The following is a 115,343-nucleotide window of genomic DNA, read 5'->3' as shown; positions in this document are numbered from 1 at the left end:
GCTATCACATATATATGCTACTATGGTAGACGCTGTAGCTCACCTTAAGGCTTTACCTCATAATTTTCTGGGGCACATTTTGTCTTTGTGTGATGCGGCATCCCGATAAATAGCTTTCTGCCCCGTAACGTATCAATAGCATATTAATGTGAGAGAACTAGGGTAAAGCTGTGTCAATCATTTCTTTTTCAAAAAAAATAAAACATTATATATGGCTTAATTATGTCAAAGATGGTGCAGGGGTAGATAAGATACGCAGTTGGTATTCGCAGAAAAACCCGTACTCTTATGATCTTGAAAAATATACCCAGCGTATTAAAAATACCGCGATACCTAATTCCAGTACGTTTATGGTTAATCATCTATTCTATGATTCTCAACTTCCGGAAGGTAATCTTCAAGACGCTCCTAATCAGATATTTATTGTTTGGTTGGGGGATAACCAGATAACTCCGAACCGGCAGAAATCTATCGACCTTATTCGTTCCGTTAATTCTGAAAGTAAAGTTATTCTGATAACCTCGGATAATCTTGCGGATTATGTTCTTCCCGAACATCCTTTACACCCTTCCTACGAAAAACTAAGTTATATTCAGCGCTCTGACTACCTGCGTGCCTATCTGATGCACCATCACGGTGGTGTGTATATGGATATAAAACCTATGGATAAGCCCTGGCTGCCTCTCCTTGAGGAACTTAATGCTACCCCAGATATGTGGGTCATTGCTCCGCATGAAATAGGTTCTTGGAATTCATCACCAGCAAGTGGGGTATTGGGAAAAGACCAACGTAACTATTATAAATCGGTCGTGAATATGTCTGCCTTTGGATGTAAACCATATAGCAGGTTTACCGATGAATGGATTGCTGAAGTAAACCGCAGGATGGACTATTTTTCATCCTTGTTGGAGAGCTACGGAGATCCTCAAGCTTTTGGATATATGCCGGAGTACCCTGTTCCATGGCCTGAGTTGGCGGGAAAGATCACAAGTCCCTTAAGCCTTAAATATATTGACCGTATAAAAATTGTTAAAGATATGCAATTTGGGACATACCCTGGTGGGTACCGGTAAATTATTGCCGTTTCAAGTATAAAGAGGAAAAATGAAAAAATATGTTGTTGCTCTTAAAGGCGAAAATCGTCTTGAGCAGTTCTTCAATGCCCCCGGGAGTGCAGGTTTCGATATATTTTGGGGAGTAGATGGGCGTGCTTTACCTACTCCTGGGGAAAGCCCTGAATTTGATGCTGCCTATTTTGAGAAAAGAAAAGGCCGTCTAGCCCGTCCTGGAGAAGTAGGATGCGCCTTGAGCCATACTTACGTGTGGCGTGATTTTCTAGAAAGTGGGGAAGAATGGGCGCTTGTCGCCGAAGACGATGCGTTGATCCACCCCTCCATTGATGAAATTGTCTCTCGGGTTATTGAAAAATCCCGCAGCATTGGTGTGGTGAATTTTGCGGATGGCTGGTCCACCCAGATGGGTCGTATGAACCCCCGCACCGCTTACCCCCGGTTGTCGTTGTTTTCTCCGTTTATTTGGGGCCGTCACCGTTTAGGATACTGCGCTAATGACTGGACCGCCTGCACGGGACTGTATCTGATCTCTCGGTCGGCGGCACAGAAAATTATTGAGCAGGTTGATGCGCGCGGCTCACAATACTGGCTAGCAGATGATTGGCCCCTTTTTGCTGCTGATTTTGGGGTGGATATTAAGGTGATGCAACCAGGGCTATGCGGCTGGACAGGAAATAGTCTTATTGAGGAAGATGGGACACACTTTGTGTACCGTAAAGCAAACCAGGCAAAAAACCAGCCGCTCCTCAATAAGCTGCGTATTTATGCCGCGCCCAAGGCCCGGCTGAAGAATGCCCAAAATATCATCAAATCGACTCTCTGGCAGATACGGAAGAAACGCAGAGTTCCTTAACGTGGTAATCACGCATTATTCGATAGAGGAGCTCTTGCTAATATTTTGCGGTATTTTGGAAACCCCACCAGGATTTTGGGATCTGTAGATTCTTACCTTAAATGATGTTATATAAGAAAGCTATAAGATGGCTCTACAAAAAATTACACTTATTACTGCTTGGGATATGGACGACCCTTACTCATGGTCCGGGGTTTGCTACCATGCAGTCCGTGCCCTAGAACGAAATGCAGATGTACACCGTATTCAACTTAAAACAAATAAACCTCATGTGATAGACCGTGCGTTAACGTTTCTTATGGGACGCTTCGGTAAAGCGTATTTACCTAGCCATGGGCTGGCTACCTCAATACGGGACAGCATACGAACCCGGCATACGTTGAAGAGCATAGGTGAGGCTGATGCTTACGTTTTTCTTGCGGCTTCCACTTCGTCCATTGCTCTTACTTCGTACATAACTAAGGTGCAAGTGACAGATTCTTCCTTCTCAGCTATGGAATTAAGCTATTACCCAAACCACCAGCTAAGTCGTATATCAAGTGTGCAAGGAAAAATAGTTGACTGGTTGGGGGCGCGTGGAACTGACTTGTACTCTGTTGCCAGCGAATGGTCACAGGAAGTACTTTTCCGTGACCTTCATATTCCCGCTGAGAAGAATATACTGAACCCATTTGGGCCTGGTACTGTGCCGGTGCAGTACCGTGTCCCGTTCCAGAAAACGGAAGCAGAACCGTTGAAGCTTCTGTTTATTTCATCTCATTGGGAACGAAAGGGTGGGGATAATGTATTGAGTATTGCTGAAAAAGTTCGTAAAACACGTCCAGTTGAATTAACGATTGTGGGAAAAGTACCACAAGAACTTCCAGAATGGGTAGAACATTTACCTTATATGAGCCGAGAAGAATTGTCTGTAGTATACAGTGAGCACGATATTTTGTTGGAGATTACCTCTGGCAGTGCTGGTGGGGTGGTAGTCACGGATGCATTGTGCCATGGCCTTCCGGTACTTGCTACCCGAGTAGGGGGTATGCTTACTCTAGTCCAGCACGAGAAGACGGGATGGTTGATTCCTGCCGAGAACTCTGTGGAGCAGGGAACACAAATACTTTCACACCTGCCACGAAGTGATGTTGAGAATGCATCGGCGCAATCCTTAAAACTGTCGGAAGAGTACACCTGGGATCGCTGGGCGCAGAGATTACTCTCAAGCGTTCAACAGGTGCACGATCTGTCTTAAAATAGGTAGGGTGAGAGAAAATCTGAGCGATAAACCCCTGCTGGGTCCCCAAGAAATCCGCGACCTTGCCGCGCAGCTGGGCATTCGCCCCACGAAAACCCTGGGGCAGAACTTCGTGATTGACCCAAATACTATTCGACGCATTGTTGCCGCAGCAGATATTACCGATGATGAAACTGTGCTCGAAGTCGGCCCCGGACTTGGCTCTCTCACTCTGGGGTTGGCAGATGCCGCGCGGCAGGTTGTTGCGGTTGAAATCGACCCGCCGTTGGCGCGGCAACTACCGCATACTATCGCAAAATTCCGTCCCGACAAGGCACAAAACGTTCATGTGGTGCTCATGGACGCCCTCAAGGTGACTGAGCTTCCCCACACGCCGGATGCGCTGGTCGCCAACCTGCCCTATAATGTGGCGGTTCCGGTGCTTCTGCACCTTTTCGCGCAGTTCCCGAGCATCCGCCACGCCCTCGTGATGGTGCAGGACGAGGTTGCTGACCGTCTGGCGGCAAAACCCGGATCCAAGATTTACGGGGTTCCTTCGGTGAAGGCAAGCTGGTACGCTGAGGTCTTTAAAGCGGGGGTTATCGGTAAAAACGTATTCTGGCCCGCCCCGAAGATTAACTCCGGGCTTGTGGGATTCAGGATGCGCCCGCAGCCGCTTGCCGATATTGACCGTGACGAAGTCTTTACCGTGATTGACGCGGCTTTCGCCCAACGGCGGAAGACCCTGCGGGCCGCGCTTGCCTCATGGGCTGGTTCCGGCGCTCGTGCTGAGGCGATTCTGACCGAGGCGGGTATTACCCCCACTGAGCGTGGTGAAAAGTTAGATATTCACGGGTATATTCGGATCGCCCAGGCGGCGCATCGGGTGCCAGCTCTAGCTGCAGATGAAAACTAAGACCAAGAAACCGGGGACGGAAAAAGAATGCATGTTCTAGAAACTCAGGCAAAAGCGCCCGGAAAAGTGAATCTCTACCTCGCCGTGGGTAACCCCCGCGAGGACGGCTACCATCCGCTGGCCACACTCTTTTCTTCGGTCAATATCTACGAAACCGTTACCGCCCGCGACGCTCAGGAGCTGGGAATTACCCTGAGCCTGAATATTGTTCCCGACTCCCTGGTTGATCAGCAGCACCGCGCCGGAGAATTTGACCCCGCCGAGGTGCCGTTGAACGAGAAGAATCTGGCGTATCGTGCAGCCGTCGCTATGGTGCAGGCACGCGGGCTCACCGTGAACGATCTCAACCTGCACCTGCATATCGATAAGGCTGTTCCCGTGGCCGGGGGCATGGCGGGCGGCTCGGCAGATGCCGCCGCCGCGCTTCTTGCGGTCGACCAGTATCTTTACGAGAAACGGCTGACCGAACGCACCCTCGGACTTGAGGAGCTGCTTGCCTTAGCTGCGCCGTTGGGGGCCGATGTGCCCTTCGTAGTGCGTGCCGCGTTCCCGCTGGGCGGGTTAGCCGTGGGGGAGGGTACCGGAACCGAGCTGAGCATCGTAGAGCTGCCTGAAGACATGATTCCGCTCGACATTGTACTGGTCGCCGCCTCAGAGGGGCTCTCGACCCCGCAGGTATTTAGCGAGCTTGATGAGGGGCGCACCGCCGGGCGTTACGCCGAAGCCGGTGAGCTGCAGGTTCCCTCAGGGCTGCTGCACGCGCTGACCCAAACAGAAACTCCCATTGCACGTCTGCACGAGGTTGGTCGGCAGCTGCGTAATGATCTGCAAGCACCAGCTGTGACCCTAGCACCCGAGCTTGAAACTATTTTGACCATGGATAATGAGAGCATAGTTGAGGCGTTTGTCTCTGGCTCTGGGCCTACCGTGGCTATTCTTGTTGAGGACGCACCCGCAGCCGATGAGCTCGCCGCAGCACTTCGCCGCCGCGGCCGCCATGCTGTTGCCACCCAAACTCCGGCAGCATCGTAACCAGTGCTGCCGTTAAGATGCTTCTACGGCGGGTAACGCGGCAGTGTCAGCCTGAAAAGCGAACGGAATGAGAGGCTACCCAAGGAGTTCTGAGAGCTCTAACCAGCGCATCTCTAGCTCGTCGATTTCATCCTGAAGCGCCTGCTGTTTTTGCCCCAGGTCGGCAAGCCCGGCGTAATCGGCGGGGTCGTGCATGCTCATCTGTTCGGAGAGCTTACTCTGTTCCTCGCCCAATTTCCCGAGGCGACGCTCAATCGCGGCGGATTCTTTCTGTGCCGCGCGTGCCTGCGTCCCCGATACTTTCGGTGTGCTCTTGGGATCAGAGTTCGTTGATTCAGCCTGGCCATCGGAAACCGAAGAATCGTTCTTTTTAGTTGGGGTGGATGCACCGCCTGTAACACCGGCGGCAGAACCGCCCCGACCCGCTGCAGAAAGTGCCAAATACTCCTCCACCCCACCGGGCAGATGCCGGAACGACCCATCAATCACCGCATACTGCTGATCGGTTACACGCTCCATGAGGTAACGGTCGTGAGAAACCACCAGCAGGGTGCCGGGCCAGGTATCAAGCAGGTCTTCCATTGCCGCCAGCATATCGGTATCCAGGTCGTTTGAAGGCTCGTCCAGAATCAGCACATTCGGCTCGTCCAAGAGAATGAGCATAAGCTGCAGCCGTCGCTTCTGCCCGCCCGACAGATCTTTCACCGGGGTAGAAAGCTGCGCGCTTGTAAAACCCAGCCGTTCCAACATCTGCGAGGGCGACATCTCTTTGCCGTCGGCTATATAGCTGCGCTTCTTGCGGCCGATCACATCAGACACGCGGTCGTTCCCAACCTCTTTAAGCTCGTCCAGTTGCTGGGTGAGGGTGGCAACCTTGACGGTCTTACCGCGTTTCACGCGCCCCTCGGTCGGTTCCAAAGAGCCGGTGACCAGGGCGAGCAGGGTAGATTTTCCGGCACCGTTCACGCCCAAAATACCGGTGCGCTCACCCGGGGCAATCCGCCACGTTACGCGACGCAGCACCTCACGTTTACCATTGGGCAGCGAAGAATCCTCAAAGGTGACCGAGACGTTCTCAAGATCCACCACGTCCTTACCCAAACGGGAAACCGCCATCTGCTTGAGCTCCACGGTATTACGTACCGGCGGCACATCGGCAATCAGCGCATTCGCCGCATCAATACGGAACTTCGGCTTCGAGGTGCGCGCCGGGGCACCGCGACGCAGCCACGCCAACTCTTTACGCATCAGGTTCTGGCGCTTTGCCTCCGCGGCGGCCGCCTGCCGATCACGCTCCACACGCTGCAGAACATAAGCCGCATACCCGCCCTCAAAAGGTTCCACGATCTTATCGTGAACCTCCCAGGTGTCGGTACTGACTTCATCGAGAAACCAGCGGTCGTGAGTGACCACCAGCAGACCGCCCGCGTTCTTGCTCCAGCGGCTTTTCAGATGATGCGCAAGCCACGTAATCGCTTGCACATCCAGGTGGTTGGTGGGCTCATCCAGCATGAGCACATCCCATTCCTGTATCAGCAGAGCAGCCAGTGCCACGCGGCGACGCTGCCCGCCCGAGAGTGAAGAAACCGGCGCATCCCAGGGCAGATCAGACACCAAACCCGCAATAACATCACGAATACGCGGCTGCGAGGCCCACTCATACTCTGGAGTATCACCCACCAGAGCATAACCGACCGTGTGAGAATCGTTGAGAACGTCGGACTGATCCAGGTACCCGATGCGCGTGCCACCGCGCGCCGTCACGCGCCCGGAGTCCGGCTCAAGACGCCCCGCCAGAATCTTCATGAGTGTGGATTTACCGTCACCGTTGCGACCCACAATGCCGATGCGGTCGCCCTCATTAATGCCGACGGTCACCCCCTCGAAAATAGTGCGGGTAGGGAACTGAAGGTGCAGCGCTTCGCCGCCAAGTAAATGTGCCACGTATCCAGGGTACCGCCACCAGCGGCTGAACGTATCCACCCCTGCACATAAGAGCACACGCCAGCCTGCTATCTCTAGGACCGGTGGGGGCTAATATGCCCCGTGTTGGGATGCGACGAGTAAAGGTATTTTTGCTACACTTATGAGTGCCCCTGTCCCAGGCCGTAAACACGGTAACAGCGGGGGAAGATTCCGCCATGGTGTAATGGCAGCACACCGGCCTTTGGAGCCGTTTGTCTAGGTTCGAATCCTAGTGGCGGAGCGCAAAGCTAACACGCCGATTCAGCAGCGGCGCGTGGGCGGCAAACACCCCGTAAAGGAGTTAAATTAGGTGAACGCAGAGCTTGAGGGTTCCGAACATAAGGTACCGTCCGCGGTGATCGTCCTAGCAGCGGGTGCTGGTACCCGCATGAAATCCGCAACTCCCAAGGTGATGCACAGCATTGGTGGGCGCTCCATGGTGGAGCACGCCGTTGCTGCCGCCCGAGACCTCACCCCCGAACGTCTCGCTGTTGTGGTACGCCACCAGCGCGATAAAGTCGCTGAGCATGTACTCGCCTTCGACGAGCACGTCACCATCGTGGACCAAGATGACATTCCCGGAACCGGGCGGGCTGTTGAAGTGGGGCTGCTCGCACTCGATCAGCAGAGCCTTGTGGAAGGCACCGTGCTCGTCACCTACGGAGACGTGCCCCTGCTGCGGCCCGAAACCCTCCGCGAACTCATCACATTCCACGAAACCGACTCCAACGCCGTCACCGTACTCACCACCCACGTGGATGACCCCGGTGCCTATGGTCGTATTGTGCGCAACCAAGCTGGTGAGGTAACCTCCATCGTCGAAGCGAAAGACGCCACTGACGAAGAGCTCGCCATCGACGAAATTAACTCCGGTATTTACGCTTTCGACGCCACCGTACTGCGTCAAGCCCTCGCGGAAGTAACCACCAATAACGCCCAAGGTGAGAAGTACATTACCGATGTGCTCGCTATTGCCCGTTCCAAAGGGTACCGCACCTCGGCGCTCGCTATTGAGGACCGCTGGGAAGTTGAAGGCGCCAACGACCGGGTACAGCTCGCTCAGCTGGGCCGGAAACTCAATACGCGCATCCTTGAAGCACATATGCGTAACGGGGTGAGCATCGTAGACCCGCAGAGCACCTGGATAGATGTGACCGTTACCCTTGAGAACGACGTGACCATCCTACCCGGAACCCAGCTGCACGGCGCCACTAATGTAGCCACCGGTGCGGTTATCGGCCCCGACACCACCCTCACCGACGTCACCGTGAAAGAAAACGCCACCGTCACTCGCGCGCACGGGCAGGGATCCATTATTGGTACAGGAGCCACGGTAGGCCCGTTCGCATACCTACGCCCCGGCACCGTACTCGGTGAGGACTCGAAACTTGGCACGTTCTGTGAAGCGAAAAACTCCCAGATTGGTGACGGGGCGAAAGTACCGCACCTAACCTATGTGGGGGATGCAGAAATCGGCGACGGAGCGAACATCGGCGCCGGGTCTGTTTTCGCAAATTACAACGGGGTCACCAAGAACCGCACTGTTATTGGTGCGCACGCCCGTATGGGCTCCGGCGGTATCTACGTTGCCCCCGTGACCGTAGGCGATGGCGCCTACTCCGGCGCAGGCGCGCTTATCCGCAAGGACGTTCCAGCGGGTGCGCTCGCAATCTCTGAATTTTCCCAGCGCAATATCGAGGGCTGGGTGCTTAAAAACCGTGAGGGAACCGAACCGGCAGCGGCCGCGCAAGCCGCCAACGGGGCAGGGGATCACTGACAAGAAAGCGAAAAACCATGAGTCACGAGATTACCAATCCGGGTGTGCGTAAACTTGCGGTGGTTTCCGGGCGTGCGCACCCCAAACTCGCGGAAGAAATCGCCGCAGAGCTGGGACACCCGCTGCTACCGACCTCCGCGTACACGTTTGCTAACGGCGAGACGTACGTACGGTTTGAAGAGTCGGTGCGCGGTGCCGACGCCTTCGTCATCCAATCCCACCCGGCCCCCATTAACGAGTGGCTCATGGAGCAGATCATTATGATTGATGCGCTCAAACGCGCCTCAGCCCGCTCCGTTACCGTGGTGTCACCCTTCTACCCGTATGCTCGCCAGGACAAGAAGCACCGGGGGCGTGAGCCGATCTCGGCCCGTCTGATCGCTGACTTGTACAAGACCGCTGGTGCCGACCGCCTCATGTGTGTGGACCTGCACACCTCCCAGATTCAGGGGTTCTTCGACGGGCCGCTGGATCACCTGTTCGCCATTCCTGTGCTCGCTGAGTACATTAAAAGCCGCGTGGAAAACCCCGAGAATGTGACCGTTGTTTCCCCCGACACCGGGCGTGTTCGGGTAGCCGAACACTGGGCCACCCTGCTCGGTGGCGCGCCGCTGGCATTCGTGCACAAAACCCGCGACATTAACGTGCCTAACCAGGCGGTCTCAAAGACCGTAGTGGGTGAGATTGAGGGGCGCTCCTGCGTACTGATTGACGACATGATCGATACCGGCGGAACCATCGCCGGGGCGGTCAATGTGCTTAAAGAAAAAGGCGCTAAAGAGGTCATTATCGCCGCGACCCACCCGGTGTTCTCCGGGCCCGCCGTTGAACGGCTATCTGGGTGCGGCGCATCCGAAGTGGTGGTCACGAACACCCTGCCCGTGCCGGACGATAAACGGTTTGAGAACCTCACCGTACTGTCTATCGCCCCGCTTGTGGCGCGAGCCATCCGTGAGGTTTTCGACGAAGGGTCAGTGACCAATATTTTCAACGACCACGCCTAGAACCGGACTGTGAAAAAGCCGCTGGCCCTGAAAGATCGGGCTAGCGGCTTTATCCAAAATGACGTCCCGTGCACCACCGGAATAGGAGTGCACGGGACGTCCTTATTGCTGTATTAAAAGCTTTGGGTTACACGCGGGCCCGTACCAGCCACGGCAGAATCACCTGAAGCGACTGCTCCACCTCATCCACCGCAACACGGCAGGCTGTGCGTCCCCGCCGGTACGGGTCAGCGATACTGTCGGTATCGTGCGCCGCCTCAGTGTAGCCGTAAATAAACGAGATCGGCTCGGCACGGCGGCTGGCTTTCTCCCGGATACGCGCCACCTGCTTCATCAGGTGCACCTTCGTGTGGTACTGCGGCCATTCCCGCAGAATCCAGTCCGCGTGATCCTGCTCAGCCACCAGCAGCAAGGTGGCCCGCTCAATCATGTCAGCGGTAAGCTGCTTGGCCCGGAATTGTGAAGGGTCATACCCGCGCCCTTCAAGTTCGTTGCCAATGTACTTATAAATAGGGGAGCCAGCCAGAGCTGCTGTCCCTGCACTGGTAAACACCCAGTTATGCTCCAGCCCGTACTGTGAAGCCAGAGACTGTGCGATCACTTCGGCGCTGGCGCTGCGTGCCACATTGCCGGTGCACACGAACACGGCCTCAAGAGGGCCAGCGCCCTGCGCCGGTGCCGAGACCCGGTTCTTCGCCTCACCCACGGACTCGGGAGATAAGCTGAACGATGCGGTGGTCACCTTACGGGGCTCCTGCTGGTCGGTGTCCTTCTCCTGAACGGGGGGCACCGGGGTAACATCAGCAGGCTCAGACTCAGCCTCACCGGTGGTTTTTTCGGCTGCTGCTTTCTGCGCCGCTCGTTGAGCTTCCAGAGCCTCCCGAACGTGGATGGGGGCCAGCTCAACGGTTTCTTCTCCCGCGAGCATTTCGTACTCACGCTCTTGTGATGAGAGCTGAGGCACTCCGGTTTGCTGCTGATGGGCTACCGCAGGCTGAGCATGTGGGCCTGGGAAATCCTGCCGGGCAGCGGAACTGTCAGCGGTTTCTGCGGGGGTTTCGGGCACATCTAAACCGTAGACGCCACGCACCAGCGCCGGATCGGGTGTATCGCTATCGTCCTTCTGACCTGCGTGTCGATTATTGGGACTGGAGGTCGCAGATGCGGTGGGGGAGGGGACGCCGCGGGTGGGAGTGTCCAGGTTCTCCCCGGCTTCTTGCGGAACGTCTATCCCGTATACCCCCTGCAGCAGGGTGACTTTTTCCGGGCTTTCCCCGTCCCAGGCTGTTACGGGAGTCTCAGGCGCTTTGGCGGGTATCTGTGAGGTGTAATGATTAGTTGCCATCTCAGAAGTCATCACGTGCGGGGCCTGATGAGGTGCAGCCTCCTGACCAGCGGCTTTGGCTTTAGACGCTGTATCGTCGGGAAGATCAACAGAGTCGGTATCTGTTGGGGGAACATCCAACCCGTACGCACTAGGCACCAGAACCACCCGCTTATCGGGTTCACCATCTTCGGTGGATGGCTCGGAGGAAACTATGGCGCCCAGCACGGGAACATCGCCACCAGCAGCCGGTGCCTGATGCTGAGAATCACCCTGAGCTTTCTGAGCATTATCCTTCGAAGAAGTCTTGCGCGGTGGCTGGGGTTCGTTTGAGCTGTGGTGCTGATTCTCGGACGCAGCATGGGCTGGGGCATCTGCAGGCTCATCCTGCGGGGCGGGCTCTTGTCCGGCGGCGGTATTATGGTCAGCTGCGGTGGGTACGGGGGCGGTATCACCCGTAGGTTTAACGGTCACCACCTCAATGAGGTCGGTACCAGCGGCGGTGCTTTGCTCCAGCAGGGTTTGCACATCCTCCCCGACCCTTTTCTTCGGGTTCTTCAGATCCTGCGGAGGACGATCAGGCGACGTCTCCTGGTGGAAACTTGAATCACGGATCGCTGCTAGGCGCGACACGCCGCCTTTAATAGTTGGGTCCTGCTCGTTCGCCGAGGGCTCTTGCCCTTGCCGCTTCTGGGTAGACTCAGTCGGCCCATTAGACAGATACCTGTCTTTGAGCGATTTAATGTTAAAAATTCCCATGTTTGAGCCTTCCTGACCTTCCCGCGCCGGAAGTAGTGACCTTTAAGCTGATGTGTCCATCCTTTATTCTACCCACTTTACAGGGTAAACCGTGATAGTTTCGCGTACACCTTTGATGAAGAGCAACCTCACGTTTACCGTCGAAGGGCAGGGGCAAGACTCAGATACCAGCCTCCGCCTGTTACGAGGGCCTGCGTGGTAGAATCTTACACTGTCTACTATCTGTAGTTAACCGGCGCGGTATCTGTTGCGCCGTATCTTGAAAGCACATTCATGAAAATCCTCTCAGCTCTACGAACTGAACTTGGGCAACTCAGTTACTCGTTTAAGGCCCGCATCTCCGCAGAATTCTATGGAATGTTCGCTGCAGGAGCACCCCTCAGAAGCCTTGACCGACCCCAGAACTATCTGAGGGGAGCGTCGTCATGAAAGAGGCCTACCATAAACTGAGAGTCTTCTTCCCCGGTAAGAAATTTAACCTACTAATCCTTAACGTGGTGGGTCTTTTTACAGTGTCTCTTTTCGAGATGCTGGGGGTAGCTGCAGTGTTGCCGATTGTGAACCTCGCTATGGGCGCCCCCATTGAGGGTTACCTGAAGCAAGTTGCAGAGCTTTTTGGTAATCCCGACCGCACCGCCCTCATCATTATCTTCGGTGTGGTACTTGTGCTGGCATTCATCCTTAAAGGAGCGTTCTCGCTCATTATTAAACGCTGGAGCCTGGGGTTTGTTGCAACACAGCAGAGTACCACTTCGGTTAATCTGCTGAACCGGTATATGCGTGAACCTTACCTCGCCCACCGTAAACGAGGAACCGCAAACATATTAGTTTCTGTTAATGATTATGCCCACCAGGCTTACGCCGCTTTTGTCAATGGGGTCATTAACTTTATTGGTGAAATGCTCTCTATTGCGGTGCTTATGGTGATGCTTCTTGTCATTATGCCTATTCCTGCGTTGCTTGCTTTTTCCTACTTTGGTCTGGTCTCGTACGGTTTGCAGCATATGCTTCGCAAGAAAAACCGAGAACAAGGCGTGATTGTGGTGGAAGCAAACCGAGGCGCAACCAATGCTACCCTGGACGCCATCGAGGGGTTTCGGGAAATTCGCATGCACAATGTCACCGACCGGTATCTGTATCGGTACCAGACCAAACGCATGGATGCGGTGAACGCTAGCATGCGTAGTACCTTTTTGCAGGACTTCCCCAAGTACACCCTTGAGATTATTTTCATTATTGGCATTGCCGGACTACTCGCTTTTATGAGTATCACTTCGGGTGCCCAGAGCGCCCCGTACCTTCTTCTTTTCTGTGGAGCGTGTATCCGTATTCTGCCTAGTTATACCCGTATGGTTGCTTCCCTGGGGAACATTCGGTCCGGTGAAAAATCCAGCAATGAGCTTCTGCGGGAGATCTCTGAGATGGATGAGCAAGGACGTAAACTGCAGATGCCATCTGCTCCTGCAGTTCCTAAGAATCCTGAGTATGTTAATAAGACTATCGAGCCTGTGCGCATCCAGCTGGAGAACCTCACGTTCAGCTACCCAGACAGTGATTCGCCGGTGCTAAAAAATATTAACCTGGATATCCCCATGGGCACCTCCGTGGCATTCGTGGGCGGCTCCGGCTCCGGGAAAACAACTCTCATAGACTTAATCCTGGGCCTCTTCGCCCCGTCAAGCGGGCGGGTTCTGCGCAACGGTAAGCCGGTGCAGGACGATCTGCCGGGGTGGTTTCAAAGTATCGGATATGTGCCGCAGGATGTTTTTATTGCGGACTCAACGGTTCTTGAGGCAGTCGCATTTGGTCTTGAACCACACGAGATTGATGAGGAACGGGTGCGTTACTGCCTAGAGGTCGCAGAGCTCACCGAAGTGGTGGAATCCCTGGACGAGGGGATTATGACCATGATCGGGCACAACGCGGTGCGACTCTCAGGAGGACAGCGCCAGCGTTTAGGTATTGCCCGCGCCCTTTACCGCAACCCCAGCGTGCTCATTATGGACGAGGCAACCAGCGCCCTTGATAATGAGACCGAGCACAAGATCACCAAGGCGATTGAGAAGATCTCGAAAGATATTACGGTGATTATTGTGGCGCATCGCCTCTCAACTGTACGCCACGTGGACCAGCTGGTGTACCTGTCGCACGGTGAGATCGTAAGCTGCGGCACCTTTACCGAGGTGCAGCAGCAGAACGAAGAATTCGCGAACCTCGTGCGGCTGGGGCAACTGCCTGAATGATATTTGACACAACTATGCTGGGGGCCGTGTGCAATCTGTATACTGCACACGGCCCCCAGCAGCACCAGGTATTTTTACCGCTATATACTCAGAAGCGCGCGAACCTGAGCGAAATCTGAGGGGATATTCTCACCCAGAGGAAGCAGCTTACCAACAGGGCGCCACGATAGGCTATCCGGCACGGCGTGACCTTCAACCAAAGCATCCCAGATACACTCAATATCTTCAGAGCTGAGCTGTCCGTTTGCTCTCCAGTGATACCCCAGATCTTCGGGTAGGTTAGTTAACTCTAACGCCTTAGCACCCTGAGCTAATTTGCGGTGTAATTGCTCTTGCGAGCGCCACGGCAGGTGCACAATGGCTACCTGCGTTTGCCCTGAATCGCCGGGGCGTAGCACCGTATGGTTTCCCATCCCCAGTACTGCGTTATCCCAGGAACGGAAACATACTTTAGAGTCGGCGTGCCTGCACGTATCGAGCACATACCCACCCGTTCGGGCTGGGAAGGCATTGTAGAGGTGTGCGACTTCTACCTGTGTTTTGGCCTCTTCTAAAGCCTGCGCCAGGGAACCGTCAATGCCATACCAAAACTCGTCTGCGTCGAATGGTATCACCCATGTTGCTCCAGACTTTTGGGCCTGGTGCGCCAGCCACGTCATTTTTTCGCTTTGATAGTATGCGGGCTCTCGGTCGTTACCTATGCTGAGGGGAAGCTCTTCCTTTAATTGCTGCAGCAGTGCGTAGGTGCCGTCGGTTGATCCGTTATCGACGACCAGAATATGCTTCACCCCTTGGCGGACTAGGTGCCGTAGTGAACTTTCGATAATATCGGCCTCATTTTTGACCATTGCCACGCCCCAAATACCCTGTACCTGAGGCAGCGGCGGTATATCGAATGTATTGGTCAGACGTGAATAAATACCCGAAAACTCGGTAGATCCTAATGTACTGCGCGCTGTTCGGGTGGTGCGGATGTTTCTCTGAGCCATAAAAATGCGGTGCTTGACCTGTTTAAGGAAACTAACCATAGAGCGATTCATTACTGTGTCTGTCCTGTAATCCAATTTTTTCCCTCGGGGTGATGCACGGCTGTGAAGGAGGCACTGTGCGGTCTTGGCCGTGCACTTCCCAGAGCAGTGACGGAAATATCTGCTACAGGGTCATACTCGTGAATATCCGGTACGAAAACCTGAGCCTGAGAACGGGCCTGCGCTATATAGCCGCCCCAGTACCCGAAAGTGGTGTTTGTTAGAATCAACCATCGCGCCGTCGCCATTTTCGCCAAATCCTCAAACATACCTCCAGGGCCTTTATCGAATGATACCGGGGCGATGTCGGCAAGAAACGCCAAGTTTTCGGCGCACCACTGCGGCTCGTCGGAGACCACCACAAAATTGCTAGGTGTAACCTCCTGTTGCAGCAGATGTACTGCTTGGCGTACATACCCTACAGTATCGATCCCGTACCGCGCATTAATGAAAGGCACCGAATAGTAGTCACCGCGGCGAATACTTAACACCACCGTATTCTCCATAACGTTTGAGCGGATGTTTTCAAGACGGTGGTTGAATACTTCTGAACTCAGCAGGCAATCTTTGATGAAAGCATTAAGCTGCCCAGGGAAGAAATGGTTCTCAACATCGTTAGGTAAGCCTGAAGCACGCCGCTGGAAGAAACTAAATTTTTCCGTGGGCATGGTGGTGAGGTCAGCTAGGGCGGGAAATTCTTCAATCCAAGGCTGCATGCCTTGAGCATGGAGAAGGTATGAAGGGCATGAAGGGGTTTCTGCACGGTCTGTGTAGGCACGTGCCCACAGGTACAGCCAGTTACCGCCGCGAGCGATATTATCAGAGATGTAGATGAGCTCGGGGTTACGGCGTACCAGGGAAAAAGCGTGGCTCATAAGGGGACGTAGGGTCTTTATAAACCTGGTTTTAAGACGGCAGGGCAAAGGGTCGGAGCCCACAAACTGGGCGATACGTTGTTGCTCTGATAAGGGTGGAGAAGAGTTCATGAGTGAAGGTTAGTTCCAATATAGAAGTTTTGAGAGCTGAGTGGAGCTTGCGCCTCAGTGGCGAGGATCCATAGTAAGATTAGCTTAAAATATTACATTCATACACATATATATCAGTATCTACCTCTCAGCACTCCAACCGGGGCGGTGTACGCCCCAGCAGAAAGCGGGTTTTCGTGTCTCGCACGATGAAAGTATCAGCTGTTATTCCCCACTACGGCGACCCTGCGCCCACGCTCACCCTCATTGAGGCTCTGCGCGCCCAGCAGGGTATTGCCCCAGATGAATTGGAGATTATCGTCTCAGATGATCAGTCTCCTGTGCCTTTCCCCGATACCACGGGTGTGCGCGTGGTGCGCCGTGAAACTAACGGCGGGTTCGGCAGCGCCGTAAATTCCGGTGTTGCCGTGGCTACCGGGAAATGGTTGTTTATTCTCAATAGCGACCTGTCTATTACGGACACGTTCGTGGCCGATATGCTCTCACATATTGAGCACCGCACCCCGGCCCTGGCCAGCCCCCAGGTGGTGGGGCATGACGGTAAACAGCAGTGGGTTGCCCGCAAATTCCCCACCACCGCCCATATCGCTTGGGAATGGTTCACACCGCTGGCCCGGTTTAAACCCTCCGGCTGGTGGCACAGGGGAGTGGGGCATGATGTTGCCGCCTGCACGTCTCGAAACACTGTGGAAACCGACTGGGTGATAGGTGCCGCCATGGTGGTTCCCCGCGACATCTACAACCGGGTTGGAGGCATGGATGAACGCTTCTATATGAACAGCGAAGAGGTGGATTTCCAACGCCGGCTAGCTGAGGCTGGTGTGCCTCGCCTCCTCGTACCCCAGGTTCGGGTAGAGCATGAAGGCGGAGGCTCATCGCCCTCGGCACGCCGCCGCCAGTGGCTCACCACAGCACGGTTCACCTACGCCGATAAGTGGGGGGATAAAACCACGCTCGGACGCACTCTTAAAGCCACCAGCTACGCTAACTTTCTGGTTAACACTGTGCGGGCCGCCCGGAATAAAGAGGTGAATGCGCAACGCACACTGCGTGAAGAGCTTGCATACGTCAAACGCGGCGAAAACGGCGAGAATTAGAGCTTTTGCGGTACGTTTCATGAAAGAAAGTATGTAGCGACACATCAACCATAAGGTGTGTTGTTCTGAGCTCTCTAGTACACTGTAAGTGCATAGGGCATACTGCGATGACCTAGCATTCACACATTCTTACGACTCCCCGGAGCCGTTATCTCTGCTCAAGCCACGCCAAAGAACCGGCGTACGGTCACAGACATGCTGTGTGACCACACGCTGGATAGAACACGAATAAACCATATGACTAACCCTAAGCTTCTGCTCCTATCACCAGCTTTCCACGGGTACTGGAAAGCTATTGAATCCTCCTTGGAAATCAGCGGTTACCAGGTTCGCACCCACATCTATGACGCCCCTGGCGGTGTGGGCGCACGTATCCTCAATAAACTTGCTCATGAGCTGCCTGAGCGGTTCCGCCCTGAATCTCTAGCCGCACAGGCTACAGATAAAGCGATCGCTGTGTTTAATGATTACCGGCCTGATATTGTGCTTGTGATCAAAGGCGACAAACTGGGCAGCCGCTGGTGGCAGGTTCTGGAAGAATCCGGGGTACGCTACGGCACATGGCTTTACGACGAGTTACGCCGTATGGAATATACCGACGACGATCTGCACCGGCTAGGTGCCTTGGCAAGCTACAGCCCGTTAGATGCTGAACATCTGCGGTCTAAAGGGTTTGACGTGCTAGATATGCCTAACGCTTACGACTCTCACTGCCAGGTGACTCCCACCCCAGAAGATGCTATCAGTTTTGTGGGGGCCCGCTACCCTGGGCGGGAACAAACCTTGCGGGAACTGTACGCTGCTGGTCTTCCCGTGCGCGCATACGGGCGGGCTTGGTCCCGCCATCCGTGGGACATGGCCCGTACCTACCAGTTCAAAGACCCCGGTGTGCCTTCAGCAGGCGATATTGAACGGTCTGTCGCCTACGGGGTAATGGCATCCTCACCAGCCACCCTGAATATTCATGGGGATCAGGACGGCTTCACCATGCGCACTTTTGAAGCCCCCGGTGTGGGAGCATTACAGATTATCGACCGTCCCGACGTGTCACGCTACTATGAAGTCGGTAAAGAAGTTCTCGTATATGAGAGTGTTGAAGAGCTTATCGATATTTGCACCCGCGTTTTCCGCGACCCGCGGTGGGCGCACGCTATCCGCGAAGCCGGACACCGGCGTACCCTCGCCGAGCACACCTTCGATCAGCGCGTAAAAATTCTGGAGCAGCTATGGGCCTAAACTATCCGCTAGACATTGATGCCTGGGCGGCGTGGCAAAAGAAACAGAACGCCCTGCGCTGGGCTAAAACTGAGGCTGCAGGGTTTTTCCGCAGAAACCGCGGCAATACTCAGCAGGGCCCAGCCAGCGGGCGCCTATACGTTCGAGGCTCTGTGCCGCGCGTATTGATTGTGCTCGACTCGTTCTCGCCCACCAGCTGCAGCGCCCTGCTGGAACCCCTCAAATACCTGAGCATTATCGGGCTGGCCATCTGGTGCCCGAATACTAACGGCACACCTGCCGCACTCGCCGAATACTTAACGGATGAGTGGGAAGAGCGCAGCCTATCCGCCACCGAACTAACCAAAACCCTGCCTGGGGTGCGCATTGTACTGTCTTTGGGACACTACCTTCAGCTGGGGCGTGCCGCCTACCAGCATGCGCATACTGTTGGTGCAGAATACTGGGTAGTTCAACACGGGCTGCTCGTGCCTGCTGCGCCGCCCCTGCCCGTGGGGTGCACCCTGCTCGCTTTTAGCGACGCAGACGCCCAATTTTGGATGTCCGGACGTCGCGATGTGCGGGCCTTCACCGTCGGCTCCCAGCTGCTCTATAACGCAAACCAGAAAAGCCTCGGCGTACCCGTCGAATCCTCCGGCGCCCCCATTTTCTTAGGGCAGATGCACGGCGCAGAGTTACCGCGCTCATCATACGTTAACGTCTCCTACAGATTCATTAAAAAACACAACGCCATCTACCGGCCGCACCCCAGCGAAACCGATAAGCTCTCAACCCTCACTCATGCACTGTGGGAGCGCCAGGGCATCCCCATTGACCGTTCCGGGGTGCCTTTGAACGAGCTGCCCAATCCGGTGGTGTCGATCTTCTCAACCGGCGTGCTTGAAGCCGCGATCCGCGGTATTCCTGCCTGGGTGTACCACCCGAACCCGCCCGGCTGGCTTGAAGAATTCTGGAACCGTTACGGCATGGGCCGCTGGGGTGAAGACCGCACCCCAGCACCGCCGCAACCCGATATTGAGCCAGCTCGCCGCATTGCCGAGCTCATTATTGAACACAGTCTGGAGGCGTAATGCGTATTCTGTGCGTTATCCCCGTGCGCGGCGGATCCAAAGGCATACCGCGTAAAAACCTGCGTGAGATCGCCGGAAAACCGCTGGTCGCGTGGACTATTCTGCAGGCGCTTGCCGCCCGTGACGAGCTGGAGGGGGAGCATGAGCTTCGGGTTGTGGTATCGACTGATGACCAAGAACTCTCCGCCATCGCCCGCCAATACGGTGCCGAGGTTCCGTTTATGCGCCCTGAGCATCTTGCTGAAGATACCACCGCCACCGAACCGGTGATCGAGCACGCCATCGACTTCTACACAGGGGAGGGCTGGGCACCGGAGGCGGTCATGCTGCTGCAGGCCACCAGCCCGGTGCGTCTGCCGGGCACTCTCGCGCGGGCGGTACGTCAGTTTGTTGAGAACGGCAAAGACTCAATGGTGGGGGTGATCCCCATGGGGCCGTTCGTGTGGAGATGGTACCCGGATGCTGAGCCCACCGCCGAATTTGAGGTTATGGCTCGCCCACGTAGGCAGGAGCTCACGAAAGAAACCTACCGTTACCGGGAGAACGGCTCCATGTATATCACTAAAACCCGTGTGTATACCGAGCATCACAACCGCTTGGCGGGGTATCCTGGAGGTAGCATTGATCTGTTTATTCTCGATGAGATTGAAGGCGTCGATATTGATGCCCCCATCGATTTCTCAGTTGCCGAGCATCAGCTGGCGCAGATTCTAGAATCTTAAAATCTAGCTCACTCAACTCACTCAAACACAACACATCGCAATTTAATAGGAACTACATACCGTGATTATCGAACGCAATATCGCGCCCTATGTGGTCTTCGCTGAAGACCCGATTCTGACTGCGCTTCACAAAATTTCTGCCAACGGTCAGCGTATTATCTTTCTCGTCAACGAATCCGGCATTTTGCGCGGTTCGCTTTCGGACGGGGACTTCAGACGCTGGCTGATTGCCAACCCCACCGCATCCCTAGAGACCAGCGCACTGGCGGCGGCGAATACGAACCCGCAGACCGCCCCCGCCGATAGCGACCCCGAATCTTTGCGCAGCTATTTCGCGCGCGGTATCGAGCATATTCCGCTTATCGACGAACGCGGCCACCTGGTGGCGTTGGCAATGGACGAACAGAACGTGCTGCGTATTGGAAAGCACACCATCAGCGAGGATGCGCCCGCCTTCATCATCGCCGAGATCGGCAATAACCATCAGGGGAGCGTGGACTTCGCGAAAGAGCTGGTGGACCTCGCGGTGGAATCCGGTGCGGACGCCGTGAAATTCCAGCTGCGCGATCTGGATGCGCTCTACCGCCAGCGCGGCGGCGCCACTGCGGGCGAAGACTTGGGCGTGCAGTACACCTTGGATCTGCTCTCACGGTTCTCGCTGAGTGTTGAGCAGATGTACGAGGTATTCGACCACGTCAAGGAGCATGGCCTGGATATTTTGTGCACCCCCTGGGATGCTCCATCCGTGCAGGCGCTCGTCGATTACGGTATTGCGGGCATGAAGATTGCCTCTGCAGACCTGACGAACCACGAACTGCTGCGTGATGTTGCATCGCGCGGGCTGCCCATGCTGGTATCCACCGGTATGAGCCGCGAAGAAGAAATCCTGGACTCGGTGAACTTGCTGCGCAAGGCGGGCGCATCCTATGCCCTGCTGCAATGCCAATCCACCTACCCGGCACCCTTCAAAGACGTGAATCTGGCGTATATGGACCGTCTCGCCGAGATCGGCCAATGTCTGGTTGGCTATTCCGGGCATGAACGCGGCTACCATGTGCCCGTGGCCGCTGTTGCGCGCGGTGCGAAGATTATCGAGAAGCATTTCACGACCGATAAAACCCTGGAAGGCAACGATCACACTGTATCGTTGTTGCCCGAAGAGTTCGCGGCGATGGTGCGGCAGATTCGTGACATTGAGGAATCCATCGGCACGGCCGCGCCCCGTGAAGTTTCCACCGGTGAGCTGATGAACCGCGTGAACCTAGCCAAATCGCTGGTTGCGACCCGCAGCATAGCCAAAGGTGAGGTAATCACCGAGGCGGATGTGACCGTCAAGTCGCCCGGCCGGGGCCTGCAACCGAACTATCTGCCGCAGCTGCTCGGGCGTACCATCCAACGCGACGTTGAAGAAGGGTCGTTCTTTTTTGAGGGCGATCTGAAGGATGACCTCGTAACCCGGCGCGACTTCACCTTTGAACGCCCCTGGGGTCTGCCGGTGCGGTACCACGACTATAAACCTCTGATCGAAGAGGCAACACCGGATTTCCTCGAATTCCACTTCTCCTACAAAGACCTTGACATCAATATTGACGAGGTCTTTGAGAAGAAACTGCCTATGAGCTTCACGACCCACTTGCCCGACCTCTTCGCCGGGGACTTTCTGGTCGATCTGGCCTCCCGCGACCCCGAAGTCTGGGAACGTTCCATCGCCGAGGTGCAGCGCACCATCGACATTACCCGCGATTTGACCCGCTACTTTACGGTGGATGAAGACCCCGTTATGGTCGTCACGATGGGCGGCTTCACCAAAGATAAGCACATCCCGGCGAGCGCCCGTGCTGCAAAGTACGAGCGCATCGGCGAAGCCCTGGGACGGCTGGATACCGCCGGGGTGCGCCTAGCGGCACAGACTCTGCCGCCCTACCCCTGGCTGATGGGCGGGCAGCAGTACCACAACCTCTTCCTTGACCCGCAGGACACCGCCGAATTCGCGCGCGCCTACGACAGCGCTCTCTGCCTGGACATTTCACACACCATGCTTGCATGCAACTTCCTCAAAATTCCTCTGTCGGAGGCGGTAGCACAGCTGGCACCGCACTCCATCCACCTGCACTTGGTCGACGGTATCGGCGTAGACGGCGAAGGCGTGCAGGTAGGTGAAGGTGATGTCGATTGGGCTGCACTGGGCAAGCAGCTGCGCGAGCTGGCGCCGAAAGCATCGTTTATCCCCGAAATCTGGCAGGGGCATATCAACAACGGCGAAGGCTTCTTTACCGCCCTAGACCGCCTCGAAAAGTGGTTGTAGGCCGGTTATGAAGAAGATAAGAACAATTCGGCGCACCCAAGAGCATAACGAAATACTTGATAATAGCTTTATCACCCCCGGACGGTTCCGCGAACTTGATGGGCTGCGCGGAATAGCAGCGTTAGCAGTAGTCATAGGACATTTTGGTGCGACTTTCAACCAGAACTATATACATTCTCCACAATCCCCATATTCTTTTCCGCTGGGGGAGATGGGGGTGCAACTATTCTTTATTATATCGGGGTATGTTATTTTGCTAACTGCTATTAAAAGTGGATCGGCCCTGAAATTTATGATTTCTCGAGTAGCACGTCTATATCCTACATACTGGTTTGGAATTATAATTGCTACACTGGTGTATGTGCTGTACGGTAACCCTGGGCGGCATATTACGCAGTTGCAGGTATTGTTGAATACCACCATGATGCAACGCTTTATTATGGTCGAAGATGTAGACAAGGTCTACTGGACTTTAGCTGTAGAGATGCAATTCTACCTTCTGGTAGCTACATATATTTTGTTTCGTCGCGGGAAAATCTATCGGCGTGAAATTACTGTCGGTATTATTATCTGGAGTGTAATAGGCACCATATTATGTTTGGTTATTGGAATGCCGCATAATTCTCTCGATAAGATTGTATTATGGTCTGTGCTTGCTGAACATGCCCCGCTTTTCTGCTTGGGAATGGTTCTCTTTATGTATAGCCATGATCGTAGATTTACGTGGTTAATACCGTTACTGACTATTATGGCATCCATTAATACATATATTATGCGTGATATGTTACATGCTGTGACAATGCTGGGTATCTGTGTGATATTTTTTATTGTTGTGCACTGTCCCAGAGTGCCATTTTTAGCCCACGGGCCTATTCATTTTGTGGGAGTCATATCTTATCCATTGTATTTAGGTCATGCTATGTTGGGTTATATGATTATTAATATATTAATCCCATATTTAGGAGATTGGGGAGCTCGCGGTTTTACTATAATATTGGTAATTTTTTGGGCTTATATAGTTCATATCACAATTGAAACGAATGTTTCTGTAGCATTCCGCAAGTTGCTAACACGTGTTCTGGTAACTGGAAGAAAGAAAAGCTGCGAATAGAGTAAAAATATGAGCAAGTGTATTTTTAAAGTGCTTTGGGTCGTTCCGGTCCCCAACTTCGGGGGAGTAGCGCGGCACACTCTCGATATAGCGCGTGCCGGTATTCCAGGGTATGAGCTGGTGGTGCTCGCCCCTGCGGGGGTACTCACCGAGCGGCTTAAAGAACTGGGCGTGCGCGTTATAGAGGCTGAGTTCGGCCCACACGCCGGGTTTAAACGCTCATTCACCTCGCTACTACGCGCGATTGAGGACGAAAACCCCGCGATTGTGCACAGTCACCTTGCCTACGCAGATGTTCTTGCCGTAGCTGTGGTGAACTCGCTCAAAATACGGCGAGCGCTAAAACGTTCGCGGCTCACCCCCAAACTATTTACCACAGAACACGGTATTGCTGGTGACGATTCTGTGTATCACGGTACCTCATGGCGCTCTAAACTCATGGAGCAGGTACACCGGGTACGCCTGTGGGGCACAGATACAGCAATCGCAGTCTCAGCCTCCACTGCGGAGCAAATGCACCGCAAATGGGGTGCCCGAACCGTCGAACTCGTATACAATGGTGTGGATATTGATGCGGTTCACGCGCAGGTTGACGCCTACCGTGTACCCGCTGAACCGGATGCGCCACGCATCCTATCCCTCTCACGGCTCTCACCCGAGAAAGGGATCGACGTGCTCATTGACGCCTTCGCCAGGCTGCATGAACACTACCCGAAGGCCCGCCTAGAAATCGCTGGTGACGGTGAGCTATCCGCAGCTTTGAGGGAACAGGCACAACGCCTCAATCTGGGGGACTCAGTCACGTTCAGTGGTTTTGTAGATCCTCATCGGGCGATGGGGCGCAGCGATATGGTGGTGCAGCTCTCCGTATGGGAGAACTGCTCTTACACTCTGCTGGATGCCAAATCTGCTGGGCTGAAAGTTGTGGCAACCGCTGTGGGAGGTAACCCCGAGGTCGTCTCTGCTAGGGAACTGGTAGAGCGCTCATCCCCGAACCTGACCGAGCAGGTGTTTAGCCGGATACACGCCTTGCTCTTGGAAGGTCCCAGCGAACAGTTTACCTGGCCTAATAATGCAACAATGGCACAACAGACAGCCGCCCTATACACGAACAAGTTACCGCGAGGAGGTACCCGGTGAGCGTCACAAGCTCTAAAGCCGTTAACGGCCAACCCGTATCTGCCGCCGAGCGGATCCAGAACCATCTGGGCCAGGGGACCGAATATTTGCGGCAGGGTGCGGGGAAGATACGTCTGCCTGAGTTTGTATTATTTTTCCTGCTACTTTTCACCTTTCAAACACCCGGTATTAAACTCCCGTTTAACCAGGTTGTGATCATCGTAATCGTTCTATACGCGCTTATTAAGAAACCAGTATATGAACTGGGGAAGTTCCAGAATCTAGCACTTACTACCTTTGCAGCGCTGGGTTATGTGTCGTTTGTATCCCTTACACATGAGTCTAGTTCTGGTGCTTTTGACTGGCAGCGCCGCCTGCTGCGTCTACTACTAGCAACTCTTTTGATCTGGATTATTGCTTCCGGCCGTATCCACATACGTTCGGCGATTGTTGGATACATCACTGCCCTATTAGTAAACGTTCCTCTCTATTATGCGGGGCTTACCCCTGATAACTACAAGGGTTATTTGACCGGTCATTTGCTCGATAAGAACGTTTCCGGTCTTGCGTACTGTGTTTTTGGTCTTCTTGCCCTCGCTCTTGCGCGTCGCCGTGCCGAGATCATCCTAACGATTATTATTTTCGCTACTATTTTGTGGCTGACAGGCTCTCGTACATCAATGGCCGCCTTCTCAATGGGGATTATTTGGATTGTACTAGCTAAACGTCTTCCGGTGTGGGGGCGCCTTGTCCTTGGCTTGCTCATCTACCTAGCCCTTGGCATTCTCACCGAGGATTATTCGCAGTCATCACGGTTCGGAGACCGTGCTGGCAGTGACTGGTTCCGAGCCCAAATCGATGTCGCATCTCAAGTAAAAGTAGAAAATACCGGTATTTTCGGTCGTGGTTTGGGCGAGGCCTACGTGTATCTTCATCACGACAATAAAGTCTGGCTGTTCCATAACTCTTACTGGTCTGCACTGGTGGAAGGCGGCTGGCCCTGGATGCTGCTCGTAGTTGGCATCACCGTTTTTTGTCTGGTGCGTCCTTTCAGTAATGCTTCACGGTGGAGCCGTGATGAGGTCTATATTCAGGGTGCAGGCGTCGCTTTGCTGGTTTGTGCCCAACGCCTGGGTGAGGTGTTCTACACCTGGATGTGGGCCGTCTGCGTGGGATACGCGATCCGGGCCATCATTATTTCACGGGCGGCGGGTACCATTCATGAGCAGCCGGGGGATAAAGATGGGATTGACGGACGTATTCCTCTCACAAAGAAAACAACGCTTCTTACCCCACCGGCAGCGGGCACACCAGGGGTTACTCGGTAAATTCAAACAGGAGGGTTCAAGGTCATGGCGCAGGAATTGTATATTGCAACCAATAATGGTGATATGGGCGGCGGCGAGGTCATGCTGCTCAATATTGCACGTGCCGCCCGTTCCCTTGGCTACCGAGTCACTGTTATTGGCCCGGCGCACCCGCCGCAGCTGGTTGAGGCTGCCGCCGATGAGGGGTTTGCCCGTGTGGTACTTCCCGCCCGTACCCGCTCCCAGTACATGATGCAGCTTCGCGCCTGGCACTCCGCCCATAAGAAAGTACTGCTGTGGTGTAATGGGCTGGTGCCCGCTGCCGCTACCGGCGGGCGTAAGAACCGGATTGTGCACCTGCATCAGATTCCAGAGGGACTTAACGCAAAACTAGTCCCCTTTGCGCGTCGTAAGGCGAGTGCGACCCTGGTGCCCAGCAACTTTATGGCCCGGCAGATAAACGGTGCACAGGTTTTGAGCAACTGGGTTTCTGAGGTGCCTACAGACCTTAAACATGACAATACTGATGTCATACGTGTGGGATTTATTGGACGGCTGAGCCCCATTAAAGGTATAGTTCCGCTGTGTAAGGCTATTGCTACCCTCACCCAGGGAGGCGGCGCGTACCGCCTAGTGGTAGCAGGGGAACCCGTTTTCACCTCTGAGGTGGAACAGGAACAGGTTGAACGTTCCCTTAGCCGTATTGCAGAGCACACCGAGCGTCTGGGATGGGCCACCCCTGAGGCGTTGTTTAACAACGTCGATATGCTGGTAGTTCCCTCACTAGTTGCCGAGTCTTTTGGGCTTGTTGCTGCTGAAGCAATGAGTGCCCGCGTGCCTCTTATTGTCTCCGATTCGGGGGCACTGCCCGAGATCGTGGGTGAAAACTATCCGTATATCGTCCCCAAGGGGGATGAGGCCGAGCTGGCGCGTACGATCAGCATCGTCGCGGAACAGCTGAGCTCAGACTCTGAGAAGCTCACCAATACCGTATCTGACGCTTTCTGGCGTTGGCAGGAGCTGTACTCTCCTGAGGCCGGTAAAGAACGCGTGCGTGAAATCCTGGAACAGCATATTTCACCCGCATAATATCCCTCTACGGCGGCGCGAGCCGACCGGAACACAACAGAATCACATCATAAAAGCATATCGTTATGACTCACCTTACACATCACGAAGCTCACTCGCATAACGCCGACCACTACTACAAAGCGGCCGTCATTATCCCCTCCAGAGGCGGTGCACACCTGCTGCACTACCCACTGGAGGCTTTACGTGCCCAAACAGAAAAAGACTTTCAGGTAATCGTTGTGCTCGATGGCGATATCGACAATAGCGAGGCTGTCCTGAAAAAATATGCTGCCGAGGGCGGGCTGAACCTAAGCACCATTATTTTCCCCGAAAACCGGGGGAGGGTAGCAGCCCTGAACGCCGGGCACCGGGCCGCTAATGCCAAGGTACTCATCCGCTGTGATGATGACCTGCAGCCGGACGAACATTACGTAGCGAACCACCTTCGCCTGCATCAAGAGTACGACGGGGTTATCGGCACCCTTAACAACGTATTTCCTCAGACCCCCTACTCGCTGGTTTATGGCAACTACCGAGATAAAAAGTTCAAGCAGGGAGCGCTCAGTGTACCCCCACATGAGCGCTGGCATTACTGGAACGGTAATTCGTCCGTATCAGCCGAGTTCTTCCACAAAGTAGGGGGATTCGACCCCGCCTACCGCCTCTACGGCTGGGAAGACGTCGATATGGGGAAAATGATCGCCGACGCTGCGGGAAAAATCCTTATCTCTTCCGAGGTAGAGGCGAAACACCACGCAGAAGCAACCACCACCTCCGTACGCGCTCTACGTGCCCTGCACTCTGGGGCGGCGCGCTCCATTTTCGTGCGAAAACACGGCGAACAGGCACACACCGCCCCAAACCCGGGCGGGGTGTGGGGCGCAGCGGTCAAAACACTCGCATTATTCACCACCGAACGAACCATCAAAACAGTGGGGGACGCCAGCGATAGAATCCTGCTCAAACTCCCGGTAAAGCTCGCCGAGAAAATTGTGGCGCTACAGGTTGAAGCAGCCTCCTACGCGGGTGTGAAATACCCGCGCCGCGCCCAGAAAGTATTCTAGGAACCACATCATGTTCGCACACGCACATCATCTGCTCAGCGGAGCACAGAAAACCGCTAAAAAATGCCTGCCGTTCTGGCGGGTGCAAGCTACCGAAGAAATCGCTATCGCGCACGACTACCTCACTCAAAGAGGAGGGGCCGAGCGGGTGGTACTTGCCATGCACAAGGCCTTCCCCGAGGCGACAATATACACCACTCTTTACGACCCCGAAGGTACTTTCCCCGAGTTTAAAGATGCAAAAATTGTCACCAGCGGCATTAACCGCATTGGGCTGTTCCGCCATAAACACCGTTTCGCGCTGCCGCTGCTGCCGTTCGCTTCGTCTCTGTTGAAGGTGCCCGCCCGGAAGGCGATTATCTCAACCACCGGCTGGGCGCACGGGTTCAGGTACGCCGGGCAGAGCTTCGTCTACTGCCACTCCCCGGCGCGGTGGCTGTACCTGAGCGACCAGTATTTGGGGAAGAAAAAAGACGGTGTTGCGGGGATTGCTTTGCGCACGCTCAGTCCCGCACTGAAGCTGTGGGATCAGCGAGCCGCCGCAAAATCCGAGAACTATGTGGGCAACTCCACCATCATTAGGGAGCGGATCCAGAACGTTTACGGTAAAGAGGATGTACCGATTTTTTTCCCGCCGCATTCGGTAGATATGGATTCCCCGGCCGAGCCGATTCCTGGTTTGGAGAAGTTCATGGCCGATGGCGACTATTTCCTGATCGTCTCACGCCTGTTGCCGTATAAGAACATAGAACACGCGGTGGAGGCCTTCACACGCATGGGAAAGAAACTACTGATTATCGGCCGGGGGCCGGAGAAAGATAGCCTTCTAAAACATGCCGGGCCGACGGTGAGTATCGCCTCAGATCTGCCGGATGCGCAGCTATGTTACGCCTACCGCAACTGTGTGGCGCTGCTGGCGATTTCACACGAGGATTTCGGGATTACCCCCCTGGAGGCAGGGGCAAGCGGTAAACCTGTGATTGCGTTCCGTGCCGGCGGTTTCCTTGACACCGTCGTGGAAGGGCGTACTGGTGTGTTTATTGATGAGCCAACCCCTGAGTTGATCGAGTCTGCCGTGTCCTCATTTGACCCGGCACAGTGGGACCCCCAGCAGATTCGCTCCCATGTTGAAAAGTTCTCTGAAGAGAGGTTTATCGCCCAGCTGCACGAGTATGTGGCCCAGCTGGGATAACGCTAACGCTGCACGCTTTGGCTGCATTCACCGCAATATTACGGGAAGGGCAGGTGGGGGAAGTTTCCCGGAACATGCCGCCTGTTTACAGTTCTTCCAGGTATTCGCGGGAGACTAAATCGGTCACAAAATCCTGCACCTGCTCGGCGATAGCTGCAGGGTCCTGCTCCGCAAGCTCCGCGATCTCTTCAATAGCCTCCGGGAGAGTCAGCGGAACCTCAAACACGCCCCAAATAATGGATGCTGACCCCTCTAAAACCGCGATGCTGCTGGTGCGCAAATCAGCAAGATAGCTGGCGGTGGGGCTGTACTTGGCGAATTCGTCGGTGTGCACATAGGCGATATGTTCGGGGATGCGGTAACGCAGCTGAGCCATTATTTGCCGCCTTTCGGAAATTTAATGCCGAAACGGCTGAAGAACTGCCGCCATATTTCGCTCCGGCTGGGTTTATGCCCCAGCGTCATTGCCAGGTGGTCTTCGTTTACCAGCGCAATATTCCTAATAACCCGTGCCTTCTCGGCAATACCGCGTGCTGAGCGCACCCGCGCAAACCACAGCAGGTAGGGGGGAACTTTCGTCGAGACAGCCTTCCACAGCAGGTAGTCGCGGTGCCCCCGGTAGGCCGCTAGATGCCCCATTGCCGCCGCGTAAGCAATACCGGAGTGCAGCTCTAAGGCCCTATCGTGTACCCGTTCCCATTCGCTGTAGCTCATGATTTCGTTAAGGTATTTGAGGTCGCTGCTGTATTTCGCGGCGGCTCGTGCACGGTGCAGCACCACAATAACTCGCGCATCCAGCACAGACGGTACGGTGCAGGGCCGGTGCGCTATATCGCGTGTGGTTCGGGCCAGCCACAGCTGCTCAAAAACCCGTTCATGGTCCTCGCCCAGGCCGGGGAAGAACCGATGTATGTCGGTCAGCCCCCACGCATCGTGGTGAAGGGTCATGGCGTGCTCAAATACTGAGCCGGTTTCAAAGTGCGCTTGGATACTCCACCCCTGAGCTATAAGCGCCTGCACGAACCGGTCCACATGGGAGGGGCGTACCAGCAAATCCACGTCGGTGCTGTGCCGCTCGGAACGGTACACCTCCGGGCCGAATGCGTACCCTTTAACGTGCAAAATATCTATGCCGTTGGCGTTGGCGACGCGCTGAAAGTAGGCGTGCGCCAGCATAATGCGTGCTTTGAGCGGCGCTGAGGCGGCCTGCCGTTCAGTTTTTTCCACGGGGTGTCTTCCAGTTAGTTTTTGAAGCGTGTGCTGTAGCTACAGTATAGGGCGGGGACAAGGCACAATGTCTTATCCCCGCCCCGGTTAACTGCTGCGGGCGGTAAACCTATTTCTTGGCTTTCTTCCGAGACTTCACTTTTTTCTTCGTGCCGTCTTTTGAGTAGCCGTAGTAGGTTGCGTACCCCACGTAGCTGTTGGCGTAGCCGAAGCCGTAGTAGGAGTTACCCAGGCCCTTACGCGGCGCGCGGTTCAGCACCAGACCGAAGAGGTTAGCATTCACCTTGTTCAGGTTATTGGTTGCCTCGGTCATCTGCTCGCGGTGGCTCTTACCGATCGAACCAACCATAATCACGCCGTCTACCGCGTAGGAGAGCAGTGAGGCATCGGTGACGGGCAGCAGCGGTGGGGCATCCAGAACCACTACGAACTCTTCGGATAGTTCCCTGACCAGCTGGCGCATCTTATCGGATCCCAGCAGCTCTGAGGGGTTCGGGGGGATACGTCCGGCGGTGAGCACGAACAGGTTGGATTCCTCCAACTGGTACACGGCCTCAGCAATATCGACCTGACCGGCCAGCACCTGGGTGAGACCGACCTTCGCATCAACATTGAGTTTCTTCGCCAGGGTGGGGCGGCGCAGGTCAGCATCGATGAGGATGACAGCCTGACCAGACTCAGCCATGGAACGCGCCAGCGACAGCGACACGGTGGACTTACCTTCGCTGGGAACCGCAGAGGTGACCAGGAACGAACGCGGCGGCTCGTCAATATTGACGAAACGCAGGTTGGTGCGCAGCTGACGAATCGACTCTTGAGCGATATGGTCGTTGGAGGAGCCGGTAACAATGTTTTCTTCAGTGAGGTCATCACTGGTGGGCAGCACACCAAGGATGCTGCTGCCGGTGGCTTTCACGGCGTCGTCACGGGTACGGATGCGCTGGTCCACGGAGCGGCGCAGGAAGATCACAACGTACACAAGAACGAGCCCGGCGACTGCACCGATGAGGGTGTTACGGGTGTAGTTGGGGGATACCAGCGGGGGGTTAATGCTTGCGTTATCGAGAGGGATCACGCGGATATTATTCGCGGCGTTACCGCTAACAGCGGTGTTCGCGCTAGCACTAGCACCTGCAGTGTTGCCGTTCTCAGTATTGGGGGTGGCGTTATTCCCCCCATTGCTGTTGGCGGCGTTGCCGCTACCGCCGTTATTGCCTTCAATATTTTTAATGTATTCGGCGGTGGCGTGTAGCGCCGAGTTCGCCAGAACCTGTGCCTGTTCCGGTGTGGAGGCGTGGGCGCTGACTTTAATCAGCGAGCTGTTTTCGTCAGTGGACGCGGTAACGCTGCCGCGGATACCGCTGACGGTCATCCCCATATTGGGGTTTTTCTCTTGAATGATTTTCGCCACAGCCTCGGAGGAGACGATAGCGGAGTAGGAGCGGGCGCGGTCTTTCGCAGCCGATGAGCCCGAGAGCACGTCAATGGTGCCGCCGCTGCCAATGGTGACGTACCCGGATGCGCTGGCCGCATACACCTTGGGCTGGGTGAGGGAATAGCCAACACCTAAGAGGGCACCAATAATGATGCCGAGGATAAGCAACACGAGGTTTGCCCTCGTGGTGCGCACAAAGTCCAGTATGGTCATGGTCTGTGATTACTCCAGAATGCGTATGTGATGTATTTGAGCTGAGTGTAGTCGACCCGTGCCCGGGCACAGTTGAGCGAAGACGCCACCTTACCGTAGCAGGTTGAGAAGGTATTCGCCGTAACCGCTCTTAACGAGGGGGCTTGCAATCTTGCTGAGTTCCTGATCGCTGAGCCAGCCTGCGCGCCACGCAATTTCTTCGGGGCATCCAATGGAAAGACCCTGACGTTTTTGCACGGTGCGGATGAAGTTCGTGGCATCCGCGAGTGAATCGAAGGTGCCGGTGTCGAGCCACGCAGTGCCGCGCGGAAGAACCTCCACTTTCAGTTTACCCTGTTTTAGGTATACACGGTTAAGGTCGGTGATTTCCAGTTCACCACGCGGTGAAGGTTCAAGTTCTTGTGCATAGTTAACCACATCCCGGTCGTAGAAATACAGGCCGGGGATCACGTAGTCGCTCTTGGGATTTTCGGGCTTTTCCTCAATGGAGAGGGCGTTGTTGTTCTCATCGAATTCGACCACACCGTAGGCGCGCGGGTCAGCCACCTGGTAGGCGAAGACAGTCGCGCCGTCCTTCTGCTCGTATTTGGCCAGCTGGGTGCCGAGCCCGTGCCCGTAGAAAATATTGTCGCCAAGCACGAGGGCAACGGGGCTATTACCAATAAAATCTGCACCAAGAATAAATGCTTGAGCCAGCCCGTCAGGGGAGGGCTGCACCTTGTATTCGAAGTGAACCCCGAATCTTGAGCCGTCCCCGAGCAGCCTTTGGAACTGTTCCTGGTCGGCAGGGGTGGTGATAATGAGGATATCCCGGATACCCGCCAACATGAGTGTTGAGAGCGGGTAATAGATCATCGGCTTGTCATAGACCGGGGTGAGCTGTTTGCTAATGCCCTGAGTGATGGGGTGAAGGCGGCTGCCGGTGCCACCAGCTAGAATGATTCCTTTCATAGTTTCTATATTGTGTCACGATTCTCGCCGTTTGTATGCATAAAAATACGGGTGTCGGGCGCTAAAATCTAACGTATGGCTCACATTCTTGTTACCGGCGGCGCCGGTTTTATTGGCTCAAACTTTGTTCATCACCTGTTGGAGCACACTCAGCACACTGTCACAGTTCTCGACAAAATGACGTACGCCGCGAACGCGGCTTCCCTGGCGGGGCTTGATGAATCCCGCTTTAAGCTGGTGGTTGGCGATATTGCAGACCGTGAACTCACCGACGAGCTCGTAGCGCAGGCGGATGCAGTTATCCATTACGCCGCAGAATCCCATAACGATAACTCCCTGGCGAACCCAGAACCTTTTATTCACACCAACCTAGTCGGCACGTTTACCCTGCTGGAGGCGGTGCGCAAGCACGGAACCCGCTACCACCACATCTCAACCGATGAAGTTTTCGGCGATTTGGCGCTGGATGACCCCGCAAAGTTCACCGAAACTACTCCCTACAACCCTTCCTCCCCGTACTCCTCTACCAAGGCAGGTTCGGATCTGCTGGTGCGCGCCTGGGTGCGTTCTTTCGGGATTGAGGCGACTATCTCGAACTGCTCGAATAACTACGGGCCGTATCAGCACATCGAAAAATTTATTCCCCGGCAGATTACGAATATCCTCTCGGGGCTGACCCCTAAGCTCTACGGCGAGGGCCTGAACGTGCGCGACTGGATTCACGCATCCGATCATTCTTCGGCGGTGCTGCGCATCCTTGAATCTGGGAAAATTGGTGAGACCTACCTCATCGGTGCAGACGGCGAGGAGAATAACATTACCGTGCTGCGCACTATTCTTCGCCTCATGGGTAAAGACGAGAACGACTTTGAGCACGTGATAGACCGGCCCGGGCACGATATGCGGTATGCCATTGACGGCACCCGTCTGCGCGAAGAGCTCGGGTGGGAACCTCAGTTCACCGACTTTGAAGCGGGTCTTGCCGATACCATCGCGTGGTACACCGATAACCGCTCCTGGTGGGAACCGCTCAAGGCAGAAGTTGAGGCTAAATACGCGAAGGCGGGGCAGTAAATGACGAAAGAACTGAACGTAAGGGCAACCGATATACCGGGGCTGCTCGTCATCGATCTGCCCGTGCACGGCGATAATCGCGGCTGGTTTAAGGAAAACTGGCAGCGTGAGAAAATGCGTGCCGCCGGTCTGCCCGATTTTGACCCGGTGCAGAATAATATTTCTTTTAACACCTCGGTAGGCACCACACGCGGTATTCACGCCGAACCCTGGGACAAATACGTTTCGGTAGCAAGCGGCCGAATTTTCGGCGCCTGGGTAGACTTGCGTGCGGGGGAGAGCTTCGGACGGGTCGTGACCGTCGAACTCGGCCCCGACACCGCTATCTTCGTTCCGCGCGGGGTTGGCAACGCCTTCCAAACCCTGGAGGAAAACACCGCCTACACCTACCTGGTGAACGATCACTGGTCGGCGGATGCTCTGACCGCCTACAGCTTCCTGAACCTTGCGGACGAAAGCGCCGCCATCGACTGGCCTATCGACCTGGCGCAGGCTGAGCTTTCAGAGAAGGACCGCAAACACCCGCGCTTACATGAGATCACCCCGCTTACCCCCGACCCTCTTCTGATCGTGGGTGCAAGTGGGCAGCTCGGGCGTGAACTCGTTCGCCAGCTGACCGTGCAGAACATCCCTTTCGAGGCGGTAGACCGTGACCGGCTCGATCTCGGAACCCCCGAAAAATGGCGAAACGCTTTCCGCTGGCGGTCATACCGTGCGGTCATCAATGCCGCCGCCTACACCGCAGTGGATAACGCCGAAACCCCCGAGGGGCGCCGCGAAGCCTGGGCCGCCAACGCCCACGGAGTCGCCGCCCTGGCGAGCGTCTGCGAAGAAGCGAATCTTCCTCTCGTGCACGTTTCCACCGACTACGTCTTCGATGGAACTCTGCCGGTAGGGCAGGAATACTCGGTGGCGCATCCCATCTCCCCGCTGAGCGTATATGGTGCCTCCAAGGCCGCGGGGGAGAGCGCCGCGACTGCGTGGCGCAAACACTACCTGCTGCGCACCAGCTGGGTGGTTGGCGAGGGAAAAAATTTTGTGGCAACTATGGCATCGCTGGCCGAACGCGGCGTGGATCCTGCCGTTGTGGCGGATCAGTGGGGGCGCCCCACCTTCACCCAAGACTTGGCGGGGGCAGCACTGCATCTGCTGTTTACCGGTGCACCCTACGGCACCTACCATGTGTCAAATAGTGGCGAGGTTATCACCTGGGCAGACCTAGCCCGAGCCGTATACACCGGCACCGGTCACGATGCCGCCCGAGTAAGCGACACCACAACTGCGGAATACTTCGCCAACGCCCAGGTCTTTGCTCCGCGTCCCACTAACTCTGCCCTGGATCTTTCAAAACTTATTGCTGCCGGATTCACCCCGCGCGATCATCGCGATGCGCTCGCCGAGTACCTGGGCACCCTGTAGCTCACTGCGGGGCTGGTGTGTGAGCACTCTTGCTCGCATCTAGAAAATTTGTAAGAATATAGTGTTAGCCAAGGCGAGGGCAGACTCTGCCGTTATCGACGAGGTGGCGCATGGAATCCCATGATTCGCGCCATTATTCTCTTGGCGCATTACCCATTATGTATAGAGTGGAGATTACCATGTCAGAAATTAAGATTACCGCTGAGCCCCGCCCCGATTTTGGGAAGGGCTACGCACGCCGCATCCGCGCAGCAGGCAACATTCCCGCCGTTATCTACGGCAACGGCAAAGAGCCTAAGCACGTGATCCTGCCGGGCCACGAGACCACCCTGGCTGTGCGCAACAAGGATGCCGTTCTGGTGATTGAGGTTGATGGTGAGCAGTTCAAAGCTCGCGTGCAGGATATTCAGCGTCACCCGATCCGCCCCGAGCTGCAGCACATCGACCTGCTGTTTGTGGACTAATCCAATAAGCGGCAGATAACCGTATTGGGCGCGACCCGCACACGAACCTACCGGGCTCGGTGCGGGTCGCACCGTACCTGCCGGAACATTTCACACCCACAAGGGGGCTGATTTGTCACTACTCACACGATTCTTAAAGGGGCGGGCTGATATGTCTGATGCGTGGCTCATCGTTGGTTTGGGAAACCCCGGCCCGCAGTACGCTAAAACACGCCACAATATTGGGCAGATGGTGCTTGACGAGCTGGCGCGTGAGGTAGGCGGAACCTTCAAAAAACATCCTAAAGCGTCCGCTGTCGTGGCTACGGGCCGTCTTGGTATGGGCGGGCCCAAGGTTGTGCTCATGAAATCGCTCGGGTACATGAACGTTTCGGGCGGTCCTGTCTCAGCGGTCGCAAAGTTCTACGGGATTGAGCCCGACCATGTGGTGGTGGTGCATGACGAGCTGGACATCCCCTTTGACACCATCAAACTTAAACGCGGTGGGGGAGAAGGCGGGCACAACGGCCTGCGTGACATTACTAAAGCGTTCGGCACTAAAGAGTACTACCGTGTGCGTGCTGGTATTGGCCGCCCGCCTGGTCGCATGAACACCGCAGATTTTGTGCTCAAACCGTTCTCCACGACCGAGGTGAAAAACCTGCCTTTCCTGATCTCTAATGCGGCGGATGCGGTGCGTATGCTCGTTGAGAAAGGCCTAGTTGCGGCGCAGCAGCACTACCACTCCGCCTAGCTGCCGGGTACTGCGGCGGTGCTTTGGGGCGCGTGGTTGCACACACCTAACTATCCTTCACCCCGGGTGGAGGAATAAGCTAGAAAAGTATGACGTTATGCCCCTGCCGGGTGCTTGCGCGCTGTGCGCCACGCCCGGTTTTGGGCGTCCTAGACGCTTAACATCCTTAAACTGGGCGTGCCCCACACGAGAGAAGAAGGTTACCGTGGCAGAATACTCGACCCCAGCGAACACGCCGTTGAATGACCAGCTGGTGCGTGATCTGCGCGCCGATTTCCCTATCCTCGGTACGCAGGTGAATGGGCACCCGCTGGTGTATCTGGATTCGGGGGCCACCAGCCAGAAACCCCTGCAGGTGCTTGATGCCGAACGTGACTTCTACCTGCACGCGAACTCTGCGGTACACCGGGGGGCGCACACTCTCGCAGTTGAAGCCACCGACTTGTTCGAGGATGCGCGAGCTACTGTTGCTCGCTTTGTGGGCGCCACTGATAAGGAACTCGTGTGGACCTCCAACGCTACCGAGGCATTGAACCTTATCGCTTACGCTATCGGGAACGCCTCTCAAGGGATTGGCGGGGAAAAATCCGAACAGTTCGCTCTGGGTGAGGGTGATGAGATTGTCACCACCGAGGTGGAGCACCACGCCAACCTGATTCCCTGGCAGATCCTAGCCCAGCGCACCGGCGCAACCTTGCGCCACATTCCGGTGACCTCCGACGGCCAACTCGACTACGAGGCTGCTGAACAGATCGTGGGGCAGAACACCCGTATCTTAGCGTTTACGCATGTCTCTAATGTGACTGGTGCGATCACGGACGTGCCGTATATGGTGGCGCTCGCACGGAAAGCGGGCGCACTCACTGTTCTTGATGCCTGCCAGTCAGTACCGCATATGCCCGTTGATTTTCCGGGTCTTGGGGTGGATTTCGCCGCATTTTCGGGGCATAAGATGCTCGCACCCACCGGTATTGGCGCGCTCTATGGCCGTGCCGAGCTGCTGGATGCGTTACCGCCATTCCTTACTGGCGGTTCTATGATCACCCGTGTGGGCCTGGAAGATGCCGAGTACATGCCCGCTCCCATTAAGTTTGAGGCGGGCACTCAGCGGGTTTCGCAGACTGTGGCTTTTGCCGCCGCCGTGCGTTACCTTGAGCATGTGGGGATGGCCAATGTGCAGGCGTGGGAGCATGAGCTGGGGCAGCGCCTTGCTGCGGGTGTGCAGCAGATTGAGGGGGTGCGCCTGCTCGGGCCCGCCGACCCTGCCCGCCGCGCCGGGCTTGTGTCTTTGGCGATTGATGGGGTGCATCCGCACGATGTGGGTCAGCTTCTGGACACCTGGGGTATTGCGGTGCGAGTGGGGCACCATTGCGCCCAGCCGCTGCATAAGCTGTCGGGGGTCACCGCCTCCACCCGCGCCTCCGCCTACCTGTATAACACCACTGACGATATTGAGGCGTTCCTGGCTGCTTTGGCGAAGGTGCGCCCCTATTTTGGCCTGTAACCGCGCTGAACGCGCACCGTATCTACCTCTACACACTGCCGCAGAAATGGATGGATTATGTCTTTAGAATCGTTGTACCAAGAAATTATCCTGGAGCACTCCAAACAGCGTTCGGGTGAGCACCTCGTGGAGGTCCCTAGCGGGCGTTGCAGCGCCGATAACCATCAGTACAACCCCACCTGTGGGGACGAGATTAACCTGCGCCTGGTGCTTGCCCAGGAGCCTCAAGACGGCGAGCAGGTGATCGAGTCAGTCTCTTGGGAAGGTGATGGCTGCTCTATCTCAATGGCTGCGGCGTCGGTGCTCTCAGAGATGGCGCCGGGCATGACCGTGGGGGAACTACAGCACCACGTGGATGCGTTCCGCCAGATGCTGCGTTCACGTGGTCAGATCACCCTGGATGAAGAAGAGTATGGCGATATGGCGGCATTCTCGGGGGTCTCAAAATTCATGGCCCGCGTCAAATGCGCAATGCTCTCCTGGGTTGCCGCCGAAGAAGCAGCCCGGGAGGCTGTAGGAAAACAAGCGTAGTACGTTCTGGTGATGCCAACTGGTCAGCGGGGAATTTCTACCCCGCTGTATCAGTGGCGTATCTCGTGGGCACATACCAAACTGTTGCCTATGCTTTGGCGGTTTTATACCCGGACGATAGGAGCAGTACGGCAGTCGAAAGTACCTACCCGTTGAATAAATTCCACGCGTGGGGTGAGGGATCGTCGTAGAATATAAAATGATCTAATTCTTCCACCTCTATATTTGGGCAAAATAAACTGGTGTACATAATTTCAAAAAACTCTTTATAGGTGATTTTACTATTGGGGGTTGGAAAAATACTTCCGCTATAAAAATTTAGTAAGTCTTCCAACTGCCTCTCACCACAGTTCGTAGTACAGTACAGAAAACTTAGCCGTATCTTATGCTGGTTTTCTGGTGAATAGTGCAATAGCTCAGGCCATAGCAGGTCTTCGAGAATGATATTTCTGTCTTTCTCCGTGGATATATCCAAGTCAGCATACTGAGTTGTGGATGTACCCGCGCATTCCAGAATTTCCCCGTCAAGTATAGTGAGTATATTAAGCGCGTAGAAGGTATTTATACGATTCTTTTTCATTGTAGAAGTCCTAGGTTCATAAACTACTCATGGGTAAATGGTGATTATCCGAGAAAACTTTTAAGGTGCCGTTTAGGGGAGAATAGCCTAAGGATTTTTGGAAAATTCTCACGCATATAGTACGCCGATTTCATATCAAAGTTATTCACACTATCCCCTTCATTATTATCATAATTCTTAGTTTTTATGAGGTGAGTCGGCAAAAGATTACCCTAACTTCCTGCTGCTTGTGCTGTGACTTCTGACTAACAGAGGCCAATGAAGAGCGGGTATCCTCCCGGGGTGATTGGCGCGACTTTCACGATAAGCCTGCCGCGGAACTGGGCGGTGCTAGAATTAGGCTGGTGCCTGCAGATCACGGCTTTTCCCTCCCTAAATGCCCCTTGTTTTCATCCAAGAAACAGGGAACGGACAAGCGCTAGAGGTGCCACCAAAAATTTCATTATTCAGTCACCCACGAGAGAACCCCATGACCATCGGATACGCCGCCGGCGCCTACGACCTTTTCCACGTCGGCCACCTGAACATTCTGCGCCAAGCAAAAGCGAACTGTGACCACCTCATCGCCGGGGTGGTTCACGACGACGTGCTGGAACAAACCAAAGGCCGCCGACCCGTCATCCCGATTGAAGAACGCGCCGAAATCGTCAGCCACATTAGCTACGTGGACGAGGTGCATATTGAGACTAACCCGGATAAACTACATACCTGGTCTCAGAAGCCCTTTGACGTGTTCTTTAAAGGCGACGACTGGAAAGGCACCGAAAAAGGCATAGCCTTAGAAAACCGCTTCGCCGAAGTGGGGGTGCGCGTACACTACTTCCCGTACACCGAGCACACCTCAAGCACAAAGCTTCGTAAAGTTGTAGACCTGCTGGAGGCAGAACACGACGCAATTGAAGCTCTCGGGCGCATTATGCGCCTGCTGGACGACGAACAACAGCACGGGGCCAGCATCAAAAGGGGTCTCATCGCTCAGGAGAACGACTAGACGAGCAGTTGAAAGCCCTCACCTGTTGGGGGAGGGCTTCTCTAAAAACTAAGCGGCAGGTGCACCACGCAAGGGGTGCACCTGCCGCTTTACGGTGCTACACGGGGTAAGCCGATGTGGGGCGGTAACCGCCCGAACACCGTCACAGAACTAGTGTTACTGCTGTGCGGTCCACTTCTCAGCCGAGGTGCCCAGCACCTTCAGCACGCGGCCAACCTGCGGCTCAGCGGAGGCAGCAATCTTCTTGCCCACCAGCGGGATCGAGCAGGAAACCTCGCCGTTCACATCCACACGGGTCTGCTCGCCCTGGGATACCAGAGCCTGCGAAGCCTTAGCATTCACCGGCATGCCGTTCACCTTCACCTCGGTATCCACGGTACGGGAACCATCAGCGGCGGGGGCGCTTACGCGGTCAACCTGAGTCATATTAACGCCATTGGACACAAATTTACGGGCAATATCGGGCACACGGTCCGAGGGGATGGTGCGCACAGTAGTTGCGGTGAACTCACCGGAAGCGTCGCCCTCAAGGGAGAAGCTTTCAAACTCAACGCCGACCTCAGAGCACACGAATCGCGCAAAGTCCTCGCTCGCGTAAGCGGTAGCGATCTGCTCAACGGTCACGTTAACTACGGTGGATTCCTGAACTGACATAGTTTTCCTTTCCAACAGTGCGCGGGTTATCCCAAAACGCACAAACCATATACAAGGCTACCGCGCCTCGGAAGTCAAAAGAGACCGGCGGCGGTAAAAATAGCTGAGAATATCCTGTGAGCTTCGTAGGCTATAAATTTAGAATACTGCTTATTTTGGGCACGGCAAACCAGGGCGGTGTGAACTTAAAAACACAATCCTAAGCATTAGGAGTTAAAGAGCTAATCCGAGCCATTTCACGTTTACCCAAAAAATGCGCCCGGGCAGCATTTTTAAAACGAGTCACATAACCCTCGGTGCGGTGCGAACGACCCGTAAGAAGGTCATGAAGAGCCTCAGAAAGCTGCTCAGCTGAGACCTCAGGGGCAGCAACATACGGTTCAGCAGAACGGAACAGAGAAGGATTAGCCAACGCCAAATTAAGCTTATCGAACAGCTCCGCGCGGCTATTGACCACCACCGCGTGGCCACGTTTTTCCATCAGATCAGCAAAGGGAACCTGGTGGTTATCGACCACCTCATCAAACTCCGCGCGGCGTGGTACCACCAGCGGAATAGCACCGGTACGGCGTGCATCCTGAATCGAACCGGGGCCGCCCTGAACAACCACCACAGAGGCCGTAGCATAGTAGCCCATGAGATCCCCAGCAGGCATGAGCCTTACATTCTCGCCACGCTCAATAGGTGCGGTATGACCGTGCTGCACCAGGCAGCTAAGATGCGGGTTCTCCTTAAGATACGCATCAACCCAACGCAGAAGCCTATCAAACCTGTGGTAATCAGTACCTAAAGAGATGACAAGGTCATATGTTTTAGTGGGAATATTAACCGGATCTGTATTAGGTGTGAGAACGGGCACGCCAGAATTAGCGTCGCTGACGCTAACATCCGGGAAATTGTGAATAGACATAGCCTATTCCTCTCTATGCTTTTATCGGTGAGGGTACTCAGCAAGCACATCCGGAAAATGCGCCGGTTTAGCCGAGGCGGAAAATAAAACCGGGTGAGGCAAGTACCCCACAGCTACGGTATATGTGTAGCGTCCTTTAAATATACCCCTAAAAAGGAACGAGGACGCGGATTAGCGGCGGTTCAACGTGTGAGACGCGCCAACCCCTTAAAAGATCGGGTGAATCACCCGTGAATCGGGGAAATTCTTCTGCTGCTCATCGCTTTGAACATTGAAATCATCCGCGAGCACGTACAGCATTTTTCCCGTCATCGTCGGCAGGGTGGGGCGGTCGTAGCACTCAATGTAGAGGGTCTTAGCCCGGAAGAGCTTAGCCGCCACAAAGAACGGAACCGCCACCCCCGCCCCGGCAGAGACCACCACATCGGGCCTTTCCCGGGGGAAAATCTTGAACGCCAAAAACAGGTTACGGATGGCATTCTTCACGTTGCGGGTGGTGGGGTAGTAGGCCCAGTACACCTTCTCCTCCGCCAGCGCAGACTCAACATCGGGCTGCTTAAAACTTACCCACACACGCTCATAGTTCTGCCACGCATCAAACGTGGCCGTCAGATGCTTCAGATGCCCACCGCTGCTGGAAACAAGCAGCAGCTTCGAGGGCTTCTTACGCAGTCGCTCCATCAACCTTCTCCTTCTCAGGGTCGGTGTCCATAAAGATGGCGATACTCACGGTGTTTTCCAGGGTCCGCAGGTGCGAGAATAGCTCACGAACCTGTGCTCGGGAGCTCAGCTCACCCACCGGCACTAAGCACACGCGGCATGCTTCGGATAAACGTAGCAAAGTAGACAGGGGCGCCTCATCAGCCAAGTTAATGACCATCGGAATCTCATTACTCTCAATAACCTGCTCGGGCGAGTAATGCTCAAGTACTTTGCTCAAAGCCGGGTAGTCCGTAAAGTACGCCTTACCGCTGGGGATAGTACGGTATAGCTGCCGGTGCAGCTGATCCGCCAACGCAGGAGAATCCGAGACAATCACAATGCCCGAAATATTAGAAGCCCGCAGGTTGCCGTCAGGCGAGCCGATACGGCGCATCAGCAGCAGCGTATCCTCATCAGAGGACCGCGGGCGCACCGTCTGCACCGGAATCCCCAGATCCTTCAAACGATCTGAGTATCCCACGGTACGCATCATACGGTCGTACACGTACGCGATGAGTACGCCCAGCAGCAGACCCGTACCCACGCCCGCCAAGGCAGTCTTCCTGTGCCCCAGCCCGGTGGCTTTCTTCGGCGGCTGAGCCTCAGTCAGCACACGCCCGCCGACCGTGGAGGTCAGCTGGATCTGGTTACGGCGCTCCCGCATCTGCGAAATTTTCGCAGAGTTCGCGTTTCCGTTATTATTCTTATCCTCATCTTCAAGCTGCTTGATCTGAGCGTCAAGCTTCTTCACGCTATCGGTGATGGTTTCCTTCAGGTTATTCTGACGAACCTCCAGGTAGGCCTTGGCGATAGCATTCGCGTACTGTGCGGAACGCTTAGCGTTGGAATCGCTCACCTCAATGTCAAGCACCGCAGTCTGCGAGGTGGGAACCACCTTAGTTGAGTTCATCAGCTTGTCGGTAAGCTTGGAGTCAGTATCAACGCCCTCAGACCGCAGATTATCTGCGGCCTTATCAGCCACCTCACGCGACCCAGCTGCGCGGGACTCGGTAGAGATATCCACCTTCAGAGAATTTGCGTTACCACCGGCAGCGGGATCGGTCACCAGCGGGTTCACCAGCACGCTCGACTTAGCGGTGTACTTAGGCGGAGCGAGGAAGCTAAACGCCACCGCTATGAGAGTGCAGACCACAATGGTGATAATCACAATCATCTTGTGGCGCCACACCCGGTGTAGCTGCTCCCGCAGGGACACCGCGGGGGCGTCCGTAGTTGCGGACAGTTTACTCATAGTGTTCTCTCCCTGTATCGATAGTTGATGTGCCAGCGCGGAACGCGTCCCAGCGCCCTTACCCCCGCCCTTGCGGGAGGCCAGGAACCGTTCAATGCCCAGCTGGGTTCGAAAATAGTACAGAAGCGCGACGTATGAAGGGGCCAACAATATCACATAGAGGACAAGCCCCAACAGACCCTGGCCCACAACCGTTAGCACCACAAATGAACATCCCAGCGGCACCAAAGCCCCTAGGGTGAGGGCAGGTGCCATCTCCGTCAGGCTGGTGCGGATGCCCACCAGGCGAAACACCTGGTAGCTCGCCAAGAAAGTATCAATCAGAAGCGCTGAAGCCCACGCCGTCACCGCGCCGTACAGGCCCCAGAGCGGAACCAACGCAACGTTGAGAATGATCGCCACCGCCAGTGAAGACAGCTTATTGAGCAGCTGCCAACGGCTTTTACCGCTCATCAGCAGAATAGACTGCACACCGCCAGCGCTCATTGAGAGCATCGCTGCGGGACAGATAACCCACAGGATGCCGGCCCCCTCTTCGAAGCCCTTCCCGAAGAACCCCAGCAGGGTGGGGCCAAACGCCGCCAATGTCAGGTAAAACGGCCAGGAAATGGCGGTGAGTACGCGGGTGGTAGCCAGGAAGATCTGCCGCGCCCGATCAATGTTCTGGGTGGCCAGCGCTGCGCTAATGGACGGCCCGGTAACGATGCGGCCCGTGTGCTCAACCATCGTACCCACGCGTACACACCGGTTCACCGCGCCGTATACACCACCGGCGGCAGGCCCCAGAACGGTGGTGACGGTGAGTACGTCAATCCATTCGAGGATGGTCTCAACAATGGTTGCCACTCCGCGCGCAGAACTGAACGTCCAAAATGAGTGGGCGCTCTCCTGCGGGGTGGTTGCGGCAGCCTCAGACTGCGGACGATCTTTACTGCGCGGCATATAGGATTCAACTACCCACAGAGTCAGCAGCGCCGTAGCCGCCACCGGAAGGGTCCACGCAAACACCAGATCCAGCAGGTGCCCCGAGGCGAATACCACCAGCGCGATTGCACCGAAGCGTAGGGTCGGCAACAGAACGTTCTGCATGACGGTAAACGTGACCACATGGTTCAGCCCGCGCAGCGCCCCAAAATACACCGACATTACGGCCGCGACGATCACGAACAGAGCACTCATCCGAAGCGCCACTGCATACTCGTGCGGCATCGGTACCGCCACCGAGTAGATGCACGCCACGGCGGTGATGCCCAGCGACAGCGCCAGAGGCGGCAGCACCGCGTAACGGATCAGTCGGGGAATAGCGGAGTACCTGCCCAGTGCGTTCTGCGCCGAGATAGTACGCACCAGCCCCGTGTCGGCACCGAAAACAGCCGTTGAGGTAGCAATAGCAAACAGCGCCATGAGGCGAAAAAACTCGCCTGCCCCAGCCGGACCAATACCGTTTGACACCACCAGGGTCGTCCCAAACGCGATCGCGGCGCCATACATGACGCACAGCGAGGACAGAGAGCCGCTGCGGGCCAAGGACTTGGGCTTAGTCGCCGTCACAGTCCCTCCCCGTAATAATTCGAGCGCACACACAGCGCTGAACTCAGCAGCAGCACGCTCAGCTGAGTAATATCAAAACTGTAGAAAATGAGCACTACAAAGCAGCTAACCGGCACAGCATGAAGCCAGTACCCGGAGGCAGTGCCCACCCGAAGACCTGAGAACACTGCGCTTGATAAGAAAACAAGGAACAGGCCCAGGCCCACAAAGCCAAAGCAGAACATGAGTGTCCACAGGTAGCCCTGGGTGCCCATCGAAACCCCCACACTGGGTTCCATACGGGGGGTACCGTACCCCACGATGGGGGATTGCAGGGTGGCCTCCCACGTGGATTTATACAGTGCGGCACGCCCACCGGTGGAGTCGGAATAGTTCTGGCGGCCCAGAATTTCGGCGACAGTACCGGTAGCAAAAAGCCCAATGACCCCCACAGCAACCACGCCTACGCCGAATGCCACAGCACGCCAGTTACGAGCAAACAGCTGCCGCAGCAGAACATAGGCAACAACAATTCCTAAACCAATGAACATGCCTCGGTTACTGGTCTTCACCGCTGGGACGGTTGAGAGCAGCAAAGCAACCACGAGCCCTGCCTGGGCCCACCGGTTCCGCAGACGCAGCAGGTACGCCAGCATGATTGGGGTCAGCAGTGTGTACGCCAGGCCCCAGCTATTCGCGTAGGGAAACGGTGCGGAGGGGCGGTTATATGCTTCGGGGGCACCCCACGGGCGCTGCACCTCCGCAAGTGGGGGAAGCATGTAATCACGCGCCAGAGGGTTCTGCAGAATTGAGGCGGGCATGATGAAACTCATGGGGGTTTGCAGCCTAAAATTAGGAAAAAGCACCCCACCCCAGCCGAGGATCACAAGAGTGACCCAGAGGGTCACCAACCCGCCCAGCAAACGATCCGGAGTGATCGCGGCGCGCGCATTGAAGTAGTAAAGCGTAAAAACACCCGCGCAAAAAACACCCGAGAACCGGAACCCCCACGCAATAAGGTCTGTGGGTTCTACCAGCGACACCGCACAGACAACCACCCAGAACGTGAGAGCACCCCACACCCACAGGGCAGGGTAGATACGTACCGACCCGCGCACCAGCATATAGCCGAGCATCACAAAGGCAAGGATAATCGGGGCAATCTGCAGCAGCCCAAGTGCCCAGATGATTGGGAACCCATACAGTAGGGTGAGCAGCGGCCACGCTGGCAGAGCCGGGGCGTTCTGGTTATTGGGTAGGCCACGCCCGGCGGACATCGTCTCAATGTCCGCCTTTTTCAGAATCGTCAGGGCGGCCGTAACTGTGTTGGGCACGGTCTAAAGGCCCCTGCCTGTTTTCTGCACCGCATCCAGCAGGGTCTGCGGTTTTACAACACCAAGAGCCACCGGGTATGCGGCCCAGGCACGCAGCTGCGTCTTATCGCGGTGCAGGGAAGAACGGGCAAACGCAAATGCCTCTTTCTTATGGCCCAGCGCTGCGTGCGCGAACGCCACCTGCCCAGCCACGCGCGCCACACCCTTGGGGTAACGCTCAAATTCAGGGAACTTACGCAGCAGGTAGGTGAGGCCATCAGCAATGTACTGCCACTGACCGGCAAAAAAGGACGGCCGATCCCACAGCACCCTAACCAGCGGTTGGGGTACGGAAAGAATATCGCCGTGCTTGGTAGCGCGCAGCAGCAGGTCATAGTCTTCCCCGTAAGAGGCAGGCAGCTGCTCATCCACCAGACCGACGGGGCCATCCACCAAGTCAGAGCGGGAGTACAGCATTGCGGAGGGGTGAACCTCGGTGATCCGTGAGCGCAGGAAGTCATCGAAAGTAGCGCGTTCGGGGGCTAGGCGCACGATGTTCCGCCCGTCCGAGCGCACCGTAATACCAGATGAAATACCCACCGCATCCGGGTTAGCTCGCCACAATGCCACCTGTTCGGTGAGTTTGCCCGGCATCCAGGTGTCGTCATCGTCACAGAATCCCAGGATTATTCCTGTGGCCTCCAGAATGCCGCTATTGCGTGCGCCAGCTAGCCCGCCGGTACGTGTGTTTTCAATGATACGTAGTGACCGATTCTCGCTGATTTCAATATCGGAGAGCGGGTCAGGGGTGGCACGGTCGTAGACGATCACCACCTCAACGGGGCCCGGGTACTGCTGATCGAGAATTGCAGTGACTGCGGTGCGTAAGCTTTGCATACGTTTTCCATTGGTGGCGATCACAACGCTGACGGAAGGGATGCGGGATTCAAATTGAAGCATAGTGACTCCTACTGGGCGGGTGTGGTTGGGGTTGAGAGAGTAACGTACTTGCGGCGCATTGAGAGCAGCACGGTTGCGGCGTTCGCGGCGAAAAGCAGGGCGTAGACGACCACGAAAAGCGGCCCGAAGCCCCACACGATAAAAATCCAGCAGAGGGTACCCGCGTCCATGTGCAGGTTAATGAAAGAACGCATTGTGCCACCGGTTGAAGGGGCAGCAGTTTTACGGTTGTTCCGCAGCTGTTCGGCAAGGATCTGGCTCATGAAATGCCCTGCGGTCAGCACGGTGAACGCCATGGGCAGCCACCATAGGCTCCAGCCGGAGGGGAAACCATCGGCAGCTCCGGTCAGGGAAAAATGCTGGGGGTAACGAATGAACCCTACCAAGGCGGCAAGGTGGATGCAGGGTACACGGATTGAATCAACCACATGGTCAAGCCATTCCCCGGCGGGGGAGGACGCCCCGGTTACGCGGGCAACCTGCCCATCGGCGGAATCCAGGCCGTACCCAAGGGCAAAGAGCAGCGCCACCGCTAGTGCTGTTAGCGCTGTGGGAGGCGCCAGTAGGAGAGTGAGAATACCCGCAGCCGAGCATACGGCACTAATAGCCGTCACACCGTTCGGCGTAATACCCATTGCGACGGCCGCGGCTGCAAAGTAACGAGCAACGCGGCGATTAACCCAGCGGGTGTAGGCGGGTACGCCGTGCCCCGGCTTCTGGGCGCGCTCAAGCGCGGTGAGGGTTTCAGCGAAACCCGGCCTGGTTGCAGGGCGAGCCGGCGTAGACATGTGTAAGTGTTCCTCTATATCGGTGTGACATTGTAGCTATGGGCGGTCACACGGCACGCCCTTATGTGCGCATCAACGGTACGCTAATACGCACATAATAAAAGCACAGTGCGGCCGGGGAAGGCACAAACTACTAATCCAACTATATAGATAAAGGACGCGTGGAACAAAGAAAAGAGGCTTAGATAACCGGAATCACATCAATGATAGGGTGAGTGTAAAAATATTAGTCTTGTGGTTATTGATACATGCCTGAGGAAGTGCCTTACCCTTACCCCCGTCTGACGGCAAGAGAGTGTGTCGTCAAAAAACTTCACTATACAACGAATGGCTTATAGATATTCCATAAAAGGAACTCTATAAGCCATTCATTAATGGGGGTATAACCCGCCTGCAACAGTGTTATAACACCTAGCAGTTAGCGTTATTTGGCCAGTCATGTTCGGCAATTTTCCACTTGCCGTCCACCTGTACCAGCGTGTAAATATTCAGAGACCGTTTAGGCGTATTGTCGGAAGGAAGTTCCTTGCCGTCTTTATCAACTGTTTTCACGTTGGAAGAGTCCACGCACACTTCCAAGAGGCGTGCAGGCTGACCCTTGTAGGTGGTTTCGGTCATGCGCGGGTTACCCACCACAGTACTCGTGCCTTCGGTGTGCGTGCCGGTCATTGCATGCTCGGCAGCTGAGGAGGTGTACTCACCAGCGGCAGCACCAGTAGACATCTCTTCAATGGCTTTAATGGTGTCGTCATCAAGGGCCTGGCGGGCCTGTTCCTTCTTGCCGTTCTCATCATTGCTGCCCTCTTCATCGCCCTGCTGCCGCTGCGGCTCAGGGGCAGGTTTTACCTTCGCGAGGGTATTTTCGTAGGAGGAACGCAGGTTATCGAGCTCTTTCACCTCAGGGGAATCAGCCGCAACGGTGGGGGCATCCTTAACCTTCTCAGCGCCTGCATAGTTCTCGTCCGGCTTGGGCCCGTTATCTTCCGGCTCTGCCGACGGGGTAGGCTCCGCCGACGTAGTAGTGGCGGACTCGGTAGGGGACTGTGAAGGGCTCTGAGAGGTTGAAGCGGCTGACGATGAGCTGGAGGAGGTACTGGCACTGGCTGAGGAAGAAGAGCTCTGCGCCTCATTGTTGTTATTGTCTGTGTTGGAGCACGCCGCCAACGCAAGCAAAAGTGAACCAGATACAAGTACACTGGTGAGCGCACGGCGAGCGGATAGATTTGTGGTGGGCATAGTAAACCTTACATCGGTGACTGGGATAACGCCCTGACGGGGCGCCTAGTGAGTGAATACAGTATGAAATTATGCGGCGGATGCCCCCAGCCTAACACAGCTGTATGGGTGCCGCCGACGGTAAAAACCACCCCGCCCGCCAAAGCGACGGGCGGGGCGATCTTACCGGCGCACAGTGGCGCGTGAACCCTGATTAGACGCGGGCTTCAGGGCTACCAGCCGAGTAGTTATCCGAGGCGTCAACCGCACGCACAGAGTAACGTGCGCCATCCTGGTGTGCTACCGAGTAGTTGGTGCCCGTCACAGTCGCAATGACGCGGCCGTTACGGATCACCTGGTAGCGTGCACCCTGCTCGGCACCCGACCAGCTGAGCTTGTCGTTATTGCCCGAACGCTGTGCCCTCAAGCCCGAAGGGGCTGCGGGAGGAGTCACATCGCGCGGTGCGTAACGTGCGAAGCCGACGGTACGCTGCTCGCCTTTCTCGCCCAGGGAGCGGTTAATATCGCCGCCAACCCACAGGTTGCCGCGGGAATCCACGAAGGACTCCCACACACCGAAACCGCGGGCACCCTTCAGAATGGGGTTGAACTCGCCCAGCATCTTGCCGCTCTCCCGGTCGAAAGCAGCTACGAGGCGGATATTGTGCACCTGAGAGTAATCCTGCCAGTAGCCGTAGTAGCTCTGTGAGCCCTCAAAGATGGAGTCGCCGCAGTGGCAGGCACCGTAGACCACATCACCGTTCAAGTGCAGATCCTGGAAGTCGCCGCCTTCACGGGTAATTGCGCTGCTCTTACGGGCGTAACCGTTCTTGCTGTACTGGGCGATCATGTGCTCAGTACCGCCGGTCCACACATCAGCACCAGTATCCTGAACATCGAACTGGAAACCCCACATGTAGCGGGCACCGGGCTGTGCCTCCAGAGACGGCTTCCACTCCCAGTTAATGGGGGTTGCGTCAGCACCGTTCAGGGCTGCAAGCCGGAAAGCGCTAGAACCGCTCACCTCGGAGAAGTAACCGGCCGCGTGCACCGTCGAGTTATCGGCGGCGGCGTTAATGCCGTTCACAGTGCCGTTGAACTTAGGACGCCACTTCCAGTCGACGGAGCCGTCGCTGAGCTTAATGCGAGCACCGCCACGAGCGTAGGCGGGGTTCTTAGACGTATTACCCTTCACGTGGGTGAAGTTACCGCCGATGTACAGGTAACCGTCCTGCACCTGCAAGGTCTTCACCTGTGCTGCGGCGGAGCTGCGACGTTCGATCTGGATATCCCAGGTCTTGTCAATCTCGCCGGTGGTCGCATTCAGGATCACGAAGTGGTTAGCGGGCTGCCCGTTCACCTGGGTGAATTCGCCACCCACGGCCAGGCGGTTACCCGGCAGAGCCTCAATAGCCTTAATCTGGCCGTTGAACTTGGGCGCAAACGAACGTACCAGCTCGCCGCTATCAACGTTATAACCAGCAAGGTACTGCTGGTTTACACGCTCACCATTGGCAGACTCAACATAGGCGAAGTCGCCGCCGGTGAAGACGGTGTCACCCACCTGAGTAATAGCCTGCACGTAGGTGTTCATCTCGCCCACCTTACCGGATGCGGTCTGCTCGCTGGTGCGCCAACGTACCGGCATGGAGTAGCTGTTCGGCAGGGCGCGACGGTTACTTGCTGTCGCACCAACCTGGCCGAAGTTCAAATCACGCTGGGTCAGTTTAGGTCGCAGATACACCTGGGTGAAGGGGATCGCATTACCGTAGCTGCCGTTCTTCTGGTAAATATACGAGCTGGAGCTCTCATTACCGCGGGTCACATCAGCACCATAGGCGAAACCAATACGCCAGCCCTGGTCGCGGTTAGCGAAGAAACGTACCGCCGAGGTGCCGTATCCGGGGGCCATCTGGCTCGGCTGATCCCGAGGGGTGTATGAGTTGTTGCCGCCGGCACCCGAGAAGGTGAAAGGGCCCCAGTGCTGGGCGTAGCTCATGGCCCACGACCACTGTGCGGTCTGCAGGCGCGGGGTACGAACCTCCTGCCACTGCGTGCCGCTGGGATCGTAGGCACGGCGCAGACGCATACCATCGGGAAGATCCTGCGGTTTCGTGCCGTTCAGCAGAGCATCCACAGTATTTGAGGAAAGCTGAACCGGTTTAAACGCCGCAGAACCAGTGGGATTCTTGTGCAGCTGGTCAGCGTTACCAACGCCACCGTAGGATTCGGTCCAGCCCTCACGGCCGCGACCGACCATTACCCAGCCGCCGCCATCAGTTTCCTGGTCGCAGTAGAACTGCTGGGGTGCACTCATCTGCGGGGTGTACAGCCAGTAGGCACCCGACTTCGCGTTGGGATTCACCTGTTTAACCTCGTAGCAACTAGCTGCCGCTTTATCGCTACTGGTACCGTCGTGGGAGGTGTCGGCAGCTGAAGCCGCCGGGAAGGAAGACATCGTCAAAACGGTGCTTAGGGCTAGGGCTATAGAAGCCCAGCGGGTTTTGTGTGAAGTGGTTCTCATTGGTTTTTTCATATGTTCTTTCCAAAACCGGCCCCCAACGGTGGGTGCCAAAGATTGTGGTGAATACTGAGGTACCACTCGATAAAACCACTATCGTATGAGATAAGGGAGGTAAAACCTTGGGGTTTCACCCCCGGAAGCTATATGAAAAGTGATATATCGGTGTTAGTGAAAGGTTACCACGAAAAGGTTTTAATATTCGGGGGTATAGGCCGAAAAATACTGTTATATCCGCGACTTTTTATGTGCTTACCTGAAAAGCACACCGCATCCAGCATAAACCTGGGAATATGTCTAAAAGTTGCTGAGTGCCGCTGCGCACACCCCTTAACCCACGTCAAATACCGCTTAGTCGCCCCGTGCTGGTACTAAAATAATGGGAGGCCCTATAGCCGGGCCCTCTGCACGCGCCAGTACGTAGATACTCATCACATCAAGGTAGAAGGAGCCACAGTGAAACTAACCGGCCTGAGCAGGACGCTCTTGGGGTACCCCTCCTACCGGAACGTAGTTGCCGCCGCGCAGCTGCCCGCTACCGAACGCAGCGCCCAGACCCTCATCGGGGCGGTTCCAGGGCTGCACGCCCCGCTCATCGCGGACATTGCCGCCGCAATCCGTAACTCCACCCGCCGCGAGGGAACCGGCAAAGAGCCCCTGACTCTCGTTATTACCCCCACCGAGCGGCAAGCCGAAGATACTGCCCACGCCCTCGGCGCCTATCTGCCCGATAACGACATTGCGCTCCTGCCCGCCTGGGAAACTCTGCCCCATGAGCGGCTCTCACCCCGCAGCGACACCGTCGGCCGCCGTCTCGGCGTACTGCGCGCCATCACACAGGCAGGGGAACGCACCCCGCTCGTGCTTGTTGCACCTGTACGCGCCGTGATCCAACCCATCGTGGCGGGCATCGAAAAACTGGTGCCCGTCACCCTCACCAGGGGTGAAGAATACTCCTTCAAAGAAGTCATTAAAGGCCTCACCAACGCCGCCTACTCGCGCGTAGACCTTGTGGCTAAACGCGGTGAATACGCGGTACGCGGCGGCATCATTGACGTCTTCTCACCCACCGCAACCAATCCGGTGCGCCTGGAATTCTTCGGTGACGAACTTGATGAGATCCGCTACTTCTCAGCCGCCGATCAGCGCACGCTCACCGGCGAAGGCTCCCAGCCCGACCGCATCACCCTGCCGCCCTGCCGGGAACTGCTCATCACCCCCGAGGTCATGAGCCGTGCCGCCCGCCTCGTTGGGGACTACCCGACCGCCTCCGCCATGCTCGAAAAAATTGCTGGAGGCATCTACGTTGAAGGTATGGAATCCCTCACCCCACTACTGGTTGAGCGCATGAACACGCTCATCTCTCTCCTCCCGAGCGGTTCACTGGCGTTGAGTGTAGAACCTGAACGAATCGCCGCCCGGGCAGAAGACCTCGTAGCAACCAACGAAGAATTTCTCACCGCCGCATGGGACACCGCCGCTGAAGAGAACTCAGCAGCCCCCATCGACCTTGGGCAGCTGCGCATGAGTGAGGCAGGGTTCCGCACCATCACCGCCACCCGCACAGAAGCACTCGATGCGGGCATCGGCTGGTGGGAAATCACCGAACTGATCGCCAACGCCGAGCTTGCCGCATCCGTACCGGATGACCCTGCGGAAACCGATACTGCAACCGAAAAAACGAGCGCTCATTGTGCGCTCGCAGACGCCGTAGCGGATGGGGTAGACACCCTGGTGGTGCGCGCATCTGCGGCTGCATCGTTTACCGGCTCGGTGCAGCGGATGCTTGAAGAAGTAGGGGCACTGGTCAAAGACGGCTGGCGGGTGCTGGCGCTCACCAACGGGCGGGGCTCCACCGACCGGCTTATTGAGCTCTTTAACGATAGTGAAGTGCCAGCATCACGCCGCGACACCCTGGATACGGGAATTGAACCCGGCATTATTGAGGTGTGCGAGGCCCCTGCATCTGCCGGGTTCCTGCTGCCTCAGGAACAGTTGGCGGTCTTTACCGAAGGTGAAATCCTGGGCAGGCGCGGCACCTACGCCCCGCGCGGGGTAACCGGATCAAAACTCAAAGCCCGCAGGCGCCGCAACGCGGTAGACCCACTCTCACTCACCCCGGGCGACTACGTGGTGCACGAACGGCACGGCATTGGACGGTTCATTGAGATGACCTCACGGCCAGTGGCGGGGGTAAAACCCGCCGCCGGGCAGAACGTGCCCATGCGCGAATACCTGGTGCTGGAATATGCCCCCTCCAAACGTGGAGGAGCCCCCGACAGGCTGTTCGTGCCCTCCGAACAGCTGGATATGATCTCACACTATGTGGGCAGTGAAAAACCCACCCTGTCGAAGATGGGCGGCAGCGACTGGGCGAAAACAAAAAGCCGCGCGCGCAAGGCCGTCAAAGAAATCGCGGCCGACCTGATTAAACTGTACTCGGCACGGCAGGCCTCGCGCGGGCACGCCTTCACCGAAGACACCCCGTGGCAGCGGGAACTGGAAGAATCATTCCCCTACAACGAAACCCCCGACCAACTGAACGCCATCTACGAAGTAAAAGCCGACATGGAGAAAGAACTCCCCATGGACCGGCTAATCTCCGGCGACGTTGGGTTCGGTAAGACCGAGGTGGCGGTGCGTGCCGCTTTTAAAGCCGTACAGGACGGTAAACAGGTGGCGGTACTGGTTCCTACCACACTCCTGGCACAGCAGCACTACGAGACATTCACTGAACGGTTCTCTGGTTTCCCGGTCAAAATTAAAGTGCTCTCGCGTTTCCAGAAACCGAAGGAATCACGCCAGATCACCGAAGAAATAGCCTCCGGCGCGGTGGATGTGGTGATTGGTACCCACCGTATCCTCTCGGAGAGCATTAGTTTTAAGGATCTGGGCCTGGTCATTATTGATGAAGAACAGCGTTTCGGGGTGGAGCATAAAGAGAAACTGAAACAGATGCGCACGAATGTGGATGTGCTGGCAATGAGCGCCACCCCCATTCCGCGGACCCTAGAGATGTCGCTGACGGGTATTCGGGAGACCTCGACTCTGGCAACGGCCCCGGAGGAGCGGCACCCGGTACTCACCTTTGTGGGGGCCCGTACCGATGCACAGATTACCGCCGCTATCCGCCGGGAACTGATGCGTGAGGGGCAGGTGTTCTTCGTCCACAACCGGGTGGCAAACATTGATAATGTGGCTGCCGAACTCGCCAAACTAGTGCCGGAGGCGCGCATCGCCACCGCCCACGGGCGTATGAGCGAGGCCCGGCTGGAGCAGATTATTGTAGATTTTTGGGAACGCCGCTTCGATGTGCTGGTATGCACCACAATCGTCGAGACAGGCCTGGATATTTCGAACGCAAACACCCTCATTGTTGATAACGCCCAGAATTACGGGCTGAGCCAGCTGCACCAGCTGCGTGGGCGTGTGGGGCGAGGGCGTGAACGCGCCTACGCCTATTTCCTGTACCCGCCGGGTAAGCCGTTGGGGGAGGTCGCGCTGGAGCGCCTGAAAGCGGTGGCAACCCATAACGAGCTAGGCGCGGGTTTGCAGCTGGCCATGAAAGACCTTGAGATTCGCGGTGCGGGGAACCTTCTTGGCGGGGAGCAGTCTGGACATATCGCCGGTGTGGGGTTTGACTTGTACCTGCGCCTCGTGGGGGAAGCCGTGGCAGACTTCAGGGGAGAGAAAGACGAGCGTGACGTTGAAGTGAAGGTGGACCTTCCGGTAAACGCACACATCCCGCACTCCTATATTGATGCTGAGCGGCTACGGCTGCAGGCATACCGGCAGATTGCTGCTGCCGACACCGAGCAGAAAATGGCTGAAGCCCGCGAAGAGCTCACCGACCGTTACGGTGAGCTGCCCGAGCCGGTGCAGAACCTCTTAGCCGTGACGGCGCTGCGCCAGCGTGCGCGTGCGGCAGGTATTCGGGAGATCGTGGTGATGGGCCCGAAGGTGCGCGTAGTAACCGACGAGCAGCTGCCGGATTCGCGGCAGATGCGGCTGGGGCGCGTGTACCCGGGATCCTCGCACACCCAGCCGAAAGGACTGCAGACGTGGCTGACCCTGCTGCCGCGCCCAAAGAGCAGCCCAGTGGGCGGCATAGAACTGGTAGACGCGGCGATGCTTGAATGGTGTCAGCAGCTGATCGACACGATTTTCGCGGACGTACCGGGTGCATCACGCTCCGCACCGGAGTAGGGTAAAAGAAACGGGCTGTGCTGCGCGGCGCCCACCCGCGTGGCGGTGCGCAGACATAGCTGACAATGCGTAGAAAGAGGTAGTGATGATTCCGTTATCTCGCCGGGTACTCACCCCGCGCACCCCCGGCGGCTGGGCACTGTTTATGGGGCGTATCGCCGCCGCTGTGCTGCTGGTACTGGTGACGTTGGGTGCGTGCGTGTGGGCTTTCTTCGGGCAGGACGCCTTCATGGCGTACCTGGCAGTAGCGGTTTTTGCTTTAATTGCCGCCGGGTGCGGTACCTACGCGGCGGTATTCTTCCTCGCCCACCGCACCAAGGTGCGGAAAGGAGAATACGGCATGAGCGGCCCAGTACAGTTCCGGCGGGGTAGGTAGTTGGGGCAGCTCTCCCGCTAAAGAATATGTTTGAGATAACAAGAAAAGGCGGGCAGCTGTGGGAACCCCCAGCAGCTGCCCGCCCCATAAGACCCTCAGAGGCTACGCATAGTAATGCAGAGCCTGGCGGTGTAAAAGGAGCTAGTCCTGAACCTTGTTCACGTCTTTAATGACGCGGGTGGTCTTTGACGGCAACACGTGAAAAACAAGCCCGAAAAACAGCCCGTAGCACACTAGTGCACCGGCATACCAAAACCAGCCGTCATGTTCGCTAAGAATACCCAAGCCATCCGGGTAGGTACCCAGCAGGTAGAGACCCAGCAGCAAGAACACGAAACACCCGATGAAAAGGACCGCGTTTTCAAGATGTTTACCCTGCCCCGAATAGGTATGCACAGTTTTTTTCTCAGACATTATCTTCCTTATAGTTGGCGGTTAGCACCGACCGCTGGTGTGTGCTTAAGGATTTCCTGCCTCCAAGTATAGTTCGGTGCACCGACAAATGCACGGCCATATCGGTGCTGCCCTTGTGAATGTGGGAAGTTACGGCACACAGTGTGAGCTTTTCCGCTTGAGTCTGCCAGGGATATAGCTCACAATGAAAGTGTGACTTCATCAGTAAATTACGCATCGCAGCGAATCGTGATACTCGGCGCGGGACCAGGTGGCTATGAGGCCGCCCAAGTCGCGGCATCTTCCGGAGCAGACGTAACCCTCATTGAGCGGAATTCCATTGGCGGCTCCGCAGTCCTTACCGACGTCGTACCCTCAAAAACTCTCATTGCCACCGCAGATATGATGACCCGCTTCTCAGACGCCGGGCGTCTAGGCATCGAAAACACCAAAGGCAAAGCCCCCATTCTGCAAGTGGACATGAAACGGCTCAACGCCCGAGTCCTTGAGCTGGCCCAGCAGCAATCCGCCGATATTAAACGGGCACTCTCGGCGGCGGGCGTAAAAATTGTGCAGGGCACCGGGAAGCTCCTTGACAGGCACACCGTTGAAGTGACCGACGAGGCGGGCCTGACCTACAACCTGCACGCCGACTTCATCCTCCTCTCTGTCGGTACGCACCCGCGCGAAATGGCGACTGGGCGTCCCGACGGGGAACGTATCCTCACCTGGACGCAGCTATATAACCTGCAAGAAGTCCCGAAAGAACTCATCGTTATTGGCTCTGGTGTGACCGGTGCCGAATTCGCCTCCGCCTACGAAGGGCTGGGGTCGCAGGTCACCCTCATCTCATCCCGCGACAGGGTGCTGCCCGGTGAGGATGAAGACGCCGCCCGTGTGCTGGAGGACGTTTTTGAGCGGCGCGGGGTGCGGGTGATGCCGCGCTCGCGCGCAAGCGCTGTGGAACGCAGCGAGGACGGGGTGGTCGTCACCCTCTCGGACGGGCGTAAAGTGGCCGGAACCCACTGCCTTGTCGCTATCGGGTCTATCCCCAACACGGAAGGGCTTGGGCTAGATGCCGCCGGTGTTGAAGTGAGCGACTCCGGGCATGTGGTGGTCGATGGGGTGTCCCGCACCTGCGTCAACAATATTTACGCTGCGGGGGACTGCACAGGCGTGTACCCGCTTGCCTCGGTTGCCGCGATGCAGGGGCGCATCGCTATGGCGCATATTCTGGGGGATGCGGTCAAGCCGCTGCGCACCGACCGGGTGGCGGGCAATATTTTCACCACCCCCGAAATTGCCACCGTGGGTGTGAGTGAGAAAGACATTGAGGAGGGCCTGTACCGGGGTGACACGGTGATGCTTTCTCTCACTACCAACCCGCGCGCTAAGATGATGGCGGTCAGTGACGGGTTCGTGAAGGTTTTCGCGCGTAAACACTCAGGCACTGTTATCGGTGGGGTAGTGGTGGGCCCGCGTGCCTCCGAACTGATTTTCCCGATCTCGCTGGCTGTGGAAAAGAAACTAACGGTGGACGATCTGGCTGAGACATTCACCGTGTACCCCTCCCTATCTGGTTCGGTGTCTGAGGCGGCACGTAAACTGCACACCCGTGGTTAGCTCTGTAACAGCTGCGACCGTTTAACGGTTTAGGGGCACGGCTCTCATGTAAGAACCGTGCCCCTAAACTGTGGGGAGAGCCGTTATTTCTTGGAACCCACCGCGTTCATATCAACGTCGCGGGTCTCGTGGGTGAGCAGAATAAAGACGACGCTCAACGCCGAAGCTACTGCCAGGTAAACCCCAACGGCGCCCACGCCGCCGAGCTGGTTCAGCCATACCGCCACGAACGGGGTAAGTGCCGCACCCAGAATAGATGCCATATTGTAGGCAATCCCGCTGGCAGTGTACCGCACGTTGGTGGGGTACAGCTCAGGCAGGTAAGCGCTCATCGAACCGAACGAGAGGCCCATTAGGCACATGCCGATAAACATGAACACGGTGACCGCAGCAGTATTAGCTGATGCCCCGGTGCCCACCACAGAAGGGGCGATCATGAGCGTGAACATGCACCCGAAAAGCGCCATGCCGATCGTGGTCCACAGCTGCTGCTGGCGGCGTCCGAACCTATCAGCCAACCAGCCCGAGAGCGGAATGAAAAGGGCGAAACCGGTAATGGAGATCAGCTGAATAACCAGGAAATCACGGTACGCGATCCCCAGGCCGCCGTTTTCGACCTTGCCGATACCGTATGAGAGGATCCAGGCGGTCATCAGGTAGAACAGCACATAGCAGGCCACCATAATGAAGGTGCCTTGGATCATGGGCCACCAGGCCACCTTGAACGCCTCAACCAGGGGCGCCTTCACTTTCTCGTCGTTCTCCACGGCCTTAGCGAACACGGGGGTCTCTTCAAGCTTGAACCGCACGTACAGGCCCACTGCGACCATCACGATGGAGAGCAAGAACGGGATACGCCAGCCCCACACCAAAAAGGGGTGGTTCAGGTTTTTGCCGTCCACAGTGGAGTTGAACGTGATCCAGCTGGTCAGCAGCAGCATGAACCCATTGGCGAAAACAAAGCCGATAGGTGCACCCAGCTGGGGCCACATGGCGGCGCGGGCACGTTTGCCTTCCTCCGCGTACTCGCTGGCGAGCAGGGCAGCACCCGACCATTCACCGCCCAGCCCAAGGCCCTGGCAGAAGCGCATAATCGTCAGCATTGTTGGCGCCCACAACCCGATCTGGTGGTAGGTGGGGAGCAGCCCAATGAGGAAGGTTGCCAGACCCATCGTCAGCAGTGCGCCCACGAGAGTTGCTTTACGGCCGATCTTATCGCCGAAATGCCCGAAAACAACCGACCCGAGAGGCCGGGCGATGAAGGCAACACCGAAAGTGGCGAATGAGGCCAAAAGCTCGGTGGTGGGGTCTTTCGAGGCGAAAAACAGTGCCGGGAACACCGCGACTGCGGCGGTCGCATAAATATAAAAATCGTAGAACTCGATAGTGGTGCCCACCAGGGACGCCAAAATAACGCGACTACGTGGTGTAGCGTTAGCTAACGAGGTGGTATCCGGTGTCCTTTTGACGGGCTCGCCGGAGGCAGCGTGTGCTTGCGCGCTCAAAGCTGTACTCCTTAGTACTGTGAACGAGCCACACCCAATACTGCGGGTGTGTGATAAACTCAACTTTTTACTGTACGCCTGCGGTGGTTACCTTGGCTAGGCGCGACCAGTATTCGGACCATCACACCGGCCTGCTGGTGGCGGTGGTACTGCCCACAGCACATAAATAGCCGGTGCGGCCGCCCCAGGGGGGCAGCCGCACCGGCTGAGAAAATGTGGTTATTGCCCGAGGCAGCCGTTACTTAATGGTTGCCAGCACCTGACCGGCAGTGACCGTGTCTCCAGCCTTCAACGAGAGGCCCGATACCTTACCCGCCTTATGCGCGGTAATCGGCTGCTCCATCTTCATGGCCTCAAGCACCAGCACCAAATCACCCTCAGCGACAGTATCCCCATCAGCCACGGCAACCTTCACGATCGTGCCCTGCATGGGGCTGCTCAGGTCATTACCGCCAGCGGCGCCACCTGCACGCGAGGAACGGGATTTACGCGGCTTCGTGGAAGTCTTCGCAGCAGACTTACCGGATGCGGCCCCCAGATCGGGCAGCACAACCTCCAGCCGTTTGCCGTTCACCTCTACCACCACGCTCTGGCGCTGTGCCTCATCATCATCCACATTGCCGGGGGCGCCCTCATAGGGGTCAATGGTGTTCTTAAAGTCAGTCTCAATCCAGCGGGTATGAACCGTGAAATCACCGCCCGGGGCGGGGGCGTAAGCGGGGTCATCCAACACTACGCGGTGGAACGGAACCACTGTGGGCATCCCCTCAATCTGCAGTTCCTGCAGGGCGCGGCGGGCACGCTCAATCGCCTGTTCACGGTCTGCGCCGGTGACAATCAGCTTAGCGAGCATCGAATCGAAGTTGCCGCCAATCACATCCCCCTCGACAAACCCCGAATCCCAGCGCACACCGGGGCCGGAGGGTACCCGCAGCTTCTCTATAGTGCCGGGGGCGGGCATGAACGAGCGGCCCGCGTCCTCACCGTTGATACGGAACTCAATCGAATGTCCGCGCAGCTGCGGGCTGTCGGGGCTGATCTGCTCACCGCGGGCAATACGGAACTGCTCACGCACCAGATCAATACCGGCGACCTCCTCGGAGACCGGGTGCTCAACCTGCAGACGCGTATTCACCTCCAGGAACGAGATGGTGCCGTCCGGGGCGAGCAAAAACTCGCAGGTGCCCGCGCCCTGGTAGCCAGCTTCGGTGAGGATCGCGCGGGATGCCTCATACAACCGTTGTGTCTGCTCCTCACTCAAGAACGGGGCGGGAGCCTCCTCAATGAGTTTCTGGTTGCGGCGCTGAAGCGAACAATCGCGGGTAGAAACCACTTGGACGTTTCCGTGGGCATCCGCCAAACACTGGGTCTCAACGTGGCGCGGGGAATCCAAGAAACGTTCAATAAAGCACTCGCCGCGGCCATAGGCGGCAACCGCCTCACGTACCGCCGACTCGTACAGCTCGATCACGTCGTTACGATCACGCACCACCTTAATGCCGCGCCCGCCGCCGCCGAAAGCTGCTTTAATGGCGATGGGCAGGCCGAACTCGTCCGCGAATTTCAGCACCTCATCAGCGGATTCCACCGGATCCTTTGTGCCGGGCACTAGCGGCGCCCCTACTTTCTGCGCAATATGGCGTGCGGCTACTTTATCGCCGAGCTGCGTGATTGATTCGGGGGAAGGGCCAATCCAGGTTAGCCCCGCATCAATAACCATCTGGGCGAACTGCGCATTTTCAGAGAGAAAACCGTACCCCGGGTGCACCGCATCCGCACCGGCACGGATCGCAATCTCAAGAACTTTCTCCATGACCAGGTACGAGGTGCCCGCTGTAGCGCCGTTAAGGGCGTACGCCTCATCGGCAAGTTTCACATGCTGGGCGTCACGATCAGGCTCGGCGTAGATGGCGACGGTCTCTATACCCTCGTCGCGGGCGGCACGGATCACTCGCACCGCGATCTCCCCGCGGTTGGCAATCAGGACTTTGCTGACCGGGCCCGTGTGGCGATTCGGTACCGCCGTAAATTTCTTCTTATCGTCTGCCGGATTAGTGGTCATGGGGGTGAGCTTCTCCTTATTTATCCTGCCGAAAGCATAGCGAGAAACGGCTGGGATAGCGAATATATTGTGCGCCTTGACGCGAAAAACGTTAGAAAATCATGGAGTGAAAGGAACACGGGCGCAGGTGCCTACCCCGCAGGTTCGGCCCAGAGGGTACTCAGTGGTACCCCAAGCCGAGAGAGCATGTCTTTGAGCGCGTTCACTGGCAGGCCGATCACCGCATGCGGTTCACCATAGACACCGCGAATAAACGCCGCCCCGTAGCCGTCTAAAGTGAATGAGCCTGCTACCTGTAACGGCTCACCGGTAGCCACATAGTCCTCAATCTCCTGCTCGCTCATCTGCGCAAAATGTACTCGTGCGCTGCGAAGCTCAGATTCGTGGGGGATCATACACGCCTCACACGGGTCGGCGTCTTCAGGGGCGGGCCGCAGATCCACTAGATAATGCCCGGTGTGTAAAGTTCCCATTTTGCCGCTCATCGCCGTAATCCGTTCACGCGCCTTCTGCGGAGTGTACGGTTTACCGTAGGCGGTGCCCTCGAACTCGAACACTGAATCGCACCCCAACACCAGTGCATCCACAACGCCTTCGTCTTCTAACTCGTGCGCAACAGCCCGCGCTTTTGCTTGGGCCAGCAGCTGCGCAGCCTGCGCCGGGGTGTGCTGGCCCCCATCGGTTTTTGTGGCGCGGGCAAGAACCGCATCCTCATCAATATGGGAGACGCGTACCTCAAAGACAATACCGGAGTCTTCTAGAAGCTTTTTGCGGGCCGGGGAAGCCGAAGCCAAAACCAGGCGTGGGGTCCGTGCCTTAGCAGCGGAAGCATCGGGTGGTGCGGAAGTCATACCCACCATTCTAGCCGTCTGCTCCGTACCGCCCTAAAACGGGTTACCGCATGCGTGTTGGGTTCGGCTGGGAGGCAACGAACAATGCCGCTAAAACTAAGGGGTGGGCTCACACACATTTTCAGTTTGACCCCGTAGGATGGAGACAGACACAGACTTTGAAAGGCCCCAATATGTCATCATTATCTGAACCTATTGGCCGCCTCTACCTGCGGCCTATGCACCCGCGAACTCCGGGGGATAAAGCGCGCGCGGCATCAGCCGTGGAGCTTTTTTCAGACCTAGTTTTTGCCACCGCAATCCTGTTCGCCGGTTCACAAATACACCATGTGCTTGGGCAGGGTAACTTCGGCCATGGTGTGGTCAGCTATCTGCTGGTTATGTTCTTCATCTGGTGGACGTGGGTGAATTTCGCGTGGCTGTCCTCATCGTTTGAGGTTGACGACTGGCTCTACCGTTCCCTAGCCGCCATCCAGATGCTCGGTGTGCTGGTGGTCGCCGGGGGAGTGGAGCAGACTTTCGGGGGCACCGTCAATGTGGCCCTCATCGGCTATATCACCATACGCGCGGCGCAGATTGGCCAGTGGGCGCGGGCCTCCCGGTGCGGCGGGGCGGCCGGCCGTGCGGCGCTTATCTACGCAGTGGGTATTGCCGTGCTGGCGGTGCTGTGGGTTGTGTGCGCCCTGTGGGTTCCATTCTTAGCGCTTCCCCTGGTTGTCGGGGAACTGGCTGTGCCCATTATTGCCGAACGTATTGGGCACACCCCCTGGCATGCGCCGCATATTACCGAACGGTACGGGCTGCTGACCCTCATCGTATTGGGTGGCTCGCTCAGGGCCGCAGCTATCGCGGTCTCCCGTGCTCTGGGTGATCATGTGCCGGCACTCTTCGGGGTCGCGGTTCTATCGGTGCTGGTGGCCGGGGGTATGTGGTGGATCTATTTCTGGGCACCCCACCGGGATGTGATAAACCCCAAACGCTACCTTTCCCCGCTCAAATACGGGTACCTGCACTATTTCATATTCGCTGCGGCGGGTGCTTTTGCTGCGGCCGTTGAGGTAATTATTGACCTATTGGCGCACGATAACTACCTGATGGAGCATCAGGCGGGGCTGACCCTGTCTATTCCTGTGGGGGTTTTTGTGGTGGCGGCCTGGCTTGCGGTGCTTCGGGAACACGCGCCGCTTCCAGTGAGTATTTCCCTGCCTGCGGCCGGTGTGCTTATTGTGCTTGAGGGGTTTCTGCCGTTCCCGTTCATCTTTATTGCCCTGACCGTGGTGATGCTTGTGACTCTGCTGGTGCTCTACCAGCCGGTTCCCTCGCGAGCTACCGAAGACCATAAAAGTGTTGAGGACACCGCCGACGTCAGCTGATGCGGCGGCCATTAATGTGTGAGATAAACACTCGTCCCGCCCCGTAAATACACGGGGCGGGACGAGTTATCTGGGGGCTCTTTAGGCTCCGGTTGGCTGCTGTGAGGCAGCGGAAGGAACCGGTTCGGTGTGGGCGGTGTCCACCAGCGCTTGGTCGACGAACCCGTCAGCGCCGCGCGGGGCGTTATAAAGCTGCTCGTTCAGAATGCCCTCACGTTTAGAGACAATCGCGGGAACCAGGGCCTGCCCGGCCACGTTCAGGGCGGTACGTCCCATATCAATAATCGGGTCAATCGCCAGCAGCAGGCCCACCCCGTCAAGGGGAAGACCCACAGTCGAAAGGGTCAGGGTGAGCATCACGATAGCGCCCGTTGTACCTGCCGTAGCGGCAGAACCCAACACCGACACCAGAATAATCAGCAGATACTGCGAAATATCCAGGTGCACTCCGTAGAATTGCGCCACAAAAATAGCCGCCAGCGCGGGGTAGACGGAGGCACATCCATCCATTTTGGTCGTAGAACCCAGCGGCACCGCGAAGGATGCGTATGCACGCGGCACGCCGAGGTTACGTTCGGTAACGGCCTCAGTTATGGGCATGGTGCCCATCGAGGACCGCGACACGAAACCAAGCTGCACTGCGGGCCATACGCCCGAGAAGTACTGTTTCACAGAGAGCCCGTTGAACTTCACGATCAGGGGATACACCACCAGGAACACGAGGAGCAGACCCGCATACAGTGCCGCAATGAACTTCACCAGCGAGCCCATGGATGTCCAGCCGTAGGCGTAGACGGCGTGCCCGATCAGCCCGATCGTGCCCAGCGGGGCGAGGCGAATAATCCACCACAGCACCTTCTGAATAATGGCGAGCGCGCTCTTGACGATATCGATAAAGGGCTTAGCCGCATCGCCCACCTTCAACGCCGCAATACCGATAGCCCCCGAAATCACGAGCATTTGGAGCACGTTAAAGGAAACCGAAGATGTTATACCGGAGTCGGTGGTTTTCGTGGTGACCTCAAGCCCTAAGAAATTGGAGGGGATAATCCCGGTCAGAAATGCTGTCCATGATCCCCGGGTGCTGGTGCTGCCCGAGGTGCTAACCTCTGCACCCACCCCTGGCTGAACGAGCAGCCCCAGTACGATACCGATGGAGACCGCAAAAAATGCTGTAATAGCAAACCAGATAAGTGTCTTAACTGCTAAACGTGCCGCATTCGTTACCTGCGAGAGATTCGAGATTGAGGCAACGACGGCGGTAAACACCAGCGGGATCACCGCGGCTTTAAGGAGAGTCACATAGGATGTGCCGATGGCGTCCAGAGTTGCCATGAGCCAGTTGGGGTTGTTTTTCGCGTCGCCGCCAAGAGCTGTGGCGGCAAACCCTAACCCAATGCCAATAAGGAGGGAAGCGATAATCTGGTTGCCAAAAGAGGCCGCCCAGGAGGGAAATCTAAATGTTCGTGTGTTAGCCATGGCGCTTACTGTAGACCTGTTGGGCGGGGCGGTCGAATTTAGATGACGAAGTATTGCAGGGATAAAGTTTCGAGTGGTCCTTCAGGCTCCCATTCTGCCTTGGTATGATGGGGTGTGCCCCCGTAAATCCGCGACTGTAGGGTGTATAACCCTGAAGGAGACACCTCATGAGCAGTGCCCCAGGTAACGAGAGTGCCGCCTCAAAACTAGCGAATACGGCTGGTGAGGCTGCTGCTAATATCCCCAGAACAGGTGTTAGCGGTAAACGGTGGCTGGCTATTATTGGGGCGGGTGCCCTAATTGTCAGCGGCAGCGTGTTTGCCTATAACTCATTGCATAAAGAAGAAGAGGCGTTTACCGCTGACGGCGGTGAAGAGTTTGCCCAGGTTTGCCAAGACGCAAAAACTGGGCGTCGGGTTGAAGACTCCGAATGTGAGAAAGCGGGCGAAGCCGCTAACTCCAGTGACTCCTCATCCAGCTCGAATAGTAATAACAGCAGCCACAATAACAGCGGGTCAAACTCAAACTCTGGTACGCACAATAACCAGTCCCATGTCACCAACGCGTTCCTGTGGTACTACATTGGCAGTCAGGCTGGCCGGAACGGGAGTATTCCCGCAGTAGGGTCGTCGCTGACGGGCGGCAGCACCTCCCGCCCGTCGTCCGGCACGGTCTATAGCGGTGTATCTTCTAAGGGCGGCGGGTTTGAGTCGTCTTACCGCAGCGCCAAGAAGACCAGCACGGTCGCTGGCGGTAAGGTCACGTCCACCACTAGCGGCGGTAAGAGCAGCAGCGCAAAGTCTGGGTCGAACCCCGGTTCGCGTGTGGGCAGTAATAAGTCGGGCAGTAATTCTGGCGGCTCCAAGTCAGGAAGCAACTCCGGGTCCAAATCAGGTGGCTCTAAAGGCGGCTTTGGCGGAGGATCCAAATCGGGCGGAGGCACCTCCGGCGGCTAGGAACCCGGCCCCTGAGCAAACTCACCATTATCCCTTCATGAGCGAACGGACACCATGCGACGCGAAGAATTCCCTGCCCACCGCCCGGGGTGGGAACAGACAATTGATGAGGAAGGCCTCACCTACAGCATCGATTTCCCAGGCGACACCCATTACTGGAACGAGTACGCCGCCTACGTGTTCACCCCCGACGAGATGGACAGCATCAGGGCCCAGTCGGAACAGATACATAAGATGTGCCTGAACGCCGTAGAATACATGGCCTCAGGGGCATTCGGCACCCTGGGGCTACCCGAACCTGCGTTTCAGCTGGCTATTGAGTCGTGGAACCAGCAGGACCCCGATTTTTACGGCAGGTTCGATTTCACATACTCCGGTATCCCCGGGGACCCCCTGAAACTGCTCGAATACAACGCAGACACCCCCACCGGCATTATTGAGGCAGCTATCTGCCAGAAAACCTGGTATCAGCAGCAGCGTCTTGACGCGCAAGGCTACGGGCACTGGGGCGAGATAGGGGAGGCGTTTACCGAACGGTGGCGGCAGATCTTCGCGGCTGAGACCACCCCGCAGCTTCACCTTGCGCACGTGAACGAGAGTATTGACCCCTACCAGGAGGACTACAATAACGTGTGGCTTATCGCCCACGCCGCCCAGCTGGCCGGGGTTAAGACCAAGCTCATTCCCATTGACGAGATCATTTTTAATGAGGACACCAAATCGTGGTCTGACGCGGACGGTAAGCCCATTAATAACCTCTTTAAGCTGTACCCGTGGGAGGACCTGGTGACGGATTCGGAGTCCGGGTACGATAAGCTGCTCTTCGCCTACCACGGCTCGATCCGCCGCTGGGTTGAGCCAGCCTGGAAAATGTTCCTCTCAAATAAGCTGCTGCTGGCCGCCCTGTGGGAGATGTACCCCAACCACCCCAACCTAGTGCCCGCCTACGCCGGACGCTCAGGTGGGCTGACGAACTGGGTGCGTAAACCCATTTTCGGGCGTGAAGGTGACGGCATTGAAGTGCATGCCCCCGACCACGGCATTTTCTCCCGCGATGAGGAGGATGAGCATTTCATCCATGCCCCCGAGAGCGAGTTTGTGTACCAGCAGTACATTCCCGCGCCCCTGTATTCGGGCCTCATGCAGCCCACCAACCACCCGATGCTGGGTGTGTGGATGGTGAACGGGCGGGCCGTGGGCATGGGCATCCGCGAATCGGACGGGCCGGTCACCGACTACTACTGCCGTTTCGCCCCGCATCTTGTCAAAAAGTAGAGCAACGGTACGGGGCTGATGGCGCACCTCAAAGCTGCATATGCTGTGCGGTGCCCCCTGTGCTGTTTCGCTGGGTTTAGTCGTCTTCGTCGTCCTCTTCGTCATCAGCCATGACCTCGTCGCTGAGCGCGCGACGGAGCGTATCGAGCCCCACCGAGCCGAGCATGAGCGCCCGTGTGTGGAACTCCCGCAGCGTATCGCCCTGAGCCAGCGCCGCCTGCCGCAGCTGCAGCCAGATACGCTCACCCACCTTATAGCTGGGCGCCTGACCGGGCCAGCCCAGGTAGCGGATGAACTCGAACCGGATAGTGCCTTCGGAGCCTTCCAGGTTCTGCACCAAAAACTCGTACCCCAGTTCGGGGGTCCACACGGTTCCCGGTTCAACACCCAGACGCGGTGCCCACTCATCGGGTACCGGCAGTTCACAGTGCACACCGATATCGAACACCACGCGAGCTGCGCGCATCCGCTGGGCGTCCAGCATCCCCATCCGGTCCCCGGGGTCCTGTAAGAAACCCAGCTCGTCCATGAGCCGCTCGGCGTATAGGGCCCAGCCTTCACCGTGGCCTGAGGTCCACATCATGCTCGCCCGCCACTTGTTCATAGTGTTCGCCATCGCCGTAGCCACCGAAATCTGCAGGTGGTGCCCCGGCATGCCCTCATGGTACACGGTGGATGTTTCACGCCAGGTGGCGAAGGTGTCATCCCCTTCCGGCACGGACCACCACATGCGGCCCGGGCGAGAAAAATCGGGGGAGGGCCCGGTGTAATAGATGCCGCCCTCGTGGGTGGGGGCGATTCGGCATTCAATGTTCAGCATCGGGCCGCCAATATCGAAATGGGTGCCCGCCAGCGCCTCAACGGCGGTATCAGCGTGGGTCTGCATCCACTCCCGCAACGCCTCGGTGCCGTGCAGGGCACGCACCGGGTCCATATCCAGCAGCTCTTTGGCACGTTCTATGCTGGCGCCCGGTTCGATCTCTGAGGCCACAGTATGCTGCTCAGTAATAATCCGTTCCAGCTCCTGCACGCCCCAGGCGTATGTCTCGTCCAGGTCGATGCTAGCCCCCAGTGATTCACGCGAATACAGGGTGTAGAGTTCCCGGCCCACCGCATCTTTGCTGGGGGCTTCGGGCAGCAGGGTGTCGCGCAGGTATGTGATGAGGGCACGGTAACCATCCTTAGCGGCCTGGGCGCCTTCGCGGGCTTGCTCCGTGATAGCGGGTGCTGCGGCGGTGATCTCTGCGGCCAGGGCATCAAAGAACCCGCCATCGGCAATGTACGCTTCGGCCTGCTCGATCACGATCTGCACCTGGCGGCGTGGGGAAACTTTGCCCTCCGCACGTGCCGCCTCAAGGGTCTGAATAAAACCGTCGATAGCGCCCGGAACGTTCGCTAAACGCCCGGCAATGTGCGCCCAGTCCCGCTCGTTCTCACGGCTCATAAGGTCGAATGAGGTACGGATCTGCTGGGGTGCACTGAAGATGTTATTCAGCTGCCATTGCCCCAACCCTGCACGACGCATTTGACGGGTAAGCGTGAGCCGCTCCTGCATGGCATCTAGAGTCACCAGGTCTGTGTCATCAATGGGGATGACCTTATCCAGCTTTTTCAGGGTTTTTTTGACGAGCTTCGCATATGCTTCTTCACCAGCGGGGGAATAGTCACCAAAGAGTGTTTCAACACCTGTACGGCCGTGCTCGGTGGCAAGAACTGGGTCTAAATCAAGGGATGCTTCATAGAATTCATTAGCGATGCGATCAACGTCGGTCTGCGCTCGCTTAATGCGATAGATAGCCGGAAGTTCGTCGTAGATGGTCATGGTCTAATCCTATCCCAGAATGTGTTTTCTGTCGCATTTAGCAGGCGTTGCATTTGGCAGTATTCAGGGTCGTAATCACCCGCCAGCGCCGAGTCTTACCCTCTAGAATATCCATTGGATACCCCGAAATACTCTGACATATGTCATGTACTGCTGCTGAAAATGGCCCGCACACCGGTACGAGGTTCATCTGAGAAGGGCCATTTAAGAAAGAACCGGGGCAAGTTCGAACCTGCTTACTGTACTGCCACCAGAGCGCGTGCAACGATACAGGCTGAAGGGACGTTGCTGTTACATAGGCCGTGCCCGACGCCATGACCCCGGCCCCGGTTTAAGGGAGGCGCCCAGCCACTGGCGGCGGTTAAGCAGGCGGGAAGCCGTAGCCAAAATCGGGTTCTGCTCCTTGGCGGATGCGCCCGCCTGCATTGCATACACCAGGGCGGTCAGTGCAGCCACTTCCTCATCTGTGGGGTTACCCTTTACGACCCGCAGCAGCGGTGCAGGGCTCTGCTGTGCAGCATCCTCAGCCTGCTGGTGCACAACCGGTGCCGCCGTACCGGCTGCCTCAGGTCCACCCGGTAGCCCCTGCTCTGTACTGCCCGCTGTCGCAGTTTCGGGTTCGGTGTTGGGGGTGGAAAGGGATGAACCCTCCTCCTTTTTCTTACCGAACGAGAAATAGCTCAACGGGTTATAGGCCGCCATGGGCCCTCCTTCATACAAGTCGTCACTTAATACCCGGCTTAGAAGGCACGGATCATCTCAAACCGTACCAGTGCACAACACCTACAGCGGAATATTCCCGTGTTTCTTCGCGGGGGTGGCTGCGCGTTTATCGTGCAGCGCCCGCAGGGATGAAATAATGCGCACGCGCGTCTCGTGCGGGGCGATTACCTCATCCACGTACCCCAACTCCGCAGCCTGGTACGGGTTCAGCACCTCAGCCTCATACTGCTCAATTAGTTCGGCGCGGTGCGCATCAACATCTTGGCCCGCCTCCGCTGCGGCCGCCAAATCTCGACGGTGCAGAATGTTCACCGCGCCTTGGCCGCCCAGCACACCGATCTGGGCGGTGGGCCAGGCCAGGTTAATGTCGGCACCGAGCTTTTTAGAGCCCATCACAATGTACGCCCCACCGTACGCTTTACGGGTAATAACGGTCACCAGCGGTACGGTTGCTTCAGCGTAGGCGTATAACAGTTTGGCGCCGCGGCGAATAATGCCGTTGAACTCCTGATCGGTGCCCGGCAGGAACCCAGGCACATCCACAAACGTCAGAATCGGCACGTTAAAGGCGTCGCAGTGACGCACAAACCGTGCCACCTTTTCGGAGGCGGCAATATCAAGGCACCCGGCAAACTGCATGGGCTGGTTTGCCACGATTCCCACGGTGCGCCCCTCAACGCGGGCGTACCCGATCATGGCGTTCGGGGCGTACAGTGCCTGCATCTCAAGGAAATGCCCGTTATCCACCACCGATTCGATAACAGCCCGCATATCGTAGGGCTGGTTTGCGGAGTCGGGGATGAGGGTATCTAAATCAAGGTCGTCCACGGTGACCGCCGGCTCTTGGTCGTGATCCAGCGGCAGCGCCTCAGATAGGTTATTTGACGGCAAAAACTCCAGTAGTTCCCGCACAAAGTCGAAGGCGTCTTCCTCATCTTCGGCCAGGTAGGTACTGGTACCGGTCACCGCATTATGCTGGCGGGCACCACCAAGAGTTTCCATATCCACCTGCTCACCGGTGACAGCTTTAATGACGTCCGGGCCGGTAATGAACATGTGCGATGACTTATCGACCATCACAATATAGTCGGTCAGGGCGGGGGAGTAGGCGGCACCGCCGGCACAAGGACCCATAATCACCGAGATCTGCGGAATCACCCCGGAGGAACGCACATTCATGCGGAAAATATCGGCAAACATTGCCAGCGACGCCACACCCTCCTGGATGCGTGCGCCGCCGCCGTCATTAATACCGATGACGGGGCACCCGTTCTTCAACGCGAACTTCTGCACCTTCACGATCTTCTCGCCGTTCACCTGTGAGAGGGAACCGCCGTACACTGTAAAATCCTGCGAGTACACGGCAACAAGCCGCCCATCAATAGTGCCGTAGCCCGAAACCAGGCCATCCCCCAGCGGCTTCTTCTTATCCATGCCGAAGGCGGTGGTGCGGTGCCGCGCCATTGCGTCAAACTCCACAAAAGATCCCTCATCCAGAAGCATGTCAATACGCTCACGCGCCGTCTGCTTCCCGCGCGCATGCTGTTTTTCGACGGCTGCCTCACCGCCGGGGTTAATGGTCTGCTCGCGCCGGGCAAAGAAATCGGCGAGTTTACCGGATGTGGTGCTCAGGTCAAATTCCTGCTGAGTCTGCTCAGACATGTGTTCCTCAATTCGGGCGGCGCGCAGAGAGGTCTTCTGCGGTTCTGGGTGTGCGCACAGGCGCAGCAGGCTCACCCAAGCTACGGCGAACCTTACCTTACAACTATAGTGTGAACGAGTATCCGGTGCCAGATAGGTTCCGGCGCGGCGTCATATTCGGGTGTGGTCTCCACGCCCCGTTAGCTGATTGGCAGTGTACTAATGGTGCGGCACCCGCTGTAGGGAAAACGTATCGCCTTACCCGCGGCAGCTCACCCTAACCACCGGGCGCCGCACCAAGCGAAACGGTTAGCAGATGCTGCCAATCACCGGGTTCCACTCCTGCACTGTGTACGAGAGCACCGCCCCGCCAGTGTTCATAGGATCTTCCCGCACCAGAGCCTCGGCAGCATCAGCGGAGTCTGCTTTCACAATCAGAAGCGCCCCAGCGGCAGAACCGTCCCGCATGAGCGGGCCGGAGACAACCAGCGGCCCCGACTCGGCCTGTTCGGCCAGGTACTGCCGGTGTGCCGGGCGGTGCGCATCCTGCTGCTCGGGCGCGGCATAAACATAGGTGATTGCGTAATAAGCCATTTGTCGGTTCCTTCCGGACGGGTATCGGGGTGGGAGTTACCTCCCGTTCCCCTTAAATCTACCGCACCCGCACCGTTCCACACCGGCTGCACATCTATATAATCGGCCCCCAAGGAATAAAAATTACAGTGAATACACAGCCAACAGCAGGCACATCTGGGAAGAAACCGGGGTGCATCCGTATTACCCTATAGTAGGAGGGCTGCCCGTGCTCAACACCATCACACAATGGGGCGGTCTAAGGGACGCAGCACCGGTAGCACCCGCCTGCCCTTGGGCGTAACCGGCGGCGAAAGAACGAATTCTAGGGTGAGAATAATGGGTAATAACACCATGAACCAAGAACGCGTACACAACGCGGCCGAACAGCACGGGTACCGTACCGTGCGCGTGTTGGAGCACACCGGATCAACGAATGATGACGCACGCCAAGTGCTCACTGACCCAAACCCCAGCGTACGGGAGCAGCTGGGGGAGCTCTCCGTCTTTGCCACGGACGATCAGCGCGCCGGGCACGGTCGGCTAGACCGAGCCTGGGTAACCCCTCCAGGTACCGCGCTTGCGGCCACCGTTGTGGTGCGCCCCCACGCCGGGATAGGGCAGGGGGTGGCCCCCGAAAACTACCACTGGCTCACCCTCATAATGGGGCTAAGCGTGCGCGAGGTGCTGCGTGAACTCGGCGTAGACTGCGACCTGAAGTGGCCAAATGACCTCATCGCCGGGGGTAAAAAATGCTGCGGGGTGCTCGCCCAGCTCATCCTTGAGCCCGCGGGGACGAACCCGGCCGGTACCGCAGCAACATCAATGAGCGTGCTGGTGGGCGCCGGAATAAACCTGAACATGCTCGAAGAGCAGCTGCCCACCGAAACCGCAACAAGCACTCGCGTGCTGCTGGGGCACACAGTAGACACCGAACAGGTGCTTACCCACCTGCTGGAGGTTTTCGCCCGTCGTTACCGTGCCTTCTGCAGTGCAGGCGGAGACCCCGAAAGCCCCGGTGGCGGCGAGCCGTCACTGCTGCAGCAAGCCCGCGAGCACACCCTCACCCTGGGAGCGCACGTGGCCATGCACCTGCCGGATGGACGGGTCATTACCGGTACGGCGGAAGATATTGACGATCAGGGGCGCATCCTGGTGCGTTCAGACGGGGCTCTGACCGCCTACTCGGTGGGCGATATAGAGCATCTACGCGCCGCCGACGGATCATACCTGGCGACCCGACCACCACAGGCCTAACCCTTTACCACCGCCCCGTTACGCTTTCGAGAACATCACCGCCCGAGAGGACAACCCATGAAATTCAGGGGAAAACTACTACCGGCAGAACGAACGATCGTCATCACCCGAACCCACCCCATTAAGCTGCTTCCCGTGCTGGGGTACGCTATGCTCGCAGCCTGCGCCTGGAGCTTCGGCTCGGCCGCACGTTCATCGAACCTGCTGGCGTGGCTGGGCGTTATTCTCAGCTTCATAAGCATTATTGTGGCGGTGCGTAAGCTGCTGTACTGGCTGGGTCGGCGGTACATTGTCACCACCCACCGGCTTATGATGACCAACGGGCTGCTGAGCATGCGCGCCACCCAAGGCATGCGGCTCGACCAGATGGGCCGCCGCTGGAAGAGGCAGGGGCAAATGGGCAAATGGCTGGGATACGGGTCGGTGCAGGTTGAGCTGCTGGGCACCAGCATCCCGCTGACCTACGTCCCCGAACCCGACAAGTTTTTGCGCATTATGGAGCATTCAGTGCGCACCTACTATCCGCTGCGAGCAGGGTATATGCGCCACGGCTAAACGGGAGCTATCTCCCGGGTAGTTAAAGGCGCCCGCCGTTCAGGGGGCGGGTGCAGGCCCGCAAGCAACAAGAAAATATCCATCGTTCTGCGGGTCTATTAAGGCGGTTGCCGCATAAACCGAGTATCCTATAGTGTGAAATAAGGCACGTGACACCGGTTTTACTGTGTGTCAACCACCAGTACATCGCCGAAAGGAGGGGATGCAATGGTCGATAGGAGCGCTAGCACCAGCTCTCTGCCCGTAACCCACGGACCAGAAACACAGATGCTTAACCTGAAAATTCTGCAGAACCTATCACAGAGCAATATTTACCGGGACGAAAAATCCAAAGAAGGCGTGCGTTCCCTCGAAAAAACTCTTCTGGGTGAAGGCCCTCGATACACCCACCGGCAGGCCGCCTTAGCCGCCGGCATGGACCCGCAGAAAGCCCGAAAAATCTGGCGTAATATGGGGTTCTCAGACACCCCCGCAGAAGAACACTACTTCTCAGACCGCGATGTGCAGCTGCTGCGTACCATTGTTGAACTAGAACGTGAAGGCGAAGTTACTTTTGAAAGCGCCCAGTCGATCGTGCGCTCAGTAGGGCAGCTGACCGACCGGATTGTGGCCTGGCAGATCGAAAGCCTTGTTGACGATATTGTCGCCCGCGAAGGCGTCAGCGACGCGCAGGCACGCCGCACCCTGCTCTTTAAACTGCCTAAGCTGATGCCCGCCCTCGAAGAGCTCGCCATGTACGGGTATCGTCGTCAGATGTACTCTGGTGTGCTGCGTCTGGCCCTGCGGGAAAACCGTGACCCCGGTGAATCACACAAACTGCCGCTCATGCGCGGGGTGGGGTTCGTCGATATGGTCTCGTACACTTCGTTAGTGCGCTCGCTTGATAAAGGCGAGTTGTCGCGTCTTATTAACCATTTTGAGCAGAGCTGCCTGGATGTGATTGTGCCCCGCCGCGGGCGCATTATTAAAACCCTGGGGGACGAGGCGTTTTTCCTCACAGAGTCCCCCGAATCGGCTGCCGAGATCAGTTGCGAACTGGTGCGCTCATTTGACCGTGACCCACAGATCCCCGGGGTGCGTGTGGGGTTTATTTGGGGTGAGGTGCTGGCCAGCCGTGGCGATGTGTACGGTTCGAGTGTGAACCTTGCCTCACGGCTCGTGTCTATCGCGGAACCTGGCACGGCCCTGACAGATTCGGTAACCGCTGACGTATTACGCGAATCAGAGACTTATTTTAGGCTTACGGAACAGGGCACCAAAAATGTACGAAGTTTTGGAAATATTGGTACCGTAAGTGTTAGTCTCGGTAGCAATAATACGATGGAGAGTACACAGTAATGAGCACTAATCTTCACATGCGCACAGGCAGCGCTACTCATCGCGGCGTGTACCGGGAGAATAACGAAGATTCCATGATTGTGGCCGGGACGCTGTGCGTGGTGGCCGATGGTATGGGCGGGCATGAGGCAGGTGAAGTCGCTTCGCGCCTGTGTGTGCGGCAGCTGGCGTACTCTTCTTTTTTTACCTTGCCTGGGGGCATGAGCCCCGAAGAGCAAGAAGACTATGAGCGCCGCGTTCACGATGAGAACAAGGGTAAATCTAACCGCCGTAAAACCAGTGAACTGAACAATGAGATTTTGCGTACCTTAGAGCGGCTACGCAGCCTGATTGGTGAGGCAAATGACCAGATTAAGGGTGCACTCTCTAAGGCTGGGGGCACCACGGTTACAGGCGCCTGGCTCACACATATCGGGTCTCAGCAGCTTTGGGTGATCTTTAACGTGGGGGATTCCCGTACCTACCGGCTGGTGCGTGAGCAGGAGGGGTTCCACCACTCCGAGATGGAAATGCTGCCCGGTAATGCTGGCAGCGCCTCGCTGGAGCAGGTGACTGCCGATCATTCGGAGGTTCAGTACCTGGTGGATGAGGGGCAGATTACTCAGCTTGAGGCACTAACCCACCCGCGTCGTAATGTGATTACCCGAGCGTTGGGTACAGGCAACTATTGGGAGCCTGACTTCTGGGTTTTCCCGGCCCATGAGGGCGACCGCGTGATGCTGTGCTCGGATGGGTTATCGGGTGAGCTCTCGCATGAGTATATGGCGCGGGTGCTCACGTCGGTGCGGCACCCTCAGGATGCTGCGGATGTGCTGCAGTATGAGGCACTACGTTCGGGCGGGCGGGACAATATTACGGTAATCGTGGCTGACGCGATCGTCCCGGATGAAGACTGATAAACTACGCTATCGCACGGCGCCGGTGGGTTTGTGGCTCGGTGAGCACAACCTGCCAGCGCTTACACACTCAACGCTTATAGCCTGAGAACGTTGTCGCATGACCGCAGGCCTCTCACAGGCTGAATCCAGCGGCTAGACTTGTTGGTGTGACTGAAAAAAACTCTTCCATTAGCCCAGAACCCGCGTCCGCTGAGGTGTCTCTCACCCCAGAAATCCGTGATGAGTATGCGCAGCTTATTGATGATGTGCGCGATGCCCGCCGCGCCTACTACACGGATGATGCCCCCACGATTTCTGATGCCGCGTACGATGCCCTCTACCGTCGTCTTGAAGAAGTTGAGGCGCTCTACCCCGAACTGGTGGCGAATGACTCTCCCACCCAGGAAGTGGGCGGGGAGGCATCCTCAGCGTTTGCACCGGTGACTCACCGCGCCCGCATGTACTCGCTGGAGGATGTGTTCTCAGACGAGGAACTGCGTGCCTGGCTCACAAAGGCGCAGGAAAACTCGCAAGCTATTTCGGGCAAGAACCCCACCTGGCTGACCGAGCTGAAAATTGATGGGCTTGCGGTGAACCTGCTGTACCGCAATGGTGCCCTAGTACGCGCAGCAACTCGCGGGGACGGCACCACGGGCGAGGACGTGACGCACAATGTGCGAACCATCGCCACCATCCCGCAGCGGCTTTCCGGGCAGAACCACCCCGAGGAGATCGAGATACGCGGAGAAGTGTTTATCTCGTCCGCCGATTTTAAAGCGCTGAACGAAAAGATTGTGGCTGAGGGCAAGAATCCGTTTGCGAACCCGCGTAATGCGGCGGCGGGCTCTTTGCGGCAGAAAGACGCGGCGGTTACCGCCCAGCGACCGCTGAGCATGTATGTGCACGGCATCGGGTCCTCCCAAGGGCTGGGGATTGAGACCCAGTCTGAGGTGTATGAGCTGCTTGCTTCGTGGGGGCTTCCAGTGAGCCCGTACACCGAGACCTTTACGGCAGTGGAGGATATTTTTGCCTATATTGAACGGTACGGGCAGCAGCGTCACTCACTGGTGCACGAGATTGACGGTATCGTCATTAAGATTAATGATTTCGCTACCCAGCGGCAGCTGGGGTACACCTCGCGTGTGCCGCGCTGGGCGGTGGCGTATAAATATCCGCCGGAAGAGGTAAATACTAAGCTGCTGGATATCCGGGTGGATGTGGGACGCACCGGCAGGGTTACCCCTTACGGTGTGATGGAACCTGTGCTCGTGTCAGGCTCAACCGTCGAGCACGCCACCTTACACAACCAGGATGTGGTGAAGGCTAAGGGGGTGCTCATTGGTGATACCGTGGTGCTGCGCAAAGCTGGCGATGTTATCCCCGAGATTGTGGGCCCGGTAGTGGCCTTACGCGACGGCAGCGAACGAGAGTTCGTGATGCCCACGCTCTGCCCTTCCTGCGGTTCACCTCTTGCCCCGGGTAAAGAGGGAGACGTGGATTTGCGGTGCACCAACCCGCAGTCTTGCCCGGCGCAGCTGACCGAGCGTATCTACTATGCTGCCTCCCGCGCGGCTTTTGATATTGAGGCGCTGGGGTTTGAGGCAGCTAAAGCACTTACCGCTCCCGCAGAGCCGGCGGAGCCGCCACTGCGCAGTGAGGCGTTCCTCTTCGACCTGACCGAAGAGGACCTGCGTGAGGTCAAGATTGAGCGGGAGAAAAAAGTGAAGGGGGTAGGAACCGGCAAAACTGAGCTGGTGCCTTACTTCTGGAGTAAAGGGACCGCGAAAAGGCCCTCCGCACCGACGAAGAACACCCGCAACCTGTTTGTTGAGCTTCAGAAAGCTAAGCAGCAGCCGCTGTGGCGTGTGCTTGTTGCCCTGTCGATCCGGCATGTGGGCCCCACAGCGGCACGCGCGCTTGCCACCGAGTTTGGGTCAATGGATGCGATCCGTGCGGCCGACCGCGACCGTCTAGCGGCCGTGGATGGTGTGGGCGGTACGATCGCCGACTCGATTATTAACTGGTTCGCGGTGGACTGGCACGCCGAAGTAGTGAACCGTTGGGCACAGGCCGGGGTGCGCATGCAGGACGAACGTGATGAGTCCATCGAACGCACCCTTGAGGGTGTGACTGTGGTGGTCACCGGAACACTGAATGATTTCACGCGCGATAGCGCTAAGGAGGCAATTATTGTTCGCGGCGGCCGTGCTTCAGGCTCTGTATCAAAGAAAACTCATTTTGTAGTCGCCGGAGCCTCGGCAGGCTCCAAGCTTGATAAGGCGGAATCGCTGGGGATTACTGTGCTTGATGAGGACGGGTTTAAGAAACTGCTAACGCAGGGCCCAAGTGCTTTTGAACCGGATACTGAACAATCGTAACGGCGGCGGTTAAGGCAGACGCCTCTTTATCGCGGTTGAGCCGTCGGGTACCTGTGCAGTGGATAGCTTGTGAGCTGTCATTGTGCGGGTCCCGGCGGCTTTATGCAGGTGCTAAAACGTCCCCATTAAATTGGTACGGTCCCCGAACGGTAAAACAGGGCAAAAATCCCCTTAAACTTAGGTAACCCATACCGTATTTTGCACTTAAAAACGTTAAAAACATGCTCAGGGCGAAGGGCCTTAAAAAATTTTTAAAAATTTTTTTGGCGGGTATATAAGAGGATAGGTGGGGTGCCCAGCAACGATTTAAAAGAAAAATCTTTCTATAGCACTTCCCTGCCATAGCAGTTCAAAACCCGGGGGCAGGGGAGAGGTAAATGTCTAATTGAAACGAGTAAATAAGAACCTGGGAGTTTGCTGAAAGAATCTGAAATGTTCGCTGAAAGCGCTCAGATCATCGTTCTGAGGTTGGCATCTTAAGGTTTCTCCGTTATCTTTGTTTATCAGAAAGATTCTTTTCGGGATACATTCCCGAACTGATGCTAGGTTCTACCGCACACCCCCATCGGGGAAATGCGTCCGACCCACAGGCCCATACGGGCATCCGGGCGCATGGAAACGATGGAACGCCATTCACGGGTAGGACCGCACAATGAGTAACCGACGTTAATCAAGGGTGAATGGCAACGCGTTAGAACTCCGGGGACGGAGTGAGCGTGGGTGGCCCTCTTGGAGCATTATGAAGAACACTTCCACCGTACGCCGTACCGCTGCCGCTCTTGCCGTTGGCGGTGCAGTTGCAGCAACCATGTCTGTTCCCGCAGCAAACGCAGCAGATTCCGCTACCTGGGACGCACTGGCACAGTGCGAGTCCGGTGGTAACTGGTCCATCAATACCGGTAACGGCTTCTACGGCGGTCTGCAGTTCACCCAGCAGTCCTGGAACGGTGTCGGCATGGCCGGCTCCCCCAACGGCGCTTCCCGTGAGCAGCAGATTCAGGCAGCAGAGCGTCTGCTCGCTGTCCAGGGTTGGGGCGCATGGCCCGCATGTTCGGCTAAGCTGGGCCTCTACGGCAAGGCTGGCGCATCCGCTACTGCACAGAACTACGAAGCACCCGCAGCTCAGAGCCAGGTAAACACCCAGGCACAGGCACAGGAGAGCTACACCGCTCCCGCTGCGCAGGCTCCGGCAACCCAGGCACCTGCTCAGCAGGCTCCCGCAGCACCCGCTGCTGCTGAGGCACCGGCTGCACAGGCTCCTGCCGCTCAGGCACCCGCAGCAACCTACACCGCTCCCGCAGCACCCGCTGCAGCAGCAGGTACCTACACCGTTCAGGCTGGCGACACCCTCTCGGGTATCGCAGCAGCATACGGTGTGCAGGGTGGCTACACCGCAATTGCTGCCGCTAACCCCGGCACCATTGTGAACGTAGACCTGATCTACCCCGGCCAGGTGCTGAACATCCCCGCATAAGGCAGGGACACTCAATAAGCTTCAGGGGCTAAGCCCCAAGCATTAAATTGGCTCTCATCTTCCCCTGTGGAAGGTGGGAGCCAATTTTTCTGCTGTAAACCCTCGCATAATGTGCCCGATTAAACACCTGCACCCCGCCGGGCTACACTACACTAGAGAAGAGAATAAACCCCAACCCCTATTTGGAGAACTATGTCTGCCATCACCTTTGAGCAGGTTAAGCACCTGGCTGAGCTGGCACGCATCGAAATGACCCACGACGAGCTCACGGCTATGGCTACGGAGCTCGATATTATCGTTAGTTCGGTGGAAAACCTCTCAGAGATCGTTACCTCTGACACCCCGGCAACCAGCCACCCCATCCCTCTGACAAACGTTTTCCGTGAAGACGTAGTGGGGGAAACCCTCACCCAAGAAGAGGCGCTCTCGGGCGCACCCGATGCGCAGGACGGCAAGTTCCGCGTGCCCGCAATCCTCGACGAAGACTAAGGGAAAATAAGTGAACGAACTGATTCAACTTACTGCCGCTGAAGCCGCCCAGAAGGTAGCCTCGGGCGAGATTAGCGCGGTAGAGCTCACGCAGGCACACTTGGACCGTATTGAAGCAACCGACGGTAAGGCCTTGAGCGATAACCGCGCGGACGGCAAAAGCGGCCTGAATGCTTTTCTGCACATTAACGCTGAGCAGGCGCTTGCCGAAGCAGCCGCCGTGGACGCGGACCGCTCGGCCGGTGAAACCCTCCCGCCGCTGGCTGGTGTGCCGATCGGCGTGAAAGACCTGATCGTGACCAAAGGACAGCCCACCACCGCAGCATCCCGTATGCTGGAAGGCTGGATGAGCCCCTACGACGGCACCGTAACCCGCAAGGTGCGCCAGGCGCGTATGCCAATTTTGGGTAAAACTAACCTAGATGAGTTCGCGATGGGCTCATCCAACGAGCACTCCGCGTTCGGTGTGGTGCGTAACCCTTGGGACCTCACCCGTGCCCCGGGCGGTTCTGGGGGCGGCTCAGCGGCCGCTGTGGCTTCTTATCAGGCACCCCTGGCGCTTGGTACTGACACGGGCGGTTCTATCCGTCAGCCAGCCTCCTTCACCGGCTCTGTAGGCATGAAACCGACGTACGGTTCGGTTTCCCGCTATGGTGTAATCGCCATGGCCTCGTCTCTAGACCAGGTGGGTCCCTGCGCCCGCACCGTACTCGACACCGCGATGCTTCACGAGGTTATCGCCGGGCATGACCCCATGGATTCCACGTCCTTGAACGAGCCTGTGGGAGCCTACGCTGATGCGGCACGTGCCGGGGCGAACCCCACCTCCCTCAAAGGGCTGCGTGTGGGCGTTATTAAAGAGCTGGGCGGCGGATCCGGTGAAGGGTTCCAGGACCGTGTGATTGGCAGCTTTACCGATTCGTTGCGGCTTCTGGAGGAGGCTGGCGCCGAAATCGTTGAGGTCTCCCTGCCCTCGGTGCGTGAGGCAATCAGCGCCTACTACCTGATCATGTCATCCGAAGTGTCTTCAAACTTGGCGAAGTACGACGGTGTGCGCTACGGCCTGCGTGTGGTGCCCGAAGACGGCCCCGTCACCATTGAACGCGTCATGGCGGCAACCCGTGAGGCCGGGTTCGGCGATGAGACCAAACGCCGTATTATTCTGGGAACCTACGCCCTATCAGCCGGTAACTACGATGCCTACTATGGGGCGGCTCTGCGGGTGCGCACCCTCATCCAGCGTGATTACGCTGCCGCATTCGAAAAATGCGATGTGCTAGTGTCCCCGACCTCCCCCTCTACCGCGTTTAGGCTGGGGGAGAAAACGAAATCCGACGACCCCATGGCAATGTACCTGGGTGATATTGCCACCGTCCCCGTGAACCTTGCGGGTGTTCCCGCTATTTCCCTACCCGCCGGACTTGACCACCAGGACGGGCTGCCCGTGGGTATACAGTTCACCGCTGCGGCTCGGCAGGATGCGCGCCTGTACGGAGTGGCTGCGGGCCTTGAGACGCTTCTGACCGAGAAGTGGGGCGCCCCGCTCTACACTCGTGTTCCCGACACCGAAACCCTGATCCGCGACTTTGACTTTGGGGGTACCAAGTAATGAGCGAAGAAATCCTCAGCTTCGAAGAAGCAATCGAAAAGTATGACCCGGTGCTCGGGTTCGAGGTGCACGTTGAACTGAACACCAAAACCAAAATGTTCGACGCCGCCCCGAATGAGTTTGGCGATGAACCCAACACGAATATTTCCCCCGTCTCGCTGGGGCTGCCGGGTGTGTTGCCGGTGGTGAATAAGGCAGCGGTCGAGTCAGGCATTAAACTGGGTCTGGCTCTGGGATGCGATATTGCGCCGCTGTCATATTTTGCCCGGAAGAACTACTTCTACCCGGACACCCCGAAGAACTTCCAAACCTCCCAGCATCGTGACCCCATTGCTGAGAACGGCAAGCTAGATGTTGAGCTGGAGGACGGCACCGTGTTCACCGTCGAGATTGAGCGCGCCCACATGGAGGAAGACGCCGGTAAGCTCACCCACGTGGGTGGTGCCGACGGGCGTATCCAGGGCGCGGCGTTCTCGCTGGTGGACTACAACCGTGCCGGTGTGCCGCTGATTGAGATTGTGACCCGCCCGATTGTGGGCGCGGGCGAGCGCGCCCCCGAGCTGGCACGCGCCTATGTTGCGGCGATCCGTGACATTGTGAAAAGCCTAGGCATTTCGGACGCTCGCATGGAACGCGGTAACGTGCGATGCGACGCGAACGTGTCTCTCATGCCTAAGGGAGCCGAGAAATTCGGTATCCGCTCGGAGACGAAGAACGTGAACTCCCTGCGCTCGGTAGAGCGTGCAGTGCGGTACGAGATTCGCCGCCACGCCGCTATTTTGGAGCGTGGCGAGAAGGTGCTGCAGGAGACCCGCCACTGGCATGAGGATACTCGCGAAACCTCATCGGGCCGCCCCAAGTCGGATGCTGACGACTACCGGTATTTCCCGGAGCCCGACCTGGTTCCGATCGTGACGAATACCGAGTGGATTGAGAAGCTACGCGCAAGCCTACCTGAGCCTCCTGCGGAGCGCCGCCGCCGCTTGAAGAACGAGTGGGGGTACTCGGATGAAGAGTTCCGTGACGTGGTCAACGCTGGCGCTCTTGACGTTATTGAGCAGACTATTGCCGCAGGGGCGAGCGCATCCGCTGCCCGCAAGTGGTGGATGGGCGAGATTGCCCGCCAGGCCAAGCAGGCCGAGGTTGAGCTGACCGCACTGGGTATTGAACCTGTAACCGTGGTGGAGCTTGAGACCCTGATCGCCGAGGGCAAGATTAACGACAAGATTGCGCGTAAGGTACTGGAGTACGTGCTCGCTGGCGAAGGTAAGCCTGCCGAGATCGTTGAGGCTCGCGGTCTTGCCGTGGTTTCTGACGACGGTGCGCTCACCGCCGCCGTTGAGGAGGCTTTGGCGGCCATGCCGGATGTTGCCGATAAGATTCGCGCCGGTAAGGTTCAGGCGGCCGGTGCGATCGTTGGCCAGGTGATGAAAGCTACCCGGGGCCAGGCGGATGCGGCTCGCGTGCGTGAGCTTATTCTGCAGGCCTGCGGCGTGGAAGGCTAAAACCGATCCAACCCAGATAAGGCTCTCTGTTTGAGGACTAAAAAGGCTCTTTATGTGAATCAAGCGTTTGAAACTCCGCTGTATTCACATAAAGAGCCTTTTTATGTTGCAGCATGGGGCAATAGCAGATATGCGGTGCGTTTAACCCTACGGTAAAGTAGTGATGAACAACATAGTGGGTGAGTGAGAGGAACACCAATGAAGGTTATGCGCAGCCTAAGACCCGGAACCCTTGTCATGCTTACAGCGTTGACCCTTATCTTGTCGGTCAGTTCGGTTCTTGAGAGCGTCATCATCAAATACTTGACTGATGCGGTCACATCTTATGACCGCATCCTCTTTGCGTGGATGCTTGCGGCTGTCCCCACATATCTTGTTGTTGACGCATTTCTCCATTATGTACGCCAGTACCGTGCCGCTCTTGCCGGGGTGCAGATTCAGAATAATCTGCGTGCAGAACTGTTCCGCCGCATCGGGCTTTCTCCCGTAGCGCGGCTGACGGGCAGGAGCTCCGAATACTATTTTTCGCAGTTCACGAGTCAGCTTGAAAGCATTAAAACCAACTATATTGACGTTATTTTCTGGGGCGGGTACCTCACCGCGCAGCTTATCTTCGCCATTGTGGCTGCTTTTATTCTGAACCCGTTCATGGCGTGCGCCGTTCTTGCGCTGAGCCTGCCGGTGGGGTTGATGCCGGTGCTGACTCGAAAACGTATTGGTGCCGTGACAAAAACTTATGCCTCTCAGACCGACGCGTTGAACGAGGTCAGCGGTGATGCGCTCCGCAGCGCTTTGGGGTGGAAGATCCTGGGCGCATACTCATTCGTGGCTAAACGCTTTTCTGAAGAATTGAGTGAATGGTACGTGGCGGCGCGGAGCTATCAGCGCACACAGGAGCGTGTAGAAGCCGTCAATAGTATGTTCACGAAACTTCTGTATTTGGGGACGTGGCTTGCCGGTGGGGCGTTGGTGCTCTCGGGGTTATCGAGCGTAGGCGAGGTGGTCGCTTTTGCCCAGTTGACCGGTATGATCTGTATGCCGCTGTTTATGTCTACAGGTTTGCTGACCCAGTATTATGCAGGTCGTGAGATTATTCACAAGATCGACGCGGAAGTACCCGCTGCGGAAGATGACCGACCGGGCGAGCCTCTCACACTGGACGCATTTACCTATCGTGACGTCAAGCCGCTGGGCGAAAAGTCGGCGGGGTATGGTGTGAGTTTCATGTTTGAGACGGGTAAAAAGTATCTGGTGATTGGCGCATCCGGCTCGGGCAAATCTACGCTTTTCAAACCTCTTTTTGGAAATCACCCCGAATACAGCGGAACTATTGAGGTGTACGAATCGGCGCAAGTGCGCGATCTGCGTGAGATTGCCGAACAGGATATGCACGCTTCCTTGGGTCTGCTTGCGCAGGACAGCCATCTGCTGCACGATAGCCTGCGCGAAAATATTCGCCTGTACGATCCGTCGGTGCCGGATGTGCAGATTCTCAGGGCTTGTGAGCGCGCAGGTCTGGGCGAGTGGGTTTCCGCGAGGGGTCTTGATTATATGCTGAGCGACGATTTGAGGTCGCTTTCCGGCGGGGAGAAACAGCGTATCTTGCTTGCGCGTATGCTCCTGCACGAACGCTCTTTCTATATTGTGGATGAGCTTACCACTGGGTTGGACCACGCTACGGCGGGACGGGTTGAGCGTGCTCTTTTCGAGAGCATGGAAGGGTTTGTTTACATTACGCACCGTACGGTTCCCGAGGTTTTGGCGGCGGTCGATGAGGTGCTTGTGATGGAAGACGGCGAGCTTGTAGCCTCCGGAACCTGGGATGATGTGCACGCGGCCGCCCTAGAACGCGGGCTTGTGGGGCATCCCTAGTGCTAGCCAATTGCTAAAAAGGCTCTTTATTCGAATAAAGCGTATTATTCGCCGCTTTATTCGAATAAAGAGCCTTTTTTTGTGCCCCGAGGAAGAGGACACATCGGAAGGGTATACCCGCTTATTTGGTAATCCCTAGGTGTGTGAGGATGAAGGCGTAATCCCACGCCATCTCACGCCAGCGGGCTGGAGCATGCAGATTCCGAGCGCGCGAGGTACCAAATCTGCATGCGGAAGGGTATACCCGCTTATTCGGTAATCCCTAGGTGTGTGAGGATGAAGGCGTAGTCCCACGCCATCTCACGCCAGCGGGTATACCGCCCGGAGCCGCCTCCATGTCCGCCGGTCATATCGATCTTCAGCAGCGGGGTGGGGGATGACGGGTCGATGGTTTCGCGCAGTTTCGCAACCCATTTGGCGGGCTCCACATAGAACACGCGCGTATCGTGCAGGCTGGTCACCGCCGCGATAGCGGGGTAGCGCACGGGGTGGATGTTCTCGTAGGGGGTGTAAGACTTCATATACTCGTACACTTCCTTATCTTCAATGGGATTGCCCCATTCTTCCCATTCCAAAGCAGAAAGCGGCAGGTCAGGGTCAAGGATGGTGGTGAGCGCATCCACGAAGGGAACCTGGGCAATTGAGACCGCATATTTCTCAGGAGCCAGGTTCAGCACGGCACCCATGAGCAGCCCGCCCGCGGAACCACCGTAGCAGGCGATACGCGCAGGATCCGCCCACGGCTTGGTCGCAAGGTAATCGGTGACATCCACAAAATCAGTGAATGAGTTCTTCTTGTGAAGCTTCTTGCCGTTGAGGTACCAGGTGCGCCCCATCTCGCCACCACCGCGAATATGCGCAATCACGTACACCACTCCGCGGTCCAGAATCGACAGTGTGGGGATGGAGAACATGGGGTCCATCGAAATTTCGTAGGATCCGTAAGCGTACTGAAGCACCGGATGCGGCTGCGTCAGGTCAAGATCGGCACGGTGAATCACCGAAATAGGGATGAGGGTTCCATCGGCGGCGGGTGCCCAGTCACGGTAGGCACGATAATCCTCACGCTGATAACCGCCAAGCACCGGGGTCTCACGGCGCAGAAGCAGGGTCTGCGACATGGGGAAGTAATCGTATACGCGGCGTGGAGTTAGGAATGAGGTGTAGGCGATACGGATAACCGGGGAATAGTTCTCGGCACGCAGCACGCCAGCGGTGTACAGTTCCTCATCGAACCCGGCAGGCTCCATGAACGTGATGCCTGCGGGCTTCTTGCGGCGCCACTGCACGGGCAACTGCTCCCGCGGGGCAAGGAACAGGCGCGTGGTCGTATCCGCGCGGGCGGTCACCACCAGGTGGGTCGCAGAGAGCGTGAACCCTTCAAGACGAACATTTTCGCTGTGACGAATCACCGGAACCCAACGCTTCGAATACTCCTCTAAAGATTCGCCGTCCTGCGGCATATCGGCGAGCACCAGCTCCGAGTTCAGCGCCTTATAGTCGTGCTGAATCAACAGATGGGTTTCACCGGCAATCGTGATCGGCTCCGCCTGGTACTCAATGCGCGCATCCCTCGGAATAATCACGCGCGGCGTGCTCTTCGGCTCGGCAATAGGCACCAGGCTAACCTCGGTAAACTCGGAGTTGCCGCTAGAGAGTACAATGGATGAACGGTCGGCGCTCATCGCAGAGCCCAGCCACATGGTGGGGTCAGTTTCCTCATAGATCAGGTGGTCTTCGGTACCCGCCCCAATATCGTGCACATACACACGGTAGGGCCGCCACGAATCGTCCGGCACCGTGTACACAAGCTGCTGCGCATGGTTAATGAAGAACGACCCACCGCTAATATTCGGGATGGTATCAGGCAGGAACTCGCCCGTTTCCAGGTTAAGGAAACGCTGCTCGTAACGTTCGTCGCCTTTCTCATCAACCGAAATGCTCAGGAGCTTACCGTTACGCGAAGGCTGGAACACACCGAGTGCGAAGAACTCCATGTCTTTGGCGTACTCGTTACAGTCAAGCACCACCGATTCGCCCTCCAGCGGCTCGCCGGGCTTAATAACCGGGGGAGTGTAGCGCACCACCTCGTCGCCCTCATGCAGGGCAGGGTAACGGTAGAAAATCGGGTACTGACCGCCGGGAACCATGCGGCTGTAATACCACCAATCACCGATGCGATTCGGAACCGTCAAATCCGTCAGCAGGGTACGGGACTTAATCTCCTCAAAGATGCGCTCGCGTAGCGGCTGCTGATCCGCTGTGACGGCGGCGGTGTAGTCTGCCTCCGCGTTCAGGTAGTCGAGAACTTCCTGATTTTCTTTATCGCGCATCCACTCGTAATGGTCGATAAAAGTGTCGCCGTGATACTCACGAATATGCTCAACTTTTTTAGGGATGGGAACGAGGGGAACTTCTTCTGCCGGTGTGGTGTTCGATGCGTCGCTCATGGGGCTCTTTTCTCGTAATAGTCCTGGATAAATATGCTTGCTATCTAGTGTAAGCGAGGCAGCGCACATATCGCCCTAGAAATCTCCGAATTGAGGTAGCCCGCATGTCGCGGCTGTCTCAGTATGTGTGGCTGATTTCTTTGAGATTAGGGGAGCATATATTTATCCCAGTATCCTGCGGCAGGTTCGATCTGTTCGACAATATCTACCCATAATCCTGAAGGCTCCGAAAACCCAAAACGGCGCTGCCCATACGGCTCATCGGTTAGAGGATAGGTTATGTCGAGTCCTTGAGTTTTGAGATCGTTATAGGTGGCGGTGGCGTCTTGAACTTCAAGCTCAAGACACATCCCAATTCCAGTGAAAGTTTCTGAGCCGGGAGGCGCAGAAGGATGATCGGGCGTCATGAACGCGATAGATGTGGCTCCGTCTTGAGAAGCAAGAAGAGTAAACCACGAGCTGTCAAAGATAATCTGGAAGTCAAAATAAGACGTCCAGAAGTCTCGGGAAGAGTCTTTCACGGGGGTAACGATGAGGGGGTAGCGGTCGATGAAATTCATGTATTCCTCCTACATATACGGGTAATTAGGATCCAAAAAGTTTCACATACTCTGAGTATGTTAAAAATATCTGGCATACTTTGGGTATGTCAAAATACAAGGGGAGAACTGTGGAAGGACAGCGTGCCGCCCAGCGTGAAGCTACTGTCTCAGCGCTTGTAACCGAGGCTCGCCAAAGGTTTGCTCGTGATGGCTATACCAGCGTGCGGATAGACGATATCGTCTCTTCACTTGGTATCACTAAAGGGGCTCTATATCATCATTTCAAAAATAAGAAAGACCTCTTCCGTGCTGTTGTCTGTGAGGTGCAGCAGGATGTAGGGCGTCAGATTGAAGATGCGGCTCGGTCGTGCGCCACCCCTTGGGAAGAGTTAGTAGAGGGCAGCAAAACTTTTATTCTTGCATCAATAGAACCAAATGTGCGGCGGATCATGCTAGTAGATGCGCCTGCCGTTCTGGGGTGGCATGAATGGCGGGCGCTCGATGAATCGTCTTCAATGGTGCTCTTGGCTGACATCCTCAAGACCCTTATGGAACAGGAAATTATTGCAAAGCAGCCGGTGGAGCCTCTTTCACATCTGCTTTCTGGCGCGATGAATGAGGCAGCGCTGTGGCTGGCCGAAACCGACTCCCCAGATGCTTTAGAAGACACGATGAAAACCTTAACGAGGCTTCTTGAATCGCTACGGATTTCAGCTTGAAAGTGTCCTGCGTGATCGTTCTGCTAGATCGCGTCAGTTGATCTGAAAGAGCAGATTTGTGCAGCAGTATGATGGTGCGATTCACTATTCAGTCTGCCGCAGCAGGCGAGCCCCGTGGAGCCAATGCCTGCGCTGGACATAGAAATCTGCAGCGGCTTATCTGTCGATGCCATTCTGGGGATGTGTGCAGTGCCCCTTGATAGACAGCTCAACTTTCGTTTCACTATGCTGAAAGGTGATGCTGAACTTTCAGCGTCTTTCACAGCTCATACAAGGAGGAAAAATGGCACAGATTGCTCTCGTCACCGGCGCAAGCCGCGGTATTGGTAAAGCCACCGCGGTTCGACTAGCGCAGCTGGGGTATCACGTGATTGCACAGCACCGCGCGGAGAACCCGGACTTCAGCGAGGTAGAGGCTGCCGCATCCGAGCACGGAGTAAAAGTAACACCCGTACGGGCTGATTTCTCAGACCCGCAGTCCGTTTCTGCCCTCTTAACTCACGTGAAGGATGTGCTGGGTGGGGATACCCTCGACGTCGCTGTGCTCAACGCAGGTGTTGGCACGCAGGGAACCTTCCAGGAACTCAACGGAGAGGCTCTGCGTAATCTGCTGCAGATCAATACGGTTGCCCCCTACGAACTTGCTGCCGGGCTGGTGCCGCTTATGAGCGCACCGGGCGGGCGTTATATTTTCACCGGGTCGGTGCTGACTCGCTACGCGTTCCCTGCCATGACGGGCTACGGCATGAGTAAGATTGCACTGGAGTACCTGGTGCGTAATATGGCGGTTGAGCTTGGACCTCAGGGGATTACGGTGAACCTTGTAGCGCCTGGCGTGGTCGATACCGATATTAACGCCGCCTGGCTGCGCGATAATGCGGAGGCAGCCGAATTCGTGAAATCCGGCAATGCGATGAAGAAGGTTACCCAGCCTGAGGATGTCGCAGAAGTAATTGGTCTGCTGACTCAGAACGCATCGCAAACAATTACCGGGCAGATTATTGACGTCTCGATGGGCGATAAGCTCTAAATCCTGACGCCCGCGAGCAGGTAGGATTTGACCGAGCAGGTAGAAAAATCCTACCTGCTCGTACCAAAAACCACCTGTTCGCGGCAAAACTTTATGGTGTGAGAAGCACACATCTTGAGGAGTCACACATGTACGACTTTAAACGCGAGGGTTTTCCCGGTTTTCCTCTAGGGCAGAAGATTGAATTCTACGGGCAGAAACTCCCGGAGCCGAGGATGGTAGTTACCGATCTGCCGGGCACAGACAGGAGCATCCGTACACTTCATAGTCGTCTCGCTCTTGAAGGCTCAGAACATAGTAGTATCGCATGCCAACTTGGAGAAGACGACCTTGTTTCTCTGATTGAAATTTCATGGGCTGATGGCGATGAATTCTCTTTTGAGGGGCTGCCTCTGGCTGGGCTTTCTGCCGAAGAACTCGTGGCTCAGCTGAGAGAACGGGGCATAGCGGCAGAGGTTGGTTCCGTGACGGTGGAACTGCCGGAATTTAATATTTCTTTCTTCTTTTTCGAGGATGTTCCCCGCACGATCTCCTGGCAGACGCCTGAGGCTTTCTAGCATCTCTCAGTACTTTTGCGTATTCAGTTGTGCGCGGTGTCTGTACCCTCCCGAGCAGGTAGAAAAATCCTGCCTGCTGGTACCAAAAACCACCTGTTCGCGGGTTATGACGGGTTTTATTCGCCAGTTTCCAGAACTCGTTTGATGCCCGCCAGTACAAACGACCAGCCGCGAGGTGAGTCCACATTCTGCGCCGTAACGGGAGAGTCTTCTAGGTGGTCATGGGTGACCGTGAGTTTTGTGGCACCATCCGTCCACGGCTCAAGCTGCCAGGTAACGCGGCTTGCCGGTTCGTGTGCCGCATCGGGAAGATAAAGCGAGCGCCACTCTACGACGAGAAGTCGCGGTGGGTCAGATTCCAGAATCGCGCCGTCTCCCCAAACTTCCTTCCCATCTGGGGAAAGGTAGCGCAGGCGACCCGGCTCGTTCTCGGTGATTTCAACTCGTGAGCCAAAGAAATACTGGGAGGTGAATTCGGGCTGGGTAATTGCCTCCCACACGCGCTGCGGCGGGGTGTTTTGAATAATTACCGAGCTGATGATCCTCTGGGGACGTGGGGGAGTGCTTGGGTTGTCGGCGGCGCTCATGATTCTTCCTCCTCTAAATTCTTCTGCAGGTCAAGAAGTGCTGAACTTTGGTGGGCGGTGTATTTATCGATCCAACGGTCATGAATACGGCGAATCGGCACAGCGTTGAGGTAGTGGAGCTTTTGGCGGCCTGAGCGCTGTGTGATCACAAGGTTTGCTTCTTCGAGGATGCGCAAATGCTTGGCCACTCCGAAGCGAGTCATTCCCAGACCTTCTTCAAGCTGTCCCTGGGTGAGGCCCCCAACGGCGTAGAGCTTATCGAGCAGCTTTCTGCGGGTGGGGTCTGCGAGAGCTTTGAAAACTGCATCATCCTCCATAACACGAGAATATGTGACTATATAGTCACCTGTCAAGGGTGGGGTTATTCCGGGTGCACACAAGCAGCGGATTTTTGGTCGAGAAGGTGATTTTCTCACCTTCTCGACCAAAAATCCGCTGCTCGCGGGAGATATAAGACTTTCAGAGCAGGTTCGTGCGTGCACCCGAGCGGATGCGTCGCGCAGCGGCATGCACTAGGACAAGCCCCGCGAGTGCCCAAAGTACGCAGACTAACACCTCAGTCACGACTGTTGAAACCACCACTTCAGAAGAGCCTCCCACTAGGGCAACTGTCCGCCCGCCGGGAACCAACGTACACAATGCCGCCAGCCACGCCGGGTATGCATCTACCGGCACGATCACGCCCGCACTGATAGGCAGAAGCGCTCCTAAGATAGTTCCTCCCAGGTATGGGTCCGAGAGATACAACCCCAGCCCAGCGGCGAAAACACCCAAACATACGCCCGCCATGAGAGCCAGAGGTAAGAGCGTCACAGAACGCACAAGCATGGACAGGCTGCCTTCAAGGGAACCACCGAAACCGGCATAGGCAGCTGCAACACCCAGGTTCGTGATGCCAGTGATCAGAGCTAAAAGCACGGGCATTGCAGAGACTCCCAGCCAATAAGCCGCATCAAACCGTCGAGCGGTGCACACCTGCTCGAACACTCCCAGCCAGCGGTCGGTCGCCGCGCGTGCCACAACGCCGGACGCCACGCCGAGTACCACGCTTGCTAGGGCAGAGGTGCATGCGATCCGCACCGGATCAGGTGCGGAAAGATCGCGTCCTAGTAGAACGCTGAACAGCACGCTCAGTCCCGGCACGATCACGAGGGTGCTGAGTGCCGTACCGACCGTGGCGAAGGTGATGGATGAAGACCATCCAACCTTGGAGGTACTGTTCAGACGATAGAGAAAGTTCGTTCGTTTAAACATCGCAGCCTCCTAGATTGCACCTAGAGTGCCATGCACCGTTGCCGCGCGCAGCGCTCGCCTGCCCAACAGATACCCCGCGAGCATCCAGAGGGCTGTGACCACACAGGTTTGCAGTACAACGCCCAGAAAATCACCGAACGAGTTCACAGGCATCTGCCCAAGCAGAACCTTCACGGGTGCCTGAATCGGAATCAGCGTGCCGAGCGCATCAAGCCAGACAGGCGCGGAACTCTCGGTAAAAAGCACCCCGGAAGCCACGAAAACCGGCACGAGCAGCAGCTCCTCATAGGCGATAGCATTAGGGGTCGCCACAAAGAACCCTGCAATCACGAAGGTCACCGCCAGACACGAGATCCACAGCAGCGGAAGACCCACCAGATAGCGTGCACCCACCTGAGTAAAGTCCGTGAAATCTACCGAGAAGGTGCACAGCGCCCAGAAAACCCAGGCCAATGGCAGGGCGGCAAGCCCAAAAATGGAGGCAGTTGAGACCACCGCTGCGAGCGCACGCAGCGGGTTCACGGCACCATTGAGCAGATACACGAACGTTCCCCGGTAGCGCTCAAAATTGAGGATCCCGGCGGCAACAATGCACATGTTCCAGGTACCGATAATGCCTGCGCGAGTCCAGGCGAGGGTCGCATCAACTGGCCAGGCGCCAGCAGCGAGCGCCTGCAGGGATGTTGCTCCAAAGGTACTCAGCAGCAGTAACTGCAGGAAGTAGGGAACTGTGAGGAATTGGCGCAGGGAAAAAGATATCAAGCGAAGTTGCCGGTTCATCGTTTCAGTCCTTCCGCCATGGCCAGGTATGCCTCTTCGAGAGTGGCTGGGCGAGTATACAGTGGTGTGAGCATCTGAACCTCACGCTCAGCGAGAATACGGGTCAACAGGGCCTCGGTGTGTTCGGTACTGAAAGGGCGCGGCCCTTCTGAAACAGAACGTTCATTCCAGTACACGATGATCTCCCACTCGCTGCCGCGCGGGGTCAGCAACAGTGTTCCCGCATCGCCCAAAGACCGGGCAAGTTCTTGAAGCACCGCCCTGGCATTCGCACCCACACGCCCCACGGTGGTAGCGGAGATCCCGGCGTGCGCGGTAATATCCGCCACTGTGCCCGAAACCGCTACACGACCGGCCCCGATGACCGTGACCCGATGCGCTAACTCCTCAATCTCGCCCAGCAGATGGCTCGTGAGTAAAATAGCGGTGCCGTCATCAGCGAGGGAGCGAATTAGCTGGCGTATCGTCAGCGAAATATCTGGGTCAAGCCCGTTCGTCGGCTCATCCAAAAGCAGCAGTTTCGGCTCGCCCAGCAGTGCTCGCGCGATGTGCAGACGTTGTTTCATACCGCGGGAAAACTCCTGTACCTTTTTCGCGACGACATCTGCAAGATCGACCCGTTCCAAAGCGCTCGCCACCTGGGTACGGCGTTTGCGCGCGCTAACCCCGGCAAGGTCAGCGAAGAAGAGAAGATTATCGCGGGCGGATGCTCGCGGATAGAACCCGGTATCCCCGCCGAGCGCAAGCCCTAGGGACGCGCGCGCACGCTGGGGGTGCGCAAGTGCATCCACCCCGTCAATGCGCACGGTACCGCTCGTGGGAGTCAACAGTGTTGCGCACATCTGTACAATTGTTGTTTTTCCCGCCCCATTGGGACCGAGCAGAGCATGAATTTCGCCGGAGCTTATACTGAACGAAACATTATCGACAGCGGTGAAAGCGTGTTCACCCTTGCCAAAGGTGCGGCATAGCTGTGCCGCGTCAAGAATTGTAGACATTGTGATAAAACCTTGCGGTGCTTATTCACCCGAAGCCGCTTGAGCATGGTGTTCGCACGCCTGCAATACGTGGGACGGGTGAGATGAATAGTCGTGAGAGAGGCACTACGTAGTGCCTGAATAATCCCAAGTCACCGACTGCGGATGCGGAAGGTATAACAATGAAACCCTCAGAACTTTGGTGTTCAAGGTGCTCACTATGCGCTCCTGGAATGTATCGAACCAAAGCAGGGTTATTTCTGAAATTTTTAGAGCCCACCATCTGGGCGGGCATTCCGCGAGCCGGTGCGACTTTAGCGGGAGGTCATACCTCATCACTCCTAGATTCAAGGTTTCCATCAGTGTAGCATGGCTCACGGAATGCTGTGATTAAGTTTTTGAGTTTATTTCACGAGGTTCTAAATCTCCTGGTGGTTTTTTGATCGGAACGCCCCACCAAGTGCATAGACACCAAGAGAAATTGCGATTGCACATGCACTCATGACGGCTATACCGCTATACCCCGGAAACTGCGTAAGTAATGTACCGCCGACGGCACCGCTGATAGTTGTTCCAGCGTACATTGCCGTGTTTGAGAGGGATGATACAGTACCGCGAGCTATAGCGGTATGGCTTTGTAGCTCTCCCATGAGGACGGGGAGCATAATTCCTCCGAGAAAAAGTGCAAGTGTAAAAATACCTAAAGCAGTCCAGAAATTAGCTGTCAATGACACTGAGAGATACACAATACTGAGTGCAATAAGCCCCACGAGCATAGTCTTTTGCATACCTATATATGCGACGATTCGTGACCCTGTGAGGGAGCCTAGAGCGTTGCCGCATCCGATTACAAGCATGGCGAAACCGATGGTTGTCTGCGATGCCCCAAAGTCTCGCGCGAACCATGAACCTATGAAAGATAGAGATGCGAATACTCCTGTCTGGAAAATCAGGTACGCCAGGAGGGATAGCAAAAGTGAAGGGGCTTTTAAAACGTGCAGGTAGGGAGTCAGAAAATTTCCATCTTGCGCCGCAGTCACAGGGGGAATGCTGGGAAAACGTGAATAGAGTATACCCAAGAGAAGAAGAGACGCTGCGGCGATTGCAAAAAATGGTATCTGCCATCCATAAGTGGAGAGGAATGAACCTACAGGAATACCTGCGATTTGGGCTATGGCAAGTCCAGCCGTTGCATACCCCATAGTTTTAATAATGGCTTGTTTCGGCACTGTCATGGGGATTGATGCCCAAATCTGCGGTGAGATCAAAGAAGCGAACACTCCCGCAAGAAACCGGGCGGTAAAGAGAGACCAAAACCCCCATGCTAAACCGCATAAGCCTGTAAAAAGCGTAAAGCCGATGGAACCGGTAAGAATAATGCGCCTGCGATCAATGCGGTCTGATAATGGGCCTGCAATGAGTGCGAAAACTGCATACCCTAAAGCGTATGCAGAGACGAACCATCCTGATTGTTCTGTGCTGGTATTGAACTCTTTGCTGAGTAGTGGCAGCAGAGGGGCAGTGAGCAGAGTATCTGTGCCGATGACAAAGAGAGTGTTGAATGAGACAAGCCGCATAGTTGCCTCAGAAGTCTTAGGTAGCTGATGTGATGTACTGCGAGAATCCAAGGCGTGCCTCCCTAGCATTATTTCTATGTTCGTCGAAATTAGAATAAATCTGCATTATGCTAAAGGGCAAGCTCAAGAGGTAATATTCTGTCACAGAGTCCGCAGGCTCAATATGTTACGGGAAGCACCCGGAAAGGCTGGTTATGGGTAAGGAACGGCTGCATCACCCCACCCCTGATGACGTGACGTTGGATCGTGTCCTTGGTGCATTGTCAGACCCCATTCGACGAGATGTTCTCGCACACATTGCAGACCACGGGCCACAGTTCTGCGGTGATTTTGACTATGGAATCGCCAAATCTACGATGTCTTATCATTTCAAAGTGCTCCGAGAATCGGGGCTCATGCACACCGAAGTGCTGGGAACGCACCGTAAAATTACCCGCCGAGACAGCGTGATTGAGAGTCTTTTCCCCGGTCTTTTACACTCTGTTGGACTGCCACCGGGTCAAGGTCAATGGGATGAATCTGCTGCGAATACTACGGGTGCCTGAGTTCGGTCACTCCCCGAGCGAAGACAAAATTTTATGGTGCGGCAGAAGAGCTCAGACGAAGCAGACTTCTTAGTCGAGACAGGGATGGAAACAATTCACAAAACGTCATCTTTGCAACAATGCGCCGAAAACGTGCATCCTGCTTGACCGCGCGCGCCTCCTGTGAAACTCTAGATGCAGGTCATGAGAGCCAGTGATAAGCCCCAGCTAGCTGGCCGGCAACCCTCCTCCGCGGTGGGGTGCCCTGGGTGAGGACCAGGCGTTACACACAAGTGCAGCGCAAGCGCGGGACCGATGTGCCCGATATCCGGTACATCGTTTTTTCGTTTGCAGAGAAGAAAACACAAGAACTCTGTACCGAAATCGGCATGCGGCCCCATAGTTACAAAACCTAGGAGCCTCGCATGAGCAACAACACCGTCCCGACTCCCGCCAACCCCGCCGGTTGGAAATTTGAGACCCGCCAGATTCACGCGGGGCAGGCACCGGATGCCGCAACGGGAGCTCGGGCGTTACCCATCTACCAAACCACCTCGTTCGTTTTTGAGAACGCGGAACAGGCCGCTAACCGTTTTGCCCTCGCCGAGCTCGGACCTATTTACACCCGCCTGAATAACCCCACCCAAGAGGTGATCGAAAACCGCATCGCATCCCTTGAAGGGGGAGTAGGGGCGCTGCTGGTGGCCTCAGGGCAGTCAGCTATCACCTACGCAATTCTGAACATTGCTGGCGCGGGCGACCACATTGTTGCCTCCCCGTCGATCTACGGGGGAACCTATAACCTCCTTAAATACACGCTCGCTGACCTAGGCGTTGAAACCACGTTTGTTGATAACCCGGACGACCTGCAGCAGTGGCGTGAGGCGGTGCGCCCCAATACCAAGCTCTTCTTCGGTGAAACCGTCCCCAACCCCCGTAACGATGTGCTCGACATTGAGCCTATCGCCCAGATTGCGCACGAGGCAGGTGTGCCGCTGATCGTCGATAACACCGTACCCACCCCGTACCTGGTGCGTCCCATCGAATTCGGCGCGGACGTGGTGGTGCACTCCGCCACGAAATACCTGGGCGGGCACGGCACCTCCATCGGCGGCGTTATCGTAGACTCCGGGAATTTCGACTACGGGGCAGATCCCAAAAAATTCCCCAAATTCAACGAGCCAGCACCCGGCTACCACGGCCTAGTCTACGCACGTGATTTGGGTAAAGACTCCGCTTTTGGCGCGAACCTCTCCTATATTCTCAAGGCACGAGTCTCCCTACTGCGTGATATTGGGGCTGCGATTTCTCCCACTAACGCCTTCAATATTGGTATCGGGCTGGAGACCCTTTCGCTGCGCATCGAACGCCATATTGAGAACACCGCCAAGGTCGCGAACTGGCTGGAGGAACACCCGCTGGTTGACCGAGTAATATGGGCTGGTCTGCCTTCCTCACCCTGGTACGAGCGAGCCCAGAAATACCTGCCGAAGGGGCCGGGTGCCGTTGTGGGATTCACCCTCAAAGACGCAGACCTGGAACAGACCCGCACCTTTGTGGACGCCCTGCAGCTGCACTCCAACGTTGCGAATATCGGTGATGTGCGCTCGCTCGTTATTCACCCCGCGTCCACCACCCACTCGCAGCTTTCCGAGGAAGAACTAGAGGCAATCGGTGTGAGTAAAAACTTTGTGCGCCTCGCCGTAGGGATCGAGAATATTGACGATATTATTGCAGACCTAGAATTGGGCTTTGCAACCCTGCAACAGTAGATACGGCGCAAGCCCCGCCCCGTGAACCAGCCGGGGCGGGGCGAACCCCGCTGCACCCACCGGCGCCCCGCCCGCAACGCTAAGGAGAACCATGACCGGCACCCCCGAGACCGCCCAGGGTATCCTGCGCCACCACAGCATTGGTGATTTGCGCCTAGAGAACGGCATCACCCTGCCGGAGGTGCGCATCAGCTACGAAACCTGGGGCACCCTCAACGAAGACGGCGACAACGCCATCCTGATCCTGCACGCCCTCACCGGGGACACTCACGTCTCCCGCGGGAGCGCCCCCGAAGGCACCCCCGCCGATGTGGCCGCCGAAATTGAACGTGACGGCTGGTGGGAAGGCATCGTTGGCCCCGGCGCCGTGGTAGACACCAACAAATACTATGTGGTCGCCCCCAATATCCTCGGCGGATGCTACGGCTCAACCGGGCCTGCCAGCCTCATCCCTGCCGGGTACCCCGGTGAAGGGCAACCGTGGGGCGGAGCGTTCCCACAGGTGAGCATCCGCGACTCGGTGCACGCCGAGGCGCGACTAGCTCAAACCCTGGGAATCACCAGTTTCCGTTACGTGATTGGCGGCTCACTCGGCGGGGCCCGCGCCCTCGAATGGGCAGCCACCTACCCGCACCTGGTGCGCGGATGCGCAGTGATCGCCTCCGGGCCAGCCGCCACCGCCGAACAGATCGCGTGGGCGCACACCCAGAACGTGGCTATCCGATCCGACGCTAATTTCGCCTCAGGCGACTACTACGACGGGCCCGCGCCCACGGCAGGGCTGGCGCTTGCGCGGCGTATCGCCCACACCACCTACCGCAGCCCCGCAGAACTGGAGCATCGTTTTGGGCGCAGCGAAAACCCCCATGAAACTGTTACCGGCGGCACGCTCGGGGCCCCACGCGGCCGGTACGCCGTCGAAAGCTACCTAGACCACCACGGGGATAAGCTCATAGAACGTTTCGACGCCAACAGCTACCTTGCCGTGAATGAGGCGCTTATCTCCCACGATGTTGCGCGCGGGCGCGGGTGCCTCACCCACGCGCTGGCGTTCAGCAACTGCGAGTGGACCATTGCCGCTGTAGACTCCGACCGGCTGTTTTTCCCGCATGAGGCGCAGCTGCTGGCCGATTCCCTCCCCGTACCGGCTGAGGTTCAAATCATTGAATCCGAGCATGGGCACGACGGGTTCCTGATTGAGGCGGCGCAGGTAGAACGTATTCTCGCGCACGCCTTGGGAGAGAAACCGCAGAGCACCCCGGCCAACCTGAGCGCTATAGGCGATAAAGAGCCGCTACCTGCAGCCAGCTCGCTCGTCCTCTAGCTACCCTGTAAACGGCACGTATCGGCCGACACCTCAAGGCGCCGCACCGACTCCATGAGCCGCGCCGACTGGGCAGCCGCCAAACAGAACCTTGACGATGTTGAACACGCGCTCGTTGAGGCGTTCACCCAAGGGGTGAAGCCCGGCAGTGCAGAGGCGAACGCGCTGGCTGACTGGCACCGGGCCTCCCTGTTTTACTTCGACGTCACCCCAGCAAAACATGTGATTCTGGCGCGCGGCTATGTTGAGGATGCGCGTTTCACTGAGCACTACGAGAAACTGGCTGAAGGGCTGGCCCCGTGGCTGCGGGACATTATTACCGAGAACGCCCGAGCTTACGGGGTGAACCCTGAAACCGTTACCTGGGGGTAGCGTCTGGGGAAGCTGCAGCACCCACACACGCTCAGCAGAGCCTCAGCGCTCACACACAAAGTTATTGTGCGCAGAAAGTGACTTTTCGGCACGGAAGACAGCACGTGCTTTCGGCTGGAAAGTCACTTTTGCGCGCCCAATGACGTAAACCCGCAGGAGGCGACATCGGTAATATGGGGTGTATGAGCGAAAATACGTACATTGTCGAATATTCCCGGCCCGAGAATGAACGCGCCGGAACCCACCTGGTGCTTCTGCTGCACGGGTACGGTTCGCATGAGAAAGACCTGCTGACGCTGGCTGAACATCTGCCGCAGGAGGGCATCACCTACGCGGGAATGCGCGCCCCGCAGCCGGTAGGCACCCAGTTTTCGGCGGACGCAACCGGCGCGCACATTCCCGACGAGGCCATAGGTTACCAGTGGTACCCGCTGGACCGACAGCTCAACGCGGATGTGCGGACCATAGAACAGGCCAGCGACTACGTCCTGGAATGGGTCGAGCAGCACGAATCACACTATGTTTCAGTCTCGCTGGTGGGGTTCTCGCAAGGCATGGCGGTGGCGACTTCTATGGTGCGGCATCGCCCAGGAAAATTTGCTGCACTGGTGGGGCTCTCCGGATACGCGGTCGAATCAGACTCTCCTTATTTCAAGGACGACGAGCTCAAAGCCACCGAGCTGCCCGTTTTCTTCGGCAGGGACCAGGAAGACCCTATTATTCCGCAGCCCTTCGTGGATTACACCTACGAGTGGATTCGCGCGTACACCGACGGCATCAAAGTTCTGTATGCGGGTGCCGGGCACGGGGTAAGTGCCCTGGAAATTCGCCATGTGGGCGAGTTCATCGACGTGAAGGTGCTGGGAAACGCGCCGCGCATCCGTGCCGAGAAGGTTGCGGATGCAGCGGGTAATGCTGGGTCGCCAGAACAAGAGTCTGCCGACTAAAAGAACCTGAATAACGCATCCTGGGTTGTATAACGCACCTTCCGGCGGTGCGTTATACAACCCAAGATGCGTTTGTGGGAGGGGGAAGGATAGAAAACCTAGTCCTGAGCCACCTGCACACTCACCCCGTTGAAACTCACCGTATCGCCCGGATGCAGCTGTTTGCCCCGCGCCTCCTCAATCTGCCCATTGACCTTCACCAGCCCATGCTGGATCACCTCGCGCGCCTGCGCACCGTCTTCGACCAGATTAGCCAGCTTCAAAAACTGTCCCAGACGAATCATCTCGTCACGAATATAGATTTTCTCCATGTCACCAGTGTATCGGCGCCCAGAAACTACACGGCAAGACGGGTACGCAATGATACCCTAGTATCTTGTACTTGTGACCGTATATCCCGGCGCTTACCGCGCGCGGAAGAACACTGAACTCACGCACGCCACAGCCGGTGGCGGGGCATAAAGGAGTAAACATGGCAGAAAAGTCCACTCTCGACAATGTTATTGCGCTCGCTAAGCGCCGCGGCTTCGTCTTCCAGGCGGGTGAAATCTACGGCGGTTCCCGCTCCGCATGGGATTACGGTCCCCTTGGCGTGGAACTGAAAGAGAACATCCGTCAGCAGTGGTGGCAGCGTTTCGTGCGTTCACGCGCGGATATGGTCGGGCTGGACTCTTCGGTAATCCTGCCTCGCCCGGTGTGGGAAGCATCTGGGCACGTGGCAACCTTTATGGATCCGCTGGTGGAATGCCTCTCGTGCCACAGGCGTCAGCGCCAAGACCACCTGATTGAGGCTTTCGAAGCTAAAAAGGGGCGTGCACCCGAAAATATGAGTGAGGTTGTCTGCCCGAACTGCGGCACCCGCGGCGAATGGACCGAACCGCAGAACTTCTCAGGCCTGTTGAAAACCTACCTGGGGCCTGTCGATAACGAGGAAGGGCTGCACTTTCTGCGCCCCGAAACCGCGCAGGGCATCTTCGTGAACTTCAACAATGTGGTGACTGCGGCCCGTAAACGCCCGCCCTTCGGTATCGGGCAGATCGGTAAGGCGTTCCGTAACGAGATCACCCCCGGCAACTTCATCTTCCGCACCCGCGAATTCGAGCAGATGGAGATCGAATACTTCGTGCACCCCAACGAAGCAGATAAACACTTCGACGCATGGGTTGAAGACTGCTGGAACTGGTTCGTTGACTTGGGCATTAACCCCGAGAACATGCGCCAGTTCGATGTTCCTGAGGACGACCGCGCGCACTACTCGGCGGGCACCATCGACATTGAGTACCGTTTTGGTTTCCAAGGCGGCGAATGGGGCGAACTCATGGGTGTGGCAAACCGCACCGACTACGACCTAGGTGTGCACAATGAGCACTCGAATGCGAAGCTCGAATACTTTGATCAGGCCAGCGGCGAACGCTACGTACCCTACGTCATCGAGCCTTCCTTCGGCCTGACCCGCTCCATGATGGCGTTCCTCGTCGATGCCTACGTTGAGGATGAAGCCCCGAACACTAAGGGCGGCGTCGATAAACGCGTGGTTCTCAAACTTGATCCGCGCCTGGCGCCCGTGAAGGCCGCCGTTCTGCCCCTGTCGAAGAAACCCGAACTTTCCGGGCCCGCCCACAAGCTGGCAGAGGAACTGCGTGGCGTCTGGAATATCGACTACGATGAGGCGGGGGCTATCGGCCGCCGCTACCGCCGCCAAGACGAAATCGGCACCCCGTTCTGCATTACCGTAGACTTCGATACTTTAGAGGACCAGGCGGTTACCATCCGCGAGCGTGACACCATGAGCCAGGAGCGCGTGGCACTCGACCAGGTGAAGGCATACCTGGCGGCGCGTCTGGTTGCCTAAGCCCTTTTTCACCATGTACATGGGCGGGGTTCTCTGCAATGGAGAACCCCGCCGGTATTTTCACGCAGTCACTAGGATCTGGTGCAGAACCTAGCCGATACGTACAATAGTGAGAACCCTATCCTCGCGGTAAAACCCGCGCATTCTGCGGAAGAAAGGCACCCCATGAACACCTATGAATTTCGTCCCTGGCGCGAAGGCGACGATTTGGAACTTCTGCAGGTGTGGGGAGATCCGCGAAGCGAACAGGAGGCACAGCAGCGCGCATCGTTTGGGGAGGCCTCGGATGCCCCTTTTAGCCGAACCCTTGTGGTCACCGATTCGGGTGTGCCGATCGCCGCTGGCGTGGTGACCGCCTCGCTCCTGCATCCGCAACGCCTGTGGGCTTATCTTGAGGTTGCCGAAGGGCACCGCCGCGCCGGGTTAGGTACCGAGCTTTTAGACCGGCTGCGTGAGATCGCCGCCGAAAATGGGCAGGTCCCGAACGTCCGCGTGAAGCTTGCACCGTTTAGCACCGGCGAGGAATTTGCCCAAGCGAAGGGCATGAAAATGATTCAGCGCTCGCGTCTGATCCATATTGATGCGGGCGCGATTCCGCCGGTTTCCCTGCGTGAGGATGAGAACGGCAAACCCACTCAGGCGATTGAGGATTTGGCGACCGGCTCGGTTGAGCTGACCTCGAAGCTCTGGGAGTTCTACCGCGATTCGCATGAGTGGGATGTTCCTGCCGAGGTCGGGTTAGGGACCGTAAACCGGTATTTCCTCTCGGATGAGGCACGCGCCTTCGGGGCGCTGGTACTGCGCGATAACATTCAGCAGGCTGAGAAAGAGGGGAAGAAAGGCGAAATCATTGCCTTTGCGGTGAGTTATCACCCCTTTGAGACCGACCCTGCCGCCGCGCTGGTCGATGAGAATACCGCGACTGAGATTTTGCTCGGATATGACATGCAGAACGAAGGCGCGGTCGAGGCCATTATGCAGCTTCTTTCGCTGTTGACGGCGCAGTACCCGGTGGTGGTTGAGGTAGACGACTCGATGACCGCTCTCGTAGAGGTGACCGACGTTCTTCTGCGTGCCGGAACCGCGAGCGTGGAAGGCGACCCCGCCTATATTTACGCCAGCGATTATCCGGGTGCCGCTTCCTAAAGAACAAAGTGCCCAGAAGAGGCCCCAGAAAACTCGCAGCGTGAGGGCGTGACAACCTTGCCGAACGCTGACCGGTGCGCCTGTCGTGAACCGGGGTAGGTGCATCCGTGCCGATTTGCGTGTGTATGCCACAATATAGAGGTGAATTCTGAAGCCTCCCACCTGAAATTACCGCCGCTGAAACTCGGTAAACTGACCGTTGAAACGCCTGTGGTGCTCGCCCCGATGGCGGGTGTGACGAATAAGGCGTTCCGTCGTCTGTGCCGCGAGTACGGCGGCGGATTATATGTGACCGAGATGGTGACGGCGCGCGCCCTCGTGGAACGCAAACCCGAGTCGATGCGCATTATCGAACACGACGCGGACGAGCAGATTCGCTCCATCCAGATCTACGGGGTAGACGCGGTTAACGTGGGTAAGGCTATTCGGCTGGTCGTAGAAGAAGATCGTGCGGATCATATCGACTTGAACTTTGGGTGCCCGGCGCCGAAAGTCACAAAACGCGGCGGCGGTGCGGCGCTTCCGTGGAAAACCGATCTCTTCACTGCGATTGTGCATACGGCGGTCAAAGAAGCATCGCGCAACGATATTCCCCTGACCGTCAAAATGCGCAAGGGCATCGATGATGACCACATCACGTTCCTTGAATCCGCTAAGATCGCCCGGGATGCGGGTGTCTCTGCCATAGCCCTGCACGGGCGCACCGCTGCCCAACACTATTCGGGAACAGCGGACTGGGACTCCATCGCGCAGCTTCGCGAGGCGATTCCGGACGTTCCCATCTTGGGCAACGGCGATATTTTTGCCGCCGAAGATGCCGTGCGCATGGTCGAGCAGACCGGTGTGGACGGTGTGGTGATTGGGCGCGGCTGCCAAGGGCGCCCGTGGCTTTTCGGTGATCTGCAGAATGCTTTTGAGGGTAGCACCGAGCGTATCCGACCTACTCTGAGTGAGGTTGCCGCAATGATTTACCGGCATGCCGAGCTGCTTGTTGAGACCTTTGCGGATGAGTACAAGGGACTGCGTGAGATCCGTAAACATGTTGCCTGGTATTTCAAGGGTTACCCGGTGGGCGGTGAGCTGCGTGCCAAAATGGCGACCGTACCCGATTTAGCGACCTTCCGTGAACTGCTGGGGCAGCTTGATCACAGTATTGGGTATCCGGGGGCTGCGGTTGAAGGTTCCCGCGGCCGAGCCGGGAGCCCGAAGAAACCCCATTTGCCGGATGGGTGGCTTAACTCCCGTATTTTGGGGGACGCTGAACGGCTTGGGCTCGTGGAGGCAGAACTGGATATCTCGGGCGGATAATCGGGCGAGGTTTATCGTAGTCTGATAAAAACATTGCGTCTGGGCAAAATAGTGCTTATATAGGTAGTAGAAAGACACCAACCGCACCGGAAGCAGGAACGGAGGAGTGATGACTCGCCTTGCCGAGGAGGGGCAGGAACGCTGGGAATGGAACCTGCCCGCAGGGTACACCCCCGACGACTCAGAACGCTGGGTGCCCGAAATACATCCCTTCCAGGACCGCACCCCCTTTGAACGCGATCGTGCCCGTGTGCTTCATTCCTCCGCGCTGCGGCGGCTAGGCGCTAAAACTCAGGTCATGAACCCGGATACTGATGATTTCGTGCGTACCCGTCTCACCCATTCCCTTGAAGTTGCCCAGGTTGGGCGCGAAGTAGGCGGGATGCTCGGATGCGATCCAGACGTAGTTGATACTGCTTGCCTCTCTCATGACCTGGGGCATCCGCCCTTTGGACATAACGGCGAACGTGCCCTGAACAAGCTCGCCGCCCATATGGGCGGGTTCGAGGGCAACGCCCAAACCCTGAGGCTGCTCAGCCGCCTTGAACCGAAAGTGATCGCCGAACATGATGTATCTGCGGGGCTGAACCTGACCCGAGCATCCCTGGACGCAACCTGCAAATATCCGTGGACACGCACAGACGCACCACGTCGCGCAGATGGTACCCAAACCCACAAATTCGGTGTTTACGAGGATGACCTGCCGGTCTTCGAATGGTTCCGCGAGGGCGCACACGACGCCGGGGTAGAGCCTCAGCGCAAATGCTTGGAAGCGCAGGTTATGGACCTTGCCGACGATATTTCATACTCGGTGCACGACGTCGAAGATGCAGTCTTCGGCGGGCATGTGCAGTTGGAACAGCTGCGCGAAGCAAAGCACCGGCAGGCCGTCTTTGACATGACCCGCCAATGGTATCTTCCAGCCGCTACTGACGAACAACTGGATGCGGCACTCAGCCGGTTAGAGACCCTGAACCGGTGGGTTCCGTGCATGACCGGTTCGCGCGCCTCCCTGGCACAGTTCAAGGGGCTCACCAGTAAACTTATCGGTCGCTTCGCCTGGAGCGCCGTGGAAGCAACCCGCGAACGTTATGGGCGAAACACCCCGCTAACCCGCTATAGCGCCGAACTGATCGTACCGGAGGATACCCGAGACGAAATCGCCGTCATGAAGGGGATCGCAACCGCATTCGTTATGACGGTTCGTGACGCCCAACCCCACTACGAACACCAGCACGAAATACTGGGTATCCTCGTTGAAGCGCTCTACGAAGATTCCCAGCGTGCATACCCTCAGTACATCGACAGCATCTTCAGAACGGACTACGCGCAGCTGGGGACTCATGACGACGACGCACGCCTGCGCCTCGTCATTGATCAAGTGGCATCTTTGACCGATAGGTCGGCGGTTGTGCTTTATAAACGCATCAACGGAACCCCCTGGATGCTGGGGGAGAAGCCCCTGTGGTAGCGCAGCTTTCCACACGGCAGAGACAGAAATCCCGTGATAGACGGGCATGAAATACCTTCTAAAACTGCTATTACAGCACGGTGCAGCAGAAATGAGACGATGGCTGGACTAATCCGCAAAGAAGACATTGATGAAGTACGCGCCCGTACCGACATCCGCGAAATCATTGAGGGATACGTAACCCTCAAAGGTGCAGGTATCGGCGCGTACAAAGGGCTGTGCCCATTCCACGACGAACGCACGCCCTCCTTCAATGTGCGCCCGCAAATGGGAACCTACCACTGCTTCGGGTGCGGAGAATCCGGTGACGTCTACTCCTTCGTCATGGCGATGGAACACACCGGGTTTACCGAAACCGTTGAACGCTTAGCGGCGCGTATCGGCTACACCCTGCACTATGAAGGTGGGAACCCGCGAGACAGGTACGAAGCAAGCCTGCGCCGCCGACTTCTCGACGCACACAAAATCGCCGCAGAGTTCTTTGAACGCAGCCTCTACTCAGCGAACGCAGGGGAAGCACAACGCTTTCTCGGCGCTCGCGGGTTCGACCCAGCCGCCACCAAAACCTTCGGGGTTGGATACGCCCCCCGCGGCTGGGACAATCTGCTCAAACATCTGCGTTCCCAAGGATTTACCGACGAGGAACTGCGCGCTACCGGTATGTTCTCTGAGGGAAACCGCGGCCTCTACGACCGTTTTCGTGGGCGCATCATCTGGCCCATCCGCACCGTAGCGGGCGAAACCATCGGATTCGGGGCACGCCGCCTCTTCGACGACGACCAAGGCCCCAAATATCTCAACACACCCGAAACGCCGCTGTACAAAAAATCACAAGTGCTCTACGGCATCGACCTTGCCAAACGTGAGATGACCAAAACCAAACAGGTCGTCATCGTTGAGGGCTATACCGATGTTATGGCGGCACACCTAGCAGGTGTCAAAACCGCCGTAGCAACCTGCGGCACCGCCTTCGGCGCGGGGCACATCAAAGTGGTACGCCGCATGATCACCGATGATGGCTCCGGCGGAGAAATTATCTTTACCTTCGACGGCGACGCCGCGGGGCAGAAAGCCGCGCTCGCAGCGTTTGAAGAGGATCAGCGTTTCGTGGCACAAACATACGTGGCGGTCGCCCAAGAAGGTATGGACCCGTGCGACCTTCGCCTGCACAGGGGCGATGCGGCGGTACGATCCCTCATCGCCTCTCGCCGCCCGCTCTTTGAATTCGTCATCGACACAACCCTCAAACGCTTCGACCTGACAACCCTAGAGGGGCGTGTGCTTGCGATGCGCGCCATCGCGCCCATTATTGCTGGAATCAGGGACCGTGACCTGCGTCCGGCCTATATGCGTAAAGCCTCCGGACAGCTCGGTATGGAACTTGAGGAAATACAGCGTGCGGTTGCCTACGCCCAGCGTAACCCCAGCGGCAGGCGTTCCAACTACAATCAACGCAGAAACGACTCTCCCTACCAGAACGGCGAGACGCAGGCCCGACACCAGCCTGGGCCCATTGGTGCCGCTCACGCCCAGCAGTCGGCGCAGAACGCACCCACAACAGAACCTCAGCAGGAAGCTCCCCAGCCCGAGTTCTTCACCCCCAACCCCGCAGACCCCATTGCCCGCCTTGAACGCACCTGCCTGGAAATAGCGCTGCAGCACCCCAACCTCATGAGTGTGCCGCAATGGCAAGAATTTGCGCGTGTAAGCTTCCGCTACCGCACCCACCAAGAAATCGCCCGAGGTATTATCCACGCAGCCTCTCAGATAGCCCCGGCCCCCGGAGTCGCATGGCTCAACTATGTGCGTGCCGGATCCGCTGAGGAAGTCCACCACAGTATTGCCGAGCTGAGCGTAGCCCAGCTCCCTGTTGCCACTGCCGAGAAACTGCCGTACTACATTGAAGGAGTGCTGAACAGCCTCTTTGAGCACCAGATCTCACGCCAAAAATCTGACCTTATGATGCGCCTTGAACAGCTCAGCTCCACTCCTGACTCTGAAGAATACGGGCGCATCCAACGAGAACTGCTCGACTTAGAAGTGCGCCGCCGCACCATGACGCGCCACTAAAAGCAGAAAGTGTGATATATCACAAGATGGGGATTTGCGAACCCCACAAACCGCCGGTATAGTTATTATTCGTTGCAAACAACACAAAAAACAACATAATCCCCCGTAGCTCAATTGGCAGAGCATTCGACTGTTAATCGAAGGGTTACTGGTTCGAGTCCAGTCGGGGGAGCATTTAAAAGCCTCAGAGTTTCACCCTGAGGCTTTTCTTATATGGTGACTGGACTTGAACCAGTAACCCACTTCGCCCTGCGGAGGCGCTGGGGCGCCTCCTTTTGGGCTTCGTCTATTTCGAGTCCAGTCGGGGGAGCATTTAAAAGCCTCAGAGTTTCACCCTGAGGCTTTTCTTATATGGTGACTGGACTTGAACCAGTAACCCACTTCGCCCTGCGGAGGCGCTGGGGCGCCTCCTTTTGGGCTTCGTCTAGTTCGATCCAGTCGGGGAGTATCTCTAAAGATTTCTTGGGCTCCGTCTGCGGGGTGTCCTGGCTGTGTCGTCTTGAGGGCTCTTGCCGCAGCTGCCCTTGTTCGACAGTGAATACAGGCGCGCTATCCTCCTCCCAGTAAGCCCGCCCGCACCCGCGCCCACCAGTGAAAACCCGCAGAAACACTCGGAACCAAAGGTTCAAATTCAAAACTACGCGATTCAGTGGATAATAGAGATAGAATAGTACTTTACGGAGTGAAGTAAACTCCACGCATCAAAGTCTTGAGAGGTGGGCATGGCCACTAACACTAATCCCAAAGGCATTCGCGCCAGCCTAGTGGGGATTAAGAACGGCGTCATGAGCGTCATTGACGCTGGTAAAGTCTTCTCAACCTTGGGTATCAACCAGGTCAAAGACGAAATCCAGATTGCTAAACACGAGCTCAAAACCAAAGGTATTGCCGTTGGTAAAGGCGCGGCATTCCTAGCCATCGCAGCGTTCTTCGCGGCCCTATTCATTATCGCCATCGTCAGCGCTATTATTCTGGGTCTCGGCGAAATCATGAGGCCCTGGCTCGCCGCGCTCGTAGTAGCACTCATCTTCGCTATCGTAATCCTCATCACCGGCCTCATCGGGTACAAGAAAGTCAAAGCACAAATGCCGTTCGCCCCCAAATCGGCAGTCTTCGGGTTGCTCTTCGACCTGGGTGTACTGCGTGAAGGCAGCGCTATGACCGCGTCCCGGCTGAAAAAAGAACAAGCAGAACGCGCCGCCCGCAAACAGGCAGAGCGCGAAGCTGCTGCTGAGCAAGCTCGCCAAGAGGCTGAAGAACGCAAAGCACGCGGAGAAGTCGAACCGCAGCCACTCACTGAAGAGCAGCTTAGGCAGCGCACCAAAGAACGCCGCGAGCACTTGGCCGCTCTGCGCGATGACATGCAGAAATACAGTGAAGGCGTACAAGCAAACGCGCAGGGCATCATTGGCTCTGCCAAAGCTAAAGCGCAGCAGGCCCCCACAGAGGCCGTCAACGTCGGTCGCGGCTTGGCTGGGAACATCACCCAGCCCAACGTCGTCAAAGCACGCTGGAAATCATTCGCCGCACTCGGCGCTGCACTACCCGCAGCCCTGGTGTTCCTCCGCAGGTTCCTGCGCCGCTAAACACCACCCCCGCCGTACGGCGATGCGAAACACCGCGACTTGGCCCGCCACCTTCGAAAGGTGGCGGGCCAAGTCGCATCACCCCAACAACCCCACCCATCACCCATACGCCGCAAACTCACTGATTCTCAGAGAACTCTAAGGCTACCTACCTTCTCGTTAGGCTCAAGTAAAGCACCCAAACCGATAAAATAGTTGAATTGGAAAAATCACCTCACACCCTGTGCCCCGTATCACCCTACGAGGCTCATAATGACCAAGGAGTAGAACCGCGATGAAGCAGGCCCACACCATCCTCATCGGCGCCGAAACCTACCCGCCAGACATTAATGGGGCCGCCCAGTTCGGTCATCGCCTTGCCACCGCAATGCTTGGGCGCGGGCACGAAGTACATGTGGTCGCGGCCAGCCCCATGCGTGGACCCAGCTACCGCACCACTGTTGAGGGCGGTATTGTCGAGCACCGGCTGCGCTCACACTTACCCCCTACCCATGACACCAACCGCATCTGCATCCCCTGGGAAATCCACTTCGAAGTGGGGCATATTCTTGACGAAGTGAAACCAGACGTTGTGCACGTACAATGCCACTACATTATTGGGCGGGCCCTCATCACCCAAGCCCATAAACGCGGTATCCGGGTGATCGCCACCAACCACTTCATGCCGGCGAATCTCGATCCTTTCCTGCCGGTTCCCACGCCTATTAAACGCGTCATCTCAAAAGCCACCTGGATCGATATGCGCCGCTGCTTCTCTCGGGCCGCAGTCGTCACCACCCCCACCCAGATTGGCGCTGACGCCATGAGGGACCTTGGCGGCTTCACCCGTCCTGTCATGCCTGTCTCCAACGGTATTGAAATCGGGGACTACGAACTTGCCGAAGGGGCAACCATTGATAAGGCCCCCGGTGAACTTCGCATCACCTTCGTGGGGCGCCTTGCCCAAGAAAAAAATATTGATGTGCTCATTGAGGCCCTCTCTCTACTGCCGGAGCACCTGAACCACGTGATTCTTGATATAGCAGGTGGGGGAGAGCTGCGGGAAGAACTAGAGAAAAAAGCCCGTGACTGTGGGGTAAGCGAACGGGTCGTATTCCGCGGCTACGTGCCTGATGAAGACCTACCCGGGGTGTACCAGCGGGCCGATATTTTCTGCCAGCCCGGCACCGCCGAACTGCAGTCTCTCGTCTCCCTGGAAGCAATGAGCGCCTCAAAACCTGTGGTGCTTGCGAACGCTCTCGCGCTACCGCACCTTGTGGAAGACGGAGTGAACGGTTACCTCTTCGAGCCGAACAATGCCCGCGACCTCGCCCACAAACTCGCGGCGATCCTTTCACTTCCCGCTGCTGAACGTGAGCAGATGGGGCGTGAAAGCCGCCGCATCGTCGACTTCCACCGGGCTGATAACACGTGGCGCACCTTCGAAGAGCTATACGTAAGCGATGCCCCCTACGACCGCTTCCGCCACAGCTGACGCCCCTATTTTCCTAAACCCGGTTCGTCAGGTACTCTGGTTAAGGTTCGTGTAGCACATAAGCCGCACAAGCCGTGGGGGGTTAGCTCAGCCGGTTAGAGCAGAGGACTCATAATCCTTTGGTCGTGGGTTCAAGTCCCACACTCCCTACCAGCCGGGATGCTTCGTCTCCCGGGATGATGTCGTAAGTCGCTCCTTTTGGTATGAAACCAATGGGGGCGACTTTTTTCTTGCCTTTTTCTTCGGTGTAGGTGGGGGCAGGGAGTTTCGCGTTGACAATGTCCTCGCCTAGAAGCTCACTCAGGCTCAGCCCTAGAGCTCCTGCAATAGTCATGAGCTCGTCAGTCGTGAAGGGGGTGACGCCTTTTAACTTGTCGGAGACTGAGGGTACTGTGATGCCAAGGGTGGCTGCTAACCATTTTTGCCGTAGATCCTTACGGGACATCCAGATCTTAATCTCTTTTGCGATGGCTCCTTTGGGGAGCAGAATCTTATCCGTATCTTCAGTCTTTATCATGTTCTTAGTGTACCAGTATCAGGCTAATGTTTTATGGATAAACTATTAAAAATATGGCTCTCCCTTATTTTTTTGCTTGCATTGTAAGGCTGAGCCTTATATATTTGTGTTATGGCTGAATATAAACGTTACTCCCAAGTTATTGGAGCTGCTGTATGGGCTGAAGCCAAAGCTCAGAAGTTCACTCAACGAGAGGTTGGTGAGGCTCTAGGGCTTTCTGCTATGTCTGTAGGGCAACGATACCGAGGCGAGGTGCAATTTCGACCGGATGAGTTAGCAGCTGTTGCAAAACTTATGAACGTTGAGGTAGAGCACTTCACTATCCGCCCAGAAAATCAGCACCGATATGCACGAAAGGTTGAATCGTGAAACTGGATTCTAAGCTTTCCCAAATGTCTGCCGCTGAGGTTGGGATCGGACATTTCGTCCCCAAGAAGCAAGAGCAGCAATCAGGGCTGTACGCCGACGCTCGCGCGGAGCTAGAGAAAAACCCGCTACTGTCTCACATTCTTGCAAATTTTGAAGCACAGCACCGGCTGCCAGATCTTGCGGGTGATCCAGATGCAGTAATTACTCAAGCGCGGATCAGTCGATACCTGCTGCTGGGTGAGGCCCAGCATATTGCAGATCTCGTTTTTGATGTGACCAAAGCACGAACATGGAATGAGTTAGCGGCCTGCGGCACATTCCAGGATTGTTAGAGGAGATCTAGAGCGTGTCAAGGAAATGTGCCTTGTGGGCTGAAGAACATGTCGTAGGGCGTGACGGTGCCCAACGACTTCTAGAGGCTATTGCGGACTGGTGTAACGACGATGGAATCACGTTTGTAGGGCAAAAAAGGCTTCAATATAAAGTCGCCCCGATGCCTGAAAGCTCCGTTAAAGCCAATTTTAAATACCTCAAAGAGCATGGATATATACGTACCGAACAGCGCCGCAATCCTGTGACCAAAGCTCGGATGACAGACATTATCTATCTCAATCTTGAGAAGTGGGATACTCAGAAAATATCTTTTGAAGAAGCCCAGAAGGTCATGGAGCAATCCGGCATGACGATGGATCAGCTAGCTAAGTCTCCGCTGTTCTTAAAAGGGGCACATCAACACTATATTGATAGGCACTCTGACCAAGGTCTAGAAAACCTACCTAGCTCATTAATGGGTGATGGGCCTGTGGAAAACTCGATAAATGACCAAGGTCTGAAAAACCTACCTAGCTCTAAATCTGTGGATAACTCGCCTAAAACGCAAGGTCTAGAAAACCTACCTAGCCCGACCAAGGTAGGTTTAACTGGTGACCAAGGTAGGTTTGACTCCTCTGAAGGGGGTTCACGCGTTAAAAGGAACGCGCGCGCGCAGATTAACTTAAAGATTAAAGATTCATCTATCAGTCAATCTGTTAACAGTAGTGGGCCTGTGGAAAACTCTGGATCGACTGACCGATGGATGAAGATTGAAAATTCAAAAAATCCGCAGACGAATCTATCCCCAGGGGCTAGGGGTGAAAATTCCCTCAAAAGCCCTCAGGTAGCCCAGGGAGGCCCTGAAGCCTCTTTCGTGGGTAAATACTCACCCGTGACTGTTTTAGGCTCTCAGCGGGGCGTACAGGGCTCTGTGGGGTCTGAGGCAGGGCAGGTTGGTCCTGCTGGTGCCGTGGGTGGGGTGGACGCTAGGGGCTCAGAGGCTGCTGAGCGGTTCCATCGTGGAGTTGACCTAGAGCGGGTGAAGGCCACACTGTGCCACGCCGGAATACCGGCGACATCTGTGGACGCTGCGACGTTTGTTCGCATGATTGATCTGGTGCTGGGTCGGGCCACTGCCCCGGTGCAATCCCCAAATGGCTACGTCACAGCCGC

95 protein-coding genes, 3 tRNA genes, 1 pseudogene and 1 riboswitch are annotated in these 115,343 nt (G+C 56.7%); of the genes and pseudogenes, 63 read left to right on the top strand and 36 right to left on the bottom strand.

What is annotated here, in order from left to right:
* Window positions 1–170: 170 nt before the first annotated feature.
* From D8M41_RS06335 to D8M41_RS06315, 5 genes are all read left to right on the top strand, one after another.
* On the top strand, window positions 171–1,073 hold the full coding sequence (locus D8M41_RS06335) for a capsular polysaccharide synthesis protein (RefSeq protein ID WP_006888074.1): 903 nt from the start codon (window positions 171–173) through the stop codon (window positions 1,071–1,073).
* A 31-nt stretch (window positions 1,074–1,104) separates the two neighbouring features.
* On the top strand, window positions 1,105–1,926 hold the full coding sequence (locus D8M41_RS06330; RefSeq protein ID WP_006888096.1) for a glycosyltransferase family 25 protein: 822 nt from the start codon (window positions 1,105–1,107) through the stop codon (window positions 1,924–1,926).
* 127 nt (window positions 1,927–2,053) lie between these two features.
* A complete protein-coding gene (locus D8M41_RS06325; RefSeq protein ID WP_006888077.1) occupies window positions 2,054–3,163 on the top strand; it encodes a glycosyltransferase family 4 protein in 1,110 nt (369 codons plus the stop codon).
* A 10-nt stretch (window positions 3,164–3,173) separates the two neighbouring features.
* On the top strand, window positions 3,174–4,061 hold the full coding sequence (rsmA, locus tag D8M41_RS06320; RefSeq protein WP_006888217.1) for a 16S rRNA (adenine(1518)-N(6)/adenine(1519)-N(6))-dimethyltransferase RsmA: 888 nt from the start codon (window positions 3,174–3,176) through the stop codon (window positions 4,059–4,061).
* Window positions 4,062–4,088: 27 nt separating this feature from the next.
* Window positions 4,089–5,093 carry a GHMP family kinase ATP-binding protein gene (locus D8M41_RS06315; protein WP_006888234.1) on the top strand — a complete coding sequence of 335 codons (1,005 nt, stop codon included), beginning with the start codon at window positions 4,089–4,091 and terminating at the stop codon, window positions 5,091–5,093.
* A 75-nt stretch (window positions 5,094–5,168) separates the two neighbouring features.
* On the opposite strand, the gene D8M41_RS06310 is transcribed toward D8M41_RS06315, so the two are convergent.
* Window positions 5,169–7,037, bottom strand: coding sequence for an ABC-F family ATP-binding cassette domain-containing protein (locus D8M41_RS06310; protein WP_023133829.1), 1,869 nt, complete (start codon window positions 7,035–7,037; stop codon window positions 5,169–5,171).
* Between the two features lie 191 nt (window positions 7,038–7,228).
* Here D8M41_RS06310 and D8M41_RS06305 point away from each other — a divergent pair.
* The 3 genes from D8M41_RS06305 to D8M41_RS06295 all read left to right on the top strand — a co-directional run bounded on the left by D8M41_RS06305 (window position 7,229) and on the right by D8M41_RS06295 (window position 9,839).
* Window positions 7,229–7,299, top strand: a tRNA-Gln gene (locus D8M41_RS06305).
* A 69-nt stretch (window positions 7,300–7,368) separates the two neighbouring features.
* On the top strand, window positions 7,369–8,835 hold the full coding sequence (gene glmU, locus D8M41_RS06300; protein WP_006888145.1) for a bifunctional UDP-N-acetylglucosamine diphosphorylase/glucosamine-1-phosphate N-acetyltransferase GlmU: 1,467 nt from the start codon (window positions 7,369–7,371) through the stop codon (window positions 8,833–8,835).
* A 17-nt stretch (window positions 8,836–8,852) separates the two neighbouring features.
* Window positions 8,853–9,839 (top strand): ribose-phosphate diphosphokinase, encoded by a 987-nt coding sequence (locus tag D8M41_RS06295; RefSeq protein WP_006888263.1) that lies wholly within the window; start codon window positions 8,853–8,855, stop codon window positions 9,837–9,839.
* Window positions 9,840–9,966: 127 nt separating this feature from the next.
* On the opposite strand, the gene D8M41_RS11925 is transcribed toward D8M41_RS06295, so the two are convergent.
* Window positions 9,967–11,922 (bottom strand): arsenate reductase/protein-tyrosine-phosphatase family protein, encoded by a 1,956-nt coding sequence (locus tag D8M41_RS11925; RefSeq protein WP_006888159.1) that lies wholly within the window; start codon window positions 11,920–11,922, stop codon window positions 9,967–9,969.
* 425 nt (window positions 11,923–12,347) lie between these two features.
* Between D8M41_RS11925 and D8M41_RS06285 the strand changes: the two genes are divergently transcribed.
* Window positions 12,348–14,165 (top strand): ABC transporter ATP-binding protein, encoded by a 1,818-nt coding sequence (locus D8M41_RS06285; protein ID WP_006888035.1) that lies wholly within the window; start codon window positions 12,348–12,350, stop codon window positions 14,163–14,165.
* Window positions 14,166–14,245: 80 nt separating this feature from the next.
* Here D8M41_RS06285 and D8M41_RS06280 read toward each other — a convergent pair whose 3' ends face one another.
* Entirely contained in the window at window positions 14,246–15,154 is a 909-nt protein-coding gene (locus D8M41_RS06280) for a glycosyltransferase family 2 protein (protein WP_231375376.1), read from the bottom strand.
* A 50-nt stretch (window positions 15,155–15,204) separates the two neighbouring features.
* The gene (locus D8M41_RS06275; protein WP_023133832.1) at window positions 15,205–16,068 is read right to left on the bottom strand and encodes an alpha-1,2-fucosyltransferase; all 864 of its coding nucleotides are present in this window, start codon (window positions 16,066–16,068) and stop codon (window positions 15,205–15,207) included.
* Window positions 16,069–16,355: 287 nt separating this feature from the next.
* On the opposite strand from D8M41_RS06275, the gene D8M41_RS06270 reads away from it, so the two are divergent.
* The 11 genes from D8M41_RS06270 to D8M41_RS06220 all read left to right on the top strand — a co-directional run bounded on the left by D8M41_RS06270 (window position 16,356) and on the right by D8M41_RS06220 (window position 29,473).
* Complete coding sequence (locus tag D8M41_RS06270) at window positions 16,356–17,276, top strand: glycosyltransferase family 2 protein (protein WP_006888037.1); 921 nt, start codon at window positions 16,356–16,358, stop codon at window positions 17,274–17,276.
* A 237-nt stretch (window positions 17,277–17,513) separates the two neighbouring features.
* Window positions 17,514–18,512 (top strand): CgeB family protein, encoded by a 999-nt coding sequence (locus D8M41_RS06265; RefSeq protein ID WP_006888067.1) that lies wholly within the window; start codon window positions 17,514–17,516, stop codon window positions 18,510–18,512.
* Complete coding sequence (locus tag D8M41_RS06260) at window positions 18,503–19,582, top strand: hypothetical protein (protein WP_006888199.1); 1,080 nt, start codon at window positions 18,503–18,505, stop codon at window positions 19,580–19,582. The genes D8M41_RS06265 and D8M41_RS06260 overlap by 10 nt, the downstream gene beginning before the upstream one ends.
* Complete coding sequence (locus tag D8M41_RS06255) at window positions 19,582–20,304, top strand: acylneuraminate cytidylyltransferase family protein (RefSeq protein ID WP_006888215.1); 723 nt, start codon at window positions 19,582–19,584, stop codon at window positions 20,302–20,304. Before D8M41_RS06260 ends, D8M41_RS06255 begins: the two co-directional genes overlap by 1 nt.
* A gap of 61 nt (window positions 20,305–20,365) precedes the next feature.
* A complete protein-coding gene (locus tag D8M41_RS06250) occupies window positions 20,366–22,609 on the top strand; it encodes an N-acetylneuraminate synthase family protein (RefSeq protein ID WP_006888095.1) in 2,244 nt (747 codons plus the stop codon).
* A gap of 7 nt (window positions 22,610–22,616) precedes the next feature.
* The gene (locus tag D8M41_RS06245) at window positions 22,617–23,720 is read left to right on the top strand and encodes an acyltransferase family protein (protein ID WP_006888285.1); all 1,104 of its coding nucleotides are present in this window, start codon (window positions 22,617–22,619) and stop codon (window positions 23,718–23,720) included.
* Window positions 23,721–23,729: 9 nt separating this feature from the next.
* Window positions 23,730–24,860 (top strand): glycosyltransferase, encoded by a 1,131-nt coding sequence (locus tag D8M41_RS06240; RefSeq protein ID WP_006888143.1) that lies wholly within the window; start codon window positions 23,730–23,732, stop codon window positions 24,858–24,860.
* Entirely contained in the window at window positions 24,857–26,167 is a 1,311-nt protein-coding gene (locus tag D8M41_RS06235) for a hypothetical protein (protein WP_006888130.1), read from the top strand. Before D8M41_RS06240 ends, D8M41_RS06235 begins: the two co-directional genes overlap by 4 nt.
* Window positions 26,168–26,191: 24 nt before the next feature.
* Entirely contained in the window at window positions 26,192–27,235 is a 1,044-nt protein-coding gene (locus tag D8M41_RS06230) for a glycosyltransferase family 4 protein (RefSeq protein ID WP_006888244.1), read from the top strand.
* A 65-nt stretch (window positions 27,236–27,300) separates the two neighbouring features.
* Window positions 27,301–28,281, top strand: coding sequence for a glycosyltransferase family 2 protein (locus D8M41_RS06225; RefSeq protein WP_006888208.1), 981 nt, complete (start codon window positions 27,301–27,303; stop codon window positions 28,279–28,281).
* A 10-nt stretch (window positions 28,282–28,291) separates the two neighbouring features.
* A complete protein-coding gene (locus D8M41_RS06220) occupies window positions 28,292–29,473 on the top strand; it encodes a glycosyltransferase (protein ID WP_006888070.1) in 1,182 nt (393 codons plus the stop codon).
* Between the two features lie 85 nt (window positions 29,474–29,558).
* Here D8M41_RS06220 and D8M41_RS06215 read toward each other — a convergent pair whose 3' ends face one another.
* From D8M41_RS06215 to rfbA, 4 genes are all read right to left on the bottom strand, one after another.
* Window positions 29,559–29,849: a PqqD family protein gene (locus D8M41_RS06215; RefSeq protein ID WP_006888272.1), complete on the bottom strand. Its 291-nt coding sequence runs from the start codon at window positions 29,847–29,849 to the stop codon at window positions 29,559–29,561.
* Complete coding sequence (locus tag D8M41_RS06210; protein WP_006888226.1) at window positions 29,849–30,700, bottom strand: nucleotidyltransferase family protein; 852 nt, start codon at window positions 30,698–30,700, stop codon at window positions 29,849–29,851. Before D8M41_RS06210 ends, D8M41_RS06215 begins: the two co-directional genes overlap by 1 nt.
* A 109-nt stretch (window positions 30,701–30,809) precedes the next feature.
* Window positions 30,810–32,348 (bottom strand): polysaccharide biosynthesis tyrosine autokinase, encoded by a 1,539-nt coding sequence (locus D8M41_RS06205; RefSeq protein ID WP_006888182.1) that lies wholly within the window; start codon window positions 32,346–32,348, stop codon window positions 30,810–30,812.
* 90 nt (window positions 32,349–32,438) lie between these two features.
* On the bottom strand, window positions 32,439–33,299 hold the full coding sequence (rfbA, locus tag D8M41_RS06200) for a glucose-1-phosphate thymidylyltransferase RfbA (RefSeq protein ID WP_006888064.1): 861 nt from the start codon (window positions 33,297–33,299) through the stop codon (window positions 32,439–32,441).
* A 75-nt stretch (window positions 33,300–33,374) separates the two neighbouring features.
* On the opposite strand from rfbA, the gene rfbB reads away from it, so the two are divergent.
* The 7 genes from rfbB (at window position 33,375) to D8M41_RS06165 (ending at window position 40,595) form a co-directional block, all read left to right on the top strand.
* Window positions 33,375–34,373 (top strand): dTDP-glucose 4,6-dehydratase, encoded by a 999-nt coding sequence (gene rfbB / locus D8M41_RS06195; RefSeq protein WP_006888172.1) that lies wholly within the window; start codon window positions 33,375–33,377, stop codon window positions 34,371–34,373.
* Window positions 34,374–35,792, top strand: coding sequence for a sugar nucleotide-binding protein (locus tag D8M41_RS06190; protein WP_023133835.1), 1,419 nt, complete (start codon window positions 34,374–34,376; stop codon window positions 35,790–35,792). It begins immediately after the preceding gene.
* A 179-nt stretch (window positions 35,793–35,971) separates the two neighbouring features.
* Window positions 35,972–36,256 carry a 50S ribosomal protein L25 gene (locus D8M41_RS06185; RefSeq protein ID WP_006888036.1) on the top strand — a complete coding sequence of 95 codons (285 nt, stop codon included), beginning with the start codon at window positions 35,972–35,974 and terminating at the stop codon, window positions 36,254–36,256.
* A gap of 151 nt (window positions 36,257–36,407) precedes the next feature.
* On the top strand, window positions 36,408–36,989 hold the full coding sequence (pth, locus tag D8M41_RS06180) for an aminoacyl-tRNA hydrolase (protein WP_006888041.1): 582 nt from the start codon (window positions 36,408–36,410) through the stop codon (window positions 36,987–36,989).
* A gap of 205 nt (window positions 36,990–37,194) precedes the next feature.
* Complete coding sequence (locus tag D8M41_RS06175; protein ID WP_006888198.1) at window positions 37,195–38,493, top strand: SufS family cysteine desulfurase; 1,299 nt, start codon at window positions 37,195–37,197, stop codon at window positions 38,491–38,493.
* Window positions 38,494–38,550: 57 nt separating this feature from the next.
* The gene (sufU, locus tag D8M41_RS06170; protein ID WP_006888078.1) at window positions 38,551–39,024 is read left to right on the top strand and encodes a Fe-S cluster assembly sulfur transfer protein SufU; all 474 of its coding nucleotides are present in this window, start codon (window positions 38,551–38,553) and stop codon (window positions 39,022–39,024) included.
* Window positions 39,025–40,073: 1,049 nt separating this feature from the next.
* Window positions 40,074–40,595: an adenylyltransferase/cytidyltransferase family protein gene (locus D8M41_RS06165; protein ID WP_006888167.1), complete on the top strand. Its 522-nt coding sequence runs from the start codon at window positions 40,074–40,076 to the stop codon at window positions 40,593–40,595.
* A 156-nt stretch (window positions 40,596–40,751) separates the two neighbouring features.
* Here the strand turns inward: D8M41_RS06165 and D8M41_RS06160 are convergent, their stop codons facing one another.
* The 9 genes from D8M41_RS06160 to D8M41_RS06120 all read right to left on the bottom strand — a co-directional run bounded on the left by D8M41_RS06160 (window position 40,752) and on the right by D8M41_RS06120 (window position 52,443).
* A complete protein-coding gene (locus D8M41_RS06160; RefSeq protein WP_006888039.1) occupies window positions 40,752–41,249 on the bottom strand; it encodes a DUF2505 domain-containing protein in 498 nt (165 codons plus the stop codon).
* A 199-nt stretch (window positions 41,250–41,448) separates the two neighbouring features.
* Entirely contained in the window at window positions 41,449–42,159 is a 711-nt protein-coding gene (locus D8M41_RS06155) for a glycosyltransferase (protein ID WP_006888214.1), read from the bottom strand.
* 207 nt (window positions 42,160–42,366) lie between these two features.
* On the bottom strand, window positions 42,367–42,840 hold the full coding sequence (locus D8M41_RS06150; protein ID WP_006888063.1) for a UDP-N-acetylglucosamine--LPS N-acetylglucosamine transferase: 474 nt from the start codon (window positions 42,838–42,840) through the stop codon (window positions 42,367–42,369).
* Window positions 42,824–45,604 (bottom strand): Wzz/FepE/Etk N-terminal domain-containing protein, encoded by a 2,781-nt coding sequence (locus D8M41_RS06145; protein ID WP_006888181.1) that lies wholly within the window; start codon window positions 45,602–45,604, stop codon window positions 42,824–42,826. The genes D8M41_RS06150 and D8M41_RS06145 overlap by 17 nt, the downstream gene beginning before the upstream one ends.
* A gap of 56 nt (window positions 45,605–45,660) precedes the next feature.
* The gene (locus D8M41_RS06140) at window positions 45,661–46,977 is read right to left on the bottom strand and encodes an O-antigen ligase family protein (protein ID WP_023133840.1); all 1,317 of its coding nucleotides are present in this window, start codon (window positions 46,975–46,977) and stop codon (window positions 45,661–45,663) included.
* A 3-nt stretch (window positions 46,978–46,980) separates the two neighbouring features.
* The gene (locus D8M41_RS06135) at window positions 46,981–47,916 is read right to left on the bottom strand and encodes a glycosyltransferase family 2 protein (RefSeq protein ID WP_006888072.1); all 936 of its coding nucleotides are present in this window, start codon (window positions 47,914–47,916) and stop codon (window positions 46,981–46,983) included.
* A gap of 8 nt (window positions 47,917–47,924) precedes the next feature.
* Entirely contained in the window at window positions 47,925–48,704 is a 780-nt protein-coding gene (locus D8M41_RS06130; RefSeq protein WP_006888284.1) for a CDP-alcohol phosphatidyltransferase family protein, read from the bottom strand.
* A 411-nt stretch (window positions 48,705–49,115) separates the two neighbouring features.
* Window positions 49,116–49,940 (bottom strand): hypothetical protein, encoded by an 825-nt coding sequence (locus D8M41_RS06125; protein WP_006888117.1) that lies wholly within the window; start codon window positions 49,938–49,940, stop codon window positions 49,116–49,118.
* Window positions 49,941–50,133: 193 nt separating this feature from the next.
* The gene (locus D8M41_RS06120) at window positions 50,134–52,443 is read right to left on the bottom strand and encodes a fibrinogen-like YCDxxxxGGGW domain-containing protein (RefSeq protein ID WP_231375378.1); all 2,310 of its coding nucleotides are present in this window, start codon (window positions 52,441–52,443) and stop codon (window positions 50,134–50,136) included.
* Window positions 52,444–52,896: 453 nt separating this feature from the next.
* Between D8M41_RS06120 and mfd the strand changes: the two genes are divergently transcribed.
* Window positions 52,897–56,646: a transcription-repair coupling factor gene (gene mfd, locus D8M41_RS06115; protein ID WP_023133845.1), complete on the top strand. Its 3,750-nt coding sequence runs from the start codon at window positions 52,897–52,899 to the stop codon at window positions 56,644–56,646.
* 85 nt (window positions 56,647–56,731) lie between these two features.
* Window positions 56,732–57,022, top strand: a complete 291-nt coding sequence (locus D8M41_RS06110) for a hypothetical protein (protein ID WP_006888179.1) — start codon at window positions 56,732–56,734, stop codon at window positions 57,020–57,022.
* 141 nt (window positions 57,023–57,163) lie between these two features.
* On the opposite strand, the gene D8M41_RS06105 is transcribed toward D8M41_RS06110, so the two are convergent.
* Window positions 57,164–57,436, bottom strand: coding sequence for a hypothetical protein (locus D8M41_RS06105; protein ID WP_006888093.1), 273 nt, complete (start codon window positions 57,434–57,436; stop codon window positions 57,164–57,166).
* Between the two features lie 192 nt (window positions 57,437–57,628).
* Between D8M41_RS06105 and D8M41_RS06100 the strand changes: the two genes are divergently transcribed.
* The gene (locus D8M41_RS06100; protein ID WP_037285754.1) at window positions 57,629–59,038 is read left to right on the top strand and encodes an NAD(P)H-quinone dehydrogenase; all 1,410 of its coding nucleotides are present in this window, start codon (window positions 57,629–57,631) and stop codon (window positions 59,036–59,038) included.
* An 83-nt stretch (window positions 59,039–59,121) separates the two neighbouring features.
* Here the strand turns inward: D8M41_RS06100 and D8M41_RS06095 are convergent, their stop codons facing one another.
* From D8M41_RS06095 to D8M41_RS06085, 3 genes are all read right to left on the bottom strand, one after another.
* Window positions 59,122–60,543, bottom strand: coding sequence for an MFS transporter (locus D8M41_RS06095; protein WP_006888111.1), 1,422 nt, complete (start codon window positions 60,541–60,543; stop codon window positions 59,122–59,124).
* A 238-nt stretch (window positions 60,544–60,781) separates the two neighbouring features.
* Window positions 60,782–62,605 carry an acetyl/propionyl/methylcrotonyl-CoA carboxylase subunit alpha gene (locus D8M41_RS06090; RefSeq protein WP_006888243.1) on the bottom strand — a complete coding sequence of 608 codons (1,824 nt, stop codon included), beginning with the start codon at window positions 62,603–62,605 and terminating at the stop codon, window positions 60,782–60,784.
* Between the two features lie 131 nt (window positions 62,606–62,736).
* Window positions 62,737–63,465, bottom strand: coding sequence for a Maf family protein (locus D8M41_RS06085; protein ID WP_006888195.1), 729 nt, complete (start codon window positions 63,463–63,465; stop codon window positions 62,737–62,739).
* A gap of 164 nt (window positions 63,466–63,629) precedes the next feature.
* On the opposite strand from D8M41_RS06085, the gene D8M41_RS06080 reads away from it, so the two are divergent.
* On the top strand, window positions 63,630–64,829 hold the full coding sequence (locus tag D8M41_RS06080) for a low temperature requirement protein A (protein ID WP_006888247.1): 1,200 nt from the start codon (window positions 63,630–63,632) through the stop codon (window positions 64,827–64,829).
* Between the two features lie 81 nt (window positions 64,830–64,910).
* Here the strand turns inward: D8M41_RS06080 and D8M41_RS06075 are convergent, their stop codons facing one another.
* Window positions 64,911–66,308, bottom strand: coding sequence for a dicarboxylate/amino acid:cation symporter (locus D8M41_RS06075; RefSeq protein WP_006888229.1), 1,398 nt, complete (start codon window positions 66,306–66,308; stop codon window positions 64,911–64,913).
* Between the two features lie 167 nt (window positions 66,309–66,475).
* On the opposite strand from D8M41_RS06075, the gene D8M41_RS06070 reads away from it, so the two are divergent.
* Together D8M41_RS06070 and D8M41_RS06065 are read left to right on the top strand one after the other, a co-directional pair.
* Complete coding sequence (locus D8M41_RS06070) at window positions 66,476–67,264, top strand: hypothetical protein (protein WP_126926604.1); 789 nt, start codon at window positions 66,476–66,478, stop codon at window positions 67,262–67,264.
* Between the two features lie 54 nt (window positions 67,265–67,318).
* Window positions 67,319–68,539: a glutathionylspermidine synthase family protein gene (locus tag D8M41_RS06065; protein ID WP_126926603.1), complete on the top strand. Its 1,221-nt coding sequence runs from the start codon at window positions 67,319–67,321 to the stop codon at window positions 68,537–68,539.
* A gap of 76 nt (window positions 68,540–68,615) precedes the next feature.
* Here the strand turns inward: D8M41_RS06065 and D8M41_RS06060 are convergent, their stop codons facing one another.
* The 4 genes from D8M41_RS06060 to D8M41_RS06045 form a co-directional block, all read right to left on the bottom strand.
* The gene (locus D8M41_RS06060; RefSeq protein WP_126926602.1) at window positions 68,616–70,361 is read right to left on the bottom strand and encodes a DUF885 domain-containing protein; all 1,746 of its coding nucleotides are present in this window, start codon (window positions 70,359–70,361) and stop codon (window positions 68,616–68,618) included.
* Window positions 70,362–70,652: 291 nt separating this feature from the next.
* Complete coding sequence (locus D8M41_RS06055; RefSeq protein WP_126926601.1) at window positions 70,653–71,063, bottom strand: acyl-CoA carboxylase subunit epsilon; 411 nt, start codon at window positions 71,061–71,063, stop codon at window positions 70,653–70,655.
* Window positions 71,064–71,144: 81 nt separating this feature from the next.
* Window positions 71,145–72,746 (bottom strand): acyl-CoA carboxylase subunit beta, encoded by a 1,602-nt coding sequence (locus D8M41_RS06050; RefSeq protein WP_126926600.1) that lies wholly within the window; start codon window positions 72,744–72,746, stop codon window positions 71,145–71,147.
* Window positions 72,747–73,034: 288 nt separating this feature from the next.
* Complete coding sequence (locus tag D8M41_RS06045) at window positions 73,035–73,319, bottom strand: YciI family protein (RefSeq protein WP_126926599.1); 285 nt, start codon at window positions 73,317–73,319, stop codon at window positions 73,035–73,037.
* 318 nt (window positions 73,320–73,637) lie between these two features.
* Here D8M41_RS06045 and D8M41_RS06040 point away from each other — a divergent pair, with 318 nt between their 5' ends.
* From D8M41_RS06040 to D8M41_RS05995, 10 genes are all read left to right on the top strand, one after another.
* The gene (locus D8M41_RS06040; RefSeq protein WP_126926598.1) at window positions 73,638–74,555 is read left to right on the top strand and encodes a biotin--[acetyl-CoA-carboxylase] ligase; all 918 of its coding nucleotides are present in this window, start codon (window positions 73,638–73,640) and stop codon (window positions 74,553–74,555) included.
* Between the two features lie 57 nt (window positions 74,556–74,612).
* Window positions 74,613–75,110 carry a hypothetical protein gene (locus D8M41_RS06035; RefSeq protein ID WP_006888105.1) on the top strand — a complete coding sequence of 166 codons (498 nt, stop codon included), beginning with the start codon at window positions 74,613–74,615 and terminating at the stop codon, window positions 75,108–75,110.
* A 207-nt stretch (window positions 75,111–75,317) separates the two neighbouring features.
* Entirely contained in the window at window positions 75,318–76,448 is a 1,131-nt protein-coding gene (locus tag D8M41_RS06030; protein WP_006888126.1) for an adenylate/guanylate cyclase domain-containing protein, read from the top strand.
* Window positions 76,448–77,344, top strand: coding sequence for a PP2C family protein-serine/threonine phosphatase (locus tag D8M41_RS06025; protein ID WP_006888038.1), 897 nt, complete (start codon window positions 76,448–76,450; stop codon window positions 77,342–77,344). The genes D8M41_RS06030 and D8M41_RS06025 overlap by 1 nt, the downstream gene beginning before the upstream one ends.
* Before the next feature lie 170 nt (window positions 77,345–77,514).
* Window positions 77,515–79,704 carry an NAD-dependent DNA ligase LigA gene (gene ligA / locus D8M41_RS06020; RefSeq protein WP_238693498.1) on the top strand — a complete coding sequence of 730 codons (2,190 nt, stop codon included), beginning with the start codon at window positions 77,515–77,517 and terminating at the stop codon, window positions 79,702–79,704.
* 739 nt (window positions 79,705–80,443) lie between these two features.
* The gene (locus D8M41_RS06015; protein ID WP_037232792.1) at window positions 80,444–81,178 is read left to right on the top strand and encodes a LysM peptidoglycan-binding domain-containing protein; all 735 of its coding nucleotides are present in this window, start codon (window positions 80,444–80,446) and stop codon (window positions 81,176–81,178) included.
* A 192-nt stretch (window positions 81,179–81,370) separates the two neighbouring features.
* Window positions 81,371–81,667 carry an Asp-tRNA(Asn)/Glu-tRNA(Gln) amidotransferase subunit GatC gene (gatC, locus tag D8M41_RS06010; RefSeq protein WP_006888268.1) on the top strand — a complete coding sequence of 99 codons (297 nt, stop codon included), beginning with the start codon at window positions 81,371–81,373 and terminating at the stop codon, window positions 81,665–81,667.
* A gap of 10 nt (window positions 81,668–81,677) precedes the next feature.
* Window positions 81,678–83,276, top strand: coding sequence for an Asp-tRNA(Asn)/Glu-tRNA(Gln) amidotransferase subunit GatA (gene gatA, locus D8M41_RS06005; protein ID WP_126926596.1), 1,599 nt, complete (start codon window positions 81,678–81,680; stop codon window positions 83,274–83,276).
* The gene (gene gatB, locus D8M41_RS06000) at window positions 83,276–84,781 is read left to right on the top strand and encodes an Asp-tRNA(Asn)/Glu-tRNA(Gln) amidotransferase subunit GatB (RefSeq protein WP_126926595.1); all 1,506 of its coding nucleotides are present in this window, start codon (window positions 83,276–83,278) and stop codon (window positions 84,779–84,781) included. Before gatA ends, gatB begins: the two co-directional genes overlap by 1 nt.
* Before the next feature lie 198 nt (window positions 84,782–84,979).
* Complete coding sequence (locus D8M41_RS05995) at window positions 84,980–86,653, top strand: ATP-binding cassette domain-containing protein (protein ID WP_126926594.1); 1,674 nt, start codon at window positions 84,980–84,982, stop codon at window positions 86,651–86,653.
* Window positions 86,654–86,901: 248 nt separating this feature from the next.
* Here D8M41_RS05995 and D8M41_RS05990 read toward each other — a convergent pair whose 3' ends face one another.
* A complete protein-coding gene (locus D8M41_RS05990; RefSeq protein WP_126926593.1) occupies window positions 86,902–89,103 on the bottom strand; it encodes a S9 family peptidase in 2,202 nt (733 codons plus the stop codon).
* Between the two features lie 146 nt (window positions 89,104–89,249).
* Window positions 89,250–89,663: a VOC family protein gene (locus tag D8M41_RS05985; protein ID WP_126926592.1), complete on the bottom strand. Its 414-nt coding sequence runs from the start codon at window positions 89,661–89,663 to the stop codon at window positions 89,250–89,252.
* Window positions 89,664–89,773: 110 nt separating this feature from the next.
* On the opposite strand from D8M41_RS05985, the gene D8M41_RS05980 reads away from it, so the two are divergent.
* The 3 genes from D8M41_RS05980 (at window position 89,774) to D8M41_RS05970 (ending at window position 91,951) form a co-directional block, all read left to right on the top strand.
* Window positions 89,774–90,364 carry a TetR/AcrR family transcriptional regulator gene (locus tag D8M41_RS05980; protein WP_006888211.1) on the top strand — a complete coding sequence of 197 codons (591 nt, stop codon included), beginning with the start codon at window positions 89,774–89,776 and terminating at the stop codon, window positions 90,362–90,364.
* A 283-nt stretch (window positions 90,365–90,647) separates the two neighbouring features.
* Window positions 90,648–91,394 carry an SDR family NAD(P)-dependent oxidoreductase gene (locus tag D8M41_RS05975; protein WP_238693483.1) on the top strand — a complete coding sequence of 249 codons (747 nt, stop codon included), beginning with the start codon at window positions 90,648–90,650 and terminating at the stop codon, window positions 91,392–91,394.
* 128 nt (window positions 91,395–91,522) lie between these two features.
* Window positions 91,523–91,951, top strand: coding sequence for a hypothetical protein (locus D8M41_RS05970; RefSeq protein ID WP_023133871.1), 429 nt, complete (start codon window positions 91,523–91,525; stop codon window positions 91,949–91,951).
* 116 nt (window positions 91,952–92,067) lie between these two features.
* Here D8M41_RS05970 and D8M41_RS05965 read toward each other — a convergent pair whose 3' ends face one another.
* The 6 genes from D8M41_RS05965 to D8M41_RS05940 form a co-directional block, all read right to left on the bottom strand.
* Window positions 92,068–92,538 (bottom strand): SRPBCC domain-containing protein, encoded by a 471-nt coding sequence (locus D8M41_RS05965; RefSeq protein WP_126926590.1) that lies wholly within the window; start codon window positions 92,536–92,538, stop codon window positions 92,068–92,070.
* Complete coding sequence (locus D8M41_RS05960; RefSeq protein WP_126926739.1) at window positions 92,535–92,855, bottom strand: ArsR/SmtB family transcription factor; 321 nt, start codon at window positions 92,853–92,855, stop codon at window positions 92,535–92,537. The genes D8M41_RS05965 and D8M41_RS05960 overlap by 4 nt, the downstream gene beginning before the upstream one ends.
* A 142-nt stretch (window positions 92,856–92,997) precedes the next feature.
* Window positions 92,998–93,792, bottom strand: coding sequence for an ABC transporter (locus D8M41_RS05955; protein ID WP_126926589.1), 795 nt, complete (start codon window positions 93,790–93,792; stop codon window positions 92,998–93,000).
* A 9-nt stretch (window positions 93,793–93,801) separates the two neighbouring features.
* Window positions 93,802–94,572: a hypothetical protein gene (locus tag D8M41_RS05950; protein WP_126926588.1), complete on the bottom strand. Its 771-nt coding sequence runs from the start codon at window positions 94,570–94,572 to the stop codon at window positions 93,802–93,804.
* Complete coding sequence (locus tag D8M41_RS05945; protein ID WP_126926587.1) at window positions 94,569–95,570, bottom strand: ABC transporter ATP-binding protein; 1,002 nt, start codon at window positions 95,568–95,570, stop codon at window positions 94,569–94,571. The genes D8M41_RS05950 and D8M41_RS05945 overlap by 4 nt, the downstream gene beginning before the upstream one ends.
* 398 nt (window positions 95,571–95,968) lie before the next feature.
* Window positions 95,969–97,177, bottom strand: a complete 1,209-nt coding sequence (locus tag D8M41_RS05940) for an MFS transporter (protein ID WP_202975994.1) — start codon at window positions 97,175–97,177, stop codon at window positions 95,969–95,971.
* Between the two features lie 143 nt (window positions 97,178–97,320).
* On the opposite strand from D8M41_RS05940, the gene D8M41_RS05935 reads away from it, so the two are divergent.
* From D8M41_RS05935 to D8M41_RS05915, 5 genes and pseudogenes are all read left to right on the top strand, one after another.
* Window positions 97,321–97,671 carry an ArsR/SmtB family transcription factor gene (locus tag D8M41_RS05935; RefSeq protein ID WP_126926586.1) on the top strand — a complete coding sequence of 117 codons (351 nt, stop codon included), beginning with the start codon at window positions 97,321–97,323 and terminating at the stop codon, window positions 97,669–97,671.
* Window positions 97,672–97,850: 179 nt separating this feature from the next.
* Window positions 97,851–97,963, top strand: a riboswitch (SAM riboswitch).
* Between the two features lie 112 nt (window positions 97,964–98,075).
* Window positions 98,076–99,422: a bifunctional o-acetylhomoserine/o-acetylserine sulfhydrylase gene (locus D8M41_RS05930; protein ID WP_126926585.1), complete on the top strand. Its 1,347-nt coding sequence runs from the start codon at window positions 98,076–98,078 to the stop codon at window positions 99,420–99,422.
* Window positions 99,423–99,513: 91 nt separating this feature from the next.
* On the top strand, window positions 99,514–100,746 hold the full coding sequence (gene metX, locus D8M41_RS05925; RefSeq protein WP_126926584.1) for a homoserine O-acetyltransferase MetX: 1,233 nt from the start codon (window positions 99,514–99,516) through the stop codon (window positions 100,744–100,746).
* 39 nt (window positions 100,747–100,785) lie between these two features.
* Window positions 100,786–101,118, top strand: a pseudogene (locus D8M41_RS05920) (TipAS antibiotic-recognition domain-containing protein); the annotation flags it as partial.
* A 182-nt stretch (window positions 101,119–101,300) separates the two neighbouring features.
* Window positions 101,301–102,065 carry an alpha/beta hydrolase gene (locus D8M41_RS05915; RefSeq protein WP_023133881.1) on the top strand — a complete coding sequence of 255 codons (765 nt, stop codon included), beginning with the start codon at window positions 101,301–101,303 and terminating at the stop codon, window positions 102,063–102,065.
* A gap of 98 nt (window positions 102,066–102,163) precedes the next feature.
* Here the strand turns inward: D8M41_RS05915 and D8M41_RS05910 are convergent, their stop codons facing one another.
* Window positions 102,164–102,376, bottom strand: a complete 213-nt coding sequence (locus D8M41_RS05910) for an RNA-binding S4 domain-containing protein (protein ID WP_023133882.1) — start codon at window positions 102,374–102,376, stop codon at window positions 102,164–102,166.
* Window positions 102,377–102,537: 161 nt separating this feature from the next.
* On the opposite strand from D8M41_RS05910, the gene D8M41_RS05905 reads away from it, so the two are divergent.
* The 9 genes from D8M41_RS05905 (at window position 102,538) to D8M41_RS05865 (ending at window position 113,125) form a co-directional block, all read left to right on the top strand.
* The gene (locus D8M41_RS05905) at window positions 102,538–103,917 is read left to right on the top strand and encodes a glycine--tRNA ligase (protein ID WP_023133883.1); all 1,380 of its coding nucleotides are present in this window, start codon (window positions 102,538–102,540) and stop codon (window positions 103,915–103,917) included.
* Window positions 103,918–103,998: 81 nt separating this feature from the next.
* On the top strand, window positions 103,999–105,063 hold the full coding sequence (locus D8M41_RS05900; RefSeq protein ID WP_023133884.1) for a GNAT family N-acetyltransferase: 1,065 nt from the start codon (window positions 103,999–104,001) through the stop codon (window positions 105,061–105,063).
* Between the two features lie 141 nt (window positions 105,064–105,204).
* Window positions 105,205–106,371 (top strand): tRNA dihydrouridine synthase DusB, encoded by a 1,167-nt coding sequence (gene dusB / locus D8M41_RS05895; protein ID WP_006888042.1) that lies wholly within the window; start codon window positions 105,205–105,207, stop codon window positions 106,369–106,371.
* A 109-nt stretch (window positions 106,372–106,480) separates the two neighbouring features.
* A complete protein-coding gene (locus D8M41_RS05890) occupies window positions 106,481–107,842 on the top strand; it encodes a deoxyguanosinetriphosphate triphosphohydrolase (protein ID WP_006888175.1) in 1,362 nt (453 codons plus the stop codon).
* Window positions 107,843–107,941: 99 nt separating this feature from the next.
* Window positions 107,942–109,912 carry a DNA primase gene (gene dnaG / locus D8M41_RS05885; protein ID WP_006888249.1) on the top strand — a complete coding sequence of 657 codons (1,971 nt, stop codon included), beginning with the start codon at window positions 107,942–107,944 and terminating at the stop codon, window positions 109,910–109,912.
* A gap of 99 nt (window positions 109,913–110,011) precedes the next feature.
* Window positions 110,012–110,084, top strand: a tRNA-Asn gene (locus tag D8M41_RS05880).
* Between the two features lie 550 nt (window positions 110,085–110,634).
* A complete protein-coding gene (locus D8M41_RS05875) occupies window positions 110,635–111,498 on the top strand; it encodes a phage holin family protein (RefSeq protein ID WP_023132857.1) in 864 nt (287 codons plus the stop codon).
* A gap of 274 nt (window positions 111,499–111,772) precedes the next feature.
* Window positions 111,773–112,972, top strand: coding sequence for a glycosyltransferase (locus tag D8M41_RS05870; protein WP_006888989.1), 1,200 nt, complete (start codon window positions 111,773–111,775; stop codon window positions 112,970–112,972).
* Between the two features lie 76 nt (window positions 112,973–113,048).
* Window positions 113,049–113,125, top strand: a tRNA-Ile gene (locus D8M41_RS05865).
* Here D8M41_RS05865 and D8M41_RS12150 read toward each other — a convergent pair.
* On the bottom strand, window positions 113,082–113,489 hold the full coding sequence (locus D8M41_RS12150; RefSeq protein WP_126926737.1) for an XRE family transcriptional regulator: 408 nt from the start codon (window positions 113,487–113,489) through the stop codon (window positions 113,082–113,084). The genes D8M41_RS05865 and D8M41_RS12150 overlap by 44 nt on opposite strands.
* Window positions 113,490–113,600: 111 nt before the next feature.
* Between D8M41_RS12150 and D8M41_RS12145 the strand changes: the two genes are divergently transcribed.
* The 3 genes from D8M41_RS12145 to D8M41_RS05845 form a co-directional block, all read left to right on the top strand.
* Window positions 113,601–113,858 carry a helix-turn-helix domain-containing protein gene (locus D8M41_RS12145; protein ID WP_126926583.1) on the top strand — a complete coding sequence of 86 codons (258 nt, stop codon included), beginning with the start codon at window positions 113,601–113,603 and terminating at the stop codon, window positions 113,856–113,858.
* On the top strand, window positions 113,855–114,190 hold the full coding sequence (locus D8M41_RS05850) for a hypothetical protein (RefSeq protein WP_126926582.1): 336 nt from the start codon (window positions 113,855–113,857) through the stop codon (window positions 114,188–114,190). The genes D8M41_RS12145 and D8M41_RS05850 overlap by 4 nt, the downstream gene beginning before the upstream one ends.
* A gap of 32 nt (window positions 114,191–114,222) precedes the next feature.
* Window positions 114,223–115,343: hypothetical protein (locus tag D8M41_RS05845; RefSeq protein WP_148110202.1), on the top strand; the 1,121-nt coding region annotated here is incomplete at its 3' end.

It is taken from the genome of Rothia sp. HSID18069, assembly GCF_003989155.1.
Lineage (GTDB): Bacteria > Actinomycetota > Actinomycetes > Actinomycetales > Micrococcaceae > Rothia > Rothia aeria.
This window is presented reverse-complemented; position numbering and strand designations above follow the sequence as displayed.

Coding starts and splice junctions, on each gene's coding strand:
- D8M41_RS06330 (WP_006888096.1), top strand. CDS start 1,105: ATGAAAAAATATGTTGTTGCTCTTAAAGGCGAAAATCGTCTTGAGCAG.
- D8M41_RS06325 (WP_006888077.1), top strand. CDS start 2,054: ATGGCTCTACAAAAAATTACACTTATTACTGCTTGGGATATGGACGAC.
- D8M41_RS06315 (WP_006888234.1), top strand. CDS start 4,089: ATGCATGTTCTAGAAACTCAGGCAAAAGCGCCCGGAAAAGTGAATCTC.
- D8M41_RS06295 (WP_006888263.1), top strand. CDS start 8,853: ATGAGTCACGAGATTACCAATCCGGGTGTGCGTAAACTTGCGGTGGTT.
- D8M41_RS11925 (WP_006888159.1), bottom strand. CDS start 11,922: ATGGGAATTTTTAACATTAAATCGCTCAAAGACAGGTATCTGTCTAAT.
- D8M41_RS06285 (WP_006888035.1), top strand. CDS start 12,348: ATGAAAGAGGCCTACCATAAACTGAGAGTCTTCTTCCCCGGTAAGAAA.
- D8M41_RS06280 (WP_231375376.1), bottom strand. CDS start 15,154: ATGGCTCAGAGAAACATCCGCACCACCCGAACAGCGCGCAGTACATTA.
- D8M41_RS06275 (WP_023133832.1), bottom strand. CDS start 16,068: ATGAGCCACGCTTTTTCCCTGGTACGCCGTAACCCCGAGCTCATCTAC.
- D8M41_RS06265 (WP_006888067.1), top strand. CDS start 17,514: ATGACTAACCCTAAGCTTCTGCTCCTATCACCAGCTTTCCACGGGTAC.
- D8M41_RS06260 (WP_006888199.1), top strand. CDS start 18,503: ATGGGCCTAAACTATCCGCTAGACATTGATGCCTGGGCGGCGTGGCAA.
- D8M41_RS06255 (WP_006888215.1), top strand. CDS start 19,582: ATGCGTATTCTGTGCGTTATCCCCGTGCGCGGCGGATCCAAAGGCATA.
- D8M41_RS06245 (WP_006888285.1), top strand. CDS start 22,617: ATGAAGAAGATAAGAACAATTCGGCGCACCCAAGAGCATAACGAAATA.
- D8M41_RS06240 (WP_006888143.1), top strand. CDS start 23,730: ATGAGCAAGTGTATTTTTAAAGTGCTTTGGGTCGTTCCGGTCCCCAAC.
- D8M41_RS06230 (WP_006888244.1), top strand. CDS start 26,192: ATGGCGCAGGAATTGTATATTGCAACCAATAATGGTGATATGGGCGGC.
- D8M41_RS06225 (WP_006888208.1), top strand. CDS start 27,301: ATGACTCACCTTACACATCACGAAGCTCACTCGCATAACGCCGACCAC.
- D8M41_RS06220 (WP_006888070.1), top strand. CDS start 28,292: ATGTTCGCACACGCACATCATCTGCTCAGCGGAGCACAGAAAACCGCT.
- D8M41_RS06215 (WP_006888272.1), bottom strand. CDS start 29,849: ATGGCTCAGCTGCGTTACCGCATCCCCGAACATATCGCCTATGTGCAC.
- D8M41_RS06205 (WP_006888182.1), bottom strand. CDS start 32,348: ATGACCATACTGGACTTTGTGCGCACCACGAGGGCAAACCTCGTGTTG.
- rfbA (WP_006888064.1), bottom strand. CDS start 33,299: ATGAAAGGAATCATTCTAGCTGGTGGCACCGGCAGCCGCCTTCACCCC.
- rfbB (WP_006888172.1), top strand. CDS start 33,375: ATGGCTCACATTCTTGTTACCGGCGGCGCCGGTTTTATTGGCTCAAAC.
- D8M41_RS06190 (WP_023133835.1), top strand. CDS start 34,374: ATGACGAAAGAACTGAACGTAAGGGCAACCGATATACCGGGGCTGCTC.
- D8M41_RS06185 (WP_006888036.1), top strand. CDS start 35,972: ATGTCAGAAATTAAGATTACCGCTGAGCCCCGCCCCGATTTTGGGAAG.
- pth (WP_006888041.1), top strand. CDS start 36,408: ATGTCTGATGCGTGGCTCATCGTTGGTTTGGGAAACCCCGGCCCGCAG.
- sufU (WP_006888078.1), top strand. CDS start 38,551: ATGTCTTTAGAATCGTTGTACCAAGAAATTATCCTGGAGCACTCCAAA.
- D8M41_RS06165 (WP_006888167.1), top strand. CDS start 40,074: ATGACCATCGGATACGCCGCCGGCGCCTACGACCTTTTCCACGTCGGC.
- D8M41_RS06160 (WP_006888039.1), bottom strand. CDS start 41,249: ATGTCAGTTCAGGAATCCACCGTAGTTAACGTGACCGTTGAGCAGATC.
- D8M41_RS06155 (WP_006888214.1), bottom strand. CDS start 42,159: ATGTCTATTCACAATTTCCCGGATGTTAGCGTCAGCGACGCTAATTCT.
- D8M41_RS06150 (WP_006888063.1), bottom strand. CDS start 42,840: ATGGAGCGACTGCGTAAGAAGCCCTCGAAGCTGCTGCTTGTTTCCAGC.
- D8M41_RS06145 (WP_006888181.1), bottom strand. CDS start 45,604: ATGTATGGCGCCGCGATCGCGTTTGGGACGACCCTGGTGGTGTCAAAC.
- D8M41_RS06135 (WP_006888072.1), bottom strand. CDS start 47,916: ATGCTTCAATTTGAATCCCGCATCCCTTCCGTCAGCGTTGTGATCGCC.
- D8M41_RS06130 (WP_006888284.1), bottom strand. CDS start 48,704: ATGTCTACGCCGGCTCGCCCTGCAACCAGGCCGGGTTTCGCTGAAACC.
- D8M41_RS06125 (WP_006888117.1), bottom strand. CDS start 49,940: ATGCCCACCACAAATCTATCCGCTCGCCGTGCGCTCACCAGTGTACTT.
- D8M41_RS06120 (WP_231375378.1), bottom strand. CDS start 52,443: ATGAGAACCACTTCACACAAAACCCGCTGGGCTTCTATAGCCCTAGCC.
- D8M41_RS06110 (WP_006888179.1), top strand. CDS start 56,732: ATGATTCCGTTATCTCGCCGGGTACTCACCCCGCGCACCCCCGGCGGC.
- D8M41_RS06105 (WP_006888093.1), bottom strand. CDS start 57,436: ATGTCTGAGAAAAAAACTGTGCATACCTATTCGGGGCAGGGTAAACAT.
- D8M41_RS06090 (WP_006888243.1), bottom strand. CDS start 62,605: ATGACCACTAATCCGGCAGACGATAAGAAGAAATTTACGGCGGTACCG.
- D8M41_RS06085 (WP_006888195.1), bottom strand. CDS start 63,465: ATGGTGGGTATGACTTCCGCACCACCCGATGCTTCCGCTGCTAAGGCA.
- D8M41_RS06080 (WP_006888247.1), top strand. CDS start 63,630: ATGTCATCATTATCTGAACCTATTGGCCGCCTCTACCTGCGGCCTATG.
- D8M41_RS06075 (WP_006888229.1), bottom strand. CDS start 66,308: ATGGCTAACACACGAACATTTAGATTTCCCTCCTGGGCGGCCTCTTTT.
- D8M41_RS06070 (WP_126926604.1), top strand. CDS start 66,476: ATGAGCAGTGCCCCAGGTAACGAGAGTGCCGCCTCAAAACTAGCGAAT.
- D8M41_RS06065 (WP_126926603.1), top strand. CDS start 67,319: ATGCGACGCGAAGAATTCCCTGCCCACCGCCCGGGGTGGGAACAGACA.
- D8M41_RS06060 (WP_126926602.1), bottom strand. CDS start 70,361: ATGACCATCTACGACGAACTTCCGGCTATCTATCGCATTAAGCGAGCG.
- D8M41_RS06055 (WP_126926601.1), bottom strand. CDS start 71,063: ATGGCGGCCTATAACCCGTTGAGCTATTTCTCGTTCGGTAAGAAAAAG.
- D8M41_RS06050 (WP_126926600.1), bottom strand. CDS start 72,746: ATGTCTGAGCAGACTCAGCAGGAATTTGACCTGAGCACCACATCCGGT.
- D8M41_RS06045 (WP_126926599.1), bottom strand. CDS start 73,319: ATGGCTTATTACGCAATCACCTATGTTTATGCCGCGCCCGAGCAGCAG.
- D8M41_RS06040 (WP_126926598.1), top strand. CDS start 73,638: ATGGGTAATAACACCATGAACCAAGAACGCGTACACAACGCGGCCGAA.
- D8M41_RS06035 (WP_006888105.1), top strand. CDS start 74,613: ATGAAATTCAGGGGAAAACTACTACCGGCAGAACGAACGATCGTCATC.
- D8M41_RS06030 (WP_006888126.1), top strand. CDS start 75,318: ATGGTCGATAGGAGCGCTAGCACCAGCTCTCTGCCCGTAACCCACGGA.
- D8M41_RS06025 (WP_006888038.1), top strand. CDS start 76,448: ATGAGCACTAATCTTCACATGCGCACAGGCAGCGCTACTCATCGCGGC.
- D8M41_RS06015 (WP_037232792.1), top strand. CDS start 80,444: ATGAAGAACACTTCCACCGTACGCCGTACCGCTGCCGCTCTTGCCGTT.
- gatC (WP_006888268.1), top strand. CDS start 81,371: ATGTCTGCCATCACCTTTGAGCAGGTTAAGCACCTGGCTGAGCTGGCA.
- gatB (WP_126926595.1), top strand. CDS start 83,276: ATGAGCGAAGAAATCCTCAGCTTCGAAGAAGCAATCGAAAAGTATGAC.
- D8M41_RS05995 (WP_126926594.1), top strand. CDS start 84,980: ATGAAGGTTATGCGCAGCCTAAGACCCGGAACCCTTGTCATGCTTACA.
- D8M41_RS05990 (WP_126926593.1), bottom strand. CDS start 89,103: ATGAGCGACGCATCGAACACCACACCGGCAGAAGAAGTTCCCCTCGTT.
- D8M41_RS05985 (WP_126926592.1), bottom strand. CDS start 89,663: ATGAATTTCATCGACCGCTACCCCCTCATCGTTACCCCCGTGAAAGAC.
- D8M41_RS05975 (WP_238693483.1), top strand. CDS start 90,648: ATGGCACAGATTGCTCTCGTCACCGGCGCAAGCCGCGGTATTGGTAAA.
- D8M41_RS05970 (WP_023133871.1), top strand. CDS start 91,523: ATGTACGACTTTAAACGCGAGGGTTTTCCCGGTTTTCCTCTAGGGCAG.
- D8M41_RS05965 (WP_126926590.1), bottom strand. CDS start 92,538: ATGAGCGCCGCCGACAACCCAAGCACTCCCCCACGTCCCCAGAGGATC.
- D8M41_RS05960 (WP_126926739.1), bottom strand. CDS start 92,855: ATGGAGGATGATGCAGTTTTCAAAGCTCTCGCAGACCCCACCCGCAGA.
- D8M41_RS05955 (WP_126926589.1), bottom strand. CDS start 93,792: ATGTTTAAACGAACGAACTTTCTCTATCGTCTGAACAGTACCTCCAAG.
- D8M41_RS05950 (WP_126926588.1), bottom strand. CDS start 94,572: ATGAACCGGCAACTTCGCTTGATATCTTTTTCCCTGCGCCAATTCCTC.
- D8M41_RS05945 (WP_126926587.1), bottom strand. CDS start 95,570: ATGTCTACAATTCTTGACGCGGCACAGCTATGCCGCACCTTTGGCAAG.
- D8M41_RS05935 (WP_126926586.1), top strand. CDS start 97,321: ATGGGTAAGGAACGGCTGCATCACCCCACCCCTGATGACGTGACGTTG.
- D8M41_RS05930 (WP_126926585.1), top strand. CDS start 98,076: ATGAGCAACAACACCGTCCCGACTCCCGCCAACCCCGCCGGTTGGAAA.
- metX (WP_126926584.1), top strand. CDS start 99,514: ATGACCGGCACCCCCGAGACCGCCCAGGGTATCCTGCGCCACCACAGC.
- D8M41_RS05915 (WP_023133881.1), top strand. CDS start 101,301: ATGAGCGAAAATACGTACATTGTCGAATATTCCCGGCCCGAGAATGAA.
- D8M41_RS05910 (WP_023133882.1), bottom strand. CDS start 102,376: ATGGAGAAAATCTATATTCGTGACGAGATGATTCGTCTGGGACAGTTT.
- D8M41_RS05905 (WP_023133883.1), top strand. CDS start 102,538: ATGGCAGAAAAGTCCACTCTCGACAATGTTATTGCGCTCGCTAAGCGC.
- D8M41_RS05890 (WP_006888175.1), top strand. CDS start 106,481: ATGACTCGCCTTGCCGAGGAGGGGCAGGAACGCTGGGAATGGAACCTG.
- dnaG (WP_006888249.1), top strand. CDS start 107,942: ATGGCTGGACTAATCCGCAAAGAAGACATTGATGAAGTACGCGCCCGT.
- D8M41_RS05875 (WP_023132857.1), top strand. CDS start 110,635: ATGGCCACTAACACTAATCCCAAAGGCATTCGCGCCAGCCTAGTGGGG.
- D8M41_RS05870 (WP_006888989.1), top strand. CDS start 111,773: ATGAAGCAGGCCCACACCATCCTCATCGGCGCCGAAACCTACCCGCCA.
- D8M41_RS12150 (WP_126926737.1), bottom strand. CDS start 113,489: ATGATAAAGACTGAAGATACGGATAAGATTCTGCTCCCCAAAGGAGCC.
- D8M41_RS12145 (WP_126926583.1), top strand. CDS start 113,601: ATGGCTGAATATAAACGTTACTCCCAAGTTATTGGAGCTGCTGTATGG.